This is a genomic window from Pseudomonas sp. TWR3-1-1 (genome assembly GCF_049896545.1).
GTDB lineage: Bacteria > Pseudomonadota > Gammaproteobacteria > Pseudomonadales > Pseudomonadaceae > Aquipseudomonas > Aquipseudomonas weihenstephanensis.
Genome location: NZ_JAFCUO010000006.1, coordinates 173015 through 286774, shown reverse-complemented (window position 1 = coordinate 286774; position 113760 = coordinate 173015). Strand labels below are relative to the sequence as shown.

At 58.0% G+C, this 113760-nt stretch carries 105 protein-coding genes, 1 tRNA gene, 1 other RNA gene and 1 pseudogene (2 of these 108 only partly in view); 55 read left to right on the top strand and 53 right to left on the bottom strand.

Going from position 1 to position 113760, the window contains the following annotated elements:
* On the top strand, positions 1-145 hold the end of the coding sequence (dibA, locus tag ACP7A4_RS15610; protein ID WP_059762221.1) for a phosphodiesterase DibA. Its footprint begins 1778 nt before the window's first position; 145 of the gene's 1923 nt are visible here — the last part of the coding sequence; the start codon falls outside the window, past its left edge; its stop codon occupies positions 143-145.
* Between the two features lie 8 nt (positions 146-153).
* Here the strand turns inward: dibA and ACP7A4_RS15605 are convergent, their stop codons facing one another.
* Positions 154-438, bottom strand: a complete 285-nt coding sequence (locus ACP7A4_RS15605; protein ID WP_059762222.1) for a hypothetical protein — start codon at positions 436-438, stop codon at positions 154-156.
* 125 nt (positions 439-563) lie between these two features.
* Between ACP7A4_RS15605 and ACP7A4_RS15600 the strand changes: the two genes are divergently transcribed.
* On the top strand, positions 564-1223 hold the full coding sequence (locus ACP7A4_RS15600) for a glutathione S-transferase family protein (protein ID WP_426247729.1): 660 nt from the start codon (positions 564-566) through the stop codon (positions 1221-1223).
* Between the two features lie 191 nt (positions 1224-1414).
* Entirely contained in the window at positions 1415-2077 is a 663-nt protein-coding gene (locus tag ACP7A4_RS15595; protein WP_059762293.1) for a glutathione S-transferase family protein, read from the top strand.
* 86 nt (positions 2078-2163) lie between these two features.
* Here the strand turns inward: ACP7A4_RS15595 and argH are convergent, their stop codons facing one another.
* The gene (gene argH / locus ACP7A4_RS15590; protein ID WP_426247728.1) at positions 2164-3558 is read right to left on the bottom strand and encodes an argininosuccinate lyase; all 1395 of its coding nucleotides are present in this window, start codon (positions 3556-3558) and stop codon (positions 2164-2166) included.
* A 266-nt stretch (positions 3559-3824) separates the two neighbouring features.
* Here argH and ACP7A4_RS15585 point away from each other — a divergent pair.
* From ACP7A4_RS15585 to rsd, 8 genes and pseudogenes are all read left to right on the top strand, one after another.
* Positions 3825-3947: pseudogene (locus ACP7A4_RS15585) on the top strand (sensor histidine kinase); the annotation flags it as partial.
* Positions 3944-4690, top strand: coding sequence for a LytR/AlgR family response regulator transcription factor (locus ACP7A4_RS15580; protein ID WP_059762225.1), 747 nt, complete (start codon positions 3944-3946; stop codon positions 4688-4690). The pseudogene ACP7A4_RS15585 and the gene ACP7A4_RS15580, both read left to right, overlap by 4 nt.
* 125 nt (positions 4691-4815) lie before the next feature.
* Positions 4816-5757 carry a hydroxymethylbilane synthase gene (gene hemC, locus ACP7A4_RS15575; RefSeq protein ID WP_426247727.1) on the top strand — a complete coding sequence of 314 codons (942 nt, stop codon included), beginning with the start codon at positions 4816-4818 and terminating at the stop codon, positions 5755-5757.
* Complete coding sequence (locus ACP7A4_RS15570; RefSeq protein WP_203303176.1) at positions 5754-6521, top strand: uroporphyrinogen-III synthase; 768 nt, start codon at positions 5754-5756, stop codon at positions 6519-6521. Before hemC ends, ACP7A4_RS15570 begins: the two co-directional genes overlap by 4 nt.
* A 16-nt stretch (positions 6522-6537) precedes the next feature.
* On the top strand, positions 6538-7665 hold the full coding sequence (locus ACP7A4_RS15565) for a uroporphyrinogen-III C-methyltransferase (protein WP_059762228.1): 1128 nt from the start codon (positions 6538-6540) through the stop codon (positions 7663-7665).
* Positions 7662-8903: a heme biosynthesis protein HemY gene (locus tag ACP7A4_RS15560; RefSeq protein WP_426247726.1), complete on the top strand. Its 1242-nt coding sequence runs from the start codon at positions 7662-7664 to the stop codon at positions 8901-8903. Before ACP7A4_RS15565 ends, ACP7A4_RS15560 begins: the two co-directional genes overlap by 4 nt.
* 222 nt (positions 8904-9125) lie before the next feature.
* Positions 9126-9653, top strand: a complete 528-nt coding sequence (locus ACP7A4_RS15555; RefSeq protein ID WP_426247725.1) for a disulfide bond formation protein B — start codon at positions 9126-9128, stop codon at positions 9651-9653.
* 190 nt (positions 9654-9843) lie between these two features.
* Positions 9844-10335, top strand: a complete 492-nt coding sequence (gene rsd, locus ACP7A4_RS15550) for a sigma D regulator (protein WP_426247724.1) — start codon at positions 9844-9846, stop codon at positions 10333-10335.
* A gap of 45 nt (positions 10336-10380) precedes the next feature.
* Here rsd and ACP7A4_RS15545 read toward each other — a convergent pair whose 3' ends face one another.
* The gene (locus ACP7A4_RS15545; protein WP_059762232.1) at positions 10381-11046 is read right to left on the bottom strand and encodes an FKBP-type peptidyl-prolyl cis-trans isomerase; all 666 of its coding nucleotides are present in this window, start codon (positions 11044-11046) and stop codon (positions 10381-10383) included.
* A gap of 247 nt (positions 11047-11293) precedes the next feature.
* Here ACP7A4_RS15545 and ACP7A4_RS15540 point away from each other — a divergent pair, with 247 nt between their 5' ends.
* Positions 11294-12190 (top strand): AlgP family protein, encoded by an 897-nt coding sequence (locus ACP7A4_RS15540; RefSeq protein WP_426247723.1) that lies wholly within the window; start codon positions 11294-11296, stop codon positions 12188-12190.
* On the opposite strand, the gene ACP7A4_RS15535 is transcribed toward ACP7A4_RS15540, so the two are convergent.
* Positions 12187-12651 (bottom strand): TIGR02444 family protein, encoded by a 465-nt coding sequence (locus tag ACP7A4_RS15535; protein ID WP_426247722.1) that lies wholly within the window; start codon positions 12649-12651, stop codon positions 12187-12189. The two genes, ACP7A4_RS15540 and ACP7A4_RS15535, sit on opposite strands and share 4 nt — an antisense overlap.
* Positions 12652-12701: 50 nt before the next feature.
* Between ACP7A4_RS15535 and ACP7A4_RS15530 the strand changes: the two genes are divergently transcribed.
* From ACP7A4_RS15530 to ACP7A4_RS15510, 5 genes are all read left to right on the top strand, one after another.
* Entirely contained in the window at positions 12702-14612 is a 1911-nt protein-coding gene (locus ACP7A4_RS15530) for an ATP-binding cassette domain-containing protein (protein ID WP_048364712.1), read from the top strand.
* Complete coding sequence (locus tag ACP7A4_RS15525) at positions 14612-15169, top strand: mechanosensitive ion channel family protein (protein WP_059762235.1); 558 nt, start codon at positions 14612-14614, stop codon at positions 15167-15169. The genes ACP7A4_RS15530 and ACP7A4_RS15525 overlap by 1 nt, the downstream gene beginning before the upstream one ends.
* Positions 15170-15268: 99 nt before the next feature.
* Positions 15269-15901, top strand: coding sequence for a LysE family transporter (locus tag ACP7A4_RS15520; protein ID WP_426247721.1), 633 nt, complete (start codon positions 15269-15271; stop codon positions 15899-15901).
* Between the two features lie 66 nt (positions 15902-15967).
* Positions 15968-17866: a cytochrome c/FTR1 family iron permease gene (locus ACP7A4_RS15515; RefSeq protein WP_059762236.1), complete on the top strand. Its 1899-nt coding sequence runs from the start codon at positions 15968-15970 to the stop codon at positions 17864-17866.
* Positions 17867-18008: 142 nt separating this feature from the next.
* Positions 18009-18461, top strand: a complete 453-nt coding sequence (locus ACP7A4_RS15510; RefSeq protein ID WP_059762237.1) for a YaiI/YqxD family protein — start codon at positions 18009-18011, stop codon at positions 18459-18461.
* Here the strand turns inward: ACP7A4_RS15510 and elbB are convergent, their stop codons facing one another.
* Positions 18462-19130 carry an isoprenoid biosynthesis glyoxalase ElbB gene (gene elbB / locus ACP7A4_RS15505; RefSeq protein WP_203303170.1) on the bottom strand — a complete coding sequence of 223 codons (669 nt, stop codon included), beginning with the start codon at positions 19128-19130 and terminating at the stop codon, positions 18462-18464.
* A gap of 110 nt (positions 19131-19240) precedes the next feature.
* Here elbB and ACP7A4_RS15500 point away from each other — a divergent pair, with 110 nt between their 5' ends.
* Positions 19241-20479 (top strand): sterol desaturase family protein, encoded by a 1239-nt coding sequence (locus ACP7A4_RS15500; RefSeq protein ID WP_059762239.1) that lies wholly within the window; start codon positions 19241-19243, stop codon positions 20477-20479.
* Here ACP7A4_RS15500 and ACP7A4_RS15495 read toward each other — a convergent pair.
* Positions 20457-21077 (bottom strand): DedA family protein, encoded by a 621-nt coding sequence (locus ACP7A4_RS15495; protein WP_059762240.1) that lies wholly within the window; start codon positions 21075-21077, stop codon positions 20457-20459. The genes ACP7A4_RS15500 and ACP7A4_RS15495 overlap by 23 nt on opposite strands.
* A gap of 461 nt (positions 21078-21538) precedes the next feature.
* On the opposite strand from ACP7A4_RS15495, the gene ppk1 reads away from it, so the two are divergent.
* Positions 21539-23776: a polyphosphate kinase 1 gene (gene ppk1, locus ACP7A4_RS15490; protein ID WP_059762241.1), complete on the top strand. Its 2238-nt coding sequence runs from the start codon at positions 21539-21541 to the stop codon at positions 23774-23776.
* A 50-nt stretch (positions 23777-23826) separates the two neighbouring features.
* Here the strand turns inward: ppk1 and ppx are convergent, their stop codons facing one another.
* A complete protein-coding gene (gene ppx, locus ACP7A4_RS15485; protein WP_059762242.1) occupies positions 23827-25329 on the bottom strand; it encodes an exopolyphosphatase in 1503 nt (500 codons plus the stop codon).
* 278 nt (positions 25330-25607) lie between these two features.
* On the opposite strand from ppx, the gene trxA reads away from it, so the two are divergent.
* The 5 genes from trxA to ACP7A4_RS15460 all read left to right on the top strand — a co-directional run bounded on the left by trxA (position 25608) and on the right by ACP7A4_RS15460 (position 32057).
* The gene (gene trxA, locus ACP7A4_RS15480) at positions 25608-25937 is read left to right on the top strand and encodes a thioredoxin TrxA (protein ID WP_016783018.1); all 330 of its coding nucleotides are present in this window, start codon (positions 25608-25610) and stop codon (positions 25935-25937) included.
* Between the two features lie 234 nt (positions 25938-26171).
* A complete protein-coding gene (gene rho, locus ACP7A4_RS15475; RefSeq protein ID WP_047272818.1) occupies positions 26172-27431 on the top strand; it encodes a transcription termination factor Rho in 1260 nt (419 codons plus the stop codon).
* Positions 27432-27552: 121 nt separating this feature from the next.
* Positions 27553-29553 (top strand): acyltransferase family protein, encoded by a 2001-nt coding sequence (locus ACP7A4_RS15470; RefSeq protein WP_426247720.1) that lies wholly within the window; start codon positions 27553-27555, stop codon positions 29551-29553.
* A 69-nt stretch (positions 29554-29622) separates the two neighbouring features.
* Positions 29623-31089, top strand: a complete 1467-nt coding sequence (gene ubiD, locus ACP7A4_RS15465) for a 4-hydroxy-3-polyprenylbenzoate decarboxylase (protein ID WP_048364701.1) — start codon at positions 29623-29625, stop codon at positions 31087-31089.
* Complete coding sequence (locus tag ACP7A4_RS15460; protein WP_059762244.1) at positions 31089-32057, top strand: CDP-6-deoxy-delta-3,4-glucoseen reductase; 969 nt, start codon at positions 31089-31091, stop codon at positions 32055-32057. Before ubiD ends, ACP7A4_RS15460 begins: the two co-directional genes overlap by 1 nt.
* A gap of 171 nt (positions 32058-32228) precedes the next feature.
* On the opposite strand, the gene ACP7A4_RS15455 is transcribed toward ACP7A4_RS15460, so the two are convergent.
* Positions 32229-32678, bottom strand: a complete 450-nt coding sequence (locus ACP7A4_RS15455; RefSeq protein WP_048364768.1) for a hypothetical protein — start codon at positions 32676-32678, stop codon at positions 32229-32231.
* A 272-nt stretch (positions 32679-32950) separates the two neighbouring features.
* Between ACP7A4_RS15455 and ACP7A4_RS15450 the strand changes: the two genes are divergently transcribed.
* Positions 32951-33598, top strand: a complete 648-nt coding sequence (locus tag ACP7A4_RS15450; RefSeq protein ID WP_203303168.1) for a gamma-glutamylcyclotransferase — start codon at positions 32951-32953, stop codon at positions 33596-33598.
* Here ACP7A4_RS15450 and glpT read toward each other — a convergent pair.
* Positions 33595-34938 carry a glycerol-3-phosphate transporter gene (gene glpT, locus ACP7A4_RS15445; protein WP_059762246.1) on the bottom strand — a complete coding sequence of 448 codons (1344 nt, stop codon included), beginning with the start codon at positions 34936-34938 and terminating at the stop codon, positions 33595-33597. The two genes, ACP7A4_RS15450 and glpT, sit on opposite strands and share 4 nt — an antisense overlap.
* 275 nt (positions 34939-35213) lie before the next feature.
* Here glpT and ACP7A4_RS15440 point away from each other — a divergent pair, with 275 nt between their 5' ends.
* A complete protein-coding gene (locus ACP7A4_RS15440; RefSeq protein WP_426247719.1) occupies positions 35214-35951 on the top strand; it encodes a TonB family protein in 738 nt (245 codons plus the stop codon).
* 118 nt (positions 35952-36069) lie between these two features.
* Positions 36070-36474 carry a flagellar basal body-associated protein FliL gene (locus ACP7A4_RS15435; RefSeq protein ID WP_048364697.1) on the top strand — a complete coding sequence of 135 codons (405 nt, stop codon included), beginning with the start codon at positions 36070-36072 and terminating at the stop codon, positions 36472-36474.
* 60 nt (positions 36475-36534) lie between these two features.
* Here the strand turns inward: ACP7A4_RS15435 and ACP7A4_RS15430 are convergent, their stop codons facing one another.
* From ACP7A4_RS15430 to ACP7A4_RS15415, 4 genes are all read right to left on the bottom strand, one after another.
* The gene (locus tag ACP7A4_RS15430) at positions 36535-37653 is read right to left on the bottom strand and encodes an ABC transporter permease (protein ID WP_059762248.1); all 1119 of its coding nucleotides are present in this window, start codon (positions 37651-37653) and stop codon (positions 36535-36537) included.
* On the bottom strand, positions 37653-40385 hold the full coding sequence (gene rbbA, locus ACP7A4_RS15425; RefSeq protein ID WP_426247718.1) for a ribosome-associated ATPase/putative transporter RbbA: 2733 nt from the start codon (positions 40383-40385) through the stop codon (positions 37653-37655). The genes ACP7A4_RS15430 and rbbA overlap by 1 nt, the downstream gene beginning before the upstream one ends.
* Positions 40382-41347, bottom strand: a complete 966-nt coding sequence (locus ACP7A4_RS15420) for an HlyD family secretion protein (RefSeq protein ID WP_059762250.1) — start codon at positions 41345-41347, stop codon at positions 40382-40384. The genes rbbA and ACP7A4_RS15420 overlap by 4 nt, the downstream gene beginning before the upstream one ends.
* 199 nt (positions 41348-41546) lie before the next feature.
* A complete protein-coding gene (locus ACP7A4_RS15415) occupies positions 41547-41996 on the bottom strand; it encodes an EVE domain-containing protein (RefSeq protein WP_059762251.1) in 450 nt (149 codons plus the stop codon).
* A gap of 194 nt (positions 41997-42190) precedes the next feature.
* Between ACP7A4_RS15415 and ACP7A4_RS15410 the strand changes: the two genes are divergently transcribed.
* A complete protein-coding gene (locus ACP7A4_RS15410) occupies positions 42191-42340 on the top strand; it encodes a hypothetical protein (protein ID WP_087148757.1) in 150 nt (49 codons plus the stop codon).
* Between the two features lie 22 nt (positions 42341-42362).
* Here ACP7A4_RS15410 and ACP7A4_RS15405 read toward each other — a convergent pair whose 3' ends face one another.
* The 4 genes from ACP7A4_RS15405 to ACP7A4_RS15390 all read right to left on the bottom strand — a co-directional run bounded on the left by ACP7A4_RS15405 (position 42363) and on the right by ACP7A4_RS15390 (position 43821).
* On the bottom strand, positions 42363-43001 hold the full coding sequence (locus ACP7A4_RS15405) for a 5-formyltetrahydrofolate cyclo-ligase (protein ID WP_059762252.1): 639 nt from the start codon (positions 42999-43001) through the stop codon (positions 42363-42365).
* An 87-nt stretch (positions 43002-43088) separates the two neighbouring features.
* Positions 43089-43266, bottom strand: a non-coding RNA gene (gene ssrS, locus ACP7A4_RS15400) — 6S RNA.
* A 31-nt stretch (positions 43267-43297) separates the two neighbouring features.
* A complete protein-coding gene (locus ACP7A4_RS15395; protein ID WP_059762253.1) occupies positions 43298-43615 on the bottom strand; it encodes a cell division protein ZapA in 318 nt (105 codons plus the stop codon).
* On the bottom strand, positions 43612-43821 hold the full coding sequence (locus tag ACP7A4_RS15390; RefSeq protein WP_059762254.1) for a TIGR02449 family protein: 210 nt from the start codon (positions 43819-43821) through the stop codon (positions 43612-43614). Before ACP7A4_RS15390 ends, ACP7A4_RS15395 begins: the two co-directional genes overlap by 4 nt.
* A 134-nt stretch (positions 43822-43955) precedes the next feature.
* On the opposite strand from ACP7A4_RS15390, the gene ACP7A4_RS15385 reads away from it, so the two are divergent.
* The 8 genes from ACP7A4_RS15385 to gcvH all read left to right on the top strand — a co-directional run bounded on the left by ACP7A4_RS15385 (position 43956) and on the right by gcvH (position 53041).
* Entirely contained in the window at positions 43956-44519 is a 564-nt protein-coding gene (locus tag ACP7A4_RS15385; RefSeq protein ID WP_203303165.1) for a YecA family protein, read from the top strand.
* A gap of 29 nt (positions 44520-44548) precedes the next feature.
* Positions 44549-45883, top strand: a complete 1335-nt coding sequence (gene pepP, locus ACP7A4_RS15380) for a Xaa-Pro aminopeptidase (RefSeq protein ID WP_426247715.1) — start codon at positions 44549-44551, stop codon at positions 45881-45883.
* A complete protein-coding gene (gene ubiH, locus ACP7A4_RS15375) occupies positions 45880-47067 on the top strand; it encodes a 2-octaprenyl-6-methoxyphenyl hydroxylase (protein ID WP_059762257.1) in 1188 nt (395 codons plus the stop codon). The genes pepP and ubiH overlap by 4 nt, the downstream gene beginning before the upstream one ends.
* Positions 47068-47155: 88 nt before the next feature.
* On the top strand, positions 47156-48373 hold the full coding sequence (locus tag ACP7A4_RS15370) for a 2-octaprenyl-3-methyl-6-methoxy-1,4-benzoquinol hydroxylase (protein WP_165599917.1): 1218 nt from the start codon (positions 47156-47158) through the stop codon (positions 48371-48373).
* A 212-nt stretch (positions 48374-48585) separates the two neighbouring features.
* A complete protein-coding gene (locus ACP7A4_RS15365; RefSeq protein ID WP_048400752.1) occupies positions 48586-49587 on the top strand; it encodes an extracellular solute-binding protein in 1002 nt (333 codons plus the stop codon).
* Positions 49588-49739: 152 nt separating this feature from the next.
* The gene (locus ACP7A4_RS15360; RefSeq protein WP_426247712.1) at positions 49740-51356 is read left to right on the top strand and encodes an ABC transporter permease; all 1617 of its coding nucleotides are present in this window, start codon (positions 49740-49742) and stop codon (positions 51354-51356) included.
* 156 nt (positions 51357-51512) lie between these two features.
* The gene (gcvT, locus tag ACP7A4_RS15355; RefSeq protein ID WP_059762261.1) at positions 51513-52595 is read left to right on the top strand and encodes a glycine cleavage system aminomethyltransferase GcvT; all 1083 of its coding nucleotides are present in this window, start codon (positions 51513-51515) and stop codon (positions 52593-52595) included.
* A 62-nt stretch (positions 52596-52657) separates the two neighbouring features.
* Positions 52658-53041: a glycine cleavage system protein GcvH gene (gene gcvH / locus ACP7A4_RS15350; RefSeq protein WP_059762262.1), complete on the top strand. Its 384-nt coding sequence runs from the start codon at positions 52658-52660 to the stop codon at positions 53039-53041.
* Between the two features lie 56 nt (positions 53042-53097).
* Here gcvH and ACP7A4_RS15345 read toward each other — a convergent pair whose 3' ends face one another.
* The 4 genes from ACP7A4_RS15345 to ACP7A4_RS15330 form a co-directional block, all read right to left on the bottom strand.
* Complete coding sequence (locus ACP7A4_RS15345) at positions 53098-54240, bottom strand: DegT/DnrJ/EryC1/StrS family aminotransferase (protein ID WP_059762263.1); 1143 nt, start codon at positions 54238-54240, stop codon at positions 53098-53100.
* A 203-nt stretch (positions 54241-54443) separates the two neighbouring features.
* Positions 54444-54758: a DUF2388 domain-containing protein gene (locus tag ACP7A4_RS15340; protein WP_048400748.1), complete on the bottom strand. Its 315-nt coding sequence runs from the start codon at positions 54756-54758 to the stop codon at positions 54444-54446.
* A gap of 104 nt (positions 54759-54862) precedes the next feature.
* Positions 54863-56626 (bottom strand): GspE/PulE family protein, encoded by a 1764-nt coding sequence (locus tag ACP7A4_RS15335; RefSeq protein ID WP_426247709.1) that lies wholly within the window; start codon positions 56624-56626, stop codon positions 54863-54865.
* 102 nt (positions 56627-56728) lie between these two features.
* Positions 56729-57064 carry a hypothetical protein gene (locus ACP7A4_RS15330; protein WP_059762265.1) on the bottom strand — a complete coding sequence of 112 codons (336 nt, stop codon included), beginning with the start codon at positions 57062-57064 and terminating at the stop codon, positions 56729-56731.
* A 127-nt stretch (positions 57065-57191) separates the two neighbouring features.
* On the opposite strand from ACP7A4_RS15330, the gene ACP7A4_RS15325 reads away from it, so the two are divergent.
* Positions 57192-57656, top strand: a complete 465-nt coding sequence (locus ACP7A4_RS15325) for an Lrp/AsnC family transcriptional regulator (protein WP_059762266.1) — start codon at positions 57192-57194, stop codon at positions 57654-57656.
* 138 nt (positions 57657-57794) lie between these two features.
* On the opposite strand, the gene ACP7A4_RS15320 is transcribed toward ACP7A4_RS15325, so the two are convergent.
* The 5 genes from ACP7A4_RS15320 to ACP7A4_RS15300 all read right to left on the bottom strand — a co-directional run bounded on the left by ACP7A4_RS15320 (position 57795) and on the right by ACP7A4_RS15300 (position 63925).
* On the bottom strand, positions 57795-58733 hold the full coding sequence (locus ACP7A4_RS15320) for a hypothetical protein (RefSeq protein WP_059762267.1): 939 nt from the start codon (positions 58731-58733) through the stop codon (positions 57795-57797).
* Positions 58734-59004: 271 nt separating this feature from the next.
* Positions 59005-59481 (bottom strand): glycine zipper domain-containing protein, encoded by a 477-nt coding sequence (locus tag ACP7A4_RS15315; RefSeq protein ID WP_048364675.1) that lies wholly within the window; start codon positions 59479-59481, stop codon positions 59005-59007.
* 277 nt (positions 59482-59758) lie between these two features.
* Positions 59759-62107: an FdhF/YdeP family oxidoreductase gene (locus ACP7A4_RS15310; RefSeq protein ID WP_059762268.1), complete on the bottom strand. Its 2349-nt coding sequence runs from the start codon at positions 62105-62107 to the stop codon at positions 59759-59761.
* On the bottom strand, positions 62104-62943 hold the full coding sequence (gene fdhD / locus ACP7A4_RS15305; protein WP_059762269.1) for a formate dehydrogenase accessory sulfurtransferase FdhD: 840 nt from the start codon (positions 62941-62943) through the stop codon (positions 62104-62106). Before fdhD ends, ACP7A4_RS15310 begins: the two co-directional genes overlap by 4 nt.
* A gap of 94 nt (positions 62944-63037) precedes the next feature.
* Positions 63038-63925, bottom strand: a complete 888-nt coding sequence (locus tag ACP7A4_RS15300; protein WP_203303162.1) for a LysR family transcriptional regulator — start codon at positions 63923-63925, stop codon at positions 63038-63040.
* Between the two features lie 114 nt (positions 63926-64039).
* Here ACP7A4_RS15300 and lysM point away from each other — a divergent pair, with 114 nt between their 5' ends.
* A complete protein-coding gene (gene lysM / locus ACP7A4_RS15295; protein ID WP_048400738.1) occupies positions 64040-64480 on the top strand; it encodes a peptidoglycan-binding protein LysM in 441 nt (146 codons plus the stop codon).
* Between the two features lie 50 nt (positions 64481-64530).
* Here the strand turns inward: lysM and yrfG are convergent, their stop codons facing one another.
* Positions 64531-65193: a GMP/IMP nucleotidase gene (gene yrfG, locus ACP7A4_RS15290; protein ID WP_048364670.1), complete on the bottom strand. Its 663-nt coding sequence runs from the start codon at positions 65191-65193 to the stop codon at positions 64531-64533.
* A gap of 88 nt (positions 65194-65281) precedes the next feature.
* Between yrfG and nudE the strand changes: the two genes are divergently transcribed.
* On the top strand, positions 65282-65848 hold the full coding sequence (nudE, locus tag ACP7A4_RS15285) for an ADP compounds hydrolase NudE (protein ID WP_048364669.1): 567 nt from the start codon (positions 65282-65284) through the stop codon (positions 65846-65848).
* Positions 65845-66672: a 3'(2'),5'-bisphosphate nucleotidase CysQ gene (cysQ, locus tag ACP7A4_RS15280; RefSeq protein ID WP_059762271.1), complete on the top strand. Its 828-nt coding sequence runs from the start codon at positions 65845-65847 to the stop codon at positions 66670-66672. Before nudE ends, cysQ begins: the two co-directional genes overlap by 4 nt.
* A gap of 331 nt (positions 66673-67003) precedes the next feature.
* Here the strand turns inward: cysQ and ACP7A4_RS15275 are convergent, their stop codons facing one another.
* The 5 genes from ACP7A4_RS15275 to rfbB are packed head-to-tail and all read right to left on the bottom strand — an operon-like array spanning position 67004 to position 72709.
* On the bottom strand, positions 67004-67459 hold the full coding sequence (locus ACP7A4_RS15275; protein WP_059762295.1) for a thioesterase domain-containing protein: 456 nt from the start codon (positions 67457-67459) through the stop codon (positions 67004-67006).
* Between the two features lie 19 nt (positions 67460-67478).
* Positions 67479-68873 (bottom strand): sigma-54-dependent transcriptional regulator, encoded by a 1395-nt coding sequence (locus ACP7A4_RS15270; protein WP_426247703.1) that lies wholly within the window; start codon positions 68871-68873, stop codon positions 67479-67481.
* Positions 68870-70684, bottom strand: a complete 1815-nt coding sequence (locus tag ACP7A4_RS15265; protein WP_059762296.1) for a sensor histidine kinase — start codon at positions 70682-70684, stop codon at positions 68870-68872. Before ACP7A4_RS15265 ends, ACP7A4_RS15270 begins: the two co-directional genes overlap by 4 nt.
* Positions 70685-70739: 55 nt before the next feature.
* Entirely contained in the window at positions 70740-71630 is an 891-nt protein-coding gene (gene rfbD / locus ACP7A4_RS15260; RefSeq protein ID WP_203303160.1) for a dTDP-4-dehydrorhamnose reductase, read from the bottom strand.
* Positions 71627-72709 (bottom strand): dTDP-glucose 4,6-dehydratase, encoded by a 1083-nt coding sequence (gene rfbB, locus ACP7A4_RS15255; RefSeq protein WP_048364665.1) that lies wholly within the window; start codon positions 72707-72709, stop codon positions 71627-71629. Before rfbB ends, rfbD begins: the two co-directional genes overlap by 4 nt.
* Positions 72710-73033: 324 nt before the next feature.
* Here rfbB and aguA point away from each other — a divergent pair, with 324 nt between their 5' ends.
* Positions 73034-74143 carry an agmatine deiminase gene (aguA, locus tag ACP7A4_RS15250; RefSeq protein ID WP_203303159.1) on the top strand — a complete coding sequence of 370 codons (1110 nt, stop codon included), beginning with the start codon at positions 73034-73036 and terminating at the stop codon, positions 74141-74143.
* Positions 74144-74372: 229 nt separating this feature from the next.
* The gene (locus ACP7A4_RS15245; RefSeq protein WP_059762275.1) at positions 74373-74573 is read left to right on the top strand and encodes a hypothetical protein; all 201 of its coding nucleotides are present in this window, start codon (positions 74373-74375) and stop codon (positions 74571-74573) included.
* A gap of 84 nt (positions 74574-74657) precedes the next feature.
* On the opposite strand, the gene ACP7A4_RS15240 is transcribed toward ACP7A4_RS15245, so the two are convergent.
* A complete protein-coding gene (locus ACP7A4_RS15240; RefSeq protein ID WP_426247699.1) occupies positions 74658-76730 on the bottom strand; it encodes a TonB-dependent receptor in 2073 nt (690 codons plus the stop codon).
* A 261-nt stretch (positions 76731-76991) separates the two neighbouring features.
* On the opposite strand from ACP7A4_RS15240, the gene ACP7A4_RS15235 reads away from it, so the two are divergent.
* Both ACP7A4_RS15235 and ACP7A4_RS15230 read left to right on the top strand, forming a co-directional pair.
* On the top strand, positions 76992-77690 hold the full coding sequence (locus ACP7A4_RS15235) for a DsbA family protein (RefSeq protein WP_426247697.1): 699 nt from the start codon (positions 76992-76994) through the stop codon (positions 77688-77690).
* Between the two features lie 247 nt (positions 77691-77937).
* Positions 77938-79221 carry an OprD family porin gene (locus ACP7A4_RS15230; protein WP_426247695.1) on the top strand — a complete coding sequence of 428 codons (1284 nt, stop codon included), beginning with the start codon at positions 77938-77940 and terminating at the stop codon, positions 79219-79221.
* An 87-nt stretch (positions 79222-79308) separates the two neighbouring features.
* On the opposite strand, the gene ACP7A4_RS15225 is transcribed toward ACP7A4_RS15230, so the two are convergent.
* The 7 genes from ACP7A4_RS15225 to ACP7A4_RS15195 form a co-directional block, all read right to left on the bottom strand.
* Complete coding sequence (locus ACP7A4_RS15225) at positions 79309-80160, bottom strand: alpha/beta hydrolase (RefSeq protein WP_426247693.1); 852 nt, start codon at positions 80158-80160, stop codon at positions 79309-79311.
* Positions 80160-82760 carry an autotransporter domain-containing protein gene (locus ACP7A4_RS15220; RefSeq protein ID WP_338101707.1) on the bottom strand — a complete coding sequence of 867 codons (2601 nt, stop codon included), beginning with the start codon at positions 82758-82760 and terminating at the stop codon, positions 80160-80162. The genes ACP7A4_RS15225 and ACP7A4_RS15220 overlap by 1 nt, the downstream gene beginning before the upstream one ends.
* Positions 82761-83141: 381 nt before the next feature.
* Entirely contained in the window at positions 83142-83615 is a 474-nt protein-coding gene (locus tag ACP7A4_RS15215) for a hypothetical protein (protein WP_426247691.1), read from the bottom strand.
* Positions 83616-83641: 26 nt separating this feature from the next.
* Positions 83642-84688, bottom strand: a complete 1047-nt coding sequence (locus tag ACP7A4_RS15210) for an AAA family ATPase (RefSeq protein ID WP_059762281.1) — start codon at positions 84686-84688, stop codon at positions 83642-83644.
* A gap of 146 nt (positions 84689-84834) precedes the next feature.
* A tRNA-Thr gene (locus ACP7A4_RS15205) sits at positions 84835-84910 on the bottom strand.
* Between the two features lie 72 nt (positions 84911-84982).
* Positions 84983-86374, bottom strand: a complete 1392-nt coding sequence (locus tag ACP7A4_RS15200) for a heavy metal sensor histidine kinase (RefSeq protein WP_203303151.1) — start codon at positions 86372-86374, stop codon at positions 84983-84985.
* Positions 86367-87041, bottom strand: coding sequence for a heavy metal response regulator transcription factor (locus ACP7A4_RS15195; protein ID WP_048364648.1), 675 nt, complete (start codon positions 87039-87041; stop codon positions 86367-86369). Before ACP7A4_RS15195 ends, ACP7A4_RS15200 begins: the two co-directional genes overlap by 8 nt.
* A 135-nt stretch (positions 87042-87176) precedes the next feature.
* Between ACP7A4_RS15195 and ACP7A4_RS15190 the strand changes: the two genes are divergently transcribed.
* Both ACP7A4_RS15190 and uraH read left to right on the top strand, forming a co-directional pair.
* The gene (locus ACP7A4_RS15190) at positions 87177-87656 is read left to right on the top strand and encodes a GlcG/HbpS family heme-binding protein (protein WP_426247687.1); all 480 of its coding nucleotides are present in this window, start codon (positions 87177-87179) and stop codon (positions 87654-87656) included.
* Between the two features lie 24 nt (positions 87657-87680).
* A complete protein-coding gene (gene uraH / locus ACP7A4_RS15185) occupies positions 87681-88091 on the top strand; it encodes a hydroxyisourate hydrolase (protein WP_048364646.1) in 411 nt (136 codons plus the stop codon).
* Here the strand turns inward: uraH and ACP7A4_RS15180 are convergent.
* From ACP7A4_RS15180 to ACP7A4_RS15160, 5 genes are read right to left on the bottom strand one after another with little or no spacing between them, the layout of a single operon-like run.
* On the bottom strand, positions 88054-89316 hold the full coding sequence (locus ACP7A4_RS15180) for a methyltransferase (protein WP_426247685.1): 1263 nt from the start codon (positions 89314-89316) through the stop codon (positions 88054-88056). The genes uraH and ACP7A4_RS15180 overlap by 38 nt on opposite strands.
* On the bottom strand, positions 89297-89986 hold the full coding sequence (locus ACP7A4_RS15175; RefSeq protein WP_048364644.1) for an ABC transporter permease: 690 nt from the start codon (positions 89984-89986) through the stop codon (positions 89297-89299). Before ACP7A4_RS15175 ends, ACP7A4_RS15180 begins: the two co-directional genes overlap by 20 nt.
* Positions 89986-90678 (bottom strand): ABC transporter permease, encoded by a 693-nt coding sequence (locus ACP7A4_RS15170; protein WP_059761425.1) that lies wholly within the window; start codon positions 90676-90678, stop codon positions 89986-89988. Before ACP7A4_RS15170 ends, ACP7A4_RS15175 begins: the two co-directional genes overlap by 1 nt.
* 58 nt (positions 90679-90736) lie before the next feature.
* Positions 90737-91492, bottom strand: coding sequence for an ABC transporter substrate-binding protein (locus ACP7A4_RS15165; protein WP_048364642.1), 756 nt, complete (start codon positions 91490-91492; stop codon positions 90737-90739).
* Between the two features lie 13 nt (positions 91493-91505).
* On the bottom strand, positions 91506-92279 hold the full coding sequence (locus ACP7A4_RS15160) for an ABC transporter ATP-binding protein (protein WP_048364641.1): 774 nt from the start codon (positions 92277-92279) through the stop codon (positions 91506-91508).
* A 544-nt stretch (positions 92280-92823) separates the two neighbouring features.
* On the opposite strand from ACP7A4_RS15160, the gene gabP reads away from it, so the two are divergent.
* The 4 genes from gabP to gltS all read left to right on the top strand — a co-directional run bounded on the left by gabP (position 92824) and on the right by gltS (position 97359).
* Positions 92824-94215: a GABA permease gene (gabP, locus tag ACP7A4_RS15155; RefSeq protein ID WP_059761427.1), complete on the top strand. Its 1392-nt coding sequence runs from the start codon at positions 92824-92826 to the stop codon at positions 94213-94215.
* Between the two features lie 194 nt (positions 94216-94409).
* Positions 94410-95135 (top strand): IclR family transcriptional regulator, encoded by a 726-nt coding sequence (locus ACP7A4_RS15150; protein WP_059761428.1) that lies wholly within the window; start codon positions 94410-94412, stop codon positions 95133-95135.
* 19 nt (positions 95136-95154) lie between these two features.
* Positions 95155-96093 (top strand): formimidoylglutamase, encoded by a 939-nt coding sequence (gene hutG / locus ACP7A4_RS15145; protein WP_203303149.1) that lies wholly within the window; start codon positions 95155-95157, stop codon positions 96091-96093.
* 57 nt (positions 96094-96150) lie between these two features.
* Positions 96151-97359 carry a sodium/glutamate symporter gene (gene gltS / locus ACP7A4_RS15140; protein ID WP_426247680.1) on the top strand — a complete coding sequence of 403 codons (1209 nt, stop codon included), beginning with the start codon at positions 96151-96153 and terminating at the stop codon, positions 97357-97359.
* Between the two features lie 958 nt (positions 97360-98317).
* On the opposite strand, the gene ACP7A4_RS15135 is transcribed toward gltS, so the two are convergent.
* Positions 98318-100555, bottom strand: a complete 2238-nt coding sequence (locus ACP7A4_RS15135) for an ATP-binding protein (RefSeq protein ID WP_426247678.1) — start codon at positions 100553-100555, stop codon at positions 98318-98320.
* Positions 100552-101157: a biliverdin-producing heme oxygenase gene (locus ACP7A4_RS15130; RefSeq protein WP_059761747.1), complete on the bottom strand. Its 606-nt coding sequence runs from the start codon at positions 101155-101157 to the stop codon at positions 100552-100554. The genes ACP7A4_RS15135 and ACP7A4_RS15130 overlap by 4 nt, the downstream gene beginning before the upstream one ends.
* Before the next feature lie 215 nt (positions 101158-101372).
* Between ACP7A4_RS15130 and ACP7A4_RS15125 the strand changes: the two genes are divergently transcribed.
* The gene (locus ACP7A4_RS15125; RefSeq protein WP_082706727.1) at positions 101373-101621 is read left to right on the top strand and encodes a DUF1272 domain-containing protein; all 249 of its coding nucleotides are present in this window, start codon (positions 101373-101375) and stop codon (positions 101619-101621) included.
* 50 nt (positions 101622-101671) lie between these two features.
* Here the strand turns inward: ACP7A4_RS15125 and ACP7A4_RS15120 are convergent, their stop codons facing one another.
* Positions 101672-101935, bottom strand: coding sequence for a DUF3077 domain-containing protein (locus tag ACP7A4_RS15120; protein WP_203303146.1), 264 nt, complete (start codon positions 101933-101935; stop codon positions 101672-101674).
* Positions 101936-102349: 414 nt separating this feature from the next.
* Between ACP7A4_RS15120 and ACP7A4_RS15115 the strand changes: the two genes are divergently transcribed.
* On the top strand, positions 102350-103132 hold the full coding sequence (locus tag ACP7A4_RS15115; protein WP_426247675.1) for a hypothetical protein: 783 nt from the start codon (positions 102350-102352) through the stop codon (positions 103130-103132).
* Here the strand turns inward: ACP7A4_RS15115 and ACP7A4_RS15110 are convergent.
* The 5 genes from ACP7A4_RS15110 to ACP7A4_RS15090 form a co-directional block, all read right to left on the bottom strand.
* A complete protein-coding gene (locus ACP7A4_RS15110) occupies positions 103076-103990 on the bottom strand; it encodes an alpha/beta fold hydrolase (RefSeq protein WP_426247741.1) in 915 nt (304 codons plus the stop codon). The genes ACP7A4_RS15115 and ACP7A4_RS15110 overlap by 57 nt on opposite strands.
* A 5-nt stretch (positions 103991-103995) precedes the next feature.
* Positions 103996-104466 carry a hypothetical protein gene (locus ACP7A4_RS15105; protein WP_059761744.1) on the bottom strand — a complete coding sequence of 157 codons (471 nt, stop codon included), beginning with the start codon at positions 104464-104466 and terminating at the stop codon, positions 103996-103998.
* A gap of 757 nt (positions 104467-105223) precedes the next feature.
* On the bottom strand, positions 105224-106246 hold the full coding sequence (locus ACP7A4_RS15100) for a hypothetical protein (protein WP_426247673.1): 1023 nt from the start codon (positions 106244-106246) through the stop codon (positions 105224-105226).
* The gene (locus ACP7A4_RS15095; RefSeq protein WP_426247671.1) at positions 106243-107859 is read right to left on the bottom strand and encodes an AAA family ATPase; all 1617 of its coding nucleotides are present in this window, start codon (positions 107857-107859) and stop codon (positions 106243-106245) included. Before ACP7A4_RS15095 ends, ACP7A4_RS15100 begins: the two co-directional genes overlap by 4 nt.
* A gap of 129 nt (positions 107860-107988) precedes the next feature.
* Positions 107989-108987: a hypothetical protein gene (locus ACP7A4_RS15090; protein ID WP_426247669.1), complete on the bottom strand. Its 999-nt coding sequence runs from the start codon at positions 108985-108987 to the stop codon at positions 107989-107991.
* Between the two features lie 522 nt (positions 108988-109509).
* Here ACP7A4_RS15090 and ACP7A4_RS15085 point away from each other — a divergent pair.
* The 3 genes from ACP7A4_RS15085 to ACP7A4_RS15075 all read left to right on the top strand — a co-directional run.
* Entirely contained in the window at positions 109510-110619 is a 1110-nt protein-coding gene (locus tag ACP7A4_RS15085; protein ID WP_426247667.1) for a tyrosine-type recombinase/integrase, read from the top strand.
* Positions 110616-112817, top strand: coding sequence for a DUF927 domain-containing protein (locus tag ACP7A4_RS15080; protein ID WP_426247665.1), 2202 nt, complete (start codon positions 110616-110618; stop codon positions 112815-112817). Before ACP7A4_RS15085 ends, ACP7A4_RS15080 begins: the two co-directional genes overlap by 4 nt.
* A gap of 637 nt (positions 112818-113454) precedes the next feature.
* Positions 113455-113760, top strand: the beginning of a protein-coding gene (locus tag ACP7A4_RS15075) for a DUF4238 domain-containing protein (RefSeq protein ID WP_426247663.1). Its footprint extends 2082 nt past the window's final position; the window shows 306 of its 2388 coding nt (coding positions 1-306); the start codon lies at positions 113455-113457; the stop codon falls past the right edge of the window.

The window sequence follows — 113760 nt, the reverse complement described above, 5'->3', positions numbered from 1 at the left end:
GGTGCATGCAGAGGGGATTGAGCACGTCGAGCAGGCGCAGTTCCTGCTCGACTACAACTGCGACCTGGGGCAAGGCTACTGGTTTGGCCGCCCGATGCCCGCCCGTGAACTGGACTGGCAGCGGGCGCCAACGATTCGCCCCTGAGCCGTGGCTCAGTTTTTCTCGGGGGGTAACTCAGGGAGTGCGCGCAACGCGGCTTCGTACCACTCGGTATTAAAGGCGCGGTCTTCTTCGAGGATCGCGTCAATCTCCACGGCCAGCACGTGGGCCATCATGTTCAAAATATCTTCACGCTCGTAGCCCACCAGCGTCAGCTTGTTGAACGTGGCTTTGGCCGCTGGCGGGTTATCGGCCTCGATCTGGTTCTCGATGGCTTCGATCAGGGTATTTTCGGCGAACGCTTCTTCGTCGTTATCGATGTCTGTTGGCTCGCTCATGGGCAGGCTCCTTAAGTAAAGACCGGCAGTCTAACTGCATTCAGCACAATGATGCTGCTAGCCAGCATAGCGGTGAAGCTCTATAACAACGGCTGCCAACCCCAACACGGCCTGGAGGCTTTGCAATGCTCAAGCTTTATGGATTCGCGGTCAGTAACTACTACAACATGGTCAAACTGGCGCTGCTGGAAAAAGGCGTGCCGTTTGAAGAAGTGCCCTTTTTCGCCGCGCAAACCCCTGAGGCGCTGACGGTAAGCCCGTGTGCAAAAGTGCCTGCGCTAGAGGTTGAACAGGGTTTCATCAACGAAACCAACGTTATTCTTGAGTACATCGAGCAGACTCAGCCTGGCCCGAAACTGCTGCCCACAGACCCGTTTGAACGTGCTCAAGTGCTGGCGCTGGCCAAAGAAATCGAGTTGTACATCGAGCTTCCCGCTCGCGCGTGCTACGCCGAAGCATTCTTCGGGATGCAAGTGCCCGACGCGATCAAGAGCAAAGCCAAGACGGAATTGCTACAGGGCATTGCTTCGCTCGGTCGGCAAGGAAAGTTCGCACCGTATGTGGCCGGAGAAACGCTGAGCGTTGCGGATATTTACTTCCTCTACAGCGTCAGTCTCGCTAGCGCCGTAGGGCATAAAGTCTTTGGTATGGACCTGTTGGCCGAGTTGCCAGCGGCCAAAGCCTTGTTGGAGCATTTTGAGAAAAATCCGCATGTGCAGCGTATTGCTGCGGACAGAGAGGCGGCAATGCCGAAGTTTCTGGCCTGGATCAGCAGTAAGAAATAAAGCTCTAGTGTTTATGAACGCCAGCCATCGTGCTGGCGTTTTTTTGAGTGTAGATGTAGGGGATTTCTCTGTGTTTCAGCGATAAATGCACTCATCTGGATGCATCTTGTAATAGCTCGTTTAGTGCGAAAACTGCCACAGGCTTTAGCCTGAATAGTGTTGATGGGGTCACTATTTAAGGACGACGTATGATGCTGAAGCTTTATGGATTTGCAGCGAGTAACTATTTCAACATGGTCAAGCTGGTGTTGCTGGAGAAGGGGATTGCCTACGAGATCGTGCCTTTTCATGGCTGTCAGAACCCCGCCATTCTTGCGGTCAGCCCGCGGGGCAAAGTCCCGGCGCTGGAGACCGAGCACGGGTTTCTCAGTGAGACCGACGCGATTCTTGATTACCTGGAAGAAACCCAAAGCGGGCCGGCGTTATTACCACGCGATCCATTCGCACGTGCTCAGGTACGCGCCATGGCCAAAGAAATCGAGCTTTATATCGAGCTGCCTGCACGGTTGTGTTACGCCGAAGTCATGTTTGGCGGGCGGCCGACCCCCGAGGCGCTCAAGCGCAAGGCGCAAAGGGATTTGATCAAGGGTTTTACAGCGTTGTCGCGGCGCGCAAAATTTTCACCCTACGTGATGGGCGATCAGTTCACCTTGGCGGATGTGTACTTTCTTTACAGCGTGGATTTGGCGGCAGAAGTCGCGAAAAAGCTGTTCGATCTGGACGTGCTGGCGCAGATGCCCAAAGCAGGTGCTCTGCTTGAGTTGCTGGCCAAAAATCCGAATGTGCAGAAAGTGGCCGCAGAGCGGGCGGCGGATATTCCGTTGTTCCTGGAGCGGATTAAAACGGCGGGATAAAAAACGGGCGCTCAACGCACCCGTTTGCGCAGGCTGCGATCTTTTGATCCTAAAAGCTCGCAGCCTGCGACAGCGCCTACCGATTTTTAGCGGCTGGCCAACAGCGCTTTGCCACGCACAACGGCCGCTTTAACCTGAGCCGGTGCCGTACCGCCGATGTGGTCGCGTGCATTCACCGACCCTTCAAGCGTCAATACGGCAAACACATCCTCCTCGATCTGGTCGCTGAACCGGCGCAGTTCCTCAAGGCTCATTTCAGCCAAATCTTTGCCCGTTTCAACGCCATATTTCACCGCGTGCCCCACGATTTCGTGGCAGTCGCGGAACGGCAGGCCACGGCGTACCAAGTAGTCCGCCAAGTCAGTCGCTGTCGAGAACCCGCGCAGGGCCGCTTCACGCATGATCGCGTGTTTGGGCTTGATTGCAGGGATCATGTCGGCAAACGCGCGCAACGAATCGCGCAGGGTGTCGGCAGCATCGAACAGGGGTTCTTTGTCTTCCTGGTTGTCTTTGTTGTAGGCCAGTGGCTGGCCCTTCATCAAGGTCAACAGGCCCATCAGCGCGCCGAATACACGGCCGCTTTTGCCACGTACCAGCTCCGGCACGTCAGGGTTTTTCTTTTGCGGCATGATCGAGCTGCCGGTGCAGAACCGGTCAGGCAGGTCGATGAACTGGAACTGCGCGCTGGTCCACAGCACCAGTTCTTCGGAGAAGCGCGACAAGTGCATCATCGCGATGCTCGCAGCGGCGCAGAATTCGATGGCGAAATCGCGATCCGACACGTTGTCCAGCGAGTTGCCGCCTACCGCGTCGAAGCCCAGCAGTTGCGCGGTAAATTCGCGGTCGATCGGGTAGGTGGTACCTGCCAGCGCGGCGCTGCCCAGCGGCATGCGGTTAGTGCGCTTGCGGCAATCTACCAGGCGCTCGTAATCGCGGCTGAGCATCTCGAACCACGCCAGCATGTGGTGGCCGAACGTGACCGGCTGCGCGGTTTGCAGGTGTGTGAAGCCGGGCATGATGGTGTCGGCTTCACGCTCGGCTTGTTCCAGCAGGCCTTTTTGCAGGCGGGTGATTTCAGCCAGGATGAGGTCGATTTCATCGCGCAGCCACAAGCGAATGTCGGTGGCGACCTGATCGTTACGGCTACGCCCGGTGTGCAGCTTTTTGCCGGTCACGCCGATGCGATCAGTCAAGCGCGCCTCGATGTTCATGTGCACGTCTTCCAGATCGATGCGCCAGTCAAATTGACCGGCTTCGATTTCGCTCTGGATGATCTTCAGGCCGTCGATGATGCTGTCGCGCTCGGCATCGGTCAGCACGCCGACCTTGGCCAGCATGGTGGCATGAGCCACGGAGCCCATGATGTCGTGACGATAAAGGCGTTGGTCGAACGTGACGGAGGCGGTGAAGCGCGCAACGAAGGCGTCGACGGGTTCACTGAAGCGGCCGCCCCAGGACTGATTGGTCTTGTCGGTGCTCATGGATTCGCTCGTAATCGGCTGAGGGGAGTTACACAAAAAGTTACCGCGAATCATAACAGGGTTGCCATTCGTGGCGTTGACGCAGGTCGGCAGGTTTTTGTCTTAACTGAGGTATAAACAAAATACCGAAACGAAATGTATCGTTTGAATACGTTCGGCTTGGCAACCGTCTACAGTTGGTCGTATGAATAAGTCGTTACAGGTGTTTACATAAACCCCGGCTTATTTGAATTTAAAACGAGCAACAGACACAGGTGAATTTTGCTGTGCGTTTTGCGGCACTTTTTGGCCTTCGCGCTAGTCTTAGCATCGATCGCCGTGACAGCCGTCACTTCACCTGTCTACGCTATCCTTGTGCGAGACTCACGCAGGAATACAGCGCTATATGAATGTCCTGATCGTTGATGACGAAACCCTGGCCCGCGAGCATTTGAGCCATTTGATTGGTTCGCTTGAGGGCTACACGCTGCTGGAGCCTGGCGCCACTCATGGCGAAGAGGCGTTGAGCCTGATCGAAAGCCTGAAACCGGACGTCGTATTGCTCGACGTGCGCATGCCGGGCCTGGACGGGCTGCAAGTAGCAGCCAAATTGTGCGAGCGCGAACTGCCGCCTTCGGTGGTGTTTTGTATCGCGCCTGACGAATTTCCGGAGCAGGCCCTCAAAGACAGCGGCGTCAGCTACGTGCTCAAACCGGTCAATGCCCAAGACTTGAGCGCGGCCTTGAAAGAGGCGCACCGGCCTAACCGCGTTCAACTGGCTGCACTCACACGCCCCGCCGCCCAGACCGGCAGCGGCCCGCGTAGCCATATCAGTGCGCGCACCCGCAAAGGCATTGAACTGATCCCGATCGATCAGGTGATTTACTTCATTGCCGACCACAAATACGTGACCCTGCGTCACGAGGGCGGCGAAGTGTTGCTCGATGAACCGCTCAAAGCCCTGGAAGACGAATTCGGCGAGCGCTTTGTGCGCATTCACCGTAATGCGCTGGTGGCCCGCGAGCGCATCGAGCGCCTGCAACGTACGCCGCTGGGGCACTTCCAGTTGTTCCTCAAAGGGCTTAATGGTGATGCGTTGATTGTCAGCCGTCGCCATGTCGCCGGTGTGCGCAAGATGATGCAACAGCTGTAGCACGCGCCAAAAAGGGCGCGTGCGCCCCGTTTTGGGCCAGGGAGGCCGTGCACTTCTGACACAAGTCAAAGCAGATTTGTCTGAGCTGTTATTATCCGCCGTATCTTTTCAGTACGGATTGATCCATGTCCTCTCGCGAAATCCGCATCGCTACCCGTAAAAGCGCCCTGGCTCTGTGGCAGGCCGAATTCGTCAAAGCCCGTCTGGAGCAGGCCCACCCCGGTCTTGTGGTGACGCTGGTGCCCATGGTCAGCCGTGGCGACAAGCTGCTCGACTCGCCGCTGTCGAAAATCGGCGGCAAGGGGCTGTTCGTCAAAGAGCTGGAAACAGCCTTGCTCGAAAACGAAGCCGACATCGCCGTGCACTCGATGAAAGACGTGCCGATGGACTTCCCTGAAGGCCTGGGCCTGTTTTGCATCTGTGAGCGTGAAGACCCGCGCGATGCCTTTGTCTCCAACACCTATGCCTGCCTCGACGACTTGCCTCTGGGCAGTGTGGTCGGCACCTCCAGCCTGCGTCGTCAGGCTCAATTGCTGACCCGTCGACCAGACCTCGAAATCCGCTTCCTGCGCGGCAACGTCAACACCCGTTTGGCCAAGCTCGACGCAGGCGAATACGACGCCATCATTCTTGCGGCGGCCGGTCTGATTCGCCTTGGCTTTGAAGAGCGCATCACCTCTGCCATCAGCATCGAAGACAGCCTGCCAGCCGGTGGCCAAGGTGCCGTGGGCATTGAGTGCCGCAGTGCAGACGCTCACATCCACGCCTTGCTGGCCCCGTTGCACCACGCCGACACGGCCGTGCGTGTGACAGCCGAGCGTGCGCTTAACAAGCATTTGAACGGCGGCTGCCAAGTCCCGATTGCCTGCTACGCGGTGCTTGAAGGCGAGCAAATCTGGTTGCGCGGCCTGGTCGGCGAGCCAAGCGGCGGGACTTTATTGAGTGCTGATGCGAGGGCGCCGCGTGGTGAGGCCCAAACCCTGGGCGTGCAGGTGGCCGAGGCGTTGCTGGCCCAAGGTGCAGGCGACATCCTGAAAGCCGTTTATGGTGAGGCAGGCCACGCGTGACAGGGTGGCGCGTGTTGCTGACCCGCCCGGCTGAAGAGTCGGCGGCACTGGCGAGTGAGTTGGCATCAGCTGGCGTGTTCAGCAGCAGCTTACCGTTGCTGGCGATCCAGCCATTGGCTGTGACCTGCGCACAACGCGCCGTGATCACGGCCCTGGATCGTTATTGCGCAGTGATCGTCGTCAGTAAACCCGCGGCACGCTTGGGGCTGGCGCTGGTGAGTCAATGCGGGCCTCAAGCCCCTGCACAGAAGTGGTTCAGTGTCGGTGCCGCCACGGCGCAGATTCTCGCCGACTACGGGCTCGATGTTAGCTACCCTCAATGCGGCGATGACAGTGAAGCATTGCTGGCGATGCCGGCATTTACGCAATCGGTAGCGTGTGATCAGCCCAAGGTGTTGATTATGCGCGGGGAGGGTGGACGCGAGATGTTGGCCGACCGTCTGCGCAGCCTTGGCGCGCAGGTCGACTACCTTGAACTCTATCGGCGTGAGCTACCCTCATACCCGCCGCACACGCTGTGCCAACGCGTGAAAGTGGAACGCCTGAACGCGCTGGTGGTCAGCAGTGGACAAGGGCTCGAACATTTACGCCAATTGGCAGGTGACGACTGGCCCCACTTGGCAGCGTTAACGTTGTTTGTTCCAAGCCCTCGGGTGGCTGATATGGCGCGTAGCGCCGGGGCCCAACATGTTGTGGATTGTCGTGGCGCGAGCGCCGCGGCTTTGCTGGCGGCGTTACGGGAGTACCCCGTACCTGCTCTTTAATGCAAAGGATGGATACGTGAGCGAAACAATCTTGACCAAAGAACCTGTGCAGCCTGCGCCACAAGTGCCGGATGACAAAACTGCCTCAAAGCCTGAGCGCCGGGGCAATGGTCTGGCGGTTTTTGCCTTGTTGCTGGGTGCTGCCGGTGTAGCGGTGGGCGGTTGGGGGGTGTGGCAGGTTCGTCATTTGCAGACCGACACCGCGCAACAGCTGAGTGAAGTCCAGGCGCTGGGCGCGCAAACGCTGTCGATCAAGCAAGGTGAGCAAAAGCTGCTGACGCGTCTGAATCAACTGCCTTCGGCCAGCGAGCTGGACGATCAGCGCCAGTTGGTGGTGCAGCTACAAGGCGATCAGCAACGTTTGAATCAGCGTCTCGAAACGGTATTAGGCGCAAGCCGCAAAGACTGGCGCCTGGCTGAGGCTGAACATTTGCTGCGTCTGGCCAGCTTGCGCCTGTCCGCACTGCAAGACATCACCAGCGCTCAAGCCTTGGTAGAGGGCGCCGATGCGATTTTGCGCGAGCAAAATGATCCGGGTTCTTTTGCTGCCCGTGAGCAGTTGGCCAAAAGCCTCGCGGCCTTGCGCAGTGTTGAACAACCGGACCGCACCGGGCTGTTCCTGCGCTTGGCGGCGTTGCGCGATCAAGTGGCACAGCTCAATGCTTTGGCACCGGCTTATCAGGATCAGGGCGACTCGCTTTTGGGTTTGACAGCGGACGGCGACGGCGCGAGCCGATGGGCGCAGTGGTGGGATGAAATCTCGCACTACATCCGCATTGATTTCAACGCTGACAAGAACGTGCGCCCTCTGTTGGCAGGTCAAAGCCTGACGCAAGTGAGGCTGGCCTTGAGCCTGGCGCTTGAGCAAGCGCAATGGGCTGCCCTCAATGGCCAGGAGCCGGTGTATACCCAAGCCTTGGCCCAAGCCGAAGAGGTGCTCAAAGGTAATTTCAACCAGGACAACCCGCAAAGCCAGAAACTGCTGCAACAGGTGGTTGAACTTCGTCAGCAGCCGGTCACGGTTAAAACGCCGGACCTGTCTGGCACCTTGAGTGCCGTGCAGGCGTACCTTGAGCGCCGGCATGTCAGTGCCGACGAGCCGGGTCAGGCGGCGGGTAGCCCCGCGCAGGAGGCGCGTCCATGAAACGCTTCTATGTGATTGTATTTTTGTTGATTGCAGCCGCTGCCTGCATCGGCCTGGCAATCGCCGAAGATGCGGGCTACGTGCTGTTGGCTTATAAAAGTTTCCGTTATGAATCCAGTGTATGGGCCACCTTGGCACTGATCGTGGTGCTCTGGCTGCTGTTTTGGGGCATCAAACTGTTGGTCGAGCTGGTGACGGCCTCGACCGGGCTGGTCAATCCGTGGTCGCGACGTAACCGCAGTCGTCGAGTACAGATCGCCATTGAACAGGGGCAAATGGACCTCGCCGAAGGCCGTTGGGCCAGTGCGCAAAAAAATCTGGCGCGTGCGGCGCAGGCTGAACGCCAACCGTTGCTGTTTTATCTGGGCGCTGCCCGTGCGGCCAATGAACAGGGCCACTACGAGGAGAGCGACAAACTGCTTGAGCGCGCGTTGCAGCGTCAACCTCAAGCCGAACTGGCGATTGCCCTGAGCCATGCGCAATTGCAGGTCGACCGTGCGGACACCGACGGCGCGCTAAACACCCTGCAAGCCATGCACGAGCGTCATCCGCACAACGTGCAGGTGCTGCGTCAGTTACAACGGCTGTACTTGCAACGTGGCGATTGGACCGCGTTGATCCGTTTATTGCCAGAGCTGCGCAAAGACAAAGTATTGCCGGCCAAAGAACTGGCCGAATTGGAGCGCCGTGCCTGGGGCCAAAACCTCAGCCTTGCAGCGCAGCGCGAAACCGAAGGCGAGGCGGCGCTGCAATCATTGCAGCGTGCGTGGCAGCAGCTCACGTCGGCCCAGCGTCAGGAGCCGGCATTGGTGCTGGCCTACGCCGAACAGTTGCGCCAACTGGGTGCGCAAGGCGAGGCAGAAGACGTGTTGCGTGGCGCGTTGAAACGCAACTACGACAGCCACCTTGTGCGGCTTTATGGCTTGTTGCGTGGCAACGACCCGGTCAAGCAATTGCAAACCGCTGAAGGCTGGCTCAAAGCGCATCCGGCAGACCCGAGCCTGCTACTGACATTGGGCCGTTTGTGCCTGCAAAACAGTTTGTGGGGCAAAGCGCGTGACTACCTGGAGAGCAGTCTGAAACTTGAACGCAACCCCGAAGCGTGCGCTGAACTGGCCCGGCTGCTGGCTCAACTGGGCGACACTGCGCGCAGCAATCAACTGTTTCAAGAAGGTTTGAATTTGTTGGATGAACGTCTGTTAGCGTTGCCTCTGCCTGCCACGGCAAGTGTTATATAACGGGTTTTGTCCGACTTGCGTGGGTGCGTAAGTCGGGCTTCGAAAGGAAAACTCTTACGGAAACCACTAAAGGTAATTTTCCTACTTGATGTGTCCAATTGTCTTTCGGCTTCTGTCGGTTAATCCTTACAGGCTTAAGGACGCTTCCACCGGGGCCCATCTTGAAAGGGTTAACAGCTTTCCTCTACCGTAACTGCCTGTCTCTTTTGTTACGGAAAAGCCATGTTTTTGGCCTGCTCACGTTTCATTTTTCTCTTAACATTTTTGGCCAGTTTTCTGGTGCTGAGCGCCTCCTTGTATCTGGAGTACGGGTCTGGCCTTGAGCCGTGTTCGTTGTGTTTGGTGCAGCGCTTTTTCTTGACGGCCTTCTGTCTGGTGAACCTGTTCGCCTGTCTCTACGCCTCTCGTCTCAAGAGTGTGTGGGCCTGTGCCTCGCTGTCTATGGCGCTGGCCGTGGGTGGCGTCGTGGGTGCGTTGCGTCAAGTGCTGCTACAAAGACTTGAGCCAGAACAACTGATGTTTTGCCAGCCTGACCTGGCGTGCATGTGGGAATACCTGTCGTTTGGCAACTGGTTCCTGGCGCTCTATCGAGGCTCCGAAGCCTGCCTGCGCGTGAGTTGGACGGTTTTTGGGCTGAGCGTGCCCGAGTTAAGCCTGCTGGCTTTTACCGGGATGTGTCTGCTGAGCGGTGCGCAGATTATTCGCCTGACTTTCAGTCGTCCAAAAGGTCGCCCCTGCGACGCGAGGTAGCAGGGGGGATTAAACGCTTGTATGAATTTTCTCTCGTGCGTACCTTGAAGCAGTCGGCTGGCGGGCATAATCTGGCCCGCACGCTGTATTGGAAATATGCCGCCCAACATGGTTGCGCTTGCGCACGTTTGGGTTCGCACAGGCCCGGCTAACGCGGGTGGCATGAACCCACAAGGGAAGAGAGATCACCATGCTCGAGAGTTGCAAGAATGCTCAGGAACGTTTTTTTGGCGTCCATAAGCTGATTGATAACTGGCTGCTCAAGCGCCATGAGCTGGTGAAGGCTTACGACGCCGTCCAGTCTGAGATCCATGGTCTTAATCCCAAGCGTGGCCCTCAAAAAGAGTTTTGCGGTGTTCTGATGGACTATATGTCCGCAGGACATTTCGAGATTTATGAACAATTGACCGCCGAAGCGAATGCCTTTGGTGATAAGCGCGCGCTGGTGTTAGCCAATCAGATTTACCCTCGAATTGATAAAATCACCGAACGGGCCGTGGACTTCAACGACCGCTGCGATGGCAAGAAACACCGCCCCGATTGTAAAGATCTGGCGCAGGCTTTCATCGAACTGGGTGCTTTGCTGCACGAACGTTTCTATCTGGAAGACTGCCTGATCGAAGTGTTGCACAACGCACACGAACCTGAAAACGCGCCTCAAGCCCAAGCGGTTCAAGCCTGATAAGTGTGCGAGGCCTCCACTCCAGGCGCGAGTGATCGGGGCCTTTTACTTTTTGGTATCGAGCAACTCGATTTCAAATACCAGCGGTGTGTAAGGTGCAATCAAATCACCTGCACCGTCGGCGCCATAGGCCTGATCAGACGGGATAACCAGTCGCCATTTTGCACCCACTGGCATCTGCACCAGTGCACTGCGCCATCCTGCGATCACGCTGTCTAGACGAAACCACTGCGCCTGAGTGCTCTGATCAAACACGGTGCCATCAGGCAGGCGTCCCACATAGTTCACTTTCACCCATCCTTGTGCATCAGGCTTTACGCCGCTGCCCGGTGTCAGTTCGGTCAAAATGATGCCGTCTGCCAGTTCGCGTACCTGCGGTTTTTGCTTTTCTCTGGTTAAAAAATCGCGCTCGGCCGAGAGGGCCAATTCACTTTGCGGCTGCGCCGTGGCGGCGTCGATCTGTGCCTGATGCTCAGCCAACACCTGCTCGATACGCTCATCGCTCAGTGCCAGGGCTTTACCTTGGTAGGCGCTGCGCAATCCTTCAATCAGCGCTTTAAGCTCTAAGTCAGGTACTTCTTCGCGCAGGCGCTCACCCAGGCTGGCGCCCAGGCTGTAGGCGAGGTCGTGTGCCGCACCGCTGCTGGTTGGCGGGGCTGCGTGCACCAGCGGTGCAAGGCAAAACACGGTCAGCAAAAGGTATCGCGCCATCGTCACTCTCCAGCCTCAAATGCGGGGGATTATGCCAGCGGTGCCTTTGGCATCGTGTTTTTATTCGCCTCAGGCAACAGGGTTTAATCAGGCATAGAAACGCGCGCGCAGGATAACTAAAACTTGATCCAGCACAAGTTTCTCGACGCCATGCAACCCGCAGCTATCGTTAGTGTCAACATGATCTAGCGGCGGTTCCTACAGAGGTCTAGTATGAGCCGCACTCACTTCAGCCAGGAGGTAAACCATGTCGGCCAAAAAGAAGCCCGTTAATACCCCGTTGCACCTGCTCCAACAGCTCTCAAGCAGCCTGCTTGAGCATTTGGAAAGCGCTTGTTCTCAAGCGTTGGCTGATGCTGAGAAACTGCTCGCCAAGCTTGAAAAGCAGCGCGGCAAAGCTCAGGAGAAACTGCACAAGGCGCGTGCCAAACTGCAAGACGCAGCCAATGCCGGTAAATCCAAGGCTCAGGCCAAGGCCAAGTCTGGCGTTAAAGAGCTTGAGCAACTGCTCGATACGCTGAAAGAACGCCAAACGCAAACCCGCGATTACATCCTGCAACTCAAGCGTGATGCTCAAGAAAGCTTGAAGCTGGCTCAAGGTGTGGGCCGCGTGAAAGAAGCAGTCGCCAAAGCGCTGACTACCCGTGAAGCCAAACCTGCCTCCAATGCCAAGAAGTCTGCGGCTAAAGCACCTGCCAAAGTAGCAGCCAAGGCACCCGCCAAAGCCCCTGTAAAAGCACCCGCAAAAGCAGCAGCCAAAACTGCGGCCAAAGCGCCTGCGCAAAAGCCTGCGACCAAGGCTGTTGCAGCCAAAGCCGCTGCGGCCAAGCCAGCAGCAAAAACCGCAGCAGCCAAACCTGCGGTCAAAACCGCTGCGGCCAAACCAGCTGCCAAGCCAGCCGTGGCCAAACCTGCTGTTGCCAAGCCAGCGGCAGCGGCAAAAGCGCCTGCCAAGCCAGCAGCCAAACCTGCGGCCAAACCCGCTGTAAAGCGTGTAGTGAGAAAACCGGTGGCTGCCAAGCCGGCCACTCCTGCGGCCAAGCCTGCCGCCGCCCCGGTTGCAGCGACAGCTTCCACTCCAGCGTCTACGCCAGCTCAGGCGCCTGCAACCACCTCCGCAACGACGCCAAACAGCGCCTCTTAAGCGCGGTTGATTGCGGCGCGCAGCGTTTGCAGCGCGCCGCAATCAGGTTGGCCAGCCAAGCTCGCCATCCTTTGCAGCCAGTCGCAATCCCCTTGCGATTGGTCTGAGGGCCACGACTGCGTCAGCGACTCCAATCGTCGCAGCACTGTTCGCTCAGCCTCCAGTTCCAATGCCTTGATCTGCCCTCGCAATGCACCCAGCGCCTCATCGTGCGCAGACGCTTCGCGCCATTGCGTTCGTAAATGACGCAAAGGTTGTACGACTTCGCGCTGCCATGGCTCGGCACAGTCGCTTAATTGCTTAAGACGAGCGTCATCGCACCTCACGCCGCGTTGCTCAAGCCAGGCCGCGCACAGCAGCAAGCACACGTCCAGGCCTTGGCTTTGCAGGTTCAGGCACGCGCGCTCGACACCGGGTCGGGCGTAGAGGTGTAAACAGGTGTTCCACAGATCAGGGTGCATAGTGCAATTAGCGCCAGTTGAGAGGGAAGCTGGTAGACTCCGCGGCCATTATGATCCGACTTCAGAACCTGACTTTACAGCGTGGTCCGCAACGTCTGCTAGAAGACGCCGAGCTGACCCTGCACGCCGGCCACAAAGCCGGTCTGGTCGGCGCCAATGGCGCCGGTAAATCCACTTTGTTCGCCTTGCTGCTGGGTGAGTTGACGCCTGATTCCGGGGACTGTCTGCTCCCGGCCGACTGGCGGATCGCCCACATGCGGCAAGAAATCGACACCCTCGATCGCATCGCGATTGATTACGTGCTCGATGGCGACCAGCGTTTGCGCCAAGTGCAAAACGATCTGGCCAAAGCCGAGGCCGACGAAGACGGCCCTGCCCAGGCGCGTCTGCACGCCGAACTGGACAGCGCCGACGGCTACACCGCCGATGCCCGCGCGCGCAAAATGCTTGCCGGTCTGGGCTTCACGAACGAGCAAATGGATCGCCCGGTCGCCGACTTTTCCGGCGGCTGGCGCATGCGTCTGAACCTGGCGCAAGCCTTGATGTGCCCCTCCGACCTGTTGTTGCTCGATGAACCGACCAACCACTTGGACCTCGACGCCATCCTGTGGCTCGAAGACTTTCTCAAGAACTATCCCGGCACCTTGCTGCTGATCTCTCACGACCGGGACTTCCTGGATGCCGTGGTGGATAACATCGCGCATGTCGATCAGCGCAAAATCACGCTCTATCGTGGCGGTTACAGCGCCTTTGAGCGTGCCCGTGCCGAGCGTCTGGCGCAGCAACAGCAAGCCTACGAGAAGCAGCAGGCGCAACGTGCGCACATGGAAAGCTACATTGCGCGCTTCAAGGCTCAGGCCACCAAGGCCCGTCAGGCCCAGAGCCGGATAAAAGCCCTTGAGCGCATGGAAGAGCTGAGTGCGGCGCATGTCGACTCACCATTCGACTTTGTGTTTCGTGAAGCCGTGAAGCTGTCCAGCCCGTTGCTGGACTTGTCTGATGCACGCTTGGGGTATGGCGAAAAAACCATCCTTGAGAAGGTCAAGCTGCAACTGGTGCCGGGTGCGCGTATCGGTCTGCTCGGCCCTAACGGTGCGGGCAAATCGACCCTGATCAAAAACCTTGCAGGCGAACTGGAGCCACTGTCAGGGCGTTTGGCCCGCGGTGAAAACCTGGTCGTCGGGTATTTTGCCCAGCATCAGCTCGACTCGCTGGACTCCAAGGCCAGCCCGTTGCTGCACATGCAGCGCCTGGCACCGACTGAGCGTGAACAAACCCTGCGTGATTTTCTCGGCGGTTTCGACTTCCGTGGCCCGCGTTGTGATGAGCCGGTACTGAACTTCTCCGGCGGCGAGAAAGCTCGCCTGGCCTTGGCCTTGATCGCCTGGGGCCGCCCCAACCTGTTGCTGCTCGACGAACCGACCAACCACCTTGACCTCGAAATGCGTCTGGCGCTGACCATGGCCTTGCAAGAGTTCAGCGGTGCGGTACTGGTGGTGTCTCACGATCGGCATTTGCTCAAAAGCACCACGGATGAGTTCTTGTTGGTCGCTGATGGCAAAGTGCAGGAATTCGACGGTGACCTCGAAGACTATGCGCGTTGGTTAGCCGATTACCGCCTGCGCAACGCGCCGGCCAGTACCACGCCGATCAACCCGGACAAGACTGACAAAAAGGCTCAGCGTCAGGCCGCCGCCGCGCTGCGTCAGCAGTTGGCGCCCCACAAGCGCGAAGCCGACAAGCTTGAAAGCGAGTTGGGCAAGGTCAACGAGAAGCTGGCCAAAATTGAAGTCAGCCTCGGCGACAGCGCTGTTTACGAAGCCGCCCGCAAGGACGAACTGCGTGAGCTGCTGGCTGAGCAAGCCAAGCTCAAAGTGCTCGAAGGCCAGTTGGAAGAGCGCTGGATGGAAGCCCTCGAAGTGCTTGAAACCTTGCAAGCAGAACTGGAAGCCTTGTCCTGATGGAAGCTCTGCACCTGCCCGTGCCCGCCGAGCTGATCGCGCCGCTGTGGATTGGCGTGCAGATCTTGCTGATTCTGTTGGCGGGTTATTTTTTGCAGCGCGGCATTGCCCGTTTTCTTAACCGTCTGGGTCAGCGTTACCCGCTGCCGCCGCAGTTGTTGATGCCGCTGCGCGGTGGTTTGCGCTGGTTCATCATGGGCAGCGCGGTGATTATCGTGCTGGAGCGCCTCGGGGTGTCAGCCACGGTGCTGTGGACGGCGCTCTCGGGGTTTGTCGCGGTGGCGGCAATCGCCTTCTTCGCGATGTGGAGCGTGCTTTCCAACCTGCTGTGCGCGGTACTGATCTTCACCGTCGGCCCGTTTCGGATCGGCGACGTGGTTGAATTGCTCGACACGCTGGACAAGCCGGGCGTCAAAGGCCGGGTGGTGGCGATCAATTTGCTCTACACCACACTGATCGAACCCGCAGAAGCGGGCAGTGGCAGCAGCATGGTGCAAGTGCCCAATAGCCTGTTCTTCCAGCGTTCTGTTCGCCGCTGGCGCGAAGGTGACGTTTAAACGCTCCTGCAAGGTGTGGCGCAAAAAAACCAGTGGTTAATTTTCAGCCAGCGCATTAGTTTTAAGGGCGTGTTACTGATTTTGTCCGAGAGGTGTGCGATGTCGCTGGAAACATGGTTGGCCTTTTTTGCGGCGTCCTGGGTGATCAGCCTGTCGCCGGGTGCCGGTGCAATTGCGTCGATGTCATGCGGGCTGCAATACGGTTTTTGGCGCGGCTATTGGAACGCCCTCGGCCTGCAACTGGGCCTGGCCTTGCAAATCGCCATCGTTGCCGCCGGGGTAGGCGCCATTCTCGCCGCGTCCTCCACCGCGTTTTACGCCATCAAATGGTTTGGCGTGGTCTACCTGATCTACCTCGCGGTCAAACAATGGCGCGCCTTGCCCGCCGACCTCAGCGATGACGCTGCCGTGCGTCCTATTGGCAAACCGCTGGCGCTGGTGTTTCGCGGCTTCCTGGTCAATGTCAGCAATCCCAAGGCGCTGGTGTTTATGCTCGCGGTGTTACCGCAGTTTGTAGACCCGCACGCGCCGCTGTTGTCTCAGTACTTGATCCTCGGCACGACCATGATCTGCGTCGACCTGATTGTGATGGCCGGCTACACCGGGTTGGCGTCCAAGGTGCTGCGTTTGCTGCGCACGCCCAAACAACAGCGGCGCATGAATCGCACGTTTGCCGGTTTGTTTGTGGGCGCGGCGGGGTTTCTGGCCACGCTGCACCGCGCAACGACGTAAAGACCTTGAGTCATTGGGAAGGGAAGTGAACAATGTGTTACTTCTCATTTCCAGCCGGATTTTTCGATGACCGCCCGCTCGCGTTTTTTGGCATGGCTGATGCTGCCCGTGCTCGCGTTGTGCAGCCTTGCTGTGTCTGCCAACTCCCCGGAAGGTGCCTCACAGGCACTTCACCTCATTGACTACATTGGTGCCGATTACCCGCCTACGGTTGAAGACGGCAAAGTCATCGACGAAACCGAGTATCACGAGCAACTGGAGTTTTTGGCCGTCCTCAAAGGGCTGATCGCCGATTTGCCCGAGCGTGCGCAGCGGGCTGAACTGGTGCAGGGCGTGAACGCGCTGCAAACCGCCATCGAGCAACGCGAAGACGGCGCCGCCGTGGCCCGTGAAGCGCGGCAGTTGGGGGCCAAGTTGGCCGTGGCCTACGAGGTCAGCCAGGCGCCGGTCATCACGCCAGACCCCACGCGTGGCGCGCCGCTGTACGCCCAGCATTGTTCGGTGTGTCACGGCGAAGCCGGAGCTGGCGATGGCCCGGCTGGCGTAGGCATGACCCCGCCACCTGCCAATTTGCGCGACGCAGGGCGCCTCGACCGCTTGAGCCTGTACGCGATCTACAACACGTTGGGGCTGGGCGTTGAAGGCACCGACATGCCGTCCTTTGCCGACCAGCTGGATGAGCGTCAGCGCTGGGACCTGGCCACTTATATCGCGGGCCTGAGCGCTGATCCAAACGCGGCAAAGGCAGACAAAACCTACAACCTGGCTGACCTTGCGCGCCAAACGCCTAATGAAGTGTTGGCCGCCGAAGGCCCGCAAGCCGCTGCCACCTTCCGTGCACAACGCGCGCAACCACCGCAGGTAGTGCGTGGCCCTGCGCAACTGCTCGATTACACCAGCGCCACCCTCGACAAAAGCCTGGCGGCTTACCGCGCGGGGGATCGCGAACAGGCCTACGACTTGTCTGTGGCCGCCTATCTGGAAGGCTTTGAGCTGGTTGAAAGCTCACTGGATAACGTCGACAGCAACGTGCGTAAAAGCACGGAGAAAGCCCTGATGGCCTATCGTCAGTCGTTGCAGGACGGCTTGCCGATTGAGCAGGTCGAGCAGCGTCTGGAGGCAGCCAAAGCGCTGCTCAAGGCGTCGGCAGGCTTGCTGGGCAGCGATGGCCTGAGCTGGTCGTTGAGCTACATTTCGGGTTTGCTGATTTTGTTGCGTGAGGGCCTGGAAGCCATTCTGGTGTTGGCCGCGATTCTGGCCTTTTTGCGCAACACCGGCCAGCAATCGGCCGTGCGCAGTGTGAACGTGGGCTGGGCGCTGGCATTGGTCGCCGGGCTGGCCACTTGGGCGCTGGCGGCTTATGTGATCGACGTCAGCGGCGCACAACGCGAATTGCTGGAAGGTTGCACTGCACTGTTCGCCAGCGTCATGGTGTTGTGGCTAGGCGTGTGGATGCACGACCGCCGACATGCTGCGGCGTGGCAGGACTACATCAAAAGCAGCTTGGTCAGCGGTGGCGGGCGATTTGGCTTTGCGATTCTGGCGTTCTTCTCGGTGTACCGCGAACTGTTTGAAGTGATCCTGTTTTACGAAACCCTGTGGCTGCAAGCGGGGCCGGCCGGTCACAACGCTGTCTTGGCAGGCGGTGCTACAGCGCTGGTGCTGTTGATCGGCCTGGCATGGGTCATTCTTCGCGGTTCGGCCAAATTGCCGCTGGCGATGTTCTTCGGCATTAACGCCGCCTTGTTGTGCGCGCTGTCGGTAGTGTTCGCAGGCCACGGTGTGAAAGCGCTGCAAGAGGCCGGTATTTTCGGCACGCGGCCGGTGCCGTTCTTCGAGTTCGACTGGCTGGGCATTCATGCCGATGCTTATTCCCTCGGAGCACAGGCCGTCGCCCTTTTGGCCATCATCGTGCTGTACAGCCGCAGTAAATGGGCTGAAAAACGTCGGGTGCAGGCTTCGTAGATCACCATGGGTTACGAGCGCTTCGACAGCGACTACACCGTGGGGATGTACATTCTGTAGTCGTTGGCATAGGCGGCAGCGAAGGCCTAGGCCTTGGCTGTTTGATCACAGGGCGAGGCCCTACTTTTTACAGGAGCGCACCATGCGTGTCTGGATCGATGCCGACGCGTGCCCCAAGGCCGCGAAGGATCAAGTCATAAAATTCGCCTTGAAGCGTCAGTTTGAAGTGGTGCTGGTGGCTGGGCAGAGTCAGATCAAACCCACGTATGCGTTGGTCAAGTTGATCGTGGTGCCCAGTGGCCCGGATGCGGCAGATGATTATCTGGTCGAGCACGCGGTGCCCGGCGAGTTGGTGATTTGCAGCGATGTGCCGCTGGCCGACCGGCTGGTGAAGAAGGGCGTGGCCGCGCTGGACCCGCGTGGTAAAGAGTTCGACCCGCAAAACATGGGTGAACGGCTGGCGGTGCGTAACTTGTTTACCGACCTGCGCGAGCAAGGGCAAATGGGCGGCGGGCAGGGCGCGTATGGCGAACGTGAGAAGCAAGCGTTCGCCAATGCGCTGGACCGCATCCTGACGCGTTTGACGCGGGCGTGATCAATCCCCTTCGTGGGTCAGTTCAAGCACGCGGTCGACCATCTTGTTGATCCCCGACGCCGCTTCGCTGATGGAGTGCGCCAACATATAGGCAGGCGTGCTGACCAGCTTGCGGGCTTTGTCTTCGACAATCTCCGACACCTCGCACTCTTGGTGAATGGCGCCCATTTTGGTCACCGCGCTGGCGGTATCGGCATCTTTGCCAATGGTGCAGGTCACGCCAGGGCCGTAGATTTTGGCGGCGATGGCAGGTGAGATGCACATCAGGCCCACCGGCTTGGCCGCCTCGGCAAAGGCTTCAGCCAGAGCCAGCACGTCGGCTTGCACTGTGCATTTGTCGCCTTCGGTGGCGAAGCTTGAAAGGTTTTTTGCCGCACCAAACCCGCCCGGCACGATCAGCGCGTCGAAGTCGTCGACTTTCGCTTCACGGATATCCTTGATGTCGCCACGGGCAATGCGCGCAGACTCAACCAGCACGTTACGCGACTCGGGCATCTCTTCGCCGGTCAGGTGGTTGATGACGTGCAGCTGCGCAATGTTGGGCGCGAAACACTGAACCTTGGCGCCACGTTGATCGAGGCGCAGCAGGGTGATAACACTTTCGTGGATTTCGGCCCCGTCGTAGACGCCGCAACCCGACAAAATCACAGCCACTTTTTTCTGGGTCATGTTGGTTCTCCTAGTACGTGGCGCTAATGTCGCCTGATTTGGCACTTGATGCCATAGGGTGTTCATGCAAACCCGGCCTACGCTTGTAGGAACATTGGTCGGGGTGCGCCATGAAGCTGATTTTGTATGCAGTGCCGTTTTTCTTTGTGCTGATCGCGATCGAACTGCTGGCCGACCGCTGGCGCGGCATGCGCACTTATCGGCTGGCCGACACCATCAGCAGCCTGAGCACCGGCGTGCTGTCGACCACCACCGGTTTGCTGACCAAAGGCGTGGGTCTGGTGACCTATGCCCTGGCGCTCGACCATCTGGCCTTGATCAGGCTGCCCGAAGACAGTGGCTGGGTGTGGCTGTTTGCGTTCGTGCTGTATGACTTTTGCTACTACTGGCACCACCGCCTTGGGCATGAGCGCAATGTGCTGTGGGCGGCGCACTCGGTGCATCACCAAAGCGAGGACTACAACTTGTCCACCGCTCTGCGTCAGACCAGCACCGGTTTTATATTCGGCTGGGTGTTTTACCTGCCGATGGCCGTGCTTGGCGTACCGTTGCTGGTGTTCGTCACCGTGGCGACGCTCAATTTGCTTTATCAATTCTGGGTACACACCCGTCACGTGCCCAAGTTGGGCTGGTTCGAGTGGTGCTTTGTTTCGCCGTCCAATCACCGGGCTCACCATGCGCAGAATGCTCTCTACATGGATCGCAATTACGGCGGGGTGTTCATTTTTTGGGATCGCCTGTTTGGCACCTTCCAGGAAGAAGATGACGCCGAACCGGTCATTTTCGGCGTGACCACGCCGCTGTCGAGCTGGAACCCGCTGTGGGCCAATTGGCAGTTTTATGCCCAACTGTTGGCTGATGCGCGGCGCACTGAGCGCTGGTGGGACAAAGTGCGCATCTGGTTTATGCCCACCGGCTGGCGCCCGGCGGATGTGGCGGGCAAGCACCCGGTGAACAAGCCCGATTTGAGTCAATTCAAAAAGTTTGAGGTGGCGCTGCCGCTACCGCAGCAGGTGTATATCGCCCTGCAATTTGCGGTGTATGTGGGGTTGGGCAGTTATCTGCTCAATCTGGGCGAGCATTTAGCGCCCCAGGCATTGCTGTTGGGCTGGGGTTACATGGCGCTAGGTCTGTTTGTGTTGGGGGCCGGGCTTGAGAATCGGCCCTGGGCATTGCGTCTTGAGGGGGTGCGCCTGGCGCTGAACGTGCCGCTGGTGTGGCTGGCCCCGTGGGCGGGGCTGTGGCCGGCCAGCGCGTGGGGCTGGGTCGGCCTGTTCAGTTACAGCGCCTTGAGCGTGATGGGCCTGTACGCGTGCAGAGCCAGGGTTACTCCGCTGGCGGAGTGTTAGCCTCGCCTGCCTTTTGTTTGGCTTCTTCAAGGGCGATTTGTTTGGCTTGGCGCGCATTTTTGAAGCGCCGACGGATCCACAGGCAGACGCCCAGCACCAGCAATGCACCCAATACCCATAACTCATACTTTTTGACGCTGCCGAGCAGGCCTTCAAGCACCGCGCCAAAGTGGTAGGCGGCAGTCGCCAGCGCGATGGCCCAGATGGCCGCGCCAATGCCGTTGAGCAGCAAGTAGCGGCCCGGCGGGTAGCCGGACAAACCAATCGCGACAGGCATGACGGTGCGCAGGCCGTAGACGAAGCGAAAGCTCAAGACCCAGATGTCGGGGTGCTTGCGAATGTGCTCCAGTGCCTTGTCGCCCATGAGTTGCCAGCGCGGCTTGCGCGCCAACAGTTTGCGGCCATGCTTGCGCCCCAGGAAGTACCACAGCTGATCGCCGGCATAACTGCCGAGGAACGCCACGATCATCACCAGTTTGAGGTCCATGTATCCGCGGAACGCCAAGAAGCCTGCGAGAACCAGAATGGTCTCACCTTCAAAGAACGTCCCTAGAAACAGGGCGAAGTAGCCGAATTCTTGAAGAAATTGTTGGAGCATTGTCTGGGTGCTGGCGAAATGAACGCGCAGCCTACGCCTTCAAGCGCGTGTATGAAAGTATCGAAATGTGTCTTGCCGTGAACAAATCCTACAATGCATATGGTTTTGACTTACGTCATGAGCGCTGTCATCTGCTGTTCATGAGGCGCCGGTATAAAGGTCGCGCGCGTTCAGGTCTGGGGCAAACGGGATTTTTCAGGCGCTGATCAACACGGCGCTGCGCACGGCTTGGCCGACTAAAGTCGAACCGTCTACACAGTCCGTTACCCAATGGTCGCGGCGACGCGGTACTGGCCTCAGAACAATTTCACGAAATCACCCTCTAAGTAGGCCTCAGCCCGCATAAAGCGCCTTTGAGCGGTTTAATCCCGCAGGCGTTGGTGGCATTCTGGCTGTCAACTTGACTGGCCGCGCCGCTTAACTGTTACGAGAGTCAAACCCGCTCTTATCAGGAACTTTCAATGAATACCGAAGGACAGACAGAACTCGTTGCCACTGAGCCTCAACCGATGGTTGAGCAGGTCTCTGAAACCCCGCCCACGCCCGAGGTGCACGCGCCCGCAGCGGCCGAGCCGCATGCCGCGGCGCATCCGGCGATTGCCATTCCGGGCCTGGATGACAGCAGCCTGTATATCCATCGTGAGTTGTCGCAATTGCAGTTCAACATTCGCGTGCTGGAACAGGCGCTGGATGAGTCCTACCCGTTACTTGAACGCCTGAAATTTCTGCTGATCTTCTCCAGCAACCTCGACGAATTCTTCGAAATTCGCGTCGCGGGTCTGAAGAAGCAAATTACCTTTGCCCGTGAACAGGCCGGTGCCGACGGTTTGCAGCCGCATCAGGCGTTGGCGCGCATCAGTGAACTGGTGCATGGCCATGTCGATCGCCAATACGCGATACTCAACGACATCCTGTTGCCTGAGCTTGAAAAGCATCAGGTGCGCTTCATTCGTCGGCGTCACTGGAACACCAAGATCAAAGCCTGGGTGCGTAAATTCTTCCGCGATGAGATCGCACCGATCATCACCCCGATTGGCCTTGATCCTACGCACCCATTCCCGTTGCTGGTGAACAAGAGCCTCAACTTCATTGTTGAGCTCGAAGGCATTGATGCATTCGGCCGTGATTCTGGCCTGGCAATCATCCCCGCCCCGCGTTTGCTGCCGCGTGTAATCAAAGTGCCGGAAGATGTCGGTGGGCCGGGCGATAACTATGTGTTCCTGTCGTCGATGATCCATGCGCATGCCGATGACTTGTTTCAGGGCATGAAGGTCAAGGGTTGCTACCAGTTCCGTCTGACCCGAAACGCCGATCTGGCGGTCGATACTGAAGATGTAGAAGACCTGGCCCGTGCACTGCGCGGCGAATTGTTCTCGCGTCGTTATGGTGACGCGGTGCGTCTGGAAGTGGCTGATACCTGCCCTAAACATCTGTCGGATTACCTGCTCAAGCAGTTCAATCTGCACGAAACCGAGCTGTACACGGTTAACGGCCCGGTGAACCTCACGCGGCTGTTTAGCATCACGGGCCTGGACAGCCATCCCGAGCTGCAATACACACCGTTTACCCCGGCGATTCCGAAGTTGTTGCAGAACAGCGAAAATATTTTCAGTGTGGTCAGCAAACAGGACATCTTGCTGCTGCACCCGTTTGAGTCGTTTACCCCGGTGGTTGATTTGCTGCGTCAGGCCGCCAAAGACCCGCATGTGCTGGCCGTGCGCCAGACGCTGTACCGCAGCGGCGCCAACTCCGAAATCGTTGACGCGCTGGTGGACGCTGCGCGTAACGGCAAGGAAGTGACCGCAGTCGTTGAGTTGCGCGCCCGCTTTGACGAAGAGTCCAACCTGCAACTGGCCAGCCGTCTGCAAGCGGCCGGTGCGGTGGTGATTTACGGGGTGGTGGGCTTTAAGACTCACGCCAAGATGATGCTGATTCTGCGTCGCGAGGCAGGCGAGATCGTGCGTTACGCGCATTTGGGCACGGGTAACTACCACGCGGGTAACGCGCGGTTGTACACCGACTACAGCTTGCTGACCTCCGATGATGCGCTGTGCGAAGACGTCGGCAAGTTGTTCAGCCAGTTGATCGGCATGGGCAAGACGCTGCGCATGAAGAAGCTGCTGCACGCGCCGTTCACGCTGAAGAAGGGCATGCTCGATATGATCGCCCGCGAAACGCAATTCGCGCTGGAGGGCAAACCTGCGCACATCATCGCCAAGTTCAACTCATTGACCGACCCTAAAATCATTCGTGCGTTGTACAAGGCCAGCCAGTCCGGCGTGCGGATCGATTTGATCGTGCGCGGCATGTGCTGCCTGCGTCCGGGGATTGCGGGGGTGTCGCACAACATTCACGTACGCTCGATCATCGGCCGCTTTTTGGAGCACACCCGGGTGTTCTACTTCCTCAACGGCGGGGAAGAGCAGATGTTCCTGTCGAGTGCCGACTGGATGGAGCGCAACCTGGATAAGCGCGTCGAGACGTGCTTCCCGATTGAAGGCAAAAAGCTGATTTTGCGGGTCAAGAAAGAGTTGGAGTGCTACCTGACCGACAACACCCACAGCTGGAGCTTGCAGTCGGACGGGCGTTACATTCGCAACACGCCAACCGGCAACCAAAATCCGCGCAGCGCCCAGGCCACTTTGCTTGAGCGTTTGAGCCTGCCGGTATTGACCGTCAACACCGGCCCATCGGTGTAAGTAACCGCCCGGTGTCGTAGCCGCTGCGCCAGCGGCTACGCAGGCTCAATTCAGGACACCGTCAGTACAATCCCAACCCGTGTCAGCCATTGGGCTTCTTGCTCAAAGTCGGCCTGGGTCAGCGGGTTCTGCTCAAGCCAGCCTTCGGGGAAGATCACTTCAAGGTGATCGCCATCGGCCCGCAGTTTTACCTGCGAGGCTTGCTGGTCGCCACGGATGTGGTGGTACAAAATCGCAAAGCGCAACAACACGCACAGGCGAATCAGCTTGATGCCGTCTTCACCAAAGTCTGCGAACTTGTCTTTGGGAATATTACGGCGGTGGCCGCGTACCAATAGCGCGAGCATTTGCTGGTCTTCACGGGAGAAGCCGGCAAGGTCGGAGTGCTCAATCAGGTAGGCGCCGTGTTTGTGGAAATGATAGTGCGCGATGTCGAGGCCGACTTCGTGCACCTTGGCCGCCCAGCTCAATAATTCACGCCACACGCCGTCTTTCAAATCCCACGCCTTGGCCACTTGGTCGAAGGCGCGTAAGGCTTTGCGCTCAACCCGTGCCGCTTGCTCGCGGTCAACGTGATAGCGGTCCATCAACGAACTCAGGGTGCGCTCGCGCACGTCTTCGTGATGATGGCGGCCCAGCAGGTCGTACAGCACCCCTTCACGCAACGCGCCGTCGCAGTGATCCATGCGTTGCAGTTCCAGAGAATCGAAGATCGCTTCCAGGATGGCCAGCCCGGCCGGGAAGATGGTGCGCCGATCAGGCTTGATGCCTTCAAAGTCGATTTTTTCGACCTCGCCCAGCTTGAACAGTTTGCGCTTGAGCCACGCCAGACCTTCGGCATTGACCTCGCCGTTGCCATGACCGCCCGCCTTGAGGGCCAGGCCAATGGCGCGGATGGTGCCTGACGAGCCGATGGCTTCGTCCCAGCCCAAGCGGTGCAAGGCGTGCTCGATGCTCATGATCTCAAGGCGCGCAGCGGTGTACGCCTGTGCATAACGCGCCGGGGTGATCTTGCCATCGCGAAAATAGCGCTGGGTGTAACTGACGCAGCCCATTTGCAGGCTTTCGCGCAGCAACGGTTCAAAGCGCTGGCCGATGATGAATTCGGTACTGCCACCGCCAATGTCTGCCACCAGGCGCTTGCCCGGCGTGTCAGCGAGGGTGTGGGACACGCCCAGGTAAATGAGGCGTGCTTCTTCACGTCCGGAAATGACTTCTACCGTGTGGCCGAGGATTTCTTCGGCGCGCACGATGAACTCATTGCGGTTACGTGCTTCACGCAGGGCGTTGGTGCCCACAATTCGCACGGCGCCCAAAGGCATACCGTTGATCAGTTGGGCAAAACGTTTCAGGCAATCGAGCCCGCGCTGCATGGATTCTTCGTTGAGTTTGCGATCTTCGTCGATGCCGGCTGCTAACTGCACCTTTTCACCAAGACGCTCCAGGATACGGATTTCACCGTTCTGAGCCTTGGCCACCACCATGTGAAAGCTGTTAGAACCCAGATCAATGGCGGCGATCAGGGACGGATTCTTGGCTTGGGATTGGGGCATGGTTGAGGGGTCTCGGTCGATAACTTCGCCATCGTGCCACGATCAAACGCTCGCGCCAACGCGTGATGTCAGAAGGCTTGATGTGGCTCAAGCAATTTTTCGTAACGTCTGGCTTCATATCATTAAAGGCGTTAACCCATGGACGCGATGTTTAAATTCATCAGCCATACTCTGACTCATGCTTCTTTATAGTCAGACTCAATTAAGCCTCAGCTTCCTGAACGCGTTGATGACGGCTATGATGTGCTACGTTTTTGCTTACAACCACGGAGACTTCCATGAGCAGCGATCTTATTAAACACGTCACCGACGCTAGCTTTGAGGCCGATGTTCTCAAGGCTGAAGGCGCTGTACTGGTCGACTACTGGGCTGAATGGTGTGGCCCTTGCAAAATGATCGCGCCAGTTCTGGACGAGATCGCCGAGACTTACAAAGGCAAGCTGACTGTTGCCAAACTGAACATCGATGAAAACCAGGAAACCCCGGCCAAGCATGGCGTACGTGGTATTCCGACGCTGATGCTGTTCAAGAACGGCAATGTCGAAGCCACCAAGGTCGGTGCGCTGTCGAAGTCGCAATTGGCTGCATTCCTCGACGCTAACATTTAAGTGTCGATAAAAGCCCCGCAAAATGCGGGGCTTTTTCATGGCTCAAGGACTAGACGCTATGAAAAGCAAGTGTTACATTCGGCCCCGCACTGGTTTCTCCACTGCCCCCTGCAAGCCGTCGCCGACGCACTCCTTATCGAATTAGTACGCGATCCTGTCGCCTTCTCTGCGGCGCGGCCTCATTAAGCCAAAAGCTTAATTTCCCCCCTCCATAAATGATTACGTCATTCCTATATGAACCTGACTGAACTCAAGCAAAAGCCGATTACCGAACTGCTCGAATTGGCCGAACAAATGGGCATAGAAAATATGGCCCGTTCGCGCAAGCAGGACGTGATTTTCTCCCTGCTGAAAAAGCACGCGAAAAGCGGCGAGGAAATCTCCGGTGATGGCGTGCTGGAGATCCTCCAGGACGGCTTCGGCTTCCTGCGCTCCGCTGACGCCTCGTATCTTGCCGGCCCGGACGATATTTACGTCTCGCCTAGCCAGATTCGTCGCTTCAACTTGCGCACCGGCGACACCATCGTCGGTAAAATCCGCCCGCCAAAAGAAGGCGAGCGTTACTTCGCACTGCTGAAAGTCGACACGATCAACTACGATCGTCCCGAGAACGCGAAAAACAAGATTCTTTTTGAGAACTTGACCCCGCTGTTCCCGACCGTACGCATGAAGATGGAAATCGGTAACGGTTCCACTGAAGACCTGACCGGTCGTGTGATTGACCTCTGCGCGCCCATCGGTAAAGGTCAGCGTGGTCTGATCGTTGCTCCGCCAAAAGCGGGCAAGACCCTGATGTTGCAGAACATCGCGTCGAACATTTCGCGTAACAACCCTGAAGTTCACTTGATCGTTCTGTTGATCGACGAGCGTCCTGAAGAAGTGACCGAAATGCAGCGCACGGTGCGCGGCGAAGTGGTTGCGTCGACCTTCGACGAGCCGCCAACCCGTCACGTACAAGTGGCCGAAATGGTGATCGAGAAGGCCAAGCGCCTGGTCGAACACAAAAAGGACGTGGTGATCCTGCTTGACTCCATCACCCGTCTGGCCCGCGCCTACAACACCGTGATCCCAAGCTCCGGCAAGGTGTTGACCGGTGGTGTTGATGCCCACGCCCTTGAGAAGCCAAAGCGTTTCTTCGGTGCGGCGCGAAACATCGAAGAAGGCGGCTCGCTGACCATCATCGCTACCGCGCTGGTTGAAACCGGCTCGAAGATGGATGAAGTGATCTACGAAGAGTTCAAAGGCACCGGCAACATGGAACTGCCTCTGGACCGCAAAATCGCTGAAAAGCGCGTCTTCCCTGCGATCAACATCAACCGCTCCGGCACCCGCCGTGAAGAGTTGCTGACCGCGGATGACGAGCTGCAACGCATGTGGATCCTGCGCAAGCTGTTGCACCCGATGGATGAAGTCGCAGCGATCGAGTTCTTGATCGACAAGCTGAAACAGACCAAGACCAACGATGAGTTCTTCCTGTCGATGAAACGCAAGTAACACGGTTTCTCGATCAAAAAATGGCGCCCCGCAAGGGCGCCATTTTTTTTGGATAAAAAAAAGGAAGGTTTGCGCTGAGCGCCGGTCAATAACAGCACTGTACTGGCGGGTGTTGAGCGTGATGAGTTCACTTGTTTATCGCAGGGACATTGATGGCCTGCGCGCAATTGCCGTGATAGCGGTGGTGCTTTTTCACTTCGGGGTGCCCGGTTTCACCGGCGGGTTCGTCGGCGTTGATGTGTTCTTCGTCATTTCCGGATATCTGATTACCTCGATCATCTGGCGCCAGCGTGAAGCGGGGCGTTTTAGTTTCGTGGATTTTTGGGCTCGCCGAGCGCGACGTATCCTGCCCGCCTTGTTTGTACTGCTGGCGGCAGTGCTTGTGGCTGGCTGGTTTTTGATGGCACCCAAGGACTACGAAGAACTGGGCCGTTCCGTGCGCTACCAGGTGTTGTTCGTGTCCAACCTGCTGTTCATGCGCCAGGACGGTTATTTCGACGCGGCCAGCGACCTGAAACCGTTGCTGCACACCTGGTCACTGGCCGTTGAAGAACAGTTCTACATCGTCTTCCCCCTGGTACTGACGGTGCTGTCGGCTCGCTTTAAGCACTGGCGACTGGCGTTGTTCGGCCTGCTGCTGATTTCGTTTGGCTTGAGCGTCTGGGCCGTTGCCCAACACCCGCAAAAGGCGTTTTTTCTGTTGCCGATGCGGGCGTGGGAGTTGCTGGCTGGCGGGATGCTGGCCATTGCCCCCGCCACCCAAAAACGCCTGACACCTGCGGCGGCGCAAGGCTTCAGCCTCTTGGGGCTGGGGCTTATCCTGATGGCGGTCTTTGGTTACGACAAAAGCACACCGTTCCCCGGTGCTGCGGCATTGCTGCCGGTACTGGGGGTGGTGGTACTGATCTGGGCCAATGAACATCACACCACCTGGGCGGGGCGTTTGTTGAGCACGCGGGTAATGGTCGGTCTCGGGCTGATTTCTTACTCGTGGTACTTGTGGCACTGGCCGGTCTTTGTGTTTGGCAGCTATGCCAGCGTGGGTGAATTTGGCGCGGGCTTGACCAGCGCTCTCATCGCGCTGACGTTGATCCTGGGCTATTTGTCCTGGCGCTTTGTCGAAACGCCCTTTCGTGAGCGTCGACTGTTAGCCGGGCGGCGGCAGATTCTGGCGGCCGCGGGTGTGGGCATCCTGGTATTGGGTTTGGCTGGGCAAGCGCTGCGCTGGAGTGATGGTTTGCCGCAGCGTTTGTCAGAGCAGGCGTTGCACTACGCCAACGCCAGCCACTGGCGGCCCGAATTGATGGCCTGCATCACGGATGACAAAAGCCCTGCAGACACGCCGTTTTGCCGATACGGCACGCCCGATGCCCCTGCGCAGTTACTGGTGTGGGGCGACAGCCACGCCACGGCGCTGATCCCTGCGTTGCAAGACAGTGCCGAGCGCTACGGGGTCAATGTGATGTTGGCCAGCTCGGCGGGTTGTCTGCCCCTTGAAGGGCTGGAGCACGGCGCTCGATGTGCGGCCTACAACCGTCGTGTGGTGCGCACATTGAACACCGAACCGGTGAGCGACGTGATGTTGGTGGCACGCTGGAGCCTTTATCTTTATGGCGATGCCAAAGGTGATCGGGGTCATGCGCTGAAAGCAGCGGATGGCCATTACGACCGTGAGGTGGCCCAGCAGCAACTGGCGCAAGGCTTGCGCACACGCATTGAACAGCTGCGTCAGGGCGGTCATCGTGTGTGGCTGATGAAAGAGGCGCCGTTGCAGCCGTTCAATCCGCCTTATCGCCTGAGCCGTTTAGCGATGCTGAACAAGCCCACAGAGGGCACCGGTTTCCCACTGGCCGATCACCTCAAACACACGGCCTTTATTAACCGGTTGTTCGCTCAAATTGCTGCCAGCGACCCCGGCGTCAAGGTGCTGGACCCTGCACCACAGCTGTGCGATGCCACCGGTCTATGTCGGGCCGAGCGGGACGGTGACTCGTTGTACACCGACGACAATCACTTGTCTGAAGTGGGTGCCAAGTTAATGCTGCCTGTGGTGGCTGCGCTGTTTGAGGCCGTGATCGAGCCAAACACGCCTGGCCCGCGTGAAGCCAATAGCGCCCGCTAAGCAGCGATAAGCTGCCAGCGGGCGGCATTGCAGGTAGGATGTACGCCTATTTTGAGGGTGCCAACGTCAATGAAATTCAAGGATCTTCGGGATTTCGTGCAGCAGCTAGAGCAGCGCGGAGAGTTGAAACGCATCCAGATTCCCGTCTCTCCAGTGCTGGAGATGACCGAAATCTGCGACCGCACGCTGCGTGCCAAAGGCCCGGCGCTGTTGTTCGAGAACCCGACCGGCCACACGATCCCGGTGCTTGGCAACCTGTTCGGTACGCCTGAGCGCGTGGCGATGGGCATGGGGGCGGAATCGGTCAGTGAATTGCGCGAAATCGGCAAGCTGCTGGCGTTTCTTAAAGAACCTGAGCCGCCTAAGGGTCTGAAAGATGCGTGGTCCAAACTGCCGATCTTCCGCAAGATCATTTCCATGGCCCCGAAAGTTGTCAAAGACGCGGTGTGCCAGGAAGTTGTGATCGAAGGCGATGATGTCGACTTGGCCATGTTGCCCGTACAGCACTGCTGGCCGGGCGACGTGGCGCCGTTGATTACGTGGGGCCTGACCGTCACCAAGGGACCGAACAAGGACCGCCAGAACCTCGGTATTTATCGTCAGCAAGTGATTGGCCGCAACAAAGTCATCATGCGTTGGTTGAGTCACCGGGGTGGCGCACTGGATTACCGCGAGTGGTGTGAAAAACACCCCGGCCAGCCGTTCCCGGTATCGGTGGCCCTGGGGGCAGACCCTGCAACTATTCTCGGTGCAGTGACGCCCGTGCCGGACAGCCTGTCCGAATACGCGTTCGCCGGGTTGCTGCGGGGCAATCGCACCGAGCTGGTGAAATGCCGCGGCAATGACCTGCAAGTGCCCGCCACTGCGGAAATCATCCTTGAAGGCGTGATTCACCCCGGCGAGATGGCCCCTGAAGGCCCTTACGGCGATCACACCGGTTACTACAACGAAGTGGACAGCTTTCCGGTGTTCACCGTTGAACGTATCACCCACCGGGTCAAACCGATTTACCACAGCACGTACACCGGCCGTCCACCGGATGAGCCCGCGATTCTGGGTGTGGCACTCAACGAAGTGTTTGTGCCGATCCTGCAAAAGCAGTTTCCGGAAATCACCGACTTTTACCTGCCGCCTGAAGGCTGCTCGTACCGCATGGCCATTGTGACCATGAAAAAGTCGTATCCGGGCCACGCCAAGCGGGTCATGCTCGGCGTGTGGTCATTTTTGCGTCAGTTCATGTACACCAAGTTCGTGATCGTGACCGATGACGACATCAATGCGCGTGACTGGAATGACGTGATCTGGGCGATCACGACGCGCATGGACCCCAAACGTGACACGGTCATGATCGAAAACACGCCAATCGACTACCTTGATTTCGCCTCGCCGGTATCGGGTCTTGGCTCGAAGATGGGGCTGGATGCGACGAATAAATGGCCGGGTGAAACCACGCGTGAATGGGGCCGAGTCATCGTCAAGGACGAGGCGGTGACACGCCGGGTCGATGACATCTGGAATCAATTAGGAATAGATTGATGCGAGTAACCTTGCAGCCATCAGGCGCGGTGTTGGACACCTTGCCTGGCGAGCCGATTTTGAATGCGGCGCAGCGTTTGGGCTATGAATGCCCGCAAAGCTGTCGCAACGGTAATTGCCATGTGTGTGCCGCCTTGCTGGTTGAAGGCAGCGTGCAGCAGGCGGGCGAGACGCGTGACCGTGGTGAGATTTACACCTGCCTGGCGCAGCCGCAGGAAGACTGCATCGTGTTGTGGGACGGTGTGCTTGCGTTAGGGGAGTTGCCGGTGAAAACCGTGTCGTGCCAGTTGGTTGAGTGCGTAGAAATGGGCGGCGATGTGTGGCGGGTGCGCCTGCGCGCACCGGCTGGCAAAGCGCCGCGTTATTACGCAGGCCAGTACGTGATGCTGGAGCGCGAGAACGGTGAAAAGTCCGCGTTCTCGCTGGCCAGTGCGCCGCACAGCGGGCGTGACCTTGAGCTGCATGTGTTGGTACGCGAAGACAGCGCCCGTAGCCTGATCGAACAATTGCAACGCAATGGCATGATCCGCGTTGAACTGCCGTTTGGTGATACGCATTTGTCCCAATTACCGGACGGCCCGCTGGTGCTGATTGCTGCCGGTACAGGCATGGCGCAGATGCACAGCTTGATCGAGCATTGCCGTAAGAAAGGTTTCCCGTACCCCGTTCACTTGTACTGGGGTGTGCGTCGTCCAGAAGACTTCTACACCTTGGAAGAATGGGACGCGTGGCAAAAAATCCCCAACCTGTACGTGCACAAAGTCGTGAGTGACTTATGTGGTTGGGAAGGGCGCTGTGGGTTGTTGCACGAAGCAGTGTGCGAAGACATCAGCGACCTGAGCAGCGTGTATGTTTACGCCAGCGGTTCGCCTGCGATGGTTTACGGCACCCTCGATGCTTTGGTGAATGCAGGGATGGACGCTCACCAAATGCGCGCCGATGTATTCGCGTACTGCCCGCGGCCCTGATTCAACGCACTAGACAGGTTGCAACTGAGGAGTAATGCGAGGCTGTGATCAATGACGCAGCCTGCGCAAGGGCCCTGCTCGCAGACAGTGTTCACGATTGCTTCGCAATCGGACGCCGTCTGCGGCAGCGGCTAGGCGTTGTTGGCCCGCCAAAATCACGCGCGCCCGACGTTAAAAACGCAATCCGGTGGTGATCATCGCCGCATTGAACCCCAGCAACACCAACTCGGCAGCGACCGGCCCGTAGTGAGCGCCCACTGAGGGAATAATGACCGGCGCCACCCCAAAGCGGTTGAGCGGGATCTTGTCTTGATACTCGCCGTGATAGCCTTCCAGCAACCCGCCTGTCAGCTTGAAATACACCGGGTACGTGTCGCTGTCGAAGCGTTTACCGGCGTAGGCGTAGTACGAACGCTGGCGAAACGAGTTGCGAAATGTTGCCCCGCCCACCAGCCATCCAGAGCGGTCGTGGTACTCAAGGCCGATCAGATCCTGGTTGTTATTGTGCTCGGGGTCGGGCGAAAAGTGCTTGGTGTAGACGCTGGTTTGTACGTACCAAAAGTCTTTGTCTTTCTCTTGCGTGTCATCTTGCGCCATCGCGGCGCTGGCGTTGAGCAACATCAACAAGCCACAGATTCCTGATTTCTTCATGCGTGGACCTCTGTTGGCAGTTAGGCGTGCGCCTGTGGCGAGCCACTATAGAGACATTGGTGGCGGGGAACCTGAACCTGACCCGAACAGACCAACACAGACACACCTGAGCGTAGCGTTGGTTGACAGCGCTGACAGGCCATATATCTGGCGGCGCGAGTCATTTCATTTTTAGTGCTATAAGATTCGGCACGCGATGTTGTTTAACTCATGCTGGCGCGTAAGGCCCATCCTCATTTGTTATGACTGTTATCGAACCTGCCTGTCTGACCCCTGCTTATCCCCCGCGACTTGACCTCGGGGCGCCGTTGACCCCCGAACAATTGCTGCGTTCTTTGCATGGCACTATGGCGCGCCATAAAGGTGGCCCGGTGTGGCTGTTTGCTTATGGCTCACTGATCTGGCGACCCGAATGTGCAGCGGTCGAACGCGTGCGTGGCCGTGTGCACGGCTACCATCGCGGGCTGTATTTGTGGTCCCACGAACATCGCGGCACGCCGCAGTGGCCTGGCTTGGTCTTTGGGCTGGATCGCGGTGGTTCGTGCAGCGGCTTTGCCTATCGGCTGGCGGAAGAAAACCTCGACTCGGCACTTTATGCGCTGTGGTTGCGCGAAATGCCGGTGCCGTCCTATCGGCCACATTGGCTCACCTGCCGTCTTGAGGATGGCAGCCAGGTTCAGGCGTTGGGTTTTGTATTGGAGCGGCATTTGCCCAGCTATGCGGGCAACCTGCCAGATGACGTGTTGGACCAGGTACTGGCCAACGCCAGCGGGCGTTACGGCAGCACCCGCGATTACGTCGAGCAAACCGTAAGCGCCCTGCGTAGCCACGCCATGCCAGATCGAAACCTGGAGGCGCGGCTCAAGCGCTGCACAACGATCAAGCGTTAAGCATGACGCTCTTCGCTGGCTTCTTTTTTGTGGCGCAGGGTGGGAATCATGAACGCAATGGCCAACAGGCAAGCGCTGATGAGTAGCACGAAGCCACCATCCCAGCCGAAGTGGTCAACCAGATAGCCCATGGCTGCGCTGGCCGCTACCGAACCGCCCAGGTAACCGAACAGCCCGGTGAAGCCTGCTGCCGTACCGGCGGCCTTTTTGGGGGCCAGTTCCAGTGCCTGCAAACCGATCAGCATCACCGGCCCGTAGATCAGGAAGCCAATGGAGAACAGCGCGATCATGTCCACGGTGGGGTTGCCCGGCGGGTTGAGCCAGTACACCAGCGTCGCAACGGTCACCAGCGCCATGAACACAATGCCGGTCAGGCCGCGATTACCACGGAAGATCTTGTCCGACATCCAGCCGCACAGCAGCGTGCCTGGGATACCCGCCCACTCATAGAAGAAGTACGCCCACGACGTAGTATCCACGGTGAAATGCTTGGCTTCTTTCAGGTACGTCGGCGCCCAGTCGAGCACGCCGTAGCGCAGCAGATAAACGAACACGTTGGCCAGGGCGATGTACCACAGCATTTTGTTGCGCAGCACGTATTTGACGAAAATCTCTTTGGCGCTGAATTCGTCTTCGTGGCTTGCGTCGTAACCGACCGGGTAATCGTTCTTGTATTGCTCAATCGGCGGCAAGCCGACTGACTGCGGGGTGTCGCGCATGGTCACAAAGGCAAACAGCGCCACCAGCAGCGCCACGGTGGCCGGTACGTAAAACGCTGCGTGCCAGTCGTTAAACCAGGCCATACCCAGCAAGAACAGCGGGCCAATCAGACCGCCGCCCACGTTGTGCGCCACGTTCCACACCGAGACCACACCGCCGCGTTCTTTCTGCGACCACCAGTGCACCATCGTGCGGCCACTGGGCGGCCAGCCCATGCCCTGCGCCCAGCCGTTGATGAACAGCAGGATGAACATCATGGTGACGCTGGACGTGGCCCAAGGTGCGAAACCGAAAATGAACATGACGGCCGCTGAAATCAGCAAACCAAAGGGCAGAAAGAACCTCGGGTTGGAGCGGTCGGACACCAGGCCCATGAGGAACTTCGACAGGCCGTAAGCGATGGCAATCGCCGACATGGCAAGGCCCAGTTGACCGCGGGTGTAGCCCTCGTCGATCAAGTACGGCATGGCCAGCGAGAAGTTTTTACGCAGCAGGTAATAGCCTGCGTAACCAAAAAAGATACCGGCGAAAATCTGCCATCGCAGGCGTCGATAAGTGCTGTCTATTTTTTCAGCAGGCAGCGGGGCCTGATGTGCGGCAGGTCGGAAAAAAGCAAACATTCAAGAGCTCCAAATTTCTTGTTATATCGGCGGGCCCGAACGTTACATTTTCGTTACCGAAAATGACAGGTCTTCTCATCTGAAACGAAAGGAAACAACTCACATGGCATGTTCACTTATGAACATGTCGCACAGGTATAAAACAACCCGCTGCCCAATACAGGTTTCAAATGTGGGAAATGCCCTGAAACCGGCAGATTAAGCCGCTGTTCTGATGTTTATAAGCGCAGTGCGAGCGGTTTGATCGGAAGCCTCCCACGAGAGGTTCGGAGCCTATGACCTGCAAGAATTGGCTACACATTTTTATTATTGACCGCTTCTGCGTGGACCTGGCGCATCAGCAAATGTGGGGCATGGCAATGAAGTGTTTAGTGGTGTGGGTCGGGTTACTCATGTGCTTAAACGCGGGTGCGGATACGTTTGTGCCATCGCTCATCTACCAGGTGAAGCCTCAATACCCCATTGAGTTGCAACGCATGGGTATGAGCGGCGTAGTCCGGGCGCACTTTAGGGTGAGCGCGCAGGGTTCGGTGGTTGATCCGAACATTCTTTACAGCACTCATCCGGCGTTTTCGAGCGCCACCCTTGATGTCATTCGTGAGTGGCGGTTTTCGAGCTGGCCGCTTGAGGGTGACAACCCCAAGCAGGTTGAGATGATCGCGTGGCTGGTGTTTAGTTTGGGTGAAGGGCGTGCAGCGGTGGGGGACATACGCACATTCGACCTTGGCGGTGCCACCTGCCTTCACCTCAATAATGAAATCGCCCAACACAGGCGGCGAAATATAAATGCACCGCTCAATCAACTCACCTTGTTTGTGGTCACTCAGAACCGGTTGATCGACTTGTATGTCGAGAAAAAGCTCTCTACCCAAGAATTCTCGGACGCGATGTTTGATCTTTCACAGGGCATGATCAAAACCACACTCACCTGTCAGAAAAAAGTCAGTCGCCCGTTTGTGGAGGCATTGCCGCAGAGCGTGCAGGCGTTATTGGTGCCCAGTACGCAGACCTGACACGGGTGCGCGCATTGGTCTCAATGGCCTACTTTTCTGTAAACACTGGCCGATAACAGTGGATAGGCCCGTGAGCAGCCCCGTATGCTTGCCCGCAAACCGTACAAAGGAGCGAATTGTGAAAGCGTGGATCATGTTGATGCTGGCCCTGTCCCTGCCGATGGCAGCAGTCGCCGAAGAAGCCAAAGAGGGTGACACCAAGGTCAGCTACATCAGCCTGAGCCCGCCATTTGTGGGTAATTACGGCCTGGATGGCAGCCCGAAACTCAAGGTGTACAAGGCGGATATTGCCCTGCGCGTGACGGGTGATGAAGCCGCCAAACTGGTCAAGGCCAACGATGCGCTGATCCGCAATCAGTTGGTGGGTTTGTTCACACAGCAGACCAGCGAAACCCTGGGCAATGTCGAGAATAAGGAAAAACTGCGTCAGGAGGCCCTGAAGCAGATCCAGCAGGTGATGACGGATGAAACCGGCAAGCCGCAGATCGATGACTTGCTGTTCAACAATTTGATTGTTCAGTAAGCGCACGCTCTGTAGGCACTGAACGGGCCGTGAGCAGGCCCGGTGCCTACAGGTGTTGCGTTATGAGGCCAGGCTTTTGCGAAACCGGCTGAGCGCGATGGCGAAGAACAACAGCCCGATTGCCGTCAGTGCCAACACGTCAGGCCACACTACCTCGATGCCGGCACCACGAAACAGAATCGCTGCGCTCAAGCTCACAAAGTGAGTCGACGGCGAACACTGCATCACCCATTGCAGCCACTCAGGCATGCTGTCCAGCGGCGTACTGCCGCCCGAGAGCAAGAGCATGGGGATGATTACCGGGATCGCCAACAGTCCGAACTGGGGCGTTGAACGGGCCAGTGTCGCAAGAAATATCCCCAGCGCGGTGCTGGCAAACAGGTAAAGCGCCGTCACGCCCAGAAACAAAGCCAACGAACCCGCCAGCGGTACGCCCAGCGCCCATTTGACGATCACTTCCAGCGACACCCAGGTGCAGAGCACCACCACCAGCATGTTGCTCCAGATCTTGGCCAGCATGATTTCCAGCGCCGTGAGCGGCAGCACCAGCAAGTGGTCGAGGGTGCCGTGTTCGCGCTCGCGCAGCAGCGCCGTACCGGTCAACACAATCGCCAGAATGGTGATGTTGTTGACGATCTGAATCACTGCCAAAAACCAGCCGCCCTCCAGGTTGGGGTTGAACAGCGCCCGCGCGCTGATCAATGCCGGGGTGTTGGCGGCCGCGTTGGCCTGCCCGGTGTAGTTGAGCAATTCGCGCTGGAAGATCCGCCCGATATACCCCGCGCCCATGAACGCCTGGCTCATGGCCGTTGCATCCACGTTGACCTGTACACCCGGCTCACGCCCGGCTAACAGGTCAGCCTGAAAGTTGGCGGGCACGTTGATCACGAAGGTGTATTGGCCACCGTCCATCGACGCATCCAGCTGATCGTAGGGCAGAGCCTGTGGGGGTTTGAATTCGGGTGGCAGCAATGATTCGCTGAGTTTGCGTGACAGCGCGCTGTGGTCTTCATCGACAATCGCGACGCTGGCGTTGTGCACGCCAATGATCGAACCCGCCGCAGGCATGTAAATCGCAACGGTGAAGGCATAGAGCAAAAACAGCAGCAACACGCTGTCGTGCCGCAGGCTGGTGAGTTCTTTAAGGCCAAGGCGCAGGATATGCGAGAGCTTGTGCATCACACCTCCTGCTTCTTGAGCATGATCAAACTCAAACCGGTAAAGGCAGCGAAGAACCCCAGCAGCGCCAGGCATTGCGGCCACAGTTGGCGCACGTCCAAAGCCTTGGTGAAGGTGCCGACGGCGATGTCCAGAAAATGCCCGGCCGGGAACAGCATGCCCATCAGTGCGGCCGAACCGTCCAGCGAGGAGCGCGGCACAATCAGGCCCGAGAACTGAATCGTTGGCAGGCTGGTGATGATCATCGTGCCTAAAATGGCCGCGATTTGGGTGCGGGTGAAGGCAGAAATCAACAAGCCCATGCTGGTGGTCGCCAGCACGTATAGCAGCCCGCCGAGCGCCAGCGTCAAGCCGCTGCCTTTAAAGGGCACACCAAACAGCCAGCGGTTCATGGCCACCAACAACGCCAGGTTGACCAGGCTCACTGCCAGATACGGCGCCTGTTTACCCAGCAAGAACTCAAGCCGGGTCAGTGGTGTGGCGTAAAAGTTGGTGATGGAACCCAGTTCTTTTTCGCGCACGATGCCCAGCGCCGTGAGCATGGCCGGAATAAACGCCAGGATCAGCGCCATTACGCCAGGGCCAATGGCGTTGACGCTGACCACATCCTGGTTGTAGCGAAAACGGGTTTCGAGTGTGGCGCCAGCCTGTTTGTTTTGCCTCAAGCTGCTGAGGGCGGCCAGTTGCTCCAGGTTGGCCGTGTGCACGGCTTCGACATAGTTGCGGCTGGTTTCAGCGCGAAACGGCATGCCGCCATCCAGCCATGCAGCCACCGTGGGCTGGCGTCCGGCGTACAGGTCGCGGCCAAATCCGGGGGGGATTTCCAACGCAATTTTTATCTCCGAGCGTTGCAGGCGTTTATGCAGTTCGTCAGTGCTCTGGATCGGCGCATGCTCTTCGAAGTAGCGTGAACTGCGGAAGGCTTCGAGGTAAGCGCGGCTTCGCGGGCTTTGGTCCTGGTCATACACGGCGAACGCGAGGTTTTCCACGTCCAGCGAAATGCCGTATCCGAAGATCACCATCATGAACACCGCGCCCAACAAGGCGAAGGCCATGCGCACTTTGTCGCGCAACAGCTCTTTGGACTCGCGGCTGGCCACGGCAATCAAGCGCGACAGGCTGAACCCGCTTTTGCTCGGCGGTGGTGGCGCGTTAACGGCCGGGCTTTGGGCTGACTCGGCGGTGGGCTGCGCGCTGGCGCCCTGTTCGTTTTGGGCCTGCTCCAGGCAGGTGACGAACGCGGCTTCCAGCGTCTCGCCCTTGAACTGTTGTTGCAGAGCATCGGGGGTGTCGCACGCCAACACTTTGCCGGCGTGCATCAACGAAATGCGGTCGCAGCGCTGGGCTTCGTTCATGAAGTGGGTGGACAAAAAAATCGTTACGCCCTGATCCCGCGACAGTTCAATCAGCAACCGCCAGAAATCATCACGCGCTGCCGGGTCGACGCCGGAAGTCGGCTCATCAAGAATCAACACCTCGGGGCGATGCAGCACCGCGACCGCCAGCGATAAACGCTGGCGCAGGCCCAGTGGTAATTCGCCGGACTGCTGATCGGCAATTTCTGCAAGGTCGAAACGTGTGATCAGTTCCTCGATGCGCGCGCGGCTGTCTGCCTTGGGCAAGTCGAATAACTGTGCGTGCAGCACCAGGTTTTGGCGCACGCTCAACTCGCCGTACAGCGAGAAGCTTTGCGACATGAAACCCACGCGTTTGCGGGTGGCTAAATCTTTGGCGTCCACCGGGTTACCGAGCAACTTGGCGCTGCCTTCGGTGGCGGGCATCAGCCCGGTCAGGACTTTCATGGTGGTGGTTTTGCCACAGCCGTTGGAGCCGAGAAAACCGAAAATCTCCCCCCGGCCGATGGCAAAGCTGACCTTGTTTACGGCCGTGAAATCGCCAAATTTGAGGGTCAGGTCATGGGCTTCAATGGCGATGTCATTGTTGTCGTGAGTGCGCGGCGCAATGACCAGCGGTTCATTGCTGTGGCCCGTGTCGCCCTGATAGTGCGTGAACGCAGCGTCGAGTTTGCCAGTGGCGGTAACCCCTGCCAATGCGGGGGTCAGCCCGGACGCAATCAATGTGCCGCGATCGAGCATCAAGCAGTGCTCGAACTGCTCGGCCTCCTCCATGTAGGCGGTGGCTACCAGCAAGGTCAGTTGAGGGCGCTGGCTGCGAACATCGTCGACCAACTCCCAAAAACGTCGGCGTGACAGCGGGTCGACGCCCGTGGTGGGTTCGTCGAGGATCAGCAAGTCGGGTTCGTGAATCAGCGCGCAGCACAACCCCAGTTTTTGCTTCATCCCGCCTGACAGCTTACCGGCCGGGCGTTCGGCAAAACGTTCGAGGTCAGTGGCCTTGAGCAGGTTGGCCATGCGCTGTTCGCAGTCGTCTTTGGACAGGCCGAACAGGGTGCCGAAAAAACGGATGTTTTCGCTGATCGACAACTCCGGGTACAGGTTGCCGCCCAAGCCCTGGGGCATAAAGGCAATCAGCGGGTAGAGCGTGTTGCGGTGGTGGCGGTCGTCAATGGGGCCGCCGAGCACCTCAAGGGCGCCGTGTTGCAGTTTTTTGACCCCTGCAATCAGGCCCAGCAAGCTGGATTTGCCTGCGCCATCCGGACCAATCAGCCCGCAACGCGTGCCTTTGGGCAGGCTGAACGTGATATCGCGCAGTGCCTGCTGCTTGCCATACCGGTGGCTGATGCCACTGGCGTTCAGCGCCAGGTCGCTCATTGCAGATTAGCCGGCCAGTCCACGTCGGCGGTTCGCACATACCCGGCGCCCGGCATGCCCGGTTTGGCTTGCGGCACGGCGCTGGGGTCGGTGAGGCGCAATTTGACGCGGAACACCAGTTTTTGACGCTCGTCGCGGGTTTCGACCTCTTTGGGGGTGAACTGTGACTTGGCCGCGACGAAGCTGATTTTGGCAGGCAATGCCTGATCGGGCAGGGCATCGAGCACGATCCGCGCCTGGGCGCCGACCGTTAGTTTGCCGACCACCGAGGCGGGCAGGTACAGGTTCATGTACTGGTCGCTGGGGTCGATCATCATAAATACGCGTCCGCCTGCGCCCAGCACTTCGCCGGGCTCGGCAAGGCGCAGTTGAATCACGCCGTCGATGGGCGCGCGCAGGCTGCTGTCATCTATTTCGCTGGTGAATTGCGCCACTTGCGCTTCGCTGGCGTGGATGGCGGCCCTGGCTGCAGCGACTTGGGCTTGCGCGGCGACCACGGCGGCGTTGCTGGTGTCAAAGCGCGCTTGTTGCTGATCCAGCAGTTGGCCGCTGGCAAATCCGCGCTGAGCCAGTTGGCGGAAGCGTTTGAGTTCTTGGCTGGCGAGCCGTTTTTCGCTTTGGCGCAACTGCACGTTGGCTTCATTGGCCGCCAGGGTTTGGCGGGCGCGCAACACTTCGGCTTCGGCCTGGTTGCGTGATGCTTCAAGGGTGCGGGTGTCCATGCGGGCCAGCAGTTGGCCTTTGGTCACACGGTCGCCTTCGTCCACGAGTACATCGGCGAGGCGCCCCGGGATCTTGGCGGCAATTTGTACTTCTGTGGACTCGAGTCGGCCGTTGCCCATGCTGATGCCTTCAGGGAGGCGGTCATGCTGGGATTTCCAGTAACCGAACCCGCCCGCTGCTACCAGCAGGATTGCCAAAGGAATAACGAAATAATGGGAAATACGGTGATTCTTCGACATGCCGACATCCTGTGTCACAGAGCGCTCTAGTTTGACGGTCTCACTGCCGTGGCGGTTTGATGCCAGTCAAAGGAAGGGCAAAGCGTAGACGCTTATATCGGATGTTGCCCGGTAAATCCTGTGCTCGCAGCCCAAGGCTGCGAAGGGGCCCGCGGCCCGTCATTTTCGCAGCCATCGGCAGCGGCCACACGTTGGGGTATTACAACAACCCCATCACCACCGCCCACTGCTCATCGGTTACGGGCATCACGGAAAGACGGCTGCCTTTTTGTACCAGCGGCATTTCAGCCAGTGCGGTTTGTTGCTTCAGGTAGTCGAGTTTGATCACCCTGGCAAAAGTTTGCTCGTGCGCTACCTGCAATGCGCTCCACGGGTTTTTCTCGGCGCTGGCCTTGGGGTCGAAGTAATGGCTTTGTGGGTCGAGTGCCGTGGGGTCAGGATAAGCCGCTTCAATGATGCGCCCGATGCCGGCAATACCCGGTTGGGGGCAACTGGAGTGATAGAAAAAGAACAGATCGCCCACCGCCATCGACCGCATGAAGTTGCGCGCCTGATAGTTGCGTACGCCGTCCCAGCGCGCTTCGCCCATGCGCTGTAAATCTTTGATAGAGAACTCGTCAGGCTCGGACTTCATCAGCCAATAGGCCATTTTTCTTCTCCTGAAACACGGTGTGAAAGTTTTTCTTGAAACATTTTGTTAAACCGACAGCCGGTTGACGTCATCGTTTGCGTGTCTTAACAGGTTGTCGCAGAATGCCGGGATTTTAAGCTTGACGCTGCTGCACGGCCTATAACAAAAACCGTTGCTGTCATCGTGTTGATTTGCCTGAAGGGGGGCAATCGATGAAACGCAAACCGGATGTACTGTGGGTATTGGCTTTTTTGTTCGGTTTGGGCGTGGTTACAACGGGGTATGCGCAAAGTCTTTGGTCCAACTCGACCGATGCGCCGATTGAACTGGCTCAACAGCAAGTCCCACCTTTTAAGCGCTAAATTTTCGTGTGTTAAACAGTGTTCAGGCATCGCGCCGGTCGTGATGCCCTGGCGGTATGTGGGCGACGTACCACTGTTTGTCCGAGACGGTGCCTTGTAGCGGCACATCCCAACTGGCTTGCGTCAGGCCATCGACCTTTTGGCATTCGTGGGCCAGGCCCAGCAACGTTGGCTTGCGCCAGCATTGGCGCCGCGCCAGATACGCCAGGCTGCGGTCATAAAAGCCGCCGCCCATGCCCAGCCGTCCGCCTGTTGCATCAAACCCCACCAATGGCAACAACACCAGGTCGAGCGCCCAGACCTTGCGTTGCCGTGCGCGGTGAATACGCGGTTCGAGGATGCGAAAACGGTTGGGGATCAATGTTTCGTCGGGTGCGATGCGCTGGAACACCATTTTGGTCTTCGGCCAGGCACTGAGCACGGGCAGGTACACGGCCTTGCCCCGGCGCTGTGCTTCGCGCAGCAACAAGCGCGGATCGATTTCACCGTCAGTGGGCAGGTAGAGTGCGATGTGTTTGGCGCGGCGAAACAGCGGATGCTGTGCCAGTTGTCGATACAGGCCACGGGCTGCCAGGCGTTGCGCGCAGGGCGAAAGTTCGCGGCGGGCATTGCGCAACAGTCTTCGAAGTTGCGGGCGGGTAGGCGGCGCAGGTTCGGTCATGGTGGCGTGCTGTTCAAGGTCGAGTCACCGGACGGTCAACTCGTTAAAGCCAATGCCAGCACAAAGCTGGCATTGCGCTAAGAAATCAGGCTCCCCGACGTACCGCTGTCGGCTTGGCCCTTGAACCCGAAAGTTCAAGGTGGAAGTTGCAGTAGACCTTAAGGCTTTCCGTCGAGCGGACATGCACACCGGTCCAACGTGCAAGCTCCAGGGTAGTGCGAATCGGCTCAGGGACATCGCTAACTGGCGAATACTCCAGGGAGTGGCGCGAGTATACCCCAAAGAAACCTTTTGAATCAGCTCTGACGTTCGTTCGGATCAGTGGCAAGCACCAGATCGACCCGCTCAAGCAGGTCGCGCACCTGTTCACGGGTGGAGCTGCTGGTCTGAACTTCGGCGATCTCCTGCTTGTGCAGCAGATCGTGGGTGATATTGAGGGCGGCCATCACGGCGATACGATCGGCACCAATCACTTTGCCGCTGCTGCGAATTTCACGCATCTTGCCGTCCAGATAACGGGCCGCGCTCACCAGGTTGGTGCGCTCTTCCTGGGGGCACATGATCGAATACTCTTTATCGAGGATGTGCACAGTGACGCTATTGCTTGAACTCATGAGTCTTGCTCCAGGGCTTTGAGGCGCGAAATCATCGATTCGACCTTGTGTCGGGCGATTTCGTTTTTTTCAATGAGGTGCGCGCGTTCCTCGCGCCAAGTCTTTTCTTGAGCTAGTAAGAGTCCGTTTTGACTTTTAAGTTGCTCGACCCGGCCAATCAGGAGTTCGAGTCTAGCCATCAGTTCATGCAGGTCGGTGTCTTCCATTGTGTCCTACTGTGTATTTTCTGATGGATGGTCACCATCAGGCGCTTTGACGCCTCGATGGTCTGGCTCGCCTGCCGATGCTAGGATACAAGGCCTCCATTCTAGACATAGCGCCGCTTGGCGCCTAGCTGACCATGCCTATTCAGAACTCCCCGTATCACGCTTTTGCCGCCCTGCTGACCAACAACGGCCATAACGTTTCGCCTGCTGAACTGCACGGCCTGTTGCTGGGGCGCAGTTGTGCCGGCGCAGGCTTCGATGCCGACAGCTGGTTGGCCGATGCCAAAGAGCTGTTCCAAAGCGAAAATGAAATCAGTGACAACGTACGCAATGCCCTGATCGGTTTGCAAGAGATGGTCAAAGGTGAATTGACCGGTGACGACATGACCGTCGTGCTGCTGTTGCCGAGCGATGACGCATCACTGACCGACCGCGCTGCTGCATTGGGCGAGTGGTGTCAGGGTTTCCTGTCCGGCTTCGGCCTTAACTATCGGGGCGTTGACTTGAGCACCGAGGGCCAGGAAGTGCTGCAAGACCTGGCCGCCATCGCCCAGGTGCAAGATGCCCTGGAAGAGTCCGATGACGGTGAAAACGACTATATGGAAGTGATGGAATACCTGCGCGTCGCGCCGCTGCTGCTGTTCACCGAAACCAAAAAAACGGCTGAGCCTGCTCCAGCCAAGCCTTCGTTGCACTGATCGACCGCCAAGAGGAAACCCGTCTGCCCATGATCCATATCCCGAAATCGGAATACGCACGTCGCCGCAAGGCGCTCATGGCGCAGATGGAGCCCAACAGCATCGCGATATTACCTGCGGCGCCGGTGGCGATTCGCAATCGAGATGTTGAGTACGTGTACCGTCAGGAAAGCAATTTTCAGTACCTGAGCGGTTTTCCTGAGCCTGAGGCCGTGATTGTGTTGATCCCGGGCCGGGCCCATGGCCAATACGTGCTGTTTTGCCGTGAGCGCAACCCGGAGCGCGAGCTGTGGGACGGATTGCGCGCAGGGCAAGAAGGCGCCATACGTGACTTTGGCGCTGACGACGCGTTCCCGATCACCGACATCGACGACATCCTGCCGGGCCTGATTGAAGGCCGCGAGCGGGTGTATTCGGCGATGGGCAGCAACCCCGAATTCGACCGCCACTTGATGGAGTGGATCAACACCATTCGCTCCAAGGCCAGCCTGGGTGCGCAACCGCCCAACGAATTCGTTGCTCTGGATCATCTGCTGCATGACATGCGCCTGTATAAATCGGCGGCAGAAATCAAAGTCATGCGCCACGCGGCGCAAATTTCGGCGCGTGCGCATGTCCGTGCCATGCAAGCCAGCCGTGCAGGCTTGCATGAGTACAGCCTTGAAGCCGAGCTGGATTACGAGTTTCGTAAAAGCGGCGCGAAAATGCCGGCCTATGGCTCAATCGTCGCGTCGGGTGACAACAGCTGCATTCTTCACTATCAGCAGAACGACGCCGTGCTTAAAGACGGCGATCTGGTCTTGATTGATGCGGGCTGTGAGATCGACTGCTACGCCAGTGACATCAGCCGAACGTTCCCTGTAAGCGGGAAATTTTCGCCGGAGCAAAAAGCAATTTACGAATTGGTGTTGGCTTCGCAAGAAGCAGCGTTTGCCGATATTGCGCCCAACAAGCACTGGAACCAGGCGCACGAGGCCACGGTCCGGGTGATCACAGCAGGTCTGGTTGATTTGGGCTTGTTGCAGGGCGAGGTGGATGAGCTGATTGCCAGCGAAGCTTATAAAGTGTTTTACATGCACCGCGCCGGTCATTGGCTGGGGCTGGATGTGCATGATGTGGGTGAATACAAGGTCGGTGGAGAGTGGCGCGTGCTGGAAGCAGGCATGACCCTCACTGTTGAGCCCGGTATTTACATCAGCCCGAACAATCTGAATGTCGCCAAAAAATGGCGCGGCATTGGTGTGCGGATCGAGGACGACGTAGTGGTCACCAAACATGGCTGTGACATTCTGACCGGCGACGTGCCCAAAACCGTCGCTGACATCGAAGCCTTGATGGCAGCGGCAAAGGCGCGCGTGGCATGAGTCGCACCCACCTGGCAATCATTGGTGGCGGCCTGGTAGGCGCAAGCCTTGCGCTGGCGTTGCAAGCCGGGGCCAAGGCGCGGGGCTGGAAGATCGTCCTGATCGAGCCTTTTGCCCCCGGCAACAGCTACCAGCCGAGCTACGACGCCCGTTCGTCGGCGCTGAGCTACGGCGCGCGGCAAATTTATGAGCGGCTGGGGCTGTGGCAGTCCATCGCTCCCCGTGCCGAGCCGATCAAGGATATTCACGTTTCCGACCGTGGTCGTTTCTCCACCGCACGGTTGTCGGCCCTTGAAGAAGGTGTGCCTGCGCTGGGTTATGTGGTCGAAAACGCCTGGTTGGGCCAGTGCTTGTGGAAGGGCCTGGACCCGGACGTGATCAGTTGGCGCTGCCCGGCCGAAGTGACCCGCATGCAGCCCCTCGAAGACGGCTACCGTCTGACCTTGAACGATGAAACCACGCTGGACTGCGACCTGGCGGTACTGGCCGACGGCGGTCGTTCGGGGCTGCGCGAGCAGTTGGGCATTCATGTCAGCAAGCGCCCTTATGACCAAAGCGCGTTGATCGCCAACATCACCCCCAGCCAAGCCCACGGCGGCATGGCCTTCGAGCGTTTCACCGAAGAAGGGCCGATGGCATTGCTGCCGTTGCCCGAAAACCGCTGTGCGCTGGTCTGGACCCGGCTAGGTATGGATGCCGAGCGTCTGGCAGCGCTGGATGAACGCAGCTTCCTCAGCGAGTTGCAGGGCGTGTTTGGCTATCGCCTGGGCACCCTCAAACAGGTGGGGGCGCGCCATTTGTACCCGCTCACGTTGATCGAGGCGCAAGAGCAAGTACGCCCGCACCTTGCGGTGCTCGGCAACGCTGCGCACAGCCTGCACCCGATTGCCGGGCAGGGTTTTAACTTGTCGTTGCGGGACGCGGACGCCTTGGCCCGGACGCTGTTGGCGAGTGATGAAAAACTCGGCGACTTCGCCACCTTGTTGAGTTATCAACAGCGCCAAACACTCGATCAGCAACTGACCATAGGCTTCTCGGATCAGGTAACACGCCTGTTTGGCAGCGATCAGACCCTGATTTCGTTGGGTCGTAACCTTGGCTTGCTGGGCCTTGATCTGCTACCACCGGCCAAGCGCTGGTTTGCCCGTCAGGCGATGGGGCTGGGCACTCGCGCAGACAGTTGATGACGACCGGGGCGAATACGTCCCGTGTCGGTCCATTTTTATTCAGGTGCGGCGAATGCTGCTCACGAGACAGGCTTAAAGCATGGAAATGCGCGCAGATGTGCTGATTGTTGGGGCCGGAATGGTCGGAAGCGCCTTGGCGCTGGCGCTCAAAGACAGCGGTTTGAAAATCGTGCTGCTCGACGGCGGGCCGCTGAGCGTCAAACCGTTTAGCGGTGACGACGCCTTCGAGCCTCGGGTCAGCGCCTTGTCGGCGGCCAGCCAGCGCATTTTGCAACGCCTTGGTGCATGGGACGGCATTGTCGCTCGCCGTGTCAGCCCGTATTCGCACATGCACGTGTGGGACGGCAGCGGCACCGGTCAAATCCACTTCTCGGCCGCCAGTGTGCACGCCGAAGTGCTGGGCCATATCGTCGAAAACCGCGTGGTGCAAGACGCCTTGCTCGACAGCTTGCAGGGCGTGGACATTGAATTGCTGGCCAATGCCCGTCTTGAGCAAATGCGCCGCTCTGGCGATGACTGGCTGCTGACCCTGGCCGATGGCCGCACCCTGCGTGCGCCCTTAGTGATTGCCGCCGACGGCGCCAACTCGGCCGTGCGACGTCTGACCGGTTGCCAGACCCGCGAATGGGACTACATGCATCACGCCATTGTCGCCAGCGTGCGTTGCGCTCAACCGCATCAGCAGACCGCCTGGCAACGCTTCACCGATCACGGCCCACTGGCGTTTTTGCCCTTGCAGCGTGACGGCCAGCAAGACTGGTGCTCAATCGTGTGGTCCACCACCCCCGAACAAGCGCAGCACTTGATGGCACTGGAGGATGACGCGTTCTGCCGCGAACTGGCGTTGGCGTTTGAAGGGCGTCTGGGCCCTGTATTGAGCGCCGATTCACGGGTTTGCGTGCCGCTGCGTCAACGGCATGCCAAACGCTACGTGGCTGAGGGGCTGGCGCTGATTGGCGATGCGGCCCACACCATTCATCCGTTGGCCGGGCAGGGCGTCAACCTGGGCTTCCTTGACGCAGCAGTGCTGGCGCAGGTGATCTTGCACGCGGTTGACCGTGGTGAGCGGTTGGCGGATGTCAAAGTGCTGAGCCGTTTCGAGCGGCGTCGCATGCCTCACAATCTGGCACTCATGGCCGCCATGGAAGGTTTCCAGCGGTTGTTTCAGGCCGACTCGTTAAGCGCCCGGCTGCTGCGCAACAGCGGCTTGAAATGGGTGAATCAGATGCCCGAAGCCAAAGCCGTGTTCGTGCGTCAGGCGCTGGGCCTCACCGGCGATTTGCCACCGTTGGCCAAGGCTTGAATTTCTGTCGCCGCGGCCACAGGCTGCGATGGGTTGCGCAGCGACCCCGTTCTTTAAAAGCGAAGGCCCTGAGGTCCTTATCGCAGCCTGCGGCAGCGGCTACAGAGGCCTTCTGCAACATCTGGTAACGCCTCAGGGGCGAGTTAGGTTGAGATGGCAAATGTGATTCACTACCATTTACGCCCGATTCGCATTGAGAGAGACCGCCCCTCATGTTGGCACCCAAGCGTCTACTGACTGCCCTGGCCCTCACCGTTTTTGCCAGCGGTGTTTCTGCTGCCGATGAAGTGGTGGTGTACTCCTCGCGTATCGACGAGCTGATCAAGCCGGTATTTGACGCCTACACCGCCAAAACCGGGGTTAAGGTCAAGTTCATCACCGACAAGGAAGCGCCGCTGATGCAGCGCATCAAGGCTGAGGGTCAAAATGCCACCGCCGACCTGCTGCTCACGGTCGATGCCGGCAACCTGTGGCAAGCCGAGCAAATGGGCATCCTGCAACCGTTCACTTCGCCCGTTATCGACAAAAACATCCCCCCTCAATACCGCTCCTCGTCCCACGAATGGACGGGTTTGAGCCTGCGCGCCCGGACCATCGCTTATTCCACCGACCGGGTTAAGCCCGAAGAACTGTCGACCTACGAGGCATTGGCTGACAAAAACTGGGAAGGCCGCCTGTGCCTGCGCACGGCCAAGAAGGTGTATAACCAGTCGCTGACCGCCACCATGATTGAGGTGAACGGTCCTGAAAAAACCGAAGAAATCCTCAAGGGTTGGGTCAACAACCTGTCTACCGACGTGTTCTCGGATGACATTGCGGTGTTGGAAGCAATCAATGCCGGGCAGTGCGACGTGGGCATCGTTAACACTTACTACTACGGCCGTTTGCACAAGCAGAAGCCGGATCTGGCGGTGAAGTTGTTTTGGCCCAATCAAGCCGACCGCGGTGTTCACGTTAACCTGTCGGGCATTGGCCTGACCAAATACGCGCCGCACCCAGAAGCGGCCAAAGCGTTGGTTGAATGGATGACCACACCTGAGGCGCAGTCGATTTTTGCGGGCACTAACCAAGAGTTCCCGGCTAACCCGAGCGTGCCGCCTTCTGCCGAAGTGGCCAGTTGGGGTGAGTTCAAGGCTGATGCCTTACCGGTTGAAGTGGCAGGCAAGCGCCAGGCCGAAGCGATCCGCATGATGGACCGTGCTGGCTGGAATTGATGTGCGTGTGAAGTGAGGCAAACCCTCAAGCCCTCTCCCCAACCCTCTCCCTGCGGGAGAGGGGCTTTTTGGTTCTGTTGAAAGACTCTTCGCACTTCGTGTAGCTACGCAACATACAATCCCTCGCCTTGCCCACCTTTCGAGAGTTTTTCGTGGCCCATCCTGCCCAACGTCGCTGGTACCCGCTGGTATTCACCATTGCCGCTCTGGTACTGCTGCCCTTGAGCGTCTTGTTGCTGTCATGGCAAAGCCTGGACACCCAGATCTGGAGCCATCTGTGGGACACACAAATGCCGCGGCTGCTGGGCAACACGCTCACATTGATTGTCGGGGTGGGCATCGGGGTCACGCTGCTCGGGGTCAGCCTGGCATGGCTCACCAGCCTGTGTGAATTCCCCGGCAGGCGCTGGCTGGACTGGGCCCTGATGCTACCGTTTGCGATTCCGGCCTACGTGCTGGCGTTTGTATTCGTCGGTTTGCTGGATTTCGCCGGGCCGGTGCAGACGCTGCTACGCGAGTGGTTTGGCATGGGGTTGCGATTGCCCCGCGTGCGCTCCACCGGTGGCGTGATCATTGTGTTGATTCTGGTGTTTTACCCGTATGTCTATTTGCTGGCGCGAACGGCGTTTCTGGCGCAGGGCAAAGGCTTGATGGAAGCCGCACGGGTATTGGGCCAAAGCCCGTGGCAGGCATTCTGGCGAGTGGCATTGCCGATGGCCCGCCCGGCGATTGGTGCCGGTGTGGCGCTGGCGCTGATGGAAACCCTGGCCGATTTCGGCGCAGTGTCGGTGTTCAATTTCGACACCTTTACCACGGCTATTTATAAGACCTGGTATGGCTTTTTCAGCCTGTCCACCGCTGCGCAATTGGCCAGTTTGCTGTTGTTGGTGGTGATGCTGGTGCTCTACGGCGAGCGTCGTGCCCGGGGCGCCAACCGCGCGAGCAATGAGCGCCCGCGCACCCAGGCCTTATATGCCCTCAAAGGTCCCAAGGCCTGGCTGGCCAGCAGTTGGTGCGCACTGGTGTTTGCCTGCGCGTTCGTGATCCCGATGCTGCAACTGGTGGTGTGGTTCTGGCAGCGCGGGCGCTTTGATCTCGATGAGCGCTACACCGGCCTCATCCTGCACACCTTGTACTTGGGCAGCATGGCGGCGTTGATCACCGTGAGCGTGGCGCTGGTTTTGGCGTTTGCCCGACGTCAGGCGCCCACGCAGGCCATTCGCGCCGGGGTCAGCCTGGCGAATCTGGGCTACGCCTTGCCGGGTTCAGTGTTGGCCGTATCGATCATGTTGGCGTTCAGTTACCTGGACCGCGAACTGGTCATTCCTCTGTCAGGCTGGTTGGGCGGGGCAGGCAAGCCGCTGCTACTGGGCAGCCTGTCGGCCTTGCTGATGGCGTATCTGGTGCGATTCATCGCAGTGGCCTATGGCCCGCTCGAAAACAGTCTGGCGCGTATTCGACCGTCCTTGCCTGAAGCCGCTCGCAGTTTGGGGGTGAGTGGCCCGCGACTGTTTTTCAAAGTGTATCTGCCGTTATTGCTGCCGGGCACGCTGAGTGCTGCGCTATTGGTCTTTGTCGATGTACTTAAGGAAATGCCCGCCACCCTTCTAATGCGGCCCTTTGGTTGGGACACGCTGGCTGTTCGCATCTTCGAAATGACCAGTGAAGGCGAGTGGGCACGGGCTTCTTTGCCGGCACTGACGTTGGTCCTGGTGGGTTTGTTGCCGGTCATCGGGTTGATCCGACGCTCTGCCCATCGCATCGGCTAGGTGCCAGCCTCCCGGCATGCGGCTACAATGCGCGGCATTCGGTGCGGTCTGTCAATCAGGCCAGGTTCCCTGCGCAGCGTAAGAAAGCTACGTTATGTAGTTTGAAGCGCTCTGCACGCCTGTCCGCACCTTCGCCAAGCCCGGAAGGAGGAACCCATGGGACAGCGTACGCCTTTGTATGACCTGCATCTCGCCCTTGGCGCGAAGATGGTCGATTTTGGCGGTTGGGATATGCCTTTGCATTACGGCTCGCAAGTTGAGGAGCACCACGAGGTGCGCCAGGACTGCGGCGTATTTGATGTCTCGCATATGACCGTGATTGACGTCACTGGGGTTCAGGCCAAGGAATGGTTACAGCGCTTGCTGGCCAACGACGTCGAACGACTTAATACCCCGGGCCGTGCGCTTTACAGCGCCATGCTCAATGAGAAAGGCGGCGTGGTCGACGATATGATCGTCTACCTGATGGACGCCGGTTACCGCCTGATCGTCAACGCGGCCACCCGTGAGCAGGATTTGGCCTGGATGACGACCCAGTCCCAAGGTTATGACGTGCAACTGCAAGAGCGCGCCGAACTTGCCTTGTTGGCGATCCAGGGCCCGCAGGCACGGCATAAAGTGGCCGAGCTGGTGAGCCAGGCGCGCAGTCAACTTATTGCGCAGCTCAAGCCCTTTGAAGGGCAGAGCAATGGCGACTGGTTTATTGCCCGCACCGGGTACACCGGTGAGGACGGCCTGGAAATCCTGCTCCCCGCCGAGCAGGCTCCCGGTTTTTTCAACGATTTGGTGGGTGCAGGTATTTCTCCCATCGGTTTAGGGGCGCGTGACACCTTGCGCCTGGAAGCCGGCATGAACCTCTATGGGCAAGATATTCACCTCTCTGTCTCGCCACTTTGCGCCAACATGGCCTGGACCATTGCTTGGGAACCCGCCTCGCGCCGGTTCATCGGTCGTGAAGCGCTGGAGGCTGAAAAAGCGGCGGGCATGCAACTCAAACTGGTGGGTTTGGTGCTGGAGGAACGAGGTGTCCTACGCGCACATCAGGTCGTTCGTATCGCTGGTGTTGGCGAAGGGGAGATAACCAGTGGTAGTTTCTCTCCTACGCTTAGCAAATCGATTGCTCTGGCGCGTGTTCCGATGGCCACGGCTGATCGTGCGGAAGTCGAAATACGTGGCAAGTGGTATCCGGTTCGCGTGGTGAAACCCACGTTTGTTCGTCTGGGCAAAGCCTTGATCTAACGTTTACTGGCAGGCTGGCGCCGTACGCGAGCCGCTGACATTTCTTCTTGAGGACACTGAATATGAGCACTATCCCCGCTGAACTGCGCTTCGCTGAAAGTCACGAGTGGGCGCGCCTGGAAGCTGATGGCACCGTCACGGTCGGTATCAGCGACCACGCTCAGGAAGCCTTGGGGGATGTGGTCTTTGTTGAGTTGGCCGAAGTCGGCAAAGTGTTTGCGGCGGGCGATACGGCGGGTGTGGTGGAGTCGGTAAAAGCGGCCTCGGATATCTACTCCCCAGTGTCTGGCGAAGTCATTGCAGTTAATGAAGCGTTGGCCGACAGCCCTGAACAGGTAAACAGCGAGCCCTACGACAGCTGGATTTTCAAACTCAAGCCGAGCAATACCGCCGAGCTGGATAAATTGCTGGATGCCGCAGGCTACAAAGCCGCCATCGGCGAGTAACCCGTAAAAGCTGCAGGCGCGAGCGTTAACTCGCGCCTGCATGGCCCGGCTATCATTTATTGGGCCTTGAGCACCGCTTTCACTGCCTCAACCGAGCGCTGCACATCGGCTTTGGTCATTGCTGTAAACATGGGCAACGACACGATCAAGCGACCTACGCGCTCTGCAATCGGCAGCATGCCTTCCTTGAAGCCCCGCGCACGATACAAACTCAGCAAGTGAATTGAGGGGTAGTGATAGCCCACACCCACGCCGAGTGCCTGCATGTCTTTCATGAAGGTGGCCCGTGCTGGCTGGCCATCTTCACGCTCTGGCAACACCAGTTGGAACAGATGCCAGTTGGTATTGTTGAAATCAGCCACGGGCAGTTGAACGCCATACTCGGCCTCAAAATCAGGCCCAAAGCATTCGAAATAGTGCTTGGCCAGTTCACGGCGATGCGCAGTGATTGCTTGGATATGCGCGAACTGCCCCAAACCTATGGCCGCTGCGATGTCAGTCATGTTGAACTTGCCGCCTAGTACATCAACATCCAGCCCGTCATAACCGGTGCGGGTAACGCCTTGCAGGCGATATTTTTCGGCCAGGCGTGCTTCCTCCTCGTTGTTCAGTACCAGGCAACCGCCCTCGGATGAGGTGATGTTCTTGTTGGCCTGAAAGCTGAACGAAACAAAGTCGCCACGGGCGCCGATGCGTTCGCCATTCCAGCTCGACCCGAGGGCTTGTGCTGCATCTTCGACCACCCGCAGATTGTGCTTTTTGGCCAGTGCATACAGCGCGTCCATGTCCACCGGCAAACCTGACAGGTAGACCGGAATGATTGCTTTGGTACGCGGCGTGATGGCGGCTTCGACTTTTTTCAGATCAATGTTGCGGGTGATCGGATCTATGTCGGCAAACACCGGCGTGGCGCCCACTTCGATAATCACGTTGGCGGTCGCCACCCATGAAATCGGGGTGGTGATGACCTCATCGCCCGGCCCAATGCCTGCAATGCGCAGGGCGATTTCCATGGTGCAGGTGCCCGAGTTGAACGTGCGCACAGGGCGCCCGCCCAGGTATTGCGAGAGTTGCTCTTCGAAGGCTTGCACCTTGGGCCCGCTGGTAATCCAGCCCGAGCGCAACACGTCGCCCACGGCCGCAATAGTGGCTTCATCGATGGTTGGTTTGGAAAACGGCAGGAAAGGCAGCGAGCTCATAGAGGCGTGACGTCCGATGTGAGTGGGTTGTGAGTGACCATAGAGCAATAGCACATGGCACAAATCATACCCAGAGGATGGCTCACATCAGGTGAAATTTCTGTATGGGGGCTGAATGAAACACAGCATGTTGCGTAGTCGCGGCCGCTGGTTGCGACCTGTTACCAGGCGCTCGCAGCCAGCGGCAGCAACGACACGGGTGTTTATTCAGCGGTCGCGTTTTTGGCCAGGATGGCGTTGGCCAAGTCCATGTCGCTGACCTTCAAGTTCGGATTGTCCGCGCGTACTTGCTGCATGGCGGACTCCAGATACGGGCCACGGATCGCGCCATTGCTGGCCACGAAACTCCCCGCATCGTCTTGAGCGGCAATGACTTTGCGGTCCTTTTTGAAGGTCAGATACGTGGAACCGGTGGTTGCACCGGAAGACAGCACGTTGCGCCAGAAGCTGTCAGCCATTGCAGAGCCAACAGGCAGGGTCAACAGCGCGGCGGCGACTACAGCATATTTGAGACGCATGATGGGTGACTCCGAATAAGTGATCTGTACGATTTGATGCGGGTTATAGCAGTCTAGTTCCGCGAGGGCACTTAACGATGCAACATTTAGTCATTAATGCGGCATCAGACGTGCGGCGTGACCCTGAATGCTTCTTCCAGTGTGGTGGTGCCAGCGGCGACTTGATACGCGCCCGCCAGCCTCAAGTGGCGCATGCCTTCGTCACAGGCAATGCGCCGCAGCTGATTTAAATCGGTGTCTGGCGTGATCAATGCCTTGAGCTTTTCACTCATCAGCATGATTTCGTAAATGCCGCCTCGCCCGCTGTAACCGGTCTGTCGGCAGTGCGCGCAACCCCTTGCACGGTAGAGGCTCAAAGGGGCCGGGCAGGTCGGGGCGAAGTGTTGCCAGTCGCTTAACGACAGTGGCTGAGGGGTCTTGCATTCGGCACACAGCGTGCGCACCAGTCGCTGTGCCATAACACCCAGCAACGTGGCTTTGATCAGGTAGGGCGCTATACCCAGTTCTTGTAGGCGACTGATGGCGCTGGGCGCATCGTTGGTGTGCAGCGTGGAGAGCACCAGGTGCCCGGTGAGCGCCGCTTGAATCGCCATTTCGGCGGTTTCAAGATCGCGTATTTCGCCCAGCATGATGATGTCCGGGTCTTGGCGCAGCAGGGCGCGAACGCCACTGGCAAAAGTCAGGTCGATGCCGGGTTGCACCTGCATTTGATTGAACGCGGGCTCAATCATCTCGATAGGGTCTTCGAGGGTGCACAGGTTGACGCCAGGCGTGGCCAGTTGTTTGAGCGTTGCATACAGCGTGCTGGTTTTGCCTGAACCTGTGGGGCCGGTGATCAAAATGATGCCGCTGGGCTGGGCGGTCATGTGTTGCCAGCGCTGCATGTCTTGCACGCTGAAGCCGAGCTGATCGAAACGTTTTAGCACCACTTGCGGGTCAAAAATACGCAGCACTATTTTTTCGCCAAACACGGTGGGCAACGTGGCGAGCCGCAGCTCCACGTCAGTGCCTGTCGGGGTTTGGGTGTTGATTCGGCCGTCCTGCGGCTTGCGTTTTTCGGCGACATTCATCCGGCCCAGGCTTTTGAGGCGGCTGACAATCGCTGTCGTGACCTGTGCCGGGAAGTGATAAACGTTATGCAACACGCCATCAATGCGAAAGCGCACACCGCCTTGTTCGCGACGCGGCTCGATGTGGATATCACTGGCACGCTGTTCAAACGCGTACTGAAACAACCAGTCAACGATATTGACGATATGAGCATCGTTGGCATCGTGCTCCTGGCTGTTGCTCTCTGTATCGGGCGACGGTTTGAGGGGCAACGCTTTGTACGTTTTTTGATCATTGAGCGTTGCGCCCGTCACTGATTTGGCCAGTTTGTATAACTCAGAGCCCAGCCGCGCGATCTCCAGAGGGTTGGCAATCACCCGTTTTATGGGCCGCTTGAGAACCTGGCGCAGATCGGCTTCCCAACTGCCGACATCGGGCTGTGCGCTGGCGATGGTGATGGCGTCGCGGTCCGTCGCAATCACCAGTATTTGATGGCGCTGGGCAAACGCGAACGACATCAACCCGGTCACGCTGGCAACATCAATGTTCAGCGGGTCAATGCGCACGTACGGTTGCCCGTAGTGCCGGGCAAGCCAGGCCGTCAGGGTTTCAAGGGTCAAGGTTTTTCCGGGCCGGCTGAGGTCGGCAAACTGTTGCGCCGCCAGGAAAATCAATGGGTGTACGCCGTTGTTGGGAGCCGCCCGATAACGCTTCAGGGCCTGGTCGGCGTGTGTTGGCGTGATGAGGCCGTGGGCCAGCAGCCCCGGCAGCAACGGTTCGAGATCAAGCGGGCGATCGGGCGTACACGTGGTCTGCATAAATACTCCTTGTACTGCACAGGCACAGACAGATCCTTGTCTGGCCAGGTACGCCAAAGCCTAGCCGCGCCTTGAGCGCTCGGCCTCGCCAATAGTTGCGAGCTATTGCGAACACGCCAGCACAGGCGTAGTGCGGCCTTGCACCTGATACAGCTCCAGATCGCAGACACTCACCAGGTTGCGCAGTTTTTCGCCAATCACTTGAGCGCGGTGCCAGCTTTGCTCATTGCTGACGATTTCGATGCGCAGCAGGTCGTCGTCGCGCATGACTTCCACCTGCTGCGGAATCAATTGCTGCAAGGCAAACAGGTTGAGTGTGCGGCACAGCACGTCCGCTTCGGCCTCGGCCACAATGCAAAAACGCACGGTGCACGGCGTGGCATTCGCGGCCCACACGTCGGCACGTGGCGAGGGGGATACGGCGTTGAGAGATGGCATGCAATGACTCCAGATTTGGCTGGAGAAATAATCACATGCACGGTCAGAAATTATTTATCTATGATGATCAACGTTTGATCGAAAAAGACTTAAACAATTCATTGCTGGTCAATAATCAGGAATTTTTATGCAAGGCGATTTGGACGCTTACGACCGACGAATTTTGGCCCTGCTGCAAGAGGACGCTTCGCTGTCCAGCGCACAGATCGCTGAGAAGGTCGGTTTATCGCAGTCACCGTGCTGGCGTCGGATTCAACGGATGAAAGATGAAGGCATCATTCGTGGGCAGGTGACGTTATTGGATCGCAAGAAAATCGGCCTGAACACGCAAATATTTGCCGAAATCAAACTCAACGCCCACGGGCGTTCCAACTTCACCGAGTTCACTGACGCGATTCGTGGTTTCCCCGAGGTGCTGGAGTGCTACGTGTTGATGGGCGCGGTGGATTTTTTGTTGCGTATCGTGACCTCGGACATCGAGGCCTATGAGCGCTTCTTTTTCGAAAAACTGTCGATGGTGCCGGGCATTCAGGAAGTGAACTCGATTGTCGCGCTTTCTGAAATCAAATCGACTACGTGCCTGCCGGTGTAAGGCGCTGAAACAAAAACGGCCTTCACAAGGAAGGCCGTTGGTGTGCTGTCAGTGAACAAACAGCGCAATCAAGATGATGATCGGGATGGGAATGCCGAGGAACAGCAGCAGTAATGAGCGCATTTTTATTCTCCTGAGTTAACGGACAACCGTGGTGGTCGTGGTGTGGTCGATATAAGTCACCGCGTCGCGGCGACGACCGCCGAAGGTGGCGCACAGGCTGGCAAAGAACGCACCGATCAACAGCGTGATGAACATCCACAAGGTGGTCCAGGCAGCAACTTTTGCAGCGGTGTCAGCGGCTTCCTTGGCTTTGACCTTGGCCTCTTCAATCGCTTGATGGGCTTTGGCGTAAACCTGATCAACCCGTTGCTCGGCTTCTGCCTGAGTGAGGTTGGTACGTTGGGCGACGATTTGCGCCAGATAGGTACGGTCGTCTGCGCTCAGTTGGCCATCATTGCCCAGGCTGCGTACGAAGATGCGGGTGACGATGCCGTGTGCAGCGTCTTCGCTGACAGCGGTGCCGCGATCATCGCGAAACAGCGTGTCGATAAAGTAATCCGAGCTGTTGCCCGAACCGTTGTTCGCGCTGCTACCTGCCGCACTCCCGGCTGCGCTGCTCATTGCAGTTGCCGCACCGGATGCAACACTGGCCCCGGCTTGCACGCCGCTGCCAATGACACTGCTAACCGAACCTGCGATCAACGTCGCGGTGACGAGGGTGGCCACGGCCCACGACAGAAACCCGTGCGCGGTGTCGCGAAAATACACTTCATCGCCATGCAGGCTGGCCCATTTGACTCGCAGGCGACCGGCCAAATAACCGCCCATGCCCGAGGCAATGATTTGCGTGACAGCTAGCCAGATGATGGCGGTAATGCCCAAACCCTTGGCGCCTACACCTTCACCGGCCCAGGGTGAAACAGCTGAAAAGCCCAAGCCTGCGCCCAGCATCAGCAGCAGTAAGGACAAAGCAGCGGCAGCGGCGGCACCTGCAAAAATGGCGCCCCAGGACACACCGCTGTGGCCTGAAGAGTCTTGCAGGGCAGCGGGATAGTTATCAGTAGTCCCGATCATTGTTGTTGTGCTCCTGAAATGGTGGGAAGTGCAGCCTTCACTCAGGAGATTGCAGGGGTTGTGCCAACCAAGCCTTTTAACTAATTGCGTTATTTATCAATACGTTAAAAACCTGATTGTTTTACTGGGTCATGCAGGTTGCATGATTGACGCCAAAGCAGCGGGCGTAATGCATTGAAACAATTTGGCGTTGAGCAGAAGGGACGTCGCGATGAGCCGAGCGGTGGTTAAAACAAAAACGGGAGCCTCTGTGGGCTCCCGTTAGCAATCATCAGTGATGACGATGCTTGTTTTTTTTGCGGTGGCCGTAGGCATGGCCCCGTCCACGGTTGTCGTCACGGTAATAACGGCGATTATCGCGGTCCCGGTAACGGCGATCATCGGCATCGCTCTTGTTGCCCATGTAATTGCCCAGAGCACCGCCCGCGCCACCGCCAGCCGCTGCACCCACCAGGCTGCCTGTGTTGCCGCCTACGCTGCGGCCCAATACGTTACCGCCCGCTGCGCCAAGTGCGCCGCCGATAGCCGCTTCACCGCGACTGCGTTTGTCGGCACCTACAGCACTGCCGGCCGCGCCGCCTACGCCTGCGCCAATGGCCGATCCGGTCGAGCCGCCGAGTTGTTGCCCAACCACGGCGCCAAGAACCCCGCCTAATGCGCCGCCTACACCGGCTTCGGTGGTGCCACCGGCCAAGGCTGCGCCACTGACCAGGCCAAGGGACAACAAGAGAATCGAGGTGAGCTTCATAAGTGAGCCTCAAAGGGATGACGGCGCGATCCTGAGGCTGTACGCGGTTGGTTACAATCGAAATCCGACCAGTAGCACGAGTTGTACACAATTCGCTAAGTTATTGTTTTTGATAGGGAACTTAATCAATTTTCGAGGGTCTGTTTACAGGTTCGGACAGGCTGCTTTCGCATGAAAGCGGCCTTTTTTGTGCCCGTAAAACACTCGTTTCCTGTAGGAGCCGCCGCAGGCTGCGAGCTTCTCATGATCAAAAGCTCACAGTCTGCGGGCCGGTGGTTTAGCTGGCCTTGGCCGTGATCAAGCGCGACGCGGTGGCGGCTTCAAGGCATATCGCCACAAACTTGGAGGTGGGCGTGTGGCTGCCGTCGCCTGTGCTTTCCAGCGGCACCAGCGGGTTCACTTCCGGGTAATAGGCGGCTGCTTGTCCTGCCGGGATATCGAACGCCAACAAGGTGAAGTTCTTCACCCGACGTTCATGGGCGTCATCCCAGAGTGAAACGATGTCGACCTTTTGCCCCGGTTTGAAGCCCAGGCGAATGATGTCGGCTTCGTTGACGAACAACACGTCACGTTGACCCTTGACCCCGCGATAACGGTCGTCCAGCCCGTAAATGGTGGTGTTGTACTGATCGTGCGAGCGCATGGATTGCAGGATCAGGTCTGGCAAACGGCCCGTTGCCCGGGTGCGCTCATCCACCAGATCACGCGGCAGTACGTTGGCTTTGAAGTTCGCGCGTTGCGACGCAGTGTTCCACTGACGGGCCCCCGCCGAATTGCCCAGATAGAAACCGCCAGGGTGCTGCACGCGGGTGTTGAAATCCTTGAAGCCGGGAATGGTGTCGGCGATCAGCTCGCGGATGCGGCTGTAATCGCCCACGATCCAGTTCCAGTCAATCGGGTGGGTGCCCAGGGTCGCCGCAGCAATACCGGCGATGATCGCAGGCTCAGAGCGCATCTGGTTCGACAGCGGCTGCAACTGGCCGTTGGAGGCATGCACCATGCTGAATGAGTCTTCCACGGTGACGGCCTGCGGACCTTGAGCCTGTATATCAATGTCCGTTCGGCCAAAGCACGGCAGGATCAGCGCTTCCTTGCCGTGCATCAAATGGCTACGGTTGAGCTTGGTGCTGATCTGAACGGTCAGGTCACAATTGCGCAGCGCCTGTGCGGTGCGCGGGCTGTCGGGTGTGGCTTGGGCAAAGTTGCCTCCCAGCCCGATGAAAACTTTAGCGCGTGATTCGAGCATGGCGTGGATCGCTTCGACCACGTTGTGACCGTTTTCACGCGGTACGTTGAATTTGAAGCGGCGCTCCAGCGCATCGAGGAAGGCAACAGGCGGGCGTTCGTTGATGCCCATCGTGCGGTCGCCCTGCACGTTGCTGTGGCCACGCACCGGGCACAGGCCCGCGCCGGGGCGACCAATGTTGCCGCGCAGCAGCATCAGGTTGGCGATTTCCTGGATGGTCTGCACCGAGTGCCGGTGCTGGGTAATGCCCATTGCCCAGCACATGATGACGTTCTTGCCCTTGAGGTACATGCGCGCCGCGCGTTCGATGTCCACCAGCGTCAGCCCGGACTGTTCGACCAAGTGCTCCCACGGGGTCTCATCAATGCCGGCGATGTAGTCCAGCACGCCTGCGGTGTGTTCATTCAAAAAGGCGTGATCGAAGACGGCGGGTTCGCCTGCCGCTTGCGCGTCGCGCTCCCATTGCAACAGGAACTTGGCCATGCCGCGTAACAGCGCCATGTCGCCGCCCAGCGCCGGGCGCAAATAAGCGGTGTTGGTAGGGCGGTCACCGTTGGTGAGCATTTCGAGCGGGTGCTGCGGGTGTTGAAAACGCTCAAGCCCACGTTCCTTCAATGGGTTGACGCACACCACCTGGGCACCGCGTTTGACCGCCTCACGCAGTGGTTCGAGCATGCGCGGGTGGTTGGTGCCGGGGTTTTGCCCGAGCACAAAAATGGCGTCGGCGTGCTCAAAGTCGTCGAAGGTCACGGTGCCTTTGCCCACCCCGATGCTTTGCGCCAGGGCTACGCCGCTGGCTTCGTGGCACATGTTCGAGCAGTCGGGGAAGTTGTTGGTGCCAAACGCGCGCACAAACAATTGGTACAAATACGCCGCTTCGTTGCTGGCGCGGCCCGAGGTGTAGAACTCTGCCTGGTCAGGGCTGGACAGGTTGAGCAAGTGCTTGGCGATCAGCGCGAACGCAGCGTCCCATGTCACCGGCACATAACGGTCGGTTGCGGTGTCGTAGCGCATGGGTTCGGTCAGGCGGCCCTGATATTCGAGCCAGTAATCACTTTGTTCCAGCAACGCCGTCACGCTGTGTTTGGCGAAAAACGAGGCATCGACACGGCGCTTGGTGGCCTCCCAGTTCACGGCTTTGGCGCCGTTTTCGCAGAATTTGACCAGCCCGCTTTCCGGTGAGTCGCCCCATGCACAGCCGGGGCAGTCAAAGCCGCCGTTCTGGTTGGTCTTGAGCATCATGCGCAGGTTTTTCAGGGCGTTGTCGCTGGTCAACCAGGCTTGCGCCACACTGATCAGCGCGCCCCAGCCACCTGCCGGGCCTTTGTAGGGCTTGTAGCGTGGGGTTGGGGTTTGGTCGGCTTGATGGTGTGTGCTCACGCGAGGTTCTCCTGCGCCGGGCTATAGACCCGTGGCGCGCTTTTTTGCGGCAGATGAATAAGGTTGAGGTTGTGGCGGCGTGCCCATTGCAGCGCCAGGCCGGTCGGCGAGGACAGGCTGATGAGGGTCTGGATGCCCGCTCGCAACACTTTTTGAATCAGCTCAAGGCTGCAACGGCTGGTCACAATCGCGGCGCCGCCGCTCATGTCGATGTTCTGGCGCACCAGCGCACCTATCAGTTTGTCGAGCGCGTTGTGGCGGCCGATGTCTTCACGGCCCATCAACAGCTTGCCCTGAGCGTCCATGTAAACCGCCGCATGCACGGCGCCGCAGTGTTGGCCCAGGGGCTGGAAATCGCTGATGCGCTGGCGCAAGCCTTCCAGCCATTGCGCGGGCGGCAGGGGCGCGCCGGGCAATACCTTAAGGTCTGGAAGTGCTTGCTCGACCGCTTCTACGCCGCACAGGCCACAGCCACTGGTGCCCGCCAGTTGTCGGCGTTGCTGTTTGAGGTTCCAGAATGCGCGGCTGGCGATTTCGACCTGTGCATAGTGCGCCGAACCTGAGCCAGTGAGCTTGAGGTCGTAGATTTCGCCGGGCTCTTGAATGATGCCGCTGCCCAGGCTGAAACCGACAATGAAGTCTTCAAGGTCGGTGGGCGTGACCAGCATCACCGCCTGGTTGATGCCGTTAAAGGCAATGGCCAGCGCGACTTCTTCGGCAAGGGCGGTTTCAGCACCCTGGCTGTGGTCCAGCGTGACGTACTGATAGGTTTGGCTGGCTGCGGGCGCGGGCGAAACAGAGGCGGGCGCCGCGCACGTGGGGCGCTTGGCGTTCATAAGGCAGTACCGACGGTTTAATCAGCCCTAAGGGTAGGCGCGACACTGTGTCACGTCTAATCGCTAGTGCTGATCTATTGATAGATGCCGTCGATCAAGAAGGGTTGGGTGATATTCGATAAAGCGCAAAACAGGCCTCAGCCAACGCCGAGCGGGGCGCTTCGCGGCGCATGATTAAACCCAGTGGCGCGAGGGTCTGCGCGTCTGCAATGGGGTGTAGGCGCAGATCGTCGGTGAGCGCCTCAAGGCCACTGTCGAGCGGCATCACCGCGCAACACAATCCACCGTGCACCGCTTGTAACAGTTGATGAACTGCGTCTGTTTGTAACAAGGGTTGCGGCGTCAGACCCCGGCTGTGGAAGTTGTGATCGATGGACTGGCGAAAGTGCATGCCGCCACTGAGCAGGGCCAGCGGCAGCTGGATCAACGCTTGCCAGCTCAGCGGTTGCTCGCCGAAGTCGAAGTGCCGTTGGTCGTATAACAGGCCCATGCGGGTCTCGCCCAGCGCCAGGGAGTCGAAGCGCTCGTGGTCGAGCCGCTCGAGGTAGGACACGCCGACATCCAGCTGATTGCGGGCCAATTGCTCCAGGATCTGCTCGGAGCTGAGCGCTGAGAGTTCAAAACGCAGCTCGGGATGTGCGGTGTGCAGTTGTTGCAATAGAGGCAGAGGGTCAAAGCTGGACAGCGGCACCACGCCTAAACGCAGCGTACCGATCAGGTTGCCGCGACAGGCGGCGGCTTCGGCTTGCAAGCCGTCGTAGGCCGCCAGCACTGTTCTGGCCCACGCCAGTACCCGTTCCCCGGGTGCGGTGAAACTCTCGAAGCGTTGGCCGCGATTGACCAATTGCAGGTCCAGCTCTTGCTCAAGGCTGCGCAAACGCATCGACAGCGTAGGTTGAGTGATGTGACAGCGGGCGGCGGCTTGGCCGAAATGCCGGGTTTCGTCCAGGGCGATCAGGAATTTCAGTTGTTTGATGTCCATCGTCGCTCCGCAGGTCAATCGTGGGGCGATTCTAACGCGCTTGGGCGGGAACCGGCCTGGCCAATGTTGGTCTACGCTCTGTGTCTGGCTATTCCAACCCTAGGAGCGTGAACGATGAGTATTTTTAGCTTTATCAAGGAAGCGGGCGAAAAAGTAATCGACTTGCTGACACCGGGCAAAGCCAATGCCTCGGATGAACTCAAGAAGCACGTAGAGAAAGTAGGCTTGGGCAACCCCAACATCGACGCTACGGTTGAGGGCGACAAAGTAACGCTCACTGGCGAGGTCGCGACCCAGGAAGAGAAAGAAAAAATCATTCTGGCCGCGGGCAACATTGAAGGTGTCGCCAGCGTTGAAGACCACATCACCGTCACCGGCCCTACGGTTGTGGCTTCGCGTTTTGTGGTGGTGAAAAAGGGCGACACCCTGAGTGCTATTTCGCTTCAGGTGTATGGCGATGCCAACAAGTACAACAAAATCTTTGAGGCCAACAAACCGATGCTCAAAGACGTGAACAAAATTTACCCAGGGCAAACACTGCGTATTCCTGAGTAACCCCATGACCCTGTAGGTGCGAGCATGCTCGCACCTACAGGGTCACTGGTTTAGAGACCTTCCAGCAACTCGCGGTAATCTTCCAGCGCGGCAAATTCCTCGGTGTCTTTCGGGCCTTTTTTGCTGTCCGGCTGTTTGACCGCCAGCAGATGCCCCACGCCAAAGTCCCGTGCGCTGCGCAGAATCGGCAAGGTGTCGTCGATGAACAAGCTGCGGCCCGGTTCAAAGCCGATATCAGCCTGCAAGGCATCCCAGAACTGTGGGCTCTCTTTGGGGTAGCCATAGTCGTGGGAGCTGATGAGCCTTTCAAAATAAGGCGCCAGTTCGATACGCTCCATTTTCAGCGACAGCGAATCACGGTGCGCGTTGGTGATCAGAATCACCCGCTTGCCCGCCTGCTTGATGGCGGCTAAAAACGTGTCGGCGTCCGGGCGCAAGGCGATCAGGTCCGCGGTTTCGAGTTTCAGCTCGCGCACCGGGATCTTCAGCTCAGTGCTCCAAAAGTCCAGGCAATACCATTGCAGTTGGCCCGCGTTGCGCTCAAACAGCGGTGTCAGTTCAAGTTCGGCCATGGCCCGGCTGATGCCGTGCAGTTCGGCATAGCGATTGGGCAAATGTTCGAGCCAGAAGTGGTTGTCGTAATGCAGGTCGAGCAATGTGCCGTCCATGTCCAGCAGCACGGTATCAATGTCGCGCCAAGGTAACGCTGTCATGCAAAACTTCTCCCACCGTTGAAAAACATCCGACCCAAACAATCACAAAAGCCGGGGTATAGTAACCCGTTCATATTGAGGAGCCGCTATGCGCCAAAAACCCACCGTACTCGCCCGTGAAATTGTTGCCAGTAGCCGATTGTTTCGTGTCGAAGAAGTGCAATTACGATTTTCCAATGGCGTTGAGCGCACGTATGAGCGCCTGGTGGGGCGCGGCAATGGTTATGGCGCGGTGATGATCGTGGCGATGATCGACGCCGAGCACGCCATTTTGGTCGAAGAATATTGCGGCGGCACCGATGAATACGAAGTGTCGCTGCCCAAAGGCTTGATCGAGCCGGGCGAAGACGTCTTGGCTGCGGCCGAGCGTGAGCTTAAAGAAGAAGCCGGTTTTGGTGCCCGTCAGTTGGAACACCTGACTGAGCTGTCGCTGTCGCCGGGCTACATGAGCCAGAAAATTCAAGTGGTGCTGGCCACCGACCTGTATGAGTCGCGCCTGGAAGGCGACGAGCCGGAGCCGATGCGGGTCGACAAGGTTAACTTGCGCGAGCTGTCGAACCTGGTCCAAAACCCGCAATTCAGCGAAGGCCGTGCATTGGCTGCGCTGTATCTGGCGCGTGACCTGCTGACCCAGCGTGGAGTGTTTACGCTGTGAGCCGCGCCCTTCCTGAATTGATTCAAGGCGTGATTGAACTGGTGCACCAGGCGGGCGATGCCATTTTGCCGTTTTGGCGCGCCGATGTGGCCGTGACGGCCAAGGCGGATGACTCGCCGGTGACGGCCGCCGATCTGGCCGCGCACCATGTGTTGGTTGATGGGCTGACAGCGCTCGACCCCAGCATCGCGGTGTTGTCTGAAGAAGACGCCAATATCGCGCAGCACGTGCGGGCCGGTTGGACGCGCTGGTGGCTGGTTGACCCGCTCGATGGCACCAAAGAGTTCATTTCTGGCAGTGAAGAGTTCACCGTCAATGTGGCGCTGATCGAGCATGGCCGCGTGGTGTTTGGTGTGGTGTCGATGCCCACCCGCGGCCGTTGTTACTACGGCGGTGCGGGAATCGGGGCCTGGCGCGCTGACGGTGAGCAGATTAAACCGATCCGCGTGCGCACTGTTGTGCCTGCGGGCGAGTCGTTGACCGTGGTGGCCAGTCGTCGTCATTCCAGCCCTGAGCAAGAAGCCTTGCTGGCAGGCTTGAGTGAACACTTGGGTGAGTTGACGTTGACCAGCGTCGGCAGTTCGCTGAAGTTCTGTTTGCTGGCCGAAGGGGCGGCAGATTGTTATCCGCGTTTGGCCCCGACGTCGCAGTGGGACACGGCCGCCGCACAAGGTGTGCTTGAAGGGGCGGGGGGTGTGGTGTTGCAGCTGGATGGTCAACCGTTCACGTACCCGGCGCGTGAATCGTTGCTCAACGCCTCGTTTTTGGCGCTGCCCGCGCAGGCGCCCTGGCGTGAGACGTTGTTAGCGTTGGTTCAGGGCTGACGCGCAGGGGCTGATTGAAGGCCCGGCGGACCTTTTCGCAGCCTTCGGCAGCGACTACAAGAGCTATGGTGCAATCGCATACAAGAGCATTGGGTGCAATCGCAGCCTTTGGCAGCGCATACAAGAGCATTGGGTGCAATCGCAGCCTTCGGCAGCGACTACAAGAGCATTGGTGCAATCGCCGCCTTCGGCAGCGACTACAAGAGCTATGGTGCAATCGCAGCCTTCGGCAGCGCATACAAGAGCATTGGGTGCAATCGCAGCCTTTGGCAGCGACTACAAGTGCGCAGTATGTAGTCGCTGCCGCAGGCTGCGAGCGGTGGCTACTCAATCAGCGGTGCAGCACGTATTGCCCGCTGAACCGTACAGCGTCGGCTTCGCCCTCGGCATTGATAACGCGGGTGTCCAGCGTCAGGCGCGCCCGGCCGTGGCGTGTGTACATGGCCAGGAATTTGCTCCACGCAGCCTCTGACGGCGCATCGCACAGCACAATGGCGTCTTGGGTCACGGGCAGCGGGTAGCTGATCTGACCTTCCTGAATCACGATGTGCCCGCCTTCAACCCCCGCTTCACGCAACCGCAAATGCAGCCAGCCCCAACCCGCCAGCACCGCGCCGCAGTACAGGCTGCCGCCAAACATGGTGCTTTTGTGGTTGATGTTGGCGTCCAGCGGCAGGTGCAGCTGCAATTGGTGAGCGTGCCAACTGAGCACTTTGAGGCCCATGTCACGGGTCAGCGGAATGTCGTGGTGCAGGACGGATTCCAGGTAACGACTGTCGCGGTTCATCAGGGCCTCTTGGGTCAAATCAATCCAGTTCATCGGTGTGCGCGTGGCTGGTGCTTTCGAAATTCAGCCCGTACTTGCGCAGCTTGTCGTGCAGGGTTTTGCGCGGCACGCCCAACGCTTCGGCCAGGCTGCGCATGGAGCTGTGCGAGCGTGCGAGTTCGGCGGTGATCAGGCTTTTTTCGAAATGCTCGACCTGCGCGCTCAGCGTGCCGCCGTCTTCAAGGCCCGTTTCAGGCCGGGCCTCGCCCGATTCATTGTCCAGGGCCAGCTCAAGCCCCAGCGCAAAGCGCTCGGCGACGTTTTGCAGCTCGCGCACATTGCCCGGCCATGTGTGGCGCAGCAACAGCCCACGCTGTGATGCTTGCAGCACGTTGTGGGTCAGGCCGTGGCGGGCGCTGGCCTCGTCGGCAAAATATTTGAACAGCATCAACACGTCCTCGCCGCGCTCACGCAACGGGGCGATGCGCAGTGGGGCCACATTGAGGCGGTAATACAAGTCAGCGCGAAAGCGACCTTGATCGGCAGCCTGACGCAGGTCTTCTTTGGTGGCAGCGATTACGCGGATGTCCAGCGGGATCAATTGATTGCCGCCCAGGCGTTCAACGACGCGTTCTTGCAGCATGCGCAGCAGTTTGACCTGCACATCCAGGCTCATGCTTTCGATTTCGTCGAGGAACAAGGTGCCGCCGTTGGCGAATTCGAACTTGCCGATACGGCGTTTTTGCGCGCCGGTAAACGCGCCCGGTTCGTGGCCGAACAGTTCGCTTTCAACCACCGATTCGGCCAGCGCCCCGGCGTTGATCGCCACAAACGGGCCATCCCTGCGGCTGGACAAGTCATGCAGCGCGCGTGCGACCACTTCTTTGCCCGAACCGGTCTCGCCCAGAATCAACACGTCGGCCTTGGTGGCAGCCAGGGCGCCGATTTGCTCACGCAAGCGCAACATGGGCGCCGACAGCCCGACCAGACGTGTGCTCAGTTGCTGACGGTCGCTCAGGGCCATGCGCAGGCTGCGGTTGTCGAGCACCAGTGCGCGCAAGGCCAAGGCCCGGCGCACGCCTTCGAGCAGCGCGTCGCTGGCGAAAGGTTTTTCCAAAAAGTCGTAGGCCCCGGCGCGCATGGCCTGTACCGCGAGCGGCACATCACCGTGACCGGTAATCAGCAACACCGGCAATTCGGGGTCTTGGGTGTGCAGCTGGTTGAGTAACTCAAGCCCATCCATGCCCGGCATGCGGATGTCGCTGACCACCACTCCCGGCCAGTTGCGCTCGATGCGTTCGGCCAGCCCGGTGGCCTCGGCCAGCGGCAGCACCTTGAGCCCGGCCAGGTCGAGGGTTTGATACAGCGCCTGGCGCAAGTGAGGATCATCGTCGATCAGGATCACTTGCACGTTCGCGTCGATGAATTGGCTCATGACCTGGAGTCCTCTGAAGCTTGCAGGCTGACGCCCGGCGCGCCTGCGCGCAGTCGTAGGGTGATTAAAGCGCCGCCTTCCTTGTGATTGGCAAACAGCAGCTCGCCGCCAAAGGCACGAATCAGGGTGTCGCAAATGGCCAGGCCCAAGCCTAGACCCTGCGTGCGGGTTTTGGTGGTGTAAAACGGCTCACCGGCGCGGCCCAAGGCTTCCATGCAGAAACCGGGGCCGTTGTCGCGGATGCACACAGTGACGCCTTCGGGCGTGGATTCGGCACTCAGCCACAGGCGCCGTGGCGGGCCTTTTTCGGTCAACGCATCGAGGGCGTTGGCCAGCAGGTTGCCCAGCACTTGGCGCAAACGCGTTTCACCGGCTTCTACCCACAGCGTGGCGGCGGGCAGGTCGCGGATCAGCTCGACTTCCATGCTGCGCCGACGTTTGGCCAGCAGGGCCAGGGCGTCATCCAGCGCGGGCTGCAAGGCGACGCTTTCGGGGGCGTGGCGGTCGCGGCGAGCGAAGGCGCGCAAATGAGCGATGATCGAGGCCATGCGCCCGGTCAGTTCGTTGATCAGTTTGAGGTTGCCGCGCGCGTCTTCGATGCGCTGATGGTCAAGTAACACTTCGGCGTTTTCGGCGTAACTGCGGATGGCTGCCAGCGGCTGATTCAGCTCGTGGCTGATGCTCGCCGACATGGTGCCCAAGGCCGACAGCTTGCCGGCTTGTACCAGATCGTCTTGCGCGCGCACCAGCTCTTGCTGGGCGTGCTCACGCTCCAGCACTTCTTCGCGCAGGCGCCGGTTCAGCCCTTCAAGGTCGCTGGTGCGCTCGGCGACACGCATTTCCAGCTCGCGCCGGGCCTTGGCTTCAAACGCAATGCGTTCAAGGTAATGGCGCCGACGTTGCATCATCAGGCCGATCAACAGCATCACCACCAGCAACGTGGCGCCGCCGATGGCCAGCACGGTGCGCACCGGGCGGTCGATCAAGGTGCGCGGCGCCAGGATGTTCACGCTCCAGCCGGTCTCGTCGATTTTTTGCGTTTGCACCTGCCAGGCCGCGAGGTTCAGCGCCAATGGCTTCGGGTCGCGGGTCGGGTAGGGCAGGATGGCGAAAATGGACTGGCGTTCTTCCTGTGACAAATCGCGGGTCGCCCTGAAGCGCCACTCGGGCCGCGAGGTGAGAATCACCACACCATTGGGGTCGGTCACCATCAGTTGCTCGGGGGTTTGGCCCCACAGGCGTTCGGTGTGGTCCAGGTCAACTTTGACCACCAGCACCCCGATTTTTTTGTCGCCCTCAGTCACGGGCGCAGCAAAGAAATAACCGCGTTTACCCGAGGTGGTGCCCAGGCCAAAAAAACGTCCGAGTTTGCCTTGCATGGCTTCGCTGAAATACGGGCGAAAGGCAAAGTTGCGGCTGATAAAGCTGTCTTGCATGTCCCAGTTGGAGGCGGCAAGCGTGTCGCCGTGAGCGTCCATCAAGTACATGACCTCAGCCCCGGTCTGGTTGCTGATGTCTTTGAGCAACTGGTTGGCGTGACTCAGGACTTGCGGGTTTTCCGGGTCGGCCAGCAAGGCGCGCAACGCCGGTAACTCGCCGAGAATTTGCGGCAGCACTTCATAACGATGCAACGTGCCCAGCAGGTTGGCCACGTAGAGGTCCAGGGTTTGACGATTTTGCCCGGCCAGTTCACTGCGGTAATAGCGCTCGGCCAGATGTTGCAACGGCCATAACAGCGGCGCCAGGCACAGGGCCAGTAACGCCAGGCTGCGCCAGCGAGGTCTGGGAGGAACGGGAGGGGGTTTAATCATCATCAAACTACGCCGCAAAAGTACGGCGCAGTATACCTGCGGTTAAGGTGCAGGCTTAACCTTGCTCGGCCAGACACTCGCGCAGCGCGGTGTGCCAGTCGGGTTGCGTGACGTGCCATTGATCTGCAAGACGGCTGCAATCGAGGCGTGAGTTGAGCGGGCGTTTGGCCGGGGTCGGGTAGGCACTGGACGGGATGGCTTGGAGCAGCGCACACGGTTTGTCCATCGCCAGCAGTTGTTCGCCAATGGCTTGAGCAAACCCGAACCATGAGGTTTCGCCGCGGGCGGTGAGGTGATACGTCCCCCAGGCTGCGGCTGCACCTGCCTGCCAACGCTCAATCAACTGGCGCGTGCTGTGGGCAATAGTGCCGGCCCATGTCGGCGCGCCAATCTGGTCAGCCACAATGCGCAATTCCGGCTTTTCTTGCAGCAAGCGCTGCATGGTCAACAGGAAGTTTTTGCCGTGGGAGGAGTACACCCAACTGGTGCGCAGGATCAGATGGTCACAACCGGTTGCAGCAATGGCTTTTTCGCCCAACAGCTTGCTTTGGCCGTAGACGCTCAACGGGTTGGTGGCGTCGTCTTCGGTGTAGGCGCCTTCTTTTGTGCCATCGAACACGTAGTCCGTGGAGTAGTAGATCAACGGAACACCCAGTTTTTTGGCTTCTTCAGCAAAGATGCCAGGCGCTGTGGCGTTGATCGCATTGGCCACCTCGGGTTCGCTTTCGGCCTGATCCACGGCCGTGTAGGCGGCCGCGATGATGATCAGGTCGGGCGCGTGGGCCTGAACCTGCGCCCGGATGTGTTCGGGTTGGCTCAGGTCCAGTTCATCGCGCCCCAGCACCACCAGCTCGCCCAAATCAGCAAGACGGATTTGCAGTTCACGTGCGACTTGACCGGTTTTACCGCTGATCAGAATTTTCAATTTTGGCGAGCCCGTGTTCATGCAATCAGGTCTTTAGGTTCTGTAAAGCCTAGACGCTCACCTTGGTAGCTGCCGTCCTGAACGCGTTTGCACCACTCCAGGTTGTCCAGGTACCACTGCACGGTTTTGCGCAGGCCGGTTTCGAAGGTTTCTTCAGGCACCCAGCCCAGCTCGCGTTCGATCTTGCTGGCATCGATTGCATAGCGCTGGTCGTGGCCCGGACGGTCTTTGACGAAGGTGATCAGGTCTGCGAACTGTGCAACGCCAGCCGGACGCTGTGGCGCCAGCTCTTCGAGCAGGGCACAGATGCCGCGCACTACGTCGATGTTCTTCTGCTCGTTGTGGCCGCCAATGTTGTAGGTCTCGCCCACAACGCCTTCGGTCACGACTTTGAGCAAGGCGCGGGCGTGGTCTTCGACGAACAGCCAGTCACGCACTTGCAGGCCGTTGCCGTACACCGGCAGCGGTTTGCCCGCCAGGGCATTGAGAATCACCAGCGGGATCAGTTTTTCGGGGAAGTGGAACGGCCCGTAGTTGTTGGAGCAGTTGGTCAGCAACACCGGCAGGCCGTAGGTACGGTTCCAGGCGCGCACCAGGTGGTCCGAAGCCGCTTTAGAGGCCGAGTACGGCGAGCTTGGCGCGTAGGGCGTGGTTTCGGTGAACAGGTCGTCGACGCCGTGCAGGTCGCCATACACTTCGTCAGTGGAAATGTGGTGGAAGCGGAACGCACTTTTTGCCGGTTCTGCCAGCGTGAGCCAGTACGCACGGGTGGCTTCCAGCAAGCTGTAGGTGCCCACGATGTTGGTCTGGATAAAGTCCGAAGGTCCGTCGATGGAACGGTCAACGTGGGACTCGGCCGCCAGGTGCATGATGGCCTCTGGCTGGAAACGTGCGATGACAGCGCTGACGGTGGCCTGGTCGATGATGTCGGCCTGCACAAATTCGTAACGGGTGTCGGTGGCAATGCTTTGCAGCGATTCCAGGTTACCGGCGTAGGTCAACTTATCGAGGTTGAGCACTTCGTGCCCGGTGTTCTGGATCAGATGACGGATCAGAGCCGAACCAATAAAACCGGCGCCGCCGGTGACTAAAATGCGCATATGGATATTCCTTGTTCCCTGACGGACTTAAAACGTTTGGCGCATAGCTTGTGGGCATGCGCGAGGCGGTGCAAGTGCAAGTGTGCGCCCGCCCCCGTTGCGTGAAAGGCTGAGCGAGAGGCGCTACGCGGTTTTATCGATTTATATCGGTAAAATTATTAAATTTTAGCGGCCGTTGCTCTGAAATGGTTTTTAATCTGGATATTTATCGTCTATAAGGCGGTGGCGTGTTGACGTGCCCCTGTCCCGCGTCCACTGTTCTTTCGCCGCTGGCCGCCCAATGGCTCAATCAAACCTCGACGGATTTTTGGAGTCCTGATTTAAATGACCACTCTTTTGCACAGTTCGCCCCGCGCTGACGGTTTTTACATGCCGGCCGAATGGGCGCCACAGACCCAAACCTGGATGATCTGGCCTGAGCGCCCGGACAACTGGCGGTTGGGCGCCAAGCCCGCGCAAGCTGCGCACGTGGCCGTGGCCAAGGCGATTGCCCGGTTTGAACCGGTGACCGTGTGCGTGTCGGCGGGGCAGTACGAAAACGCCCGCGCTCGCCTGGATGTGCCCAATATTCGGGTGGTCGAGATGTCCAGCGATGACGCGTGGGTGCGTGACAGCGGCCCGACGTTCGTGATCAACGACAGCGGCGAAGTGCGCGGTGTGAACTGGGATTTCAACGCGTGGGGCGGCTTTGACGGCGGTTTGTATGCGCCGTGGAATCGCGACCGGCAGGTGGGCAGCAAGGTGCTGGAAATCGAACGGTGCCCGCGTTATTACACCGAAGGCTTTGTACTCGAAGGCGGCTCGATCCATGTGGATGGCGAAGGCACGCTGATCACCACCGCCGAGTGCCTGCTCAACCGCAATCGCAACCCGCACCTGTCGCGTGAAGAAATCGAAGACGTGCTGCGCGCGCAGTTGGCCGTGAGCACCATCATTTGGTTGCCGGACGGCCTGTTCAACGACGAAACCGACGGTCATGTGGATAACTTTTGTTGCTACGTACGCCCAGGCGAAGTGTTGCTGGCCTGGACCGATGACGAGCGCGACCCCAACTACGCGCGCTGCCACGGCGCAATGAAAGTGCTGTCGGCCAGCACAGATGCCAAGGGGCGCCCGTTTGTGGTGCATAAAATGCCGATTCCGGGGCCGATGTACGCCACCCAGGAAGAGTGCGATGGCGTCGACAAAGTGGCTGGCAGCCAGGACCGTCATCCCTCGCAGCGTCTGGCCGGCTCTTACGTGAACTTTCTGATCGTCAACGGCGGCATTATCGCCCCCAGCTTTGATGACCCGATGGACGCCCAGGCCAAAGTCATTTTGCAAAACCTCTTCCCGCAGCACGAAGTGGTGATGGTGCCAGGGCGTGAATTGTTGTTGGGCGGCGGCAATATTCATTGCCTGACCCAACAGCAGCCTGCGCCACACAAGGCTTGATCTAGACACCTGCGCGCCTGATTGGCGAAATAAAAACCCGCCGTTCGCAAGAACGGCGGGTTTTTTGTTCCAGATCAAAAGGTTATTCGAAAAGTTGGTATAAATTTTGTAAAAGAGTTTGTTAAAAATCTTGAAGGGAGCCATGTCTGGGCACGTTGCGCGCTGCGCGGCGCTGTTCTGTCACACACCTTGAGTACATTTGCCGCTCAAGTACCTGGAGAGCGCTGTCATGAACGTATTTTGCGAGCGAGGTTCGCGGCCACAATCGGTGAGTCGTGAGTCGCTTATCGTTCTGGCCAATTGGTTTAAACGCAAAGGACCCTGCAACAAGCCAGGCCAGTCTGCCTATCAGATTCTTCGCGAACGCTACCCGGCCGGGTTGTTCAGCGAGGCAGAATTGGAGGCCCTGTCGGGTGTATTGATGAGTTGAGCGGTAGTCGCTGACACAGGCGGCGCCTTTCAGGGCTGCTGCGCAGCCCATCGCAGCCTTCGCCAGCGACTACAGGTGAAGGGGTCAGAAGCTGTACTTGCCCGTCACCACCAGGCTGCGGGGTTCGCCCGGCATGATTTGCGAACCGCTGGTGGCTGAAGCGTAGTAGTCACGGTTAGTCAGGTTGGTCAATGCGCCGCTGACTTCCCAGTCCTTTTCCCGATACCCCGCCAGAGCATCCCAACGGCCATAGCCCGGTAATACCACGGTGTTCTGGTTGTCGGCATAACGCTGACCCACCAGTGTCAGGCCGGTTTCGGCGTACCAGCCCATTTCCGGTTTCCAGGTCAGGAACACATTGCCGTTGTGCTTGGCCACACCATTGATGCGCTTGCCTTCAAAGCCGTTGTTGTCCTTGACCACGGTGGCGTCTTGCACGCCCACGCCCCCGCGCAAGTACCAGTTGCCGCCGAGTTTGCCGCTGGCCGTCAGCTCGATGCCGCGTGAACGTTGCAAGCCCGACAATAGGGTGATTTCCGGGTTTTCCGGGTCTTTGGTACGACGGTTGTAAAGCTCCAGCTCATACACCGCCAGCGTGGTGCTCAGGCGGTCGTCCATCCAGTCGCTTTTTACGCCAATTTCTTTTTGCTTGGTCAGTTCGGGGCTCAGGTCGTTGCTGTTGCCTGCGGCGCCCGGCGTGATACCGATCAAGCCACCGCCCACCGGGGAGAAGGTTTTGGTCCATGAGGCGTAGAACGAGTGATTCTGCAACGGGGTCCAGACCACGCCCAGACGCGGGCTGGTGCCGTGGCTGTTGCGGGTTTCGGAGAGGTGTTTCAGGTTGCTGGTGGAGTCGACTTCAAAGCGGTCATGGCGCAAACCGGCCAGCACTTGCCATTGGTCGTTGAGGCGAATCTGGTCCTGGACATACAGGCCCTGGCTTTCGACTTCGGTGTGGTTGTCGCTGGAAATCAACATTGCGCCAGTAGGGCGCAGGCGGCGATCGGGGTTGTACAAGTCGACCCCCGGCACGCCCTTGGCGCTGTACAGCTTGGGATCACGCCGCTGGCTGCCCAGCTCCAGACCGGTGAGCAGACGATGCTCCAGGCCAAACGTTTCAAACCCGCCTTCGATTTCGAGGTTGTTGAAAATGTTGCGGGTGGTCATGTCCTGTTGCCAGCTTTGGCGGTTGACCTTGCGGGTTTTGGCGTCGTAGCCGGTCAGGTAGGTGTTTTCGAACTGGCTGTCGAGTTTGAAGATGCCCAAGGTGTGGCGCAGTTGCCAGTTATCGCTTAACTCATAACTGAGTTTGGAGCGCAGGGTTTGGGTTTTGTCGTCGATGAAATCGTTTTGCCCGCCGTAGCTGGTGCCCCGGCTGACATCGGCAGGGCGCCCGCCAACGCTTGGAATGCCACGATCCGGGGTGCGGTTGTAACGGCTGTATTCGTACTGCACCAACCAGTTCAGGTCGGGGGTGATCTGCCAGCTCATCGAGGGCGCGAACAGTTGGCGGTTGCCACTGACGTTGTCGCGGAAGCTGTTTTTGTCTTCGTTGCCCATGTTCAGGCGCAGGCTGAGGGTGTCGCTGGGGTCGACGCTGAGGTCGGCGTACAGGCTGCGCAAATCGTCCGTGCCGCCTTGGGCCTGAACGGTTGAGCGGCGCCCGAACTGCGGCATCTTGCTGACGCGGTTGATGATGCCGCCCTGGCTGCCACGGCCATACAGCACTGCCGCCGGGCCTTTGAGCACCTCGATGCGTTCAATGTTGTGCAGGTCGCGCACGTACTGGCTGTCGTCGCGAATGCCATCCAGATAAAAATCGTTGCTGGCGTCAAAGCCGCGAATGCGCAGGCTGTCGAATCGGGTGTCTGCGGTACTGCTGACGTTGGGGATACCGCTCAAGGCTTGGCCAAGGCTGTTGATCCCGTAATCCAGCACGTTGCTGGTTTTGACCGAGTCGATGGCCTGCGGCACATAACGCGCCGGTGTCGAGGTGCGGGTCGCGGTGGTGACCTCTTTGACGCGCGGGTCATCCGCCTCGGCTTCAGCGGCATTGACCGAGGTTTCGGGAAGGGTGGTGGCAGCGCAGCTGGAACCGACGTACAGGCAGGCACACAGCCCCAGTTTGAGGGGTGTGAAGCGGCAGGGAGAACGCATGGTTGAGAAACTTCCGAGAAGGTTAAGGCGGGTTCTATTTTTTAGGGTGCGAATGGTAATAGTTCTTGTTGGTGGATGTTTATCATTACCAGTCGCTTCGTCGGAAAGTATGTTTCTAAATATTGCTTAAACGTTAAACCGTCTATAAACACGGGATCTGCACGATCCGCGAAACACTCTAAACAGGATTCCAGCGTTTTTCTGGGCCCTCTGCGGCGTTAGTCTGCGTGCTGTTTTTACCTCTCCTTCTCGGAACTGTTCATGACCGCTGTTACAACCTTGCATTACATTTACGACCCTTTGTGCGGATGGTGCTACGGCGCCAAGCCCTTGATCGACGCAGCCCGCCAGACCTTGCCCGTGGTGGGTCATGGCGGCGGGATGATGACCGGCCCGCATCGGCGCCCGGTGTCAGCGCAATTGCGTGACTATGTGATGCCGCACGACCGGCGCATTGCCCAATACACCGGCCAGCCCTTCGGCCAGGCGTACTTTGAAGACTTGCTGCGCGACACCACGGCGGTGTTTGACTCGGCCCCGCCGACCACGGCGGTGCTGGCGGCGGAACAGTTGGCAGGCCGCGGTCTTGAACTGCTGGGGCGCTTGCAGACCGCGCACTACGTCGAAGGCCGACGCATTGCCGATGAAGATGTGCTGATGGCCGTGGCCGCAGAAATGGGCCTGCAAGCCGATGAGTTTTTAGCGGCCTATGACGCGGTCAACGGAGCGCCCACGCAGGCACACTTCAAGGCCAGTCGCGGGTTGTTGGCGCAGGTCGGCGGGCAGGGGTTTCCCACGCTGGTGCTGGAGCGTGCGGGGCAGTATCAAGTGGTCGATTTGAACCCTTGGCTGGGCAAGCCCGAGGCGTTTGCAGCCTGGCTGCGACAACAGGACGCGACCCCGGACAATGACGCTGCCCACCCCGCGCCCGCCTGCGGCCCGACGGGCTGTGATGCGTAATGCTGACGCGAGGGTCAAACCTGCGCCCGACATTGGAAGATCAAAGAAGTTTCATCAAATTGACATCAAGATGTAACGGCGGCTAGGATTCCAGCCAACGCCTGTGGTGCTAAGCCATACACCAACTCTTTGAAAGGCCAGCATGAAACCCTCATGTCGGCCTTTTTTGTTTATGTGAAGCAACCACCACTCAATGTTTCAGCTTGAAACCCACAGCGCGCCTTTATCCAGCAATAAGGAAAATAATATGTTGAACAAACGGATAGGTCTTCTCGCTTTGGGCGTACTCAGTGCTACCCAGGCCATGGCTAACGATCAAGCTGACGCAAAAGGCTTTGTAGAAGACAGCCATCTGAATGTGCTGGCGCGTAACGCCTACATTAGCCGTGACTACAAAAACGGTGTGGACCGTAAAGCTGAGTGGGGCCAAGGCTTCCTCGGTACGTTCACCTCCGGTTTCACCCAGGGCACCGTGGGTGTGGGTGTGGATGCATTCGGCATCTACGCACTGCGTCTGGGCAGCGAGGGCAACCTCAGCGGCGCCGGCGGTATCGACTTCTTCAAAGTGGGCGATAGCGGCAAAGCGGCCAAAGACATTGCCAAAGCGGGCGCTGCGGTCAAGTTCCGCATCTCTAACACCGTGCTCAAGTACGGTGACCAAATGCCTGAGCTGCCGGTGCTGATGTATGACAGCTCGCGTCTGATGCCAGAAAGCTTCACCGGCACCTTGCTGACCTCCAAAGAAATCGACGGCCTGGAAATCAACCTCGGTCGCTTCACGGCGGAGTCGCGCAAGAGTGCTGAGGCCCGTGACAGCGGTGACCTGAAAAGCATCAACGTGTTCGGCGGCAGCTACAAGTTCACTGACAATTTCTCGGCCTCGCTGTACGCCTCCGACATGGAAGACGTGCTGCGCAAGCAATACCTGGGCATGACCTACGTGCTGCCACTGCAAGACAAACAGTCGCTGAAGTTTGACTTCAATGGCTACCGCACCCACGTCAACTCCGACTACGCGCGCGACGTGCTGGAAGTCGACGGCCAGGACAACAAGATCTGGAGCCTGGCGACCACTTACGCGTTTGGCGCTCACTCGCTGATCCTGGCGTACCAGCAAAGCACCGGTGAAATCGGCTACCCGTACGGCGGCTACCGCAACGCGGGCGGCGTGGGTGACGGTGGCAACACCATCTTGCTGGCCAACTCCTACTGGTCTGACTTCAACGCCAAGGACGAACGTTCGTGGCAAGCCGGTTATGGTTTTGACTTCGGAGCCTTGGGCATTCCGGGCCTGACCTACAACATCGCCTACGTGCGCGGCAGCAACATCGACGACGGTTCCGACCGTGGCCGTGGCACCGAGCGCGAAATCTACAACCAGGCCCAGTACGTTGTACAAAGCGGCCCGGTCAAAGACTTGAGCGTGCGGGTTCGCGGTTCCTGGTTGCGCGTGTCGAACAACGCCGACAAGTACAACAAAGAAGGTAACGAGTTGCGCGTGTTCGTTGATTACCCGATCAACGTGTTCTGATGCCACCGGCCTGTTGAACAGGCCGGACAGCTGAACGAAAAACGCCCCGAGCCGGATCACCGGTCGGGGCGTTTTGGTATGCGGCGTTCAGGGTTGGCACGCGATGGGTTGATTGCGCCACGTGCGCCATGCCTGCTCCAGCCCTTCGCCGTGGCGAGCGCCGGGTACTACGATCGACTGCACACAACGCGCCTCACCGAGTGCGCGCCGGTAGCGGTCGAGTAACGGGGGCGGCACCACCCGGTCTTCGCTGCCGACAAAGTGACGCTGCCTCATCTGCGCCAGACGCTGGCGTTCATCCAGTGGCTCCAGCGAGCCGGTCAGCGGGCGCAGGTCGTGCAGCGCCACCCATTGGCGCGGGCTTAAATTGCCAGCCAGGGTTTGCACTTGCGCAATGTCATCGCGTCGGGAGGCGAGCAATAACGCCAACGCCGCGCCACCCGAATAGCCCACCAGCTCAAAGTCCTGATTGCCCAGCCGTGCTTTGATTTGATCCAGCGCGTGATCGAGGCTCGCCAGGACTTCGGGACTGAAACGCCGGTCGGTCCACATCAGCGGTGTGCAGGCTTGAGTGCTGACAAACTGACACGGGCGCGCCAGGTAGACACTGGGCGTGGGGTCGCTGAATGCCAGTTTGGCCATCATCAGATTGAGGGGGCTGGGGTCCAGACTGGGTTGACGGGACGTGGCCCAGGCATGGCCGTCACCTTCCAGATAAACCCGAAGGCGCGGTGAAACCGGTGCTGGCGAAGGCATGCCCAGCATCAGTGGGAAAGTGGGGGTGTGGATAATTTCAAGGTGTTGATGCCGGATCAAGGCTTGATCCTGCAACGCTTGCAGCGGCGACTGGCAACCGCTGAGCAAGGCGCTGATCAACAGCGCCAAGCCTTGCAGCCAGACGCCAACCCGCGAGTGCGGGTTGAGGTCGGTACGGGTCATCAGAAGTCGTAACGCACTTTGGCCGAGAAGGTGTCGGCGTCGAAACCTGATTTGCCGACGTAGTCGTAGTTCAGGCCCACGGTCACCGCGCCCAGACGGTAGTCGGCGCCGATGCCGGCTTCGTAGCTGTTGCGCACGGCCTTGGCACCGCTGGTCACGAACGGCGTGTTGCCGAGGGTGAACGTCGAGGTGCTGCTGGCTTCGTCTGCCGCAAAGTCGTGGAACGCCATCAGTTTGGCTTGCGGGGTGAGGGTGCCCTGGCCCAGCGGGTAGCTGGCCGCTACACGAAAGCCTGCGCCCAGTTCAGCCACTTCGTAGCGCTGGTCTTTGACTTTGAGCGCTGCCGAGGAGCCTTTTTCGCGGTAGCCATCGATGTCGACCAGGCTGTAGCGGGCGGCGACGCGAGGTTCGATCAGCAGGTCGGGGGTGATGTGGTAGGTGTAACCGCCGACCAGGTTCACGCCGAACAGGTTGCTGTCGTAATCGGCCTTGGCCTTGGTGTTGCCGATGGTGCGCTGGCCGTCGTTGTCGTTCATGCCGTAGGTCAGCGCCGCGTCAACGAAGTAGTTGCCTTGCTCGAAACCGCCGTACAGCGTGAACGCATGGCTATCGACTTCGGTTTTGCTGCCCGCCTTGCCGTTCACATCGGTGTTCAGGTAGCTGTACGCCAGACCCAGGGTCAGTTGATCGTTGACCTTGCCGTCAGCGCCGACCGCGATACCGCGGCTGTAGGCATTGAACCCGGCCACGCCATCACGCATACCCTGATTGGCGTCGCTGTACAGGGTTTGCACCCATACGCCGGTGTCTTTCAGGGTGTCGCCGGAAGACAGGCCGCGACCGCCGCCGGTACGGTTGCCCGTCACGTTGCTGATCAACGATTGGCTGGTGGTCGCCGCTTGCGTCGCGCCGCCGTTGACTTCAGGTGCCAGTTGCTCGGCCAGTTTTTTCAACGCTTCAGGGTTGTTCGAGGCGTTGACGTAGTGCTGGAACAACGGGTCTTGCGGGCTCAACTGCGCCAGTTGGCGGGTGACTTCGGTGAAGGCGGCGCCCGCTTGCTGCGCGTTGTGCGAGCCGCCGATGTCAGCGATGACGTTGCCCACTTCAGCCGCGCCTTTTGCGGTGACTTTGCTCACGATTTGGTTGTTCTCAACCACGTAGCTGTCGACATTGAGCAACGAGGAGCTGCTAGTGACCGTCAGGCCGTTGTCTTGCAGGTCTTTGGCTTGAACCAGCGTGTAAGTGGTGCCGTCGGCGCGGAAGTCGTTGCCTTTGGCGGCCAGTTGAATCTGCGAACCTTTGCCGAATTCAGCGGTGCCGCTCACGGCCAGTACCGCGCGATTGGCGTCGGTGGCGCTGCTCAGGTTCAGGCCCAACGAGGAGTTGCCCGCCACGTACAGGTTGCCTTCCAGCGTGGTGTGGGGCAGGCCGAGGTCCAGGTGCGCGGGCGCCGCCTGGCTGCCGACATCCATCCAGCCGCCATTTTTCATGCGGATATTGGCGCCATCGGCGGTGGTGTCGGTGCCGGTGAACGCGGCATTGCCGCTCACTTCGATCAGGCTCAGGTCGATCAGGTTACCGGTGGTCTTGCTGCCGTCACCCAGGGTCAGGAACACCCGGCCGTCGCTTTCCGAAGCGTCTACGGCTTCGTCTTGCGACACCAATGTGCCGTTGTTGACCACGCGCAGCGCGCCGCCCTGATTGGCACCATCAATGTCGAAACCGCCGATCACAATGGCAGCGTCTTGCGCCTGAATCAGGCCATTGTTGACGATGTGCGCGTCTTCGCTGGCAAAGCTCACGCCATCGGCACGGATGCCTTCTGCATCTTCGCCAGTGGCAATGATGGTGCCGTTGTTCTCGATGCCGCGCACGTCGGCGCGGTCATTGATGTTGCTCACCCCGTTCCAGCGTTCGGAGCTGGTCACATCGATGGCCGTGCTGCCTTCACCGCTCACTTGAATCAGGCCGTTGTTGATCAGGCGTCCGTCGAGTTGGCCGCCTTCCATTTGCAGGGCTTTGGCGTCAGTGCCTTGGGCGATGATCTGGCCCGAAGCGGTGTTTTTGAAATCGCCTTTAATGTGCGTCGAGCCGGAAATATAGACGGCACGGCTTACGTCGCGATAATCCACGCCCACCTCAGGATCGCCCTTGGCGCTCACCAAGCCTGCGTTGATCACATCACCGCCGACCACGGCCGGGTCGATCAACCAACCGGTGGAACCGTTGCCTTGGGAGCTGATGCTGCCTTTGTTGATCAGGTTGCCGCCAATCGTATTGTTGGCCCAGGCCACGTCCCCGTTCGAAGGGTTGGGGTTGTACCAACTGTCCATGTCGATGCCGCCCCCCGAGCTGTTGCTAGAGGTGATGGTGGCGTTGAACACCAGATCTTTGGCGAAGTCCGACCCCAGCACGTGAATCGCTTCGGCATCGCGTTGGGTGTGATTCATCGCGCCGGTGATTTCGACGTTATCGCTGAACTGCTGGCGCTCAAGGGTCAGGCCCGCATCGGTCAGTTGCAGCGTTTGCGCGTAAACAGGCAGGGCGCAGGTGGTGATGGCGAGGGCAAGCAGGCTTTTACGGAATAGAACAGGGGACACAAATTCTTCCTTAAACATCGGCTGATAATCCAGGCGCTTCCATGCGTGATCTTTTTTGTGCCGGATGATGGCCAAGCGCCACGCATAAAAGCGCGGGGATAGTAAAGGAGGTGGTGGCCAATTAACACTATTGAATGGCGATAATCATCTTCTGCGGCCTTCAGGGGCGCGTGGATCAAGCCGCGCAGAGGTGAAAAATGAGCGAGATTCAGCCTCTGGCCGCGGCTGCCAATACGGCACTGGACCGTTTGGCGGCCGCCTACACCGCAGAACGCCGCTTCGTGAGTTGCGCACACCGTTGACGGTGCTGGATTTACGCCGCCAAGCAGCCCGCTGAACGGGGCAGTCCGACTGGCCTGCGCTGGACATGGAAATGCGCCATCAGCTTACGTGCCAGGCCATTGCGAGAGGTTTGGCCATGCTCACTATCTTTGGGTGAGCGTCTATGGCGCGCAGTTTGCTTTTGAGTTTTTGCTTTAGATCGGCGAGATCGACGCGTGGTTGGTGGGCCGCCGGTTGTTCTATATGAACAATGACCTGGAGCCTTTCACAACGCAGCACAGCACGGCTCATGTTTTTTTCATCAATGGGCGTGTTGGCATGCAGCTTGGCTGGAAGCAGCGCAGCCAAGGTGCATAAGACTTTATTGACGATGGTTTCTGCTAACGCTGAAGGCTTGCCAGCCTCAGGATGGCGGTAGTCTTTGACTTCCACCATAAAGGCTATTTTGTCTGGCGATAGCACCAGAATGTCCACGGCTTGCAAATGATCGCGCAGTTTGAGGAAGTGTTGCCTGTAAAAGGCCCATTCATCAAACTTGCTGGCTTGCCATGTGGCGGGGAAGGTGAAGGTCAAGCCGTCGACATCCAGTACCGGCGTGCTTAATCCTCCAGCGCCAGATAGCGGTCGGACTGCTGAAGACTTTCTTCCAGGGCGGTGATGTCGCCAATGTCATAAAGGCTGGCGCCTTGTTGCACGGTAATACCGTTGTCACTGGCATGCAGGCCAAAGAAGGCGGTGTCGAGCGGCTTGTCGGCCAGCAATATTTCCAACTCGCGGAGCAAGAACAAACTGTGTGTGGCGATGAAAACCTGGATCCCACTGTTGCTGAGTTCGACGATGGTTCTGGCAACTTGTTTGATCAAGCTCGGGTTGAGGTTGGCCTCGGGTTCATCCCAAAACAAGTAGCCCTGATCCAACAGCGCGCCGGTACTGATCAGGCGAGCGAGCATACCGAGTTTGCGCAAGCCCTCAGCAACCAGCGGCATTTCCATGAGGCCGTTAGCGTTGCGTAAGTAGAAACGACCGCTTTTATCCAGCTCCATACTGCCTTGCATGGCTGTTTCGAGGGGGGCGAGCAGTTCGCGAATGCGTTTCTCTTTTGGCCCTTTACGCATCAGCCCGCCCAGTAATCGGCAGGTGTCTCGCCAGGTTTCCTCAAACTCAAGGTAGTGGTTTTCATACACGGCCAAGAAGTTAGGGTAGATGGTAAGCAGCTCGCGAGTAGGTAAATACGTCGGCGCCGTTTGCAGCCATTGCTCGGGCAGTAACTCGATGCCTACTTCTGTTTTGCTATTGGTCGCAAAGCCGAACGCGAGATTGTGAGCGGCGTCGGTAAAGGTGAGCTTTATATCGCAACGACCGCGACCGGGCTTGCGTCGAACAAGGCGGCCCAGTGTTTCAGGGCGAAACACGCCTATCAGCTTGTCAGCCAGGCTTTTTTGCAAAATGGTTTTGGTGGGTGCTGAAGGGGCGAGGTGCGGTTTGTTGCCTTCTTCCCAACACGTCGCGAGGCCTGCGTAAGCCAGCTTCAGCAGATGCGTTTTACCGGCACCGTTTTCACCAACTATCACGTTGAGTTGCTTGCCGAAGCGCAGGTTCGCTTCTTCAAATACCGTGAATTCTTTGATGTTGAGCTGCTTGAGCATAATGTCCCCGAGATAGAAACCTGCACTACATCGCATTGCTGCTCAGATGTAAGCCGTGCTGACAAACATAGCCGTTGCCAATCAGGACTTAAACCCCAGAAACAAAAAAGGCCCACCTTGCGGTGAGCCTCTTTCGGTGTTGCGTATGGTGCCGGCACCAAGAGTCGAACTCGGGACCTACTGATTACAAGTCAGTTGCTCTACCAACTGAGCTATACCGGCGTTATGGGCGACGAGTATACCCGGATGTTTGAGCTTGTAAACCCCTGATAACAGACTATTTTTCGAAGTCTTTCAGCAGGCGTTCGACGGGCTTGCAGGTTGGCGTAAAAACCTTAATTCAAACACGGTGCCTTGAGCGTCGCTGCGCACCTCTACGTCGCCGCCATGTAGCTGCATAATCGAGCGCACGATGGCTAAACCCAGCCCGCCCGAATCACCCGGTGCTGCCCGTGAGGGATCAACCCGGTAGAAACGGTCGAACAGTTTATCCAGGTGTTGCGGGTCAATCGGGGGGCCGATGTTATGCACGCCCACCCACTGATGATGGGGATCGCTGCGGCTGATTAATTGCACGTTTGAACCCGCTTCGGCATGGCGCACGGCATTGGCCATCAGGTTGCTCAGCGCCCGTTGTAGCAGGTGCAGGTCGGCCGTCAGCGATCCATGCAGTTGGTTGCCCAGGCGTAGCTGACGGTCTTCGGCCAAGGCTTCGAAGTAGTCGCACAGTTCGTCGCCCATCTCACGCAGGTTCAGTGATTGCAGGTTCAGCGGGCGTTGGCCGTGTTCGGCCCGGGCCAAAAACATCAGGTTTTCAGCCATGCGATTCAGGCGTTCGTATTCTTCGATGTTCGACGCCAATACGTCCTGATACTCGGCCGGGCTGCGCGACTGGTTCAGCGCCAGGCTGTTGCTGCCCAGCAAGTTGTGCAGCGGTGTACGGATTTCATGGGCCAGGTCGGCCGAGAACTGCGACAGTCGCTCAAAGCTGCCTTCAAGGCGCATGAGCATGGCGTTGAGCGCCTGGAGCGGTTCTTTGAGTTCAGTGGGCACGTTATCCACAGGCATGCGCTGGTCGAGGCTGCGCGGGTTGATGCCGCGCATGGCCTGCGTCAGCTCGCGCAACGGTCGCAGCCCGCGACGTAATAACAACCAGCCCAGCCCCCACGCCAGCAACCCGCCCAGGATCACCGCTGCGTATAAACGCAGGCGATAGCTGGCGAGAATGTGTTCGCGCTCATCCAGGCGTTTGCCCACGGTGATGCTCAAGCTTTCGCCCGCCGGGCCTTGTGCCATACCGGCGAGCAAGGCCAGCGAGTCGAGTGTCTGGATGTCGTCCCGCGCAGGCGCCCGGTCCAGAGCAATGGGCTGCACTTGCGGCAGCACCTGCCGGTGCGGGTTGATGGCGATGACCTGACTGGCGTCCTGACGTTTGACCACCAGCACGCTGTCCTGATTGCCCAGCATGTTCTGATACAGGCGCGGGCGCGCTTGCAGGGCCGTGAGGCTGTCGCTGTCATGCAACAACGCACGCATCTGCTCCAGGCGCCCGAGCAGGGCCTGATCGTCGCGAAACGCCAGCTCCGCGGCCAGCGAGCGGTACAGAAACACCCCGATCACACTCAGGACCAGCGCGCAGGTCAGCGCAATCGCCAGTGCCAGACGCCAGGCAATGGATTTACTCATCCGCGGCTTCGAGTTGATAACCCACGCCGCGCACGGTGTGGATAAGTTTTGGCATGTACGGGTCGTCGACTTTGGAGCGCAGGCGGCGCACAGCGACTTCGACCATGTTGGTGTCGCTGTCGAAATTGAGGTTCCACACCTGGGAGGCGATCAAGGTGCGCGACAGCACTTCGCCTTGACGGCTGGCGAGCAACTGCAACAGGGCGAATTCTTTATTGGTCAGGCTGATGCGCTGACCGCCCCGGCTGACACGGCGGCGCAGTACGTCGATTTCAAGGTCGGCGATGCTGTAAGACTCGGCTTCACGCATCGGGCCACGGCGCAACAAGGTGCGCACGCGGGCCAGCAGTTCGGCGAAGGCGAAGGGTTTGAGCAAGTAATCGTCAGCACCCAGTTCAAGCCCGCGCACGCGGTCTTCGATGGCATCTTTGGCGGTCAGAAACAGCACCGGTGTCGCACCGCGCTGGCGAATCAATTGCAGCAATTGCCAGCCGTTAAGCCCCGGCAGCATCACGTCGAGGATGATCAGGTCGTAGTCTTGCTGCTCAATAAAATAACGCCCGTCCAGACCATTCAGCGCGACATCCACCGCAAAGCCTGACTCTTTGAGGCCCTTGGCCAAAAAATCGGCGGTCTTGGCTTCGTCTTCCACCACTAACAAACGCATCGCACACCTCAATCATTCGTCTGCACAGGCTAGGCGCCTTCGCGGGCATTGCCTATTACAAACTTGTAATCCAACTGACGGGGTTCTGACGAGGTGCAGCCGTTAAGGTGGCCTCATTCGTTCAGGAGCTTGCCCATGATGCTGAAAACCTTGCTGTCAGGCGTTGCCATGACGCTCGCCGTCACGGCCCATGCCGCGCCCACACTGGTGCGCCATGCCGATCTTGATTTGAGCTCGGCGCGGCAATTGGCCGATGCCACGTTGCAGCACTGCACCGGCGCGTTAAGCGTGCTCGATCGCGGTGGCAATACGTTGGTGGCCCTGCGCCCGGAAACCGTGGGGCCACATAACTTATTGGCCAGTCAGCGCAAAGCCTATACCGCGCTGTCGACCAAAACCCCGACCCGATTGTTTGCCGAACGGGCACGCAATAACCCTGAAGCGGCCAACCTCAATTCCATCCCCGAACTGTTGCTGTTGGGCGGCGGTGTGCCGCTGTTTGCAGGCAGCGAGTTGGTGGGTGCCTTGGGCGTGGCCGGGGCTGGCGGGGCTGAGCAGGATGAAGCCTGTGCCGTGCAGGCCGCGCAAGCATTGGGCCTGACTATTACGCGTTAATTGTGATGACTTGGAGGATGAACGATGAAAACTTTACGCATGACCTTGGCCGCTGTGGGCCTTAGCGCTGTGTCCAGCCTGGCGCTGGCGGCGGCTAACCCCTTGAGCGTGCATGTGTTGAACCTTGAAAACGGCTTGCCGTCGCCGGGTGTCAACGTGACCCTGGAAAAACACGTCGCTCAAACGTGGCAGCCGCTGGCGCAGGGCGTGACCAACGAACAAGGGCGAATCAGTGAACTTTTCCCGGCCAAACAGGCCCTGGAGGCGGGCGAATACCGCGTGGTGTTTAAAACCGGCGAGTACTTCAAAAAGGTTGGCCGCGACACGTTCTTCCCGGAGATACCGGTGATTTTTGAAGTGAAAAATGTCGAGCAGCATTACCACATCCCGCTGCTGCTCAGCCCCTACGGGTTCTCGACGTATCGGGGTTCGTAGGTTGCTGCGCCAGTAGCATCAGGTTGCGCGGCGTCAGGTGGGTGTCGCAGAACTCACCCACTTGCACGTCATAGCCGTTTTCGCTCAGGTATAACGCCCGATCCAGCACCAGCCACAGCTCTAAGGGGCGTCTGAACAGGCCGCGTACCAGCTCCAGATTGCGCACCTGCGCCAGCCGTTGCCATCCCGCCGTCTCCAGCGCTGGCCAGTCTTCGGTGCCGGTTGTGGATAAGTTTTTCAGCGCCGCCAACGCCTCGCAATACAGCGCGAATGGCTTGTTCAGCCAGGTGCTGGGCAATGAGGGTGTGGATAAGTATTCATCACACTGCCGCACGTGGCGCTGCCACAGATCAAACCCCAAACGCCGCGCCATCGACTCGTCGCGTTGGCGGCGTACCCGTTCGCCTGCGGTCACGGTTTCGCTCATGGGCAAACTCAGATCGTCACGCGATAACCTCAAGCCCGAAGCACGAGCGGCTGTGGATAACGGCTGATAGTGCGTGGCGCTTATGCGGTTGTAGCAGCAGGGCGATAGGGCAAGTTGTCCACAGCCTGCGGCGCTGGCCAGTTGCAGCAAGCGCACATGCAAGTCGCCACAGGCATGCAGCGCAACCGGGGTCATGTCGGCCGTGAGCTGCGAAGCGGCCTGAGGCAACAGCACATCTTGCTGCACATGCCGGGCACTGAGGGCGTGGCGCTGGCTGAGTTGCTGTCCGGCCTCGATCAGCGCCGGGTCGTACTCCAGGCACGTCAGTTGTTGCGCCTCGTTGACTAAACGGCGGCCCAAATGGCCTTTGCCTGCGCACCAGTCCAGCCAGTGCGTGGGCGTGCGGGTGAAGGTCAGGCATTGGGCGAACGCTTCGATCTGCTGCCATTTGCGCCCCGGCACGTCGACCTGCAGGCGCGGGGGTGCGCTTGTAACGGGTCGCGTGGTCAAGGCACCCACGGTGCTTAAGGCGTGCGAGGTGGCTGCCCATTCAGGGAACGGCGCCGGGGCGGGCAGGTGGTGGGGGCGGTTGTGGCTGGCTTCGGCGTGTTGCAACGAACGCTGGCGCAACCACTGCGCCAGCTCGGGGTGGTGCGCCTCCCACGGCATATTCAGCGCAGTGAAGGGCCGCGGGCGCCACAGGTGCTGGTGCTGGCTTAAAAAGGCATCCAGTGCCTGGAAGCGGGCGAGCAATGACTCGCCGCGCAACACGCCTGGCTCACCGTCCTTGGCAGGCATCGACGCGCAACCAGCGCTCCAGCAGTTTGAAGCCCTGAATCAGCACAAACGACATCACCAGGTAGATCATCCCGGCAATCAGGAACATGTCCACGGTTTGATACGTACGCGCAATGATGGTGCGCGTCATGCCGGTCAGCTCAAGCAAGGTCACGGTGCTCGCCAGCGAGCTGGCTTTGAGCATCAGGATCACTTCGTTGCTGTAAGCCGGCAGACCGATGCGCGCAGCGCGTGGCATGACGATATGCACCAGGGTTTTGAAACGCGACATGCCCAGCGCGCGTGCGGCTTCGATCTCACCCGGCGGGATGGCCTGAATGGCACCGCGCAGGATCTCGGCAATGTAGGCCGCCGTGTGCAGGGTCATGGTGATGACCGCACACCAGAACGGGCTGCGCAGGTAGGGCCACAACACACTCTCGCGCACCGCTTCAAACTGTCCCAGGCCGTAATAGACCAAAAACAGTTGGATCAGCAGGGGCGTGCCACGGAAGAAAAAGATGTACGCGTACGGCAATGAGCGCACGTACCACAGCTTGGACGAGCGGGCGATGCCCAGCGGGATGGCCACGATCAAACCGGCAATCACCGACAGCGCGGTCAGCTCCAGCGTCAGGGTCGCGCCCTGAATCAGCTTGGGCAGCCACTTGAGGAAGAGTTCCCACACCATTACGTTCTCCTCACGAAGCCGCGCGCCGCGCGTTTTTCAAGCACGTGCATCGTGCCCATGGCCAATACGGTCAGGCCCAGGTACATCACGGCGGCCACCATGTAGAAGGTGAACGGGTGTTTGGCGAAGGTCACGGCGTTTTGTGCCTGACGCATGATTTCTTCCAGACCAATGACGGACACCAGCGCGGTGTCTTTCATCAGGATCATGAACAGATTGCCCAAGCCTGGCAGGGCGATGCGCCACATTTGCGGCAGCACCAGCTTGGTAAAAATACGCGGTTTGGACAGGCCCAAGGCCAGCCCCGCTTCGCGATGGCCTTTTGGGATGGCCAAAATGGCACCGCGAAACACCTCGGTGGCATAGGCGCCAAAGCACAGGCCCAGTGCGATCACCCCGGCCGCGAAGGCGCTGAGGGTCAGCTCGGGCATGCCAATGACTTCGCCAAGGGCGCGCACGGCATTCACGCTGCCGAAGTAAATCAGCAACACCCACAAAAGCTCCGGCACACCACGTACCAGCGTCGAATAAGCACCGCCCAGCCAGCGCACGGGCTTGTAGGGCGAGGTTTTGGCCAATGCACCGAGCAGCCCGAGCACAAGGCCCAGACACAGCGCAGTGAGTGCCAGTTTGACGGTCATCAGCGCACCGGCGGCAAGCGCGGGGCCGAATCCGTATAAGTCGATAGTCATGGGTTAGGCAGGCTTTGCTAGGGACCGGCGGCGCCCGAAAGCGCGCCGGTCAGGCAGGTCAGTAGATGCTGAACGGGAAGTACTTGTCGTTGATCTTTTTGTACGTGCCGTCTTCAACGATCTGCTTGAGGGCCAGGTTCAGCTTGGCGCGCAGTTCGTTGTCGCCTTTACGCAGCGCGATGCCGACCTTGTCATCTTCGTTGACCGGCTCACCCTTGAACTCGTAGGCCTGGCCCGCCGGGCTTTTGAGCCAGTCGAAGTTGGCGTACTTGTCAGCCAGCAACGCGTCTACACGGCCCGAGGTCAGGTCGAGGTAGGCGTTTTCCTGAGTGTCATACAACGAAATGGTGGCGTCAGTGCCCAGGTTGTCATCCAGCCAGGTCGCGGCCTGGGTCGAACGCTGGGTCCCCAGCGCCTTACCCTTCAAGGATTCAACATCGGTTTTGAAGTCGACTTTTTTAGGGGCGATGAACTGCTGCTTGTTGGAGTAGTACGGGTCGGTGAAGTCGACGGCCTGTTTGCGCTCGTCAGTGATCGACAGCGAAGACACGATGAAGTCGTACTTTTTGGCGTTCAGTGCCGGGATGATGCCATCCCAATCGGAGGTGACGATTTCACACTCGGCTTTCATCTTGGCGCACAAGGCCATGGCGATATCGGGGTCAAAACCGACCACTTCACCGCTGGCGTTTTTGTTATTGAACGGAGGGTAAGCCCCTTCAATGCCGACTTTGTACTTATCCACAGCCAGGGCGTTGGCGCTGAACACCAGCGTGGCGGCAGCGGCCAGAAGAAGCTTTTTATAGTTCTGCATGCGTGTTGCTCCGTTAGCGGTTGCTGGACATGAATTGTTTGCAGCGCGCTGAAACCGGGTTATCGAAAACCTGTTCAGGCGACCCTTGCTCTTCGATCAGGCCCTGGTGCAAAAACACCACTTCGCTGGACACCTGACGGGCAAAACCCATCTCGTGGGTGACCAACAGCATAGTGCGGCCTTCCTCGGCGAGTGCGCGGATCACACTTAGTACTTCCTGGACCATTTCCGGGTCAAGTGCCGATGTCGGTTCATCGAACAGAATCACTTTGGGTTGCATGGCCAGCGTGCGCGCAATGGCGGCACGTTGTTGCTGGCCGCCCGACAGCTCGGAGGGGTAGGCATGGCGTTTGTCAGCGATGCCGACCTTGGCCAACAGCGCTTCTGCCACCTCAATGGCCTCGGCTTTGCTTTGCCCCAGCACGCGGCGCGGCGCCTCGATGATGTTGTCGAGGATGCTCATGTGCGGCCACAGGTTAAAGTTTTGAAACACAAAACCCAATTCACTGCGCATGCGGTTGATCTGCTTGCCATCGGCAGCGATCAGCTCGCCATTTTTAGCCTTTTTCAGCTTGAGCTCTTCACCGGCCACCAGGATCTGGCCTTCGTGCGGGTTTTCTAGCAGGTTGATGCAGCGCAGCAGTGTCGACTTACCGGAACCGGAAGAACCCAGGATCGAGATCACGTCGCCGTCGCGTGCGGTCAGCGAGATACCTTTGAGTACCTCAAGCTCGCCGTAGCGTTTGTGCAAATTGCGGATTTCAAGCGCGGGCGTGGCCAAAGCCATGTGCGGTCCTCATTGTGTTCGGGTGCGATCCTGCTATTGGGCGGCCGTCCTGGCGAAGGCCAAGCTAGCATAGGGTCGCAAGGGCAACCAACTGCCTCACTGGCACAAAAAAGCTTACGGGTGGCTGTGGGTCGCATTGCGACAGCAGACTGTCGCGTAGACAACAACCGACCCCGTGTTTCGCCGTTCGGCCAGACAGGTATCGCGTAAAAAAGGTCGCGATGGTGCCAGTTTTGGCCCCTCGTTGGAAGCACGAACCTACTAAAGGTCAAAGATGCGCACCGGTTTTGGGCCTGTGCGGCACAAATGAGTAATTTTGGTGCGTTTGGGCGGGTGTAACTGAGTGTTACGGTAACAAATTGATTGAAAGCCTTGCGCTAAAGCCATCGGGATTTTTTTAGAACGGCGTTGCAGCCCGCGTAAAACGGCACTTTGTCACATTTTGGCGCACTTATTGCGTCAAGGATTCGAAACGCCTGTGTTGGTTACTTTTTACGAACGTCAACACAGGTGCTCGGAATGGCTTCAATAAAAGGTAGTCGCAATGAGCAATACGCAGTCTTCTAACCACTTGGAGCAAGGGCTCAAACCACGGCATGTGACCATGCTGTCGATTGCCGGCGTGATCGGCGCCGGTTTGTTTGTAGGCTCCGGCCACGCGATTGCACAAGCCGGTCCCGCCGTACTGCTGGCCTACGCCGCCGCCGGTACGCTGGTGGTACTGGTGATGCGCATGCTGGCCGAAATGGCCGTTGCCTCGCCCGACACCGGTTCGTTTTCCACCTACGCCGACCGTGCCATCGGGCACTGGGCCGGGTTCACCATCGGCTGGTTGTACTGGTGGTTCTGGGTGTTGGTGATTCCACTGGAAGCCAACGCCGCTGCCACCATCCTGCATGCGTGGTTCCCGGACACCGCGATTTGGGTGTTTACCCTGGTCATCACCTTATTGCTGACCGCCACCAACCTGTTCAGCGTCAAGAACTACGGCGAGTTCGAGTTCTGGTTCGCGCTGGTCAAAGTGCTGGCGATCATTGGCTTCATTATTTTGGGTGTGTTGGCCATTTTCGGCTTCTTGCCCAACAGCCAGGTCAGCGGCGTGTCGCACCTGGTCGACACCGTGGGCTTTATGCCCAACGGCATGGGCGCCGTTCTGGCGGCCATGTTGACCACCATGTTCTCGTTCATGGGCACTGAAATCGTCACCATCGCGGCGGCCGAATCCAAAGACCCGAGCAAGCAAATCACCAAGGCCACCAACTCGGTGATCTGGCGCATTGGCCTGTTCTATCTGGTGTCGATCTTCCTCGTGGTGGCCCTGGTGCCCTGGAACGACCCCGGCCTGGCACAGTTCGGCTCCTACCAGACCGTGCTGGACCGCATGGGCATACCGAATGCCAAGCTGATCGTCGACATCGTGGTGTTGATTGCCGTGACCAGTTGCCTGAACTCGGCGCTCTACACCTCCTCGCGCATGCTGTTCTCCCTGAGCAAGCGGGGCGATGCCCCGGCGGTGGCCAAACGCACCAACGCCAGCGGCACGCCTTACTGGGCGGTGATGATGTCCACCGGCGCAGCCTTCCTGGCGGTGTTCGCCAACTATGTCGCGCCTTCGGCGGTGTTTGAATTCTTGCTGGCCAGCTCCGGCGCCATTGCCCTGTTGGTGTACCTGGTGATTGCCGTGTCGCAACTGCGCATGCGTCAAAAACGGACCGTGCTGGGCGAGAAAATCGAATTCAAAATGTGGCTCTTCCCCGGCCTGACCTGGGCGGTGATCGTGTTCATCGTGGCGATTTTGACCCTCATGCTGTTTCAAGAAAGCCACCGGGTCGAGATCATGGCCACCGGCCTGCTGAGCATTTTTGTAGTCACGGCAGGCTTGCTGGTAGCCCGCCGTCGGCGCCTTGAAAGAATGGGGGCACCCGTACTCAACTGAAGCCAGGACGGCTTGAACGGCTGAGTACAACCCGGGCCGCCATCGTGTCGTGATGGCGGCCTTTTTTTGCGTTTGAAAACGGTGAGCCACTGACCGTTGATCACTATCTGCCTGCTTTTTCTCACTGCGTGGGAATCGTATTTCAGCTAATGAGAAACTGCGTGCACCATGCAGCCAAGAGCATGGGGCCAAAAATGAACGACAACACGCCAACGGATCGCCTGCTGCACATTCTGGTCACGCTGGGGCAAGCGGGCGAAGCCATCTCCGCCCGCGCCTTGTCCGAGCAACTGGGCCAGCCGCTGAGCAGCACCTATCGTCACCTCAAAACCCTGCTGCGCTGGGGCCTGGCTGAAGAAAACGGCCAAGGCCGCTATTTGCCGGGGCCTGCCTGTTTACAACTGGCGAAAAAATTCGACCGTGAAGCCGTCCTGGTCACCTTGGCCAAGCCTGAACTCCGGCGCCTGGCCGAGTTGAGCCAGGAAAGCGTGGCGCTGATGGTGCCCAGTAACGGCCAGGCGATTTGCATTGAGCTGGTCGACAGCCCGCAGCCCTTGCGCTGCTGTTACCAAAAAGGCCTGGCCCAGCCGTTGTTGGTGGGCGCTTCGGCCAGAGTGTTACTGGCGCATATGGATCCAGCCCACAGCCTTGCTTTACTGCACAGCCAGGGCATCGAAGACGAACCCTGCGCCGATTACCTGCGCAGCTTTGTGGCGATCCGGGCGCAGGGTTACGCCGTGAGCGTGAGTGAAATCGACGATGGCATCTGGGGCGTCAGTGCCCCGCTGATCGACAGCCGCCAGCGCCTGCAAGGCGCCATCAGCCTCATGGCCCCGGCCTTTCGCGCACACCCGCGCAGCGAGCGCCTGATCCGTTGGACGCAGGACATAGCCCTGCGCCTGAGCGCCCGACTGGACTGACTGTAATGGGAGTTTTTGCATGACCGTTGTACCTGACATGACCCTGTGGACCGGGCGCATTGACGCCGCCGAAGGGCAAGGCGCGTTGCGCTGGCATCAATGGATCAAGCCGCTGGCGCCGGGCCTGCCCACGGGCGCGGCGTTGATTGGCCTGGCCTGTGACGAAGGAGTGAAACGCAATCAGGGCCGAACCGGCGCGCGCCAAGGGCCACCCGCCTTGCGCAAAGCGTTGGCCAATCTGGCCTGGCACGGCACGGCGCCGCTCTACGACGCGGGTGACGTGGCATGTGCGGGCAGCGACCTCGAAGGCGCACAGCACACCTACGCGGCGCTGGTCAGCCACCTGCTGGAACAAGGCCACCTGCCGCTGGGGCTGGGCGGGGGGCATGAAATCGCCTTCGCCAGTTTCAGCGGGCTGGCCGACCACCTGCGCTGTCACACCGCGCCGCCGCGTATCGGCATTCTCAATTTTGACGCGCACTTTGACTTGCGCCATAGCGAGCAAAGCAGCTCCGGCACGCCCTTTCGCCAGATTGCCGAGTATTGCCAGCGCGCGAACATGCCGTTCGCCTATTGCTGCCTCGGCGTCAGCCAACTGAACAACACCCAGGCCCTGTTCGAGCAGGCCCAACGGCTGAACGTGCGTTACCGCCTCGACCGCCACATGAACAGCTGGGACATGCCTGCCCTGGAAGCCTTTTTGGATGACTTCCTGAGCGGCGTTGATCACCTGTACATGACCATTTGCCTGGACGTGTTACCTGCCAGTCAGGCGCCGGGCGTCAGCGCGCCGTCGGCGCACGGGGTCGATATGCAGATCGTCGAGCACCTGGTGCGCCGCGCCAAAGCCAGCGGCAAATTGCGCATGGCCGACATCGCCGAACTCAACCCGGCTCTGGACATCGACAACCGCACTGCTCGCATTGGCGCGCGCTTGCTCGCCAGCCTGATTGATTAAGTTTTTTGCTCATCCCTGAAACCGCTTGTTGAATCATAAAAAAAAGAGAAATTCGCCATGCTGACATTTCAACTGGATGCGTTGAGCACCCTCGCTCTCGCGTTGCTCTTGCTGGGCCTGGGCGCCCAACTGAAAAAACGCAGTTACTGGCTGCGCCAACTGTGCGTACCGGCCCCGGTGATTGGCGGCTTTGGTTTTGCCTTGCTGGTCTGGTTGCTGCGTGATCGCCAACTGCTCGACCTGACCTTGGACACCAGCCTGCAAACGCCCTTGATGGTCGCGTTTTTCACCACCGTGGGGCTGGGCGGCAGCCTGGGCCTGCTGCGCAAAGGTGGCAAATTGCTGTTTATCTACCTGGGGGCGTGCTGGGGGCTGGCGCTGGTGCAAAACGTGGTGGGTGTGAGCGTGGCCAAAGCGCTGGGCATCGACCCGCTGCTGGGGATCATGGCCGGAGCGGTCTCGCTGGAAGGCGGTTTTGGTGCTGCGGCGGCCTTTGGACCGATTGCCGAAAACCTCGGTGCTGTGGGCGCGACCACCGCGGCACTGGCAGCGGCTACTTTCGGCATGGTGGCGGGCGGCTTGCTTGGCAGCCCGCTGGCGCGCTGGTTGATCGAGCGCAACACACTCACGGTCAAGGCAGAAGCGGTGGGCAACCTCAAAGCCTTCGAAGACGTGGTGCATACCCCGCCTGCCGCGCTGGATGCACCGACGCTGCTGCGCTTGCTGACCTGCATCGTGGTCATCATGGTGCTTGGCTTTTGGCTGGGTGCCAGCTTGCAACAACATTTAGGCATCGTGTTACCCAGCTATGTGGGCGCGATGTTCGTCGCGATCATCTTGCGCAACCTCAATGACCGCACCCAGGCCGTTGACATACCCGACCACTCCGTTAGCACTATCGGCGACGTCAGCCTGGGCATGTTCCTGACGATGGCCATGATGAGCCTCAAGTTTTGGGAGCTGGAAAAGCTCGGCATGCCACTGCTGGTGATATTGGTGGTGCAAGTGGTGATCATGCTGTTGCTGTGCGTCTTCGTGTTGTTTCGCCTGTTTGGCGGCAACTATGACGCTGCCGTGTTGTGCGCAGGCTTCATGGGGCACGGGCTGGGTGCAACCCCCAACGCCGTGGCCAACATGGGCGCGATCTGCGACCACTACAAAGTGTTCTCGTACAAAGCCTTCATCATCGTACCGCTGTGTGGCGCCGTGTTGATCGACATCGTGGCCATCCCGATGATCACCTGGTTTATCAACGCATTTAGCTAATGCCAGAGCCGTCGCAAAGCCATTCAACCCGGTGATTCAGGCATACCTCAATCATCAGATTTACGAGCGCTGCGCACTCGATCGCAGCCTCGTGCCTCGTCAGCGACTACACAAGAAACGCCAACATGTAGTCGCTGACGAGTAACACGAGGCTGCGATCGGCGGCAAAGCCGTCGCAAAGCCATTCAACTCGGTGATTCAGGCATACCGCAGTCATCAGATTTACGAGCGCTGCGCACTCGATCGCAGCCTCGTGCCTCGTCAGCGACTACACAAGAAACGCCAACGTGTAGTCGCTGACGAGTAACACGAGGCTGCGTTCGGCGGCAAAGCCGTCGCAAAGCCATTCAACTCGGTGATTCAGGCATACCGCAGTCATCAGATTTACGAGTGCTGCGCACTCGATCGCAGCCTCGTGCCTCGTCAGCGGCTACACAAGAAACGCCAACATGTAGTCGCTGACGAGTAACACGAGGCTGCGATCGGCGGCAAAGCCGTCGCAAAGCCATTCAACGCGGTGATTCAGGCATACCGCAGTCATCAGATTTACGAGCGCTGCGCACTCGATCGCAGCCTCGTACCTCGTCAGCGGCTACACAAGAAACGCCAACATGTAGTCGCTGACGAGTAACACGAGGCTGCGATCGGCGGCAAAGCCGTCGCAAAACCATTCAACCCGGTGATTCAGGCATACCGCAGTCATCAGGTTTACGAGCGCTGCGCACTCGATCGCAGCCTCGTGCCTCGTCAGCGGCTACAAAAAAACAAAGAAACACCAACACGTAGTCGCTGACGAGTAACACGAGGCTGCGATCGGCGGCAAAGCCGTCGCAAAACCATTCACGCGGTGATTCAGGCATACCTCAGTCATCAGGTTTACGAGCGCTGCGCACTCGCGCGCAGCCTCGTGCCTCGTCAGCGACTACAGGTTTTCAGCGCCTACAGGTTTGAAGGACTGTCAGGCAATTTGCGGCACGGTGAAGCGAAATTCGCTGCCTTCTCCCGGTTTGCTTTGGGCCAGGAGCTGGCCGCCGTGGGCTTTGATGATGCCTTGCGAGATGTACAGCCCCAAACCTGTGCCAGAAGCATTACCTTCTTTGGCCGTCCAATAGCGTTCGAAGATGTGAGGCAATTGCTCGGCCGGTATGCCCTTGCCCGAGTCGCGCACGCTGAACACGATGTCTTGGCCATTGGACATGGCCGCGACTCCGATTTTGCCTTGCGCCGGGGTGAACTTGATGGCGTTGCCAATCAGGTTGGACAGCACTTGAAACAAACGCTCGGGGTCAGCGTTGATTTTCAGGCCCGGCTCGGCATGGAAGGTCAGGTCCACGGACTTGTCCATCGCCAGCGGCGCCAACAGTGAAAGCGCTTCTTCAAAAATCTGACTCACGTCCAGTGGCTGCGGGGTGATGGTGTAGCGCCCGGCTTCTATCTTGGAGGTGTCGAGCAAGTCTTCAAGCAGCACGTTCATGCGGCTACTGGCTTGCTGCATGGTGTCGATGGCGGAGGTAATGCGCCGTGACGTGTGCGGGCCGTCGCTGCTGAAGGCTTTTTGCATCATGCCGCAGAGCATCGAGATGATGGTCATGGGGCTGCGCAAGTCGTGGGACACCACGGCCACCAGCTCGTCGCGGGCGCGCACGGCTTGCTGCTCGCGCACCACCTGGCGTGAGAGGTCGTTTTCCAGCGCCGAGCGGCGCAAGTCGTTGGCCGCGAACACGTCACCGTGGCTCCACTTGCTGGAAATACCATCCATTTCGACTTTCCAGAGTTCAAACGAGGTGCGCGGGCTCAAGCGCATGCCGGTGGCACTGGGCTCCAGGTGGAGTGGCTTGCTGGGGTCGCCACTCCACGGGATGCTCTCTTTCACTTCTGCGCGAAACCACAGCACCGCATTGTCGACGGGCTTGGGCAGGGTCATGGCCAGCAGACCGCTGGCGATGTCTTTGTACTGCGCGGCGGGTGTGTAAAGCGTCGACAGGCAGTGGGTGGAAAACACCGATTGCTGCGAGTCTTTGAACCACTGGTACAACGTGCGAATGTCATCGGCGGGCGGGCATTGGCCGTAGCGGCGCAGCACGTTGTCTTCCAGGATGGCCACACCGCTGGAGTCTGTCAGCGCCATCAGTTGTTCGGGCGCTTGGGCCAACCCGTCAAACACGGTGTTCGGGTTGCTGACCATGGCGGTGTTCAGGCGCTCCAGCGCGCCCATTTTGGCCTCGCGCTGGCGGCTGATTTCCAGGGTTTGCAGGGCGCTGATTTGCAACGACAACACCTGGCCGATGGTTTGGCAGGCCATGCGCAGCTCATGGGGCACGTGCAACGGCTGGCGATGCCCGCAACTGATCAAGCCCCATAGCCGTTCGCCGTCCATCAACGAGATGCTCATGGACGACAGCACGCCCATGTTTTTCATGTATTGGCAGTGAATCGGCGACACGCTGCGCAAGACGGCACCGCTCAGGTCCAGCGCCTCACAGGTATCGGGGCGCAGTCGCGGCACCAGTTCAACCGGCTGGTAGTCGGCGTTGGGGATAATGCGCAACCAATGCGTGCGATACAGCTCGCGGGCTTGCTCCGGGATGTCCGAGGCGGGGAAGAACATGCCGTTGAACAGCTCCATCGAAGGTGAAGACGCTTCGGCGATCACCTGGCCATGACCTTCTTCTTGAAAACGGTAAATCAGCACCCGGTCGTAGCCGGTGAGCGCCTGGATTTCCTTGACGCAAATGGCGTACAGCGCGGGCAAGGTCTTGGCGGCTTGCAGGCGTTGCAACATGCGGCTCAGGTTGCGCACTTTGGCCATCGTGGTATTGAACTCGACCTCGTCGGGTTTGAGTTCCAGCTCCAGCACCAGCACATTGTGTTCGCGGTGCAACAAACCCTCGTAGCGGATGCCTTGCAGGTTCAGCTCCAGCACGGGCACCTCCATCTGCTCGGCAACGCCTGCGGCCTGTTGCACCACGGCCGCTGCTTCAGGGCCGGTCAACATCGCCAGTGGCTGATCCAGCAGCGCATTGGCGTGCAAGCCAAACAACGCCTGGACGTTGGCACTGATTTGCTGGATACGCAGCTCGGGCAGTGACAGCGTGACGAGCAGGCCGTGGGGTTGGATGGCGCCCGGAAACCGGATGGGCTCATCGGCGCAATTATCCAGCAGGGCTTCAAACGCCTGAGCGTCGAGTGGATTCATATCAAAACCTCCTGACATTCGAGCCACTGCTCGAAACAGCTAAACGTTGAACAGGCAGCGTGTACGGCTTCGCGTTGAGCGTGCTCGTCGAGTTGTACGCTGCCCAAAAACGCCATGAATGTTTTCCAGCGCCGGCCGGTGTCTTCCCCGTAGACGTACAAAAATGAGCCGCCGCTGTGGGTATCAAGCCCCAAATGTTGGGCGATCTGTTTACGCAAAATATTGCCCCCCAGCGTAGCGCCTTCCAGCACATACAAAACCCCGAGTACGCAGGCTTCACTGTGCAGCGCTGGCAAGGTGTGGCAGCGGGGCAGTGCGCCGGGATCGTCCCCCAACGCCTGAAGGTCTTGCACCAGGGCCTGGGTTTTGAGTCGCGCTTGCAGGTCAAACCCTTCGGGGATAAACGCGCTATGGAGCAGTGCGTCTTCCAGGGGCTGATAAAACCCGAAGTAGGCGCTCAGCAAACGCGTGTAGTGCGCGCGGTCGAGCGTTGCCGAGAAAAAAGGCAAACGTTGCTCAAGCGCCACATGCAGGGTGTGCGTGCCGGTGCGCAGCGCGCTCAGGACGGCAGGCGTCAAAGGGGGGGAAGGGTCTTGTGGCATGCCGTGTAACCGGGCTCTCTGGGTGCGCATTAAATAAACGCTCATGGCTTTATGAAGCCAGGGGCTGAAAAAAGTGCAATAAATCTGTTTGGATTTTGTAGGGAAATTCTGGCAGATGACCTGCCGCTTGTGCGAATGCAATGGCACACGGCAGGATCAACGGCACATTTCAGGCTGCGGTTGTTTACGGGCCGCACATGCTTAAAGGAAACGTCATGCTTGAACTACGGCCTAATTGTGAGTGCTGTGATTGCGACCTGCCGCCTGACGCGGTTAACGCGCGGATCTGTTCGTTTGAATGCACATTCTGCGCGGCGTGCGCGGAGCTAAAGTTGGGCGGGCGCTGCCCCAATTGCGCAGGCGAATTGCTGGCGCGTCCGCGTCGGCCCGCCGACAAACTGGGCAACAGCCCTGCGTCGACCGTGCGGGTTCACACACCCGAAGGCCGCGTGTGCGGCACATGATTGCGAGGCTTTTTTAAATGCCTGGCCCGTGGCTGGGCAGGCGTGCCCGTCTACAGCGCGTTATCTTGCCCCAGTGCATCGACAGTGGCCTTGACCGCGCGCAAGGCGTGGCACAACAGAAAGGCTTGATGGGCGTCGATGCACAGCGTGCCGGTGGCGGCGGCGTCAAGGGTATGGGTGGCGGCAGACAACAACTCGCAGGCGCTGTGCAGGGCATGGGTGGCCGGGATATCGGCAGTGACACTGAACAGCAGAAGGTGCTGCTGAGCCGGGCCGGTTTCGTGGAAGGCGTGCGAGGTGGTGAGGTGAGGCATGAATTTCTCCAACTTTTCAGTGAGAGCTGCCGCGGTCCTTCCTACGGGATTGGGTGGCAGCCATGTGCGGGGTAGGAATACCGGGAAAGTTGGCACCCGGCCAGACCGAAGTCTGCCCGCACACAGCTGCCATAGAGCGTTATCTCGGGCATAAAAAAACGCCAGAGGTACAGTCTTGGGCGCTACGCGCCAACTTTGCATCGGGTTCCTACGCCCGGCCACGGGATTGACCGTGACGCTGCGGACTTTATCCCTGGTTCCTGACTTGGCAAATTAGAACGTTGTAGTCGCTGCCGCAGGCTGCGATAAGAGCCGAAGGGTCTTTGTGCCTCGGCGCCCGACGACCCTGGCAGACGCGATCGCAGCCTGCGGCAGCGACTACAAGGGCCGGTTGATGAAGGTTCCGGCCGTATCGTGCGCAATGCCCCGATGACTCTGGCAGACGCGATCGCAGCCTGCGGCAGCGACTACAAGGGTCGGTCGATGAAGGTTTCGGCCTTATCGTGCGCAATGCCTCGGCTCCTGATGACTCTGGCAGGCGTGATCGCAGCCTGCGGCAGCGACTACAAGGGCCGGTTGATGAAGGTTTCGGCCGTATTGTGCGCAATGTCCCGACTCTTGATGACTCTGGCAGGCGTGATCGCAGCCTGCGGCAGCGACTACAAGGGCCGGTTGATGAAGGTTCCGGCCGTATTGTGCGCAATGCCCCGACTCTTGATGACTCTGGCAGGCGTGATCGCAGCCTGCGGCAGCGACTACAAGGGCCGGTCGATGAAGGTTTCGGCACGTATTGTGCGCAATGCCTCGGCTCCTGATGACTCTGGCAGGCGTGATCGCAGCCTGCGGCAGCGACTACAAGGGCCGGTTGATGAAGGTTTCGGCCGTATTGTGCGCAATGCCTCGGCTCCTGATGACTCTGGCAGGCGTGATCGCAGCCTGCGGCAGCGACTACTAGGGCCGGTTGATGAAGGTTTCGGCCGTATTGTGCGCAATGTCCCGACTCTTGATGACTCTGGCAGGCGTGATCGCAGCCTGCGGCAGCGACTACAAGGGCCGGTTGATGAAGGTTTCGGCCGTATTGTGCGCAATGCCTCGGCTCCTGATGACCCTGGCAGACGCGATCGCAGCCTGCGGCAGCGACTACAAGGGTCGGTTGATGAAGGTGCCGGCCGTATCGTGCGCAAGTGCTCCGTCTAACAACCACCCCAAAGCAATCGGCCACAAGCTTTGCTGATACCGGCTATGGAAAAACGCGAAATGACCTATCGCGGTTTCACCGATGTCTGCCGGGTTTATCCGTAAATGTGTGCGCTCGCTGGCGCTGAAATAACGCAGCAAGCGCTCAGTGGCCGCCACGGTGCCAAAAGGGTCGTCGCTGAGGCTGATGGCGAGGGTGTTGGCCGTGACAGAGGCGAAGGGCAGGGTGTGGAGCGTGCGTGCGCTGGGCAGCCTTTCAAAGCGCGTGTTCATGGCGGCCCAGTCGTTGACCACGCCAGCGGGGGTGTCTTCGAGCCAGCCCAGGCGTTTGCCGGGGAAATACCCGCACAACCGCGTCAGCAGCGGCATGACCACGTGCCAGCGGGCGAACATGGGCCAGCGTTGCGCGGCGGCGTAATCGCGCCAATAAGCGAATTGCGCCCCCACCGTCACTAACCGCCGAACTCGTGAGGCACCCGCCGCCAGCCCCACGGTGCAGCCGCCAAAACTGTGGCCGACCATATCAATCGGTTGGCCTGGGCATTCACGCTGGGCGCGCATGAGGATCGCGTGCGCGTCCAGCACGCCCCAGTCCGACCACGAGGCTTTAAACCCGCGCAATGAACCGCTGCGGGACACGCCGATGCCGCGATAGTCATACAGCATCACGTCCAGCCCGTGATTGAAGAGGTAGTCGGCAAAACGGGCGTAGTAGGTGCAGCGCACCGATGTGGCGGCGCTGATGATCACCACCGCGCGGGAGGGGGCGGGCACCCCGTGGCGCCACTCAAAACCGCCCAACCGATAACCGTCAGCGGCAGGCTCGAAGAACGCCCGGCTGACGGCTTGGCTGCGGATGTGCGTCAGTGCGTGCTCCGCGCACTGCGTTCGGCCAGCAAGCGCGAGGCTTCAACGTAGGCGGTCTGGAAGGCCGGGGTTTCGACCCACGCCAGCGCGCTGTCTTCGTCATCGCCATGCTCGCTCATGCGGAAGGCAATGAGCAGGCCCATCAGGAAATCGGTCGCGTCTTCTTCCTCTTCTTCGCTGATCACCAGCTCCAGCACCGGGTATTGCAGGAACACGCTGCACAGGGCTTGCAGGCTGATGGCTTCGGCGGCCTTCATGGCCTGAAACAGATCGTCGAAATCGGCGGGTTCGAAGCCGTTGTCTTTGATGTCCTGAAAGTCGAACGTGCTGAGGTCGATTTTGACGTCATCGAACGGGCTATCGATCAGCGCAGACGCCGAGGCCTTGGCCGGTTTGCCGATGCGGTTTTGCTTGGCTTTGGTTTTGGCCCGCTGTGCGTGCTTGTGCTGTTTCTTTGGCGTTGCCATGAACGTGTCCTGTACGGGCTAAGACGGTTATTGAACCTCAGCTTTCGGGGATCACCAAGCGTGGATCGTGGATTGGGTCAATTATCGGGCTTGAAGCCGGGCAGGCCGTGGGCTTGGCATCAGTGTTTGAGGGTGTTGGCAAAACGCTTCCAGCCGCTCATTGAGCTTCTCTTCGCAAGCGCTTTTGTGTGCAGGACGCGTGTCCTGCACGAAACGAAAGAACTCGGCTTGGGTGAGTTCATTGTTTTTTATTCGGGGCGCGCGTTCTTATGCAGGTCTATGTGCAGTTTTGGCTCCCTGGGTCGCGCAGCAGGGTGAGGCGGCACTAAATCGCGCCCAACAAAAAACCCGCACTGGGCGGGTTTTTTGTTTGCTTTGCGGTGGTGTAAACACCACATCAAAGCTGAATGTGGTGCCCAGAGACGGAATCGAACCGCCGACACGGGGATTTTCAAAACCTGTGAACCTCCTTCCTGATTTGAGAAATCGCTGGTTATCCTTTGCTCTATCTCAAATATGCCGTCGTCACACCCGGCCAGAAACGGGCCAGATGCCCCAAAACCTTCCGGACGTACCGGAGGAGTACCGGAGTCTGGAGGTGGATTAGGGCTGGTTTTTGACGCACCGCGCGTACCGCGTGACATTTGAGTACGAGAATTTTTAGTCGTCTAATTTATATCAACCTTTACCAACCCCACCTAATGAGGTGAGCGAGAGTGGGAAAACCAGAGGATCCATTTCTAGGGTGAGTAGCGGTTCAGTTTATTACTCGTCTCGTGCTCACGCCCCATTGGGCGACGATTTTTGTGACGCGAAGCCACTCACTGTCTAATCGCTCGTCAATCATCTCTGAAATTGACCTTGAACTTTTTGAGGCAAGATATGTTAAGCAACTAGATAATAAATTCTCACCAAACCCTGGGCAAATTACTTCATTTTCATTGTGTTTGCTAAATTGACTCCAATATGCGCCACGATAGGATTTATCAGCTTTCAACGCCTCTCCTACGGAAAGCCCATTTTTATGGTCGGGATATTTTCTGAGTTCGTGATATTTAGAGTTGCTGAAAATTAGAGAAGACTTGCATTCTGCTCCTGCTACCTCCCTAACCAACGAAAAAGGTAAGATATTTTCGATTTCATGGCACTCCAAAACTTCGAAATATCTTTTTTCTAAGTAACCAACTTGTGTTTTTTTAAATTTTTTTGCTGTGCTGCCTAATTTAGCTTTAGGGTGGTCTTTGTCGCTGTCGACGATACATGCAAAAAAACGAGTGGACTTTAGGTTCAACTTTTCAAACATTTTGTGAGTGGTATCACCTCCTCCTGAAGCTGTTTCAAGTTTTATGTCGCATGCACCTAATTTCAATTTAGCAATGTACGCTTTAGCACCATAGATAAATACTTCTCCATCATCGTCGTTCTCCGTTAATAAAATTGGCAGTTGTAGTGATTCGCTATCCCGAAAGTGGCCATAGCCAACATGCCATGTGCCGGAAAGGTAATTTAATTTGAATTTGTCATCAAATTTGATATTTACATATAGCTCAAGTTTGTTTAGCAAGGATTTGGTTTCATTCACTTGGCTTTGCAAGTCGTCAAGAACTCTTTTCGAATAGTAGCTAAGCTCTTTTATCGCTAAATAGCTAATAACGAGTTCGTAGGGCATCCATAAAAAGTGCTTTCCTTCACCGTGTGCCTTTAATATGTTGTCAATGGCTGAAAGTTTTATCAGCTTGTCTACGGAAAGATCTGGGAGTGCTTCGATAACTAGTATCATGATTGCACCGACAGAAAGCCGATAGGCCAATCAACCAAGTATCCATCCTCGTCAAATCCAGCTAGGTTGGTTTCTGTCATGCCGCTTTCATTCTTGTCAAATAATACGATATTGACTTTTGTTTCCGAAATTTTGTCGTCTCTAATGCTTTGGCCTAATGCGTCAATCAAGTGTTTGCTATGAGTTTCGATGACAAATAAAAAGTTGCTATGTTTTGTGGCTAATGAGGCGACTTTTGCAATTGCGGTTCCAAATTTATATTGAAGCGCAGGGTGCAAGTGTAGTTCGGGTTGCTCAAGCACCAATACTCTTGGCCAAATATTTCGCTTGTGGATGTTTGATGGTTTTCTTTTGCCTTTTTTGGGTACTAATTCCAGCCAAATAGATACGATTACAGGCAGTATTTGAGAGTATCCAAACCCCATGTCGCTTACGTTGTGAAACTCTTTATCAGTACTCTCCTTTATTAATAGCTCGTAGTGAAGGCCCTGTTTAAATAAGCGTAACTCGAAGCCGAATTGCTCTGCAATCCAAGCGCCAAGGCTTTTCTGGTTTTCTTCTGACATTGAGTTGATTACCATCGGAAGATTCGCTCCCGTATGGTCTACTTCATCAATCTCTAAATCTTGATATCGATAAAACCTTTCCCCTGCGGCTCGCAAAGGCCCGGAGTAACGAACCCCGCTAAAATAATCTTTGAATAAAGCATCGGTCGCTCGAAGAAATTTCGTCGTGTTAATCGCAGTTAGATAGAGAAAAACGGTTGCGAGAATTTCCTGCTCGTGTTTTTCTAGGTTTTTTATGAATACCTTATCCTGTTGGAATAATATTGATAGGTTTTCATAAAGTGTTTCGCTGTGGCTCAATGGTAATTTGAGAAGTTCCTGTCTTATGTTGGTCACTTTTTTCGAGTGATGGTGGAATTTTTTCAGGTAAGTTGCGAGCCTGCTATATCCTTCAGTCTTGAGGCGATCGAAAGCTAAGAAAAGCTTTTCTTCGTTTACTGTCATTGAACGCCAGCCTACAACTCTTAACGGAATAAGTGCTCCATTAATGGTGACCTTCTTTAAGGAAAAGCTTTCACTGATGCCTGTTTCGTTGCAGCTAATCGTAAAGCTGCTAACATTGGTTTCAGAATATACCATTTGTACTGATATGTTTCTTGTTTTAAGATCTAGCGTATTTTCTACTAGTTCGTCGGCGTCTTTTTTTAATGTGAGTGAAATTTCGGCATTAAACTCTGTGCTGGACTTGATTTTAGGTCGAAACGGAACGGGTGGAGTAGTCTCTACTTCGACTAAAAATTCATCTGCGTTTTCCCAGTCATCACTGGCAAAATCTAGTGAGATATCGAAATCAAAAGATATGCTGTTCGCATTTTGGCGGAGGGCTGTATGGAAGTCACCAAAATCTGCAAATCGGCCATACCATAGTATTGGTGAGCGTGTATTCGCTTCAATCGATTGACGTAGAAGAGGAAACGTTCGAAGAAAAGTACTTTTGCCGCAGCTGTTTCGGCCTACGAGGATGTTTACTGTTTTAAGTGGGATAAGGTTGCGTTCACTGCCAAAACTTCGCAGGTCGCGAATGCCAAAGGAATTTATGCGTGACATGATTTTCCTGTATTTTATGTGTAGTGGCTTAAAGCTATTCTAGCTTCTTCCAGTAACATTGAAAAACATAATAATATGCATCATTAGCGATGATTTTGAATGCGACCTATCAGGTCCTCGATCATATTGCTATTCAAGCGAGTAGTAACGGGATTGAAGCTTTGTGGAGATTTCTGCGAGATGCTCTTTGAACTGGAAATATGGGTTTTCGTCAAAGAAGAAAATGATGACTTCGCTTTCTCTCACGCCCTTGTTCGAAAGCTTCCCCGGTTTCAGATCGTAATCCGCACTGATGTTGGACGCTAGCTCGCGCAAAGCCAGTAGGCGTTGCTTTTTACGAGCGGCAATCTCAGGCCGGTCCTTGGGAATAGCCGCGTACTGGTTGACCCGTAGGTAGGTCCTCCCCGCTCGGGAGTCGACTCTCCAAAATAATGTTTCGTTTTTCCCTTCGTAGTAGCCTTCACGCCGACAGATATCCAGCTGAGTCCAAGGTGTACCGTTCATGTTGACGCCTTTCTTGAATTTCAAAAAAGGGTCACTGTGCTTCAGCTGGTCGTACAGCTCTCCAATGAGGTGCCGTTGACCTATGGCGCTTTGAAATGCGGTGGGGCAGGAGATGGCTAAGCGCTGGAAGACCTGTTCTTCCTTAGAAATCCAGGCGTCTTTCAGGAACGCGCAGTACTGATCGATGATTGGGTGGTAGGGCGCTAAAAAGCTAACTGCTTGATGGAAATCATGGGCGGATATCAGTTGATAGCCCTGTAGATTCTGCCGCTCCCAGGTGTCGACGTAGCCGATTTTAAAGTAGACGTACTTGTCGCAATTCGGGAAGCGTTTCCGGTAGCGGCTGAGTTGATCAGAATGAAAGGTCGATGAGGTTTTGTTCTCAAACAGGATGGCGCGAGGCACGCAATTTACTTCAAAGGTCAGGAGTAAATCGACATTACCAGATTGGAGTTCAGGCTCGATTTTTACGGGTATCTCGCCTTCTGCGATGAGCCCTAAAGCGTGGAATACCTGAGAACGGTAACCCGCTATATCAGGGTTGACCTCCAGCTCCTTGAAAAACCACGCTAAGAAAGCATCCGTGCTGAGCTCCTTTGGGGCGTACATGAACAGATTATTCAACGGTTCTTCCTTGGCGTCGTAGATATGGTACGGGGCAACAGGCACAGCGCATACCGCGTGATCTAGAGCATAAAGAGAATCCAAAAAAACACCAGCTATGAATATTTCCAATTGGTTTGTGGTTTCTGATAGTTATTCCGAATTGGTTTTGTGTGTTGGTCGCTACACTTACGCCTATAACTCCTGGACCAAATGGGTTGATCTCGATTTGCTCAGGAGTTATAGGAGATCTTCTTGAAGAGCAGGCTTTTCCCTATAACTCCTTTGGATAACGATTTTTCAATCCCGCAAACAAAGATTGTCGTGTGCCGGCTGAAAATGTGTACGAAAAAATACCTCTTGCGAATAAAACATGGGCCGATAGTATTGGATTCAGCGGCCACCTCGGGGGGCTTAATAGCGGAATCACCTTAGGGTGCGTATTATTTTACTAAAGCTCCATCGAGCATATGAGTTTCGACTCTCTACTAGGTACATAAAACATGAAATCAAATTCTCCACAGTTTTCTGTAAGTAATCACCATGCCTATTTCAAAGCCAGCAAAACAGCACGAAAGAAGAGATCCTGTTGTAAAAAACTTGATTGTAACTAACTATCCAAGCACCAATAGTTTTACTTACAGTCTGCGCGGGACGACCAAAGGGCGCCGACGCACAACGTTAGGTACGTCTAAAGACCTAACTTTAAATCAGGCCCGCATCAAGGCGCTGGAAGTTCAGGGGGCTGGTTATAACGCTGCTTCTTTGACACTTTCCGAGGTCTTCGAACAGTACGAACAATCCGGCGAGTATAGCGGCAAGCGCAGCATGGGGCGTGAGCGTAAACGCTACGATTCAGCTGTTGAACCAATTCTTGGCCCGAAAGCAATCAAAGCCATCAGCTTGGCGGATATTCAAGACGTTTTGGCATCACTACGCCCATCACTAAGTGATGCGACGAAGAACCGCTATTTAGCCATGCTGCGCTCCATCTTTCGGTTTGCGGTAGATCACGACTATTGCGAGAAAGATCCTACCCGCAGCATAAAACTGAAGCGCGAGGTGCCGGTTAAGCTGTATGAGGTCAACAATGAACTCATTGATCGCCTCGGCGTAGCGGTTAACTGGCTGGAAGACCGTTTTCCTCGGACGTCCTGCCTCGTGGAGTTTCTTTTACTAACGGGGATGCGCTTGGGGGAGGCACTACCCCTGACGTGGTCGGATGTCGATTTCACGCTTCAGCAAATCACCTTGAGGACGACCAAAAGCGGTCGGGTCAGGCACGTGCCCATCAGCGAAGAATGCGTTGAGGTGCTTGATAGGCTTGCCGAGGTTACCGCTGACTTTCCCGCAGGTGGCTGGCTGTTTCCTTCGTCATTTGGGCCGTCGCACATGACCCGGCCAGTGCGCCCGTGGAAAAAAGCGTGTCGGGCAGCAGGACTCCCCTTGTCGTTGCGCTTTCATGATTTGCGTCATATTTTTGCCTCGGCCTGTGTCAAGGATGGTATCCCGCTGTACACCGTGCAAGGGCTGTTGGGCCATTCCTCCATCAGAATGACTGAGCGTTATTCCGCCTTGGCGTCTTCAGATTTGTTGAAGGCCAGTTGCCGTGTATCAAGTGCCCTTGCCTTCCGTGCAGGGGGTGCGAAATGAGCAAGTTTTTTTCGAATGACTCACTGAATGCGGATGTCATTGATGCAGTGATTCGTGCCGGAGGAAAAGCGCTTGATGGCGAACGAGGCTCACTCACGGCTGTAAAAAGTATTGAGTTCAATGAAAGCTCGGTAATTTTTTCGCTGTCAAAAACGCATCGGGATTACACAGGGCTTCTGCCGGAGTTGAAAAAGCATTGTTTGTATTTTCAAACTAGTACTGAACTATTTCTGCCATTTTCTAAGAGCGCCATTGATGACAATAAATTACTGGTGTTTTTGAAACAGTCGTTGGCAGTGATTAGGATAAATATTGACTATGCGTTAGCTGACGCAGATTTAAATTATGGTCAGTGGTCGGTTCCTGAAAGCGGTGTGGAACCTCTCATTCATCCCTTTAATTTTCTGGGGATCATTGAGGCTTCCGGAATGGCCTTGATTGAGGCGATGTACGGACATAGTCAGCTCAAGGGTTTTGATTTTTCGCTAGAAAAAGTCCGATTACGTAAAAAGCAAGACGTTCAGGATGTTGCACCGTGTATTTGGATCGATAAAGTATTACGGGATCCAGTTACGAAGCACTTCTTTACGCGTATTAACATTCTGAGCCGTTCAGGGATGAAATATGGCGTGATATCGGCCGTTATCCCCAATACCGATCTTCAAGATGCCAAGAAGTTAACGGACTTGGTACTTTCTGTGACCCCGAGTGTTGTTGACCGCAAATTGTTGGGGGCTCTTGTTAAAGAACTCCTTCGAGATGCTTTTGATCACATCGACACTCAAGTTTGGATACGAACTGAGGGATGGATTCGAGGTGAGGACGGGGAAATTGAGGGCTGTGCTTGTGGTCAGGAGCTGCTCCTGGCTCCTGGGGTTGACCCTGATCGGTTTCACATGGATATCGTGGCACCGAGGCTTTCGCAGATCGGAACACTCGGTGGGTGGAATGACGCTGTTCTGGCCCCTGTCAGTCGGAACCTTACGCTTCTTGGGGCTATACAGCTCGGAATAGCAGCGTTGATGATCGATTTAGTGCCTGGATTGTCATCTTCCGTAATCAACTTCTTCGGCGGAGCAGGTCGGGGCAAGACCTTGTTGTTATCTACAGTGGCTAGCCTGTATGGCAATACCGGTGCACCAGGGCAAAGTAAACCCGGTCAGGTGGGCAAGCCTATGATTGAGACTTTTGGTTCAACACAACGAGCACTTCAGGCAAAAGGCCAACAAACGTCGGTCGGCCCATTTTTGATTGATGAAATTGGTAGCAACACCTACGGCGACCTCGACAATTACGTCTATGACACGGGTAACGGCAGTGGCCGTACGAAGCTTAGCGGCAATGGGGATGTACTAGAGTCGCCACCTAAAACGTTGTTCGTCCTGACAACCGGGGAAGTATCAATAATGTCGTTGGTCAGCCGTAACGCCAAGCAGGGCATTTTTGATCGGGGTGTGGATATTAATGTCGGAGGTGGCGATGTCAGCTTTGAAGGGGAAGATACCGACGATTTCGCTTTCCTGCCGGACGACATCAAGAAAGCACTATCTGTAGCTATTCCGCAGCAGTACGGTACGGTGGCCCCGGCGTTTGTCCGAGCTCTTTTAGCTGAAATGAAAAGCCCAAGTTGGGAGCTTGAGCTTGCCAACAGGCACAGGGAACTCGCTGACGCATTGCCTCGTTACGTCAGCCAAGATGGCCCGGATCGGGTTTTATGGCGATTTGCGCTGGCAGGGCTGGCGGGGGAAGTGGCTTTGCGAAATGGCGTATTCAGCGAACAATATGTGGATTCGGATGACCTCTTTAATGGGGTGCTGGTGTGTGCTCATCGCTGGGTCACCACTCGCTGGAATCATCTGTATGTTCTGGCCGATGCTCTATGTTCGCAAAAGCGCATTCCGTACTCCACACCAAAGTCCGGGTTGCCGTTGTATCGTCACAAAGATCAAAGCGGCGGTATGCCCACGTTGATGATTGCCAAAGATTTTATGGAAGAAATTTTTCCGGGGCGCAATCAAGTTGAAACGATCAGTAAGCGGTTCAAGGAAGATGGTCTTCTTGTTCGTGCGGATGCCGGGCGTCATACGGTAGGTAAGGAGCCGTACTACCACCTCAAAACCGAATGGTTGCTGGAACATCGTATCGAGTGGTCTGAGGAGCGGGAGCGCTTCGAGGCAATTGAATTGGTTGAAACGTGATGGCTTTGCCCAGATCGATTTGACCTGAATCGTCCCTCCGGCCTGCGACCGTTCACCCACTCGGCACTAAGCCCTGCGTTCTCCTAGGAAGACGTGGGGCTTTTGTGTTTTTGAAAGACTGGTTAGTCACTGAAGTGTTCGCCCGGTGCAGAACTGCCCCTGCGCCGATGATGAATCGGCAACGGGCGAACGGCAGCTAGGATACCGCAGGTCACCTCGTCCCACTGCGTAATTGCATGGACTTGACCACCCATTTGCGTTGCCACTGACCAGTCAATTGTATTCGTGCTAAGCAACCGTTTGCATTCAACTTGACCAACATACACCGTAGTGACGACCGGCAGACAGCGGCCAAAAGCTGCCTTTCGCGAAAGCCAACCAACGACCAAAAAGCAAGTACTTAAGACGAAGCAACTCAGGATGTTAAGGCGAATTTTTGTCCACTTCTCCACCGCCGCGTCGACGTACTGCTAGCATAAAGCAAACACTTTGAGGGAGGTCATCATGCTCAGCTGGCTCACTCAATAGGAGGAGCGATTGAGAACATAGCTTCCGGCAGCGACGCGCCAGAGGTTATCTCAAATTGCCATGCGCTAACCGAATACATAAAACCACTTGATATTTTACGGCGACTGTAATGAACAAAACTAGGGATAATCATTTTGTAGCGCAATGGTATCAAGAAGGTTTTATGGATGCGCGAGACAACCAGCTCTGCTATCTAACGCGCCGAGACATACAGTTGAAGAATGGTGAAGCCAAGACTGTAGACTCAAAGAGGTGGCACACACCCGCTCAGAAACTCTATAGAACAGACCTCTATTCGACATTCTTCGGAGCCGATGTTAATGACGACATTGAGCGGAAACTTTTTGGCCCTATTGATGATAATGGGTCCAAGGCTGTTCGAGCATTTCTGTGTGATGACCAATCGCAATGGCAT

Bases quoted from the DNA above. Each gene is read 5' to 3' on its own strand.
- ACP7A4_RS15605 (WP_059762222.1), bottom strand. From the start codon at position 438: ATGAGCGAGCCAACAGACATCGATAACGACGAAGAAGCGTTCGCCGAA.
- ACP7A4_RS15600 (WP_426247729.1), top strand. From the start codon at position 564: ATGCTCAAGCTTTATGGATTCGCGGTCAGTAACTACTACAACATGGTC.
- ACP7A4_RS15595 (WP_059762293.1), top strand. From the start codon at position 1,415: ATGCTGAAGCTTTATGGATTTGCAGCGAGTAACTATTTCAACATGGTC.
- argH (WP_426247728.1), bottom strand. From the start codon at position 3,558: ATGAGCACCGACAAGACCAATCAGTCCTGGGGCGGCCGCTTCAGTGAA.
- ACP7A4_RS15580 (WP_059762225.1), top strand. From the start codon at position 3,944: ATGAATGTCCTGATCGTTGATGACGAAACCCTGGCCCGCGAGCATTTG.
- hemC (WP_426247727.1), top strand. From the start codon at position 4,816: ATGTCCTCTCGCGAAATCCGCATCGCTACCCGTAAAAGCGCCCTGGCT.
- ACP7A4_RS15560 (WP_426247726.1), top strand. From the start codon at position 7,662: ATGAAACGCTTCTATGTGATTGTATTTTTGTTGATTGCAGCCGCTGCC.
- ACP7A4_RS15555 (WP_426247725.1), top strand. From the start codon at position 9,126: ATGTTTTTGGCCTGCTCACGTTTCATTTTTCTCTTAACATTTTTGGCC.
- rsd (WP_426247724.1), top strand. From the start codon at position 9,844: ATGCTCGAGAGTTGCAAGAATGCTCAGGAACGTTTTTTTGGCGTCCAT.
- ACP7A4_RS15545 (WP_059762232.1), bottom strand. From the start codon at position 11,046: ATGGCGCGATACCTTTTGCTGACCGTGTTTTGCCTTGCACCGCTGGTG.
- ACP7A4_RS15540 (WP_426247723.1), top strand. From the start codon at position 11,294: ATGTCGGCCAAAAAGAAGCCCGTTAATACCCCGTTGCACCTGCTCCAA.
- ACP7A4_RS15535 (WP_426247722.1), bottom strand. From the start codon at position 12,651: ATGCACCCTGATCTGTGGAACACCTGTTTACACCTCTACGCCCGACCC.
- ACP7A4_RS15530 (WP_048364712.1), top strand. From the start codon at position 12,702: ATGATCCGACTTCAGAACCTGACTTTACAGCGTGGTCCGCAACGTCTG.
- ACP7A4_RS15525 (WP_059762235.1), top strand. From the start codon at position 14,612: ATGGAAGCTCTGCACCTGCCCGTGCCCGCCGAGCTGATCGCGCCGCTG.
- ACP7A4_RS15520 (WP_426247721.1), top strand. From the start codon at position 15,269: ATGTCGCTGGAAACATGGTTGGCCTTTTTTGCGGCGTCCTGGGTGATC.
- ACP7A4_RS15515 (WP_059762236.1), top strand. From the start codon at position 15,968: ATGACCGCCCGCTCGCGTTTTTTGGCATGGCTGATGCTGCCCGTGCTC.
- ACP7A4_RS15510 (WP_059762237.1), top strand. From the start codon at position 18,009: ATGCGTGTCTGGATCGATGCCGACGCGTGCCCCAAGGCCGCGAAGGAT.
- elbB (WP_203303170.1), bottom strand. From the start codon at position 19,130: ATGACCCAGAAAAAAGTGGCTGTGATTTTGTCGGGTTGCGGCGTCTAC.
- ACP7A4_RS15500 (WP_059762239.1), top strand. From the start codon at position 19,241: ATGAAGCTGATTTTGTATGCAGTGCCGTTTTTCTTTGTGCTGATCGCG.
- ACP7A4_RS15495 (WP_059762240.1), bottom strand. From the start codon at position 21,077: ATGCTCCAACAATTTCTTCAAGAATTCGGCTACTTCGCCCTGTTTCTA.
- ppk1 (WP_059762241.1), top strand. From the start codon at position 21,539: ATGAATACCGAAGGACAGACAGAACTCGTTGCCACTGAGCCTCAACCG.
- ppx (WP_059762242.1), bottom strand. From the start codon at position 25,329: ATGCCCCAATCCCAAGCCAAGAATCCGTCCCTGATCGCCGCCATTGAT.
- trxA (WP_016783018.1), top strand. From the start codon at position 25,608: ATGAGCAGCGATCTTATTAAACACGTCACCGACGCTAGCTTTGAGGCC.
- rho (WP_047272818.1), top strand. From the start codon at position 26,172: ATGAACCTGACTGAACTCAAGCAAAAGCCGATTACCGAACTGCTCGAA.
- ACP7A4_RS15470 (WP_426247720.1), top strand. From the start codon at position 27,553: ATGAGTTCACTTGTTTATCGCAGGGACATTGATGGCCTGCGCGCAATT.
- ubiD (WP_048364701.1), top strand. From the start codon at position 29,623: ATGAAATTCAAGGATCTTCGGGATTTCGTGCAGCAGCTAGAGCAGCGC.
- ACP7A4_RS15460 (WP_059762244.1), top strand. From the start codon at position 31,089: ATGCGAGTAACCTTGCAGCCATCAGGCGCGGTGTTGGACACCTTGCCT.
- ACP7A4_RS15455 (WP_048364768.1), bottom strand. From the start codon at position 32,678: ATGTTGCTCAACGCCAGCGCCGCGATGGCGCAAGATGACACGCAAGAG.
- ACP7A4_RS15450 (WP_203303168.1), top strand. From the start codon at position 32,951: ATGACTGTTATCGAACCTGCCTGTCTGACCCCTGCTTATCCCCCGCGA.
- glpT (WP_059762246.1), bottom strand. From the start codon at position 34,938: ATGTTTGCTTTTTTCCGACCTGCCGCACATCAGGCCCCGCTGCCTGCT.
- ACP7A4_RS15440 (WP_426247719.1), top strand. From the start codon at position 35,214: ATGACCTGCAAGAATTGGCTACACATTTTTATTATTGACCGCTTCTGC.
- ACP7A4_RS15430 (WP_059762248.1), bottom strand. From the start codon at position 37,653: ATGCACAAGCTCTCGCATATCCTGCGCCTTGGCCTTAAAGAACTCACC.
- rbbA (WP_426247718.1), bottom strand. From the start codon at position 40,385: ATGAGCGACCTGGCGCTGAACGCCAGTGGCATCAGCCACCGGTATGGC.
- ACP7A4_RS15420 (WP_059762250.1), bottom strand. From the start codon at position 41,347: ATGTCGAAGAATCACCGTATTTCCCATTATTTCGTTATTCCTTTGGCA.
- ACP7A4_RS15415 (WP_059762251.1), bottom strand. From the start codon at position 41,996: ATGGCCTATTGGCTGATGAAGTCCGAGCCTGACGAGTTCTCTATCAAA.
- ACP7A4_RS15410 (WP_087148757.1), top strand. From the start codon at position 42,191: ATGAAACGCAAACCGGATGTACTGTGGGTATTGGCTTTTTTGTTCGGT.
- ACP7A4_RS15405 (WP_059762252.1), bottom strand. From the start codon at position 43,001: ATGACCGAACCTGCGCCGCCTACCCGCCCGCAACTTCGAAGACTGTTG.
- ACP7A4_RS15395 (WP_059762253.1), bottom strand. From the start codon at position 43,615: ATGAGTTCAAGCAATAGCGTCACTGTGCACATCCTCGATAAAGAGTAT.
- ACP7A4_RS15390 (WP_059762254.1), bottom strand. From the start codon at position 43,821: ATGGAAGACACCGACCTGCATGAACTGATGGCTAGACTCGAACTCCTG.
- ACP7A4_RS15385 (WP_203303165.1), top strand. From the start codon at position 43,956: ATGCCTATTCAGAACTCCCCGTATCACGCTTTTGCCGCCCTGCTGACC.
- pepP (WP_426247715.1), top strand. From the start codon at position 44,549: ATGATCCATATCCCGAAATCGGAATACGCACGTCGCCGCAAGGCGCTC.
- ubiH (WP_059762257.1), top strand. From the start codon at position 45,880: ATGAGTCGCACCCACCTGGCAATCATTGGTGGCGGCCTGGTAGGCGCA.
- ACP7A4_RS15370 (WP_165599917.1), top strand. From the start codon at position 47,156: ATGCGCGCAGATGTGCTGATTGTTGGGGCCGGAATGGTCGGAAGCGCC.
- ACP7A4_RS15365 (WP_048400752.1), top strand. From the start codon at position 48,586: ATGTTGGCACCCAAGCGTCTACTGACTGCCCTGGCCCTCACCGTTTTT.
- gcvT (WP_059762261.1), top strand. From the start codon at position 51,513: ATGGGACAGCGTACGCCTTTGTATGACCTGCATCTCGCCCTTGGCGCG.
- gcvH (WP_059762262.1), top strand. From the start codon at position 52,658: ATGAGCACTATCCCCGCTGAACTGCGCTTCGCTGAAAGTCACGAGTGG.
- ACP7A4_RS15345 (WP_059762263.1), bottom strand. From the start codon at position 54,240: ATGAGCTCGCTGCCTTTCCTGCCGTTTTCCAAACCAACCATCGATGAA.
- ACP7A4_RS15340 (WP_048400748.1), bottom strand. From the start codon at position 54,758: ATGCGTCTCAAATATGCTGTAGTCGCCGCCGCGCTGTTGACCCTGCCT.
- ACP7A4_RS15335 (WP_426247709.1), bottom strand. From the start codon at position 56,626: ATGCAGACCACGTGTACGCCCGATCGCCCGCTTGATCTCGAACCGTTG.
- ACP7A4_RS15330 (WP_059762265.1), bottom strand. From the start codon at position 57,064: ATGCCATCTCTCAACGCCGTATCCCCCTCGCCACGTGCCGACGTGTGG.
- ACP7A4_RS15325 (WP_059762266.1), top strand. From the start codon at position 57,192: ATGCAAGGCGATTTGGACGCTTACGACCGACGAATTTTGGCCCTGCTG.
- ACP7A4_RS15320 (WP_059762267.1), bottom strand. From the start codon at position 58,733: ATGATCGGGACTACTGATAACTATCCCGCTGCCCTGCAAGACTCTTCA.
- ACP7A4_RS15315 (WP_048364675.1), bottom strand. From the start codon at position 59,481: ATGAAGCTCACCTCGATTCTCTTGTTGTCCCTTGGCCTGGTCAGTGGC.
- fdhD (WP_059762269.1), bottom strand. From the start codon at position 62,943: ATGAACGCCAAGCGCCCCACGTGCGCGGCGCCCGCCTCTGTTTCGCCC.
- ACP7A4_RS15300 (WP_203303162.1), bottom strand. From the start codon at position 63,925: ATGGACATCAAACAACTGAAATTCCTGATCGCCCTGGACGAAACCCGG.
- lysM (WP_048400738.1), top strand. From the start codon at position 64,040: ATGAGTATTTTTAGCTTTATCAAGGAAGCGGGCGAAAAAGTAATCGAC.
- yrfG (WP_048364670.1), bottom strand. From the start codon at position 65,193: ATGACAGCGTTACCTTGGCGCGACATTGATACCGTGCTGCTGGACATG.
- nudE (WP_048364669.1), top strand. From the start codon at position 65,282: ATGCGCCAAAAACCCACCGTACTCGCCCGTGAAATTGTTGCCAGTAGC.
- ACP7A4_RS15275 (WP_059762295.1), bottom strand. From the start codon at position 67,459: ATGAACCGCGACAGTCGTTACCTGGAATCCGTCCTGCACCACGACATT.
- ACP7A4_RS15270 (WP_426247703.1), bottom strand. From the start codon at position 68,873: ATGAGCCAATTCATCGACGCGAACGTGCAAGTGATCCTGATCGACGAT.
- ACP7A4_RS15265 (WP_059762296.1), bottom strand. From the start codon at position 70,684: ATGATTAAACCCCCTCCCGTTCCTCCCAGACCTCGCTGGCGCAGCCTG.
- rfbD (WP_203303160.1), bottom strand. From the start codon at position 71,630: ATGAACACGGGCTCGCCAAAATTGAAAATTCTGATCAGCGGTAAAACC.
- rfbB (WP_048364665.1), bottom strand. From the start codon at position 72,709: ATGCGCATTTTAGTCACCGGCGGCGCCGGTTTTATTGGTTCGGCTCTG.
- aguA (WP_203303159.1), top strand. From the start codon at position 73,034: ATGACCACTCTTTTGCACAGTTCGCCCCGCGCTGACGGTTTTTACATG.
- ACP7A4_RS15245 (WP_059762275.1), top strand. From the start codon at position 74,373: ATGAACGTATTTTGCGAGCGAGGTTCGCGGCCACAATCGGTGAGTCGT.
- ACP7A4_RS15240 (WP_426247699.1), bottom strand. From the start codon at position 76,730: ATGCGTTCTCCCTGCCGCTTCACACCCCTCAAACTGGGGCTGTGTGCC.
- ACP7A4_RS15235 (WP_426247697.1), top strand. From the start codon at position 76,992: ATGACCGCTGTTACAACCTTGCATTACATTTACGACCCTTTGTGCGGA.
- ACP7A4_RS15230 (WP_426247695.1), top strand. From the start codon at position 77,938: ATGTTGAACAAACGGATAGGTCTTCTCGCTTTGGGCGTACTCAGTGCT.
- ACP7A4_RS15225 (WP_426247693.1), bottom strand. From the start codon at position 80,160: ATGACCCGTACCGACCTCAACCCGCACTCGCGGGTTGGCGTCTGGCTG.
- ACP7A4_RS15210 (WP_059762281.1), bottom strand. From the start codon at position 84,688: ATGCTCAAGCAGCTCAACATCAAAGAATTCACGGTATTTGAAGAAGCG.
- ACP7A4_RS15200 (WP_203303151.1), bottom strand. From the start codon at position 86,374: ATGAGTAAATCCATTGCCTGGCGTCTGGCACTGGCGATTGCGCTGACC.
- ACP7A4_RS15195 (WP_048364648.1), bottom strand. From the start codon at position 87,041: ATGCGTTTGTTAGTGGTGGAAGACGAAGCCAAGACCGCCGATTTTTTG.
- ACP7A4_RS15190 (WP_426247687.1), top strand. From the start codon at position 87,177: ATGATGCTGAAAACCTTGCTGTCAGGCGTTGCCATGACGCTCGCCGTC.
- uraH (WP_048364646.1), top strand. From the start codon at position 87,681: ATGAAAACTTTACGCATGACCTTGGCCGCTGTGGGCCTTAGCGCTGTG.
- ACP7A4_RS15180 (WP_426247685.1), bottom strand. From the start codon at position 89,316: ATGCCTGCCAAGGACGGTGAGCCAGGCGTGTTGCGCGGCGAGTCATTG.
- ACP7A4_RS15175 (WP_048364644.1), bottom strand. From the start codon at position 89,986: ATGGTGTGGGAACTCTTCCTCAAGTGGCTGCCCAAGCTGATTCAGGGC.
- ACP7A4_RS15170 (WP_059761425.1), bottom strand. From the start codon at position 90,678: ATGACTATCGACTTATACGGATTCGGCCCCGCGCTTGCCGCCGGTGCG.
- ACP7A4_RS15165 (WP_048364642.1), bottom strand. From the start codon at position 91,492: ATGCAGAACTATAAAAAGCTTCTTCTGGCCGCTGCCGCCACGCTGGTG.
- ACP7A4_RS15160 (WP_048364641.1), bottom strand. From the start codon at position 92,279: ATGGCTTTGGCCACGCCCGCGCTTGAAATCCGCAATTTGCACAAACGC.
- gabP (WP_059761427.1), top strand. From the start codon at position 92,824: ATGAGCAATACGCAGTCTTCTAACCACTTGGAGCAAGGGCTCAAACCA.
- ACP7A4_RS15150 (WP_059761428.1), top strand. From the start codon at position 94,410: ATGAACGACAACACGCCAACGGATCGCCTGCTGCACATTCTGGTCACG.
- hutG (WP_203303149.1), top strand. From the start codon at position 95,155: ATGACCGTTGTACCTGACATGACCCTGTGGACCGGGCGCATTGACGCC.
- gltS (WP_426247680.1), top strand. From the start codon at position 96,151: ATGCTGACATTTCAACTGGATGCGTTGAGCACCCTCGCTCTCGCGTTG.
- ACP7A4_RS15135 (WP_426247678.1), bottom strand. From the start codon at position 100,555: ATGAATCCACTCGACGCTCAGGCGTTTGAAGCCCTGCTGGATAATTGC.
- ACP7A4_RS15130 (WP_059761747.1), bottom strand. From the start codon at position 101,157: ATGCCACAAGACCCTTCCCCCCCTTTGACGCCTGCCGTCCTGAGCGCG.
- ACP7A4_RS15125 (WP_082706727.1), top strand. From the start codon at position 101,373: ATGCTTGAACTACGGCCTAATTGTGAGTGCTGTGATTGCGACCTGCCG.
- ACP7A4_RS15120 (WP_203303146.1), bottom strand. From the start codon at position 101,935: ATGCCTCACCTCACCACCTCGCACGCCTTCCACGAAACCGGCCCGGCT.
- ACP7A4_RS15105 (WP_059761744.1), bottom strand. From the start codon at position 104,466: ATGGCAACGCCAAAGAAACAGCACAAGCACGCACAGCGGGCCAAAACC.
- ACP7A4_RS15100 (WP_426247673.1), bottom strand. From the start codon at position 106,246: ATGATACTAGTTATCGAAGCACTCCCAGATCTTTCCGTAGACAAGCTG.
- ACP7A4_RS15095 (WP_426247671.1), bottom strand. From the start codon at position 107,859: ATGTCACGCATAAATTCCTTTGGCATTCGCGACCTGCGAAGTTTTGGC.
- ACP7A4_RS15085 (WP_426247667.1), top strand. From the start codon at position 109,510: ATGCCTATTTCAAAGCCAGCAAAACAGCACGAAAGAAGAGATCCTGTT.
- ACP7A4_RS15080 (WP_426247665.1), top strand. From the start codon at position 110,616: ATGAGCAAGTTTTTTTCGAATGACTCACTGAATGCGGATGTCATTGAT.